At 72.3% G+C, this 112749-nt stretch carries 95 protein-coding genes and 8 pseudogenes (2 of these 103 running past the window's edge); 51 read left to right on the top strand and 52 right to left on the bottom strand.

The genetic code is table 11. The features are described from left to right. A protein-coding gene (locus LRS07_RS21940; protein WP_312028347.1) for a DUF3108 domain-containing protein crosses the window boundary here: on the bottom strand, nucleotides 1-978 show its 5' portion. It extends 78 nt beyond the left edge of the window; 978 of the gene's 1056 nt are visible here — the first part of the coding sequence; its start codon is at nucleotides 976-978; its stop codon lies beyond the left edge, outside the window. Between the two features lie 169 nt (nucleotides 979-1147). Here LRS07_RS21940 and LRS07_RS02910 point away from each other — a divergent pair, with 169 nt between their 5' ends. From LRS07_RS02910 to LRS07_RS02870, 9 genes and pseudogenes are all read left to right on the top strand, one after another. Next, on the top strand, nucleotides 1148-2029 hold the full coding sequence (locus LRS07_RS02910; protein ID WP_260500526.1) for a fumarylacetoacetate hydrolase family protein: 882 nt from the start codon (nucleotides 1148-1150) through the stop codon (nucleotides 2027-2029). Then, nucleotides 2029-2514, top strand: a complete 486-nt coding sequence (locus LRS07_RS02905) for a retropepsin-like aspartic protease family protein (RefSeq protein WP_260500525.1) — start codon at nucleotides 2029-2031, stop codon at nucleotides 2512-2514. The genes LRS07_RS02910 and LRS07_RS02905 overlap by 1 nt, the downstream gene beginning before the upstream one ends. 80 nt (nucleotides 2515-2594) lie before the next feature. Further along, a complete protein-coding gene (locus LRS07_RS02900) occupies nucleotides 2595-3269 on the top strand; it encodes a PhaM family polyhydroxyalkanoate granule multifunctional regulatory protein (protein WP_260500524.1) in 675 nt (224 codons plus the stop codon). 61 nt (nucleotides 3270-3330) lie between these two features. Beyond that, complete coding sequence (locus tag LRS07_RS02895) at nucleotides 3331-4530, top strand: FIST signal transduction protein (RefSeq protein WP_260500523.1); 1200 nt, start codon at nucleotides 3331-3333, stop codon at nucleotides 4528-4530. Nucleotides 4531-4614: 84 nt separating this feature from the next. Then, nucleotides 4615-6135 (top strand): FAD-linked oxidase C-terminal domain-containing protein, encoded by a 1521-nt coding sequence (locus LRS07_RS02890; protein WP_260500522.1) that lies wholly within the window; start codon nucleotides 4615-4617, stop codon nucleotides 6133-6135. A 7-nt stretch (nucleotides 6136-6142) separates the two neighbouring features. Continuing rightward, nucleotides 6143-7252, top strand: a pseudogene (gene glcE, locus LRS07_RS02885) (glycolate oxidase subunit GlcE). A 25-nt stretch (nucleotides 7253-7277) separates the two neighbouring features. Beyond that, nucleotides 7278-8546 carry a glycolate oxidase subunit GlcF gene (gene glcF / locus LRS07_RS02880; RefSeq protein ID WP_260500521.1) on the top strand — a complete coding sequence of 423 codons (1269 nt, stop codon included), beginning with the start codon at nucleotides 7278-7280 and terminating at the stop codon, nucleotides 8544-8546. Between the two features lie 89 nt (nucleotides 8547-8635). After that, nucleotides 8636-8824: a CsbD family protein gene (locus LRS07_RS02875; protein ID WP_260500520.1), complete on the top strand. Its 189-nt coding sequence runs from the start codon at nucleotides 8636-8638 to the stop codon at nucleotides 8822-8824. Then, nucleotides 8824-9069 carry a hypothetical protein gene (locus tag LRS07_RS02870; protein WP_260500519.1) on the top strand — a complete coding sequence of 82 codons (246 nt, stop codon included), beginning with the start codon at nucleotides 8824-8826 and terminating at the stop codon, nucleotides 9067-9069. Before LRS07_RS02875 ends, LRS07_RS02870 begins: the two co-directional genes overlap by 1 nt. 12 nt (nucleotides 9070-9081) lie before the next feature. Here the strand turns inward: LRS07_RS02870 and LRS07_RS02865 are convergent, their stop codons facing one another. Beyond that, nucleotides 9082-10641, bottom strand: a complete 1560-nt coding sequence (locus tag LRS07_RS02865) for a M48 family metalloprotease (protein WP_260500518.1) — start codon at nucleotides 10639-10641, stop codon at nucleotides 9082-9084. Nucleotides 10642-10723: 82 nt separating this feature from the next. Here LRS07_RS02865 and moaC point away from each other — a divergent pair, with 82 nt between their 5' ends. Beyond that, complete coding sequence (moaC, locus tag LRS07_RS02860) at nucleotides 10724-11251, top strand: cyclic pyranopterin monophosphate synthase MoaC (protein ID WP_260500517.1); 528 nt, start codon at nucleotides 10724-10726, stop codon at nucleotides 11249-11251. A 30-nt stretch (nucleotides 11252-11281) separates the two neighbouring features. Here moaC and LRS07_RS02855 read toward each other — a convergent pair whose 3' ends face one another. The 12 genes and pseudogenes from LRS07_RS02855 to recA all read right to left on the bottom strand — a co-directional run bounded on the left by LRS07_RS02855 (nucleotide 11282) and on the right by recA (nucleotide 23560). Then, complete coding sequence (locus tag LRS07_RS02855) at nucleotides 11282-12778, bottom strand: PglL family O-oligosaccharyltransferase (RefSeq protein ID WP_260500516.1); 1497 nt, start codon at nucleotides 12776-12778, stop codon at nucleotides 11282-11284. A gap of 98 nt (nucleotides 12779-12876) precedes the next feature. After that, a complete protein-coding gene (locus LRS07_RS02850) occupies nucleotides 12877-14292 on the bottom strand; it encodes an O-antigen ligase family protein (RefSeq protein ID WP_260502020.1) in 1416 nt (471 codons plus the stop codon). Between the two features lie 62 nt (nucleotides 14293-14354). Further along, the gene (locus LRS07_RS02845) at nucleotides 14355-14801 is read right to left on the bottom strand and encodes a pilin (RefSeq protein WP_260500515.1); all 447 of its coding nucleotides are present in this window, start codon (nucleotides 14799-14801) and stop codon (nucleotides 14355-14357) included. Between the two features lie 183 nt (nucleotides 14802-14984). Further along, nucleotides 14985-15776, bottom strand: coding sequence for an MBL fold metallo-hydrolase (locus LRS07_RS02840; protein WP_260500514.1), 792 nt, complete (start codon nucleotides 15774-15776; stop codon nucleotides 14985-14987). 189 nt (nucleotides 15777-15965) lie between these two features. Beyond that, nucleotides 15966-16619 (bottom strand): FHA domain-containing protein, encoded by a 654-nt coding sequence (locus LRS07_RS02835; RefSeq protein ID WP_260500513.1) that lies wholly within the window; start codon nucleotides 16617-16619, stop codon nucleotides 15966-15968. Nucleotides 16620-16698: 79 nt separating this feature from the next. Beyond that, nucleotides 16699-17484, bottom strand: a pseudogene (locus LRS07_RS02830) (Stp1/IreP family PP2C-type Ser/Thr phosphatase). Nucleotides 17485-17644: 160 nt separating this feature from the next. Beyond that, on the bottom strand, nucleotides 17645-18490 hold the full coding sequence (locus LRS07_RS02825; protein ID WP_260500512.1) for a serine/threonine-protein kinase: 846 nt from the start codon (nucleotides 18488-18490) through the stop codon (nucleotides 17645-17647). A gap of 98 nt (nucleotides 18491-18588) precedes the next feature. After that, on the bottom strand, nucleotides 18589-19323 hold the full coding sequence (locus LRS07_RS02820) for a TerC family protein (RefSeq protein WP_260500511.1): 735 nt from the start codon (nucleotides 19321-19323) through the stop codon (nucleotides 18589-18591). 186 nt (nucleotides 19324-19509) lie between these two features. Continuing rightward, a pseudogene (sucD, locus tag LRS07_RS02815) lies at nucleotides 19510-20402 on the bottom strand (succinate--CoA ligase subunit alpha). Nucleotides 20403-20507: 105 nt separating this feature from the next. Then, nucleotides 20508-21668, bottom strand: coding sequence for an ADP-forming succinate--CoA ligase subunit beta (sucC, locus tag LRS07_RS02810; RefSeq protein WP_260500510.1), 1161 nt, complete (start codon nucleotides 21666-21668; stop codon nucleotides 20508-20510). A gap of 205 nt (nucleotides 21669-21873) precedes the next feature. Further along, nucleotides 21874-22475 (bottom strand): annotated as a pseudogene (locus tag LRS07_RS22175) (regulatory protein RecX). A gap of 44 nt (nucleotides 22476-22519) precedes the next feature. Continuing rightward, nucleotides 22520-23560 carry a recombinase RecA gene (gene recA, locus LRS07_RS02800; protein WP_260500508.1) on the bottom strand — a complete coding sequence of 347 codons (1041 nt, stop codon included), beginning with the start codon at nucleotides 23558-23560 and terminating at the stop codon, nucleotides 22520-22522. Nucleotides 23561-23783: 223 nt separating this feature from the next. On the opposite strand from recA, the gene LRS07_RS02795 reads away from it, so the two are divergent. Beyond that, the gene (locus tag LRS07_RS02795) at nucleotides 23784-24473 is read left to right on the top strand and encodes a response regulator (RefSeq protein WP_260500507.1); all 690 of its coding nucleotides are present in this window, start codon (nucleotides 23784-23786) and stop codon (nucleotides 24471-24473) included. A 100-nt stretch (nucleotides 24474-24573) separates the two neighbouring features. Then, nucleotides 24574-26034: a sensor histidine kinase gene (locus tag LRS07_RS02790; protein WP_260500506.1), complete on the top strand. Its 1461-nt coding sequence runs from the start codon at nucleotides 24574-24576 to the stop codon at nucleotides 26032-26034. Here the strand turns inward: LRS07_RS02790 and rodA are convergent. The 5 genes from rodA to LRS07_RS02765 form a co-directional block, all read right to left on the bottom strand. Then, a complete protein-coding gene (gene rodA / locus LRS07_RS02785; RefSeq protein ID WP_260500505.1) occupies nucleotides 26021-27175 on the bottom strand; it encodes a rod shape-determining protein RodA in 1155 nt (384 codons plus the stop codon). The genes LRS07_RS02790 and rodA overlap by 14 nt on opposite strands. A gap of 64 nt (nucleotides 27176-27239) precedes the next feature. Beyond that, the gene (mrdA, locus tag LRS07_RS02780) at nucleotides 27240-29297 is read right to left on the bottom strand and encodes a penicillin-binding protein 2 (protein WP_260500503.1); all 2058 of its coding nucleotides are present in this window, start codon (nucleotides 29295-29297) and stop codon (nucleotides 27240-27242) included. After that, nucleotides 29294-29815, bottom strand: coding sequence for a rod shape-determining protein MreD (mreD, locus tag LRS07_RS02775; protein WP_260500502.1), 522 nt, complete (start codon nucleotides 29813-29815; stop codon nucleotides 29294-29296). Before mreD ends, mrdA begins: the two co-directional genes overlap by 4 nt. After that, on the bottom strand, nucleotides 29812-30753 hold the full coding sequence (gene mreC / locus LRS07_RS02770; RefSeq protein WP_260500501.1) for a rod shape-determining protein MreC: 942 nt from the start codon (nucleotides 30751-30753) through the stop codon (nucleotides 29812-29814). Before mreC ends, mreD begins: the two co-directional genes overlap by 4 nt. Nucleotides 30754-30842: 89 nt before the next feature. Then, nucleotides 30843-31886, bottom strand: a complete 1044-nt coding sequence (locus tag LRS07_RS02765) for a rod shape-determining protein (RefSeq protein WP_260500500.1) — start codon at nucleotides 31884-31886, stop codon at nucleotides 30843-30845. A gap of 381 nt (nucleotides 31887-32267) precedes the next feature. On the opposite strand from LRS07_RS02765, the gene gatC reads away from it, so the two are divergent. Genes gatC through gatB form a run of 3 tightly spaced genes read left to right on the top strand, consistent with a single transcriptional unit; the run spans nucleotide 32268 to nucleotide 35559 of the window. Further along, nucleotides 32268-32567, top strand: coding sequence for an Asp-tRNA(Asn)/Glu-tRNA(Gln) amidotransferase subunit GatC (gene gatC / locus LRS07_RS02760; protein ID WP_260500499.1), 300 nt, complete (start codon nucleotides 32268-32270; stop codon nucleotides 32565-32567). Next, nucleotides 32564-34099: an Asp-tRNA(Asn)/Glu-tRNA(Gln) amidotransferase subunit GatA gene (gene gatA / locus LRS07_RS02755; protein WP_260500498.1), complete on the top strand. Its 1536-nt coding sequence runs from the start codon at nucleotides 32564-32566 to the stop codon at nucleotides 34097-34099. The genes gatC and gatA overlap by 4 nt, the downstream gene beginning before the upstream one ends. After that, on the top strand, nucleotides 34096-35559 hold the full coding sequence (gene gatB, locus LRS07_RS02750; protein ID WP_260500497.1) for an Asp-tRNA(Asn)/Glu-tRNA(Gln) amidotransferase subunit GatB: 1464 nt from the start codon (nucleotides 34096-34098) through the stop codon (nucleotides 35557-35559). The genes gatA and gatB overlap by 4 nt, the downstream gene beginning before the upstream one ends. 22 nt (nucleotides 35560-35581) lie before the next feature. Here the strand turns inward: gatB and LRS07_RS02745 are convergent, their stop codons facing one another. The 10 genes from LRS07_RS02745 to LRS07_RS02700 all read right to left on the bottom strand — a co-directional run bounded on the left by LRS07_RS02745 (nucleotide 35582) and on the right by LRS07_RS02700 (nucleotide 53051). Beyond that, complete coding sequence (locus tag LRS07_RS02745; RefSeq protein ID WP_260500496.1) at nucleotides 35582-36244, bottom strand: hypothetical protein; 663 nt, start codon at nucleotides 36242-36244, stop codon at nucleotides 35582-35584. 13 nt (nucleotides 36245-36257) lie between these two features. Then, a complete protein-coding gene (gene pyrE, locus LRS07_RS02740; RefSeq protein WP_260500495.1) occupies nucleotides 36258-36929 on the bottom strand; it encodes an orotate phosphoribosyltransferase in 672 nt (223 codons plus the stop codon). A 106-nt stretch (nucleotides 36930-37035) separates the two neighbouring features. Further along, on the bottom strand, nucleotides 37036-38880 hold the full coding sequence (locus LRS07_RS02735) for an ATP-binding cassette domain-containing protein (RefSeq protein ID WP_312028346.1): 1845 nt from the start codon (nucleotides 38878-38880) through the stop codon (nucleotides 37036-37038). 109 nt (nucleotides 38881-38989) lie between these two features. Beyond that, on the bottom strand, nucleotides 38990-46123 hold the full coding sequence (locus LRS07_RS02730) for an ATP-binding protein (RefSeq protein WP_260500494.1): 7134 nt from the start codon (nucleotides 46121-46123) through the stop codon (nucleotides 38990-38992). 198 nt (nucleotides 46124-46321) lie between these two features. Beyond that, a complete protein-coding gene (locus LRS07_RS02725; protein ID WP_260500493.1) occupies nucleotides 46322-46966 on the bottom strand; it encodes a response regulator in 645 nt (214 codons plus the stop codon). Nucleotides 46967-47071: 105 nt separating this feature from the next. Further along, entirely contained in the window at nucleotides 47072-48007 is a 936-nt protein-coding gene (locus LRS07_RS02720; RefSeq protein WP_260500492.1) for a M48 family metallopeptidase, read from the bottom strand. 77 nt (nucleotides 48008-48084) lie between these two features. Next, nucleotides 48085-49563 carry an AmpG family muropeptide MFS transporter gene (locus LRS07_RS02715; RefSeq protein ID WP_312028345.1) on the bottom strand — a complete coding sequence of 493 codons (1479 nt, stop codon included), beginning with the start codon at nucleotides 49561-49563 and terminating at the stop codon, nucleotides 48085-48087. A 168-nt stretch (nucleotides 49564-49731) separates the two neighbouring features. Beyond that, nucleotides 49732-50559 (bottom strand): anti-sigma factor family protein, encoded by an 828-nt coding sequence (locus LRS07_RS02710; protein ID WP_260500491.1) that lies wholly within the window; start codon nucleotides 50557-50559, stop codon nucleotides 49732-49734. Between the two features lie 79 nt (nucleotides 50560-50638). Next, a complete protein-coding gene (locus LRS07_RS02705) occupies nucleotides 50639-51133 on the bottom strand; it encodes an RNA polymerase sigma factor (protein ID WP_260500490.1) in 495 nt (164 codons plus the stop codon). Between the two features lie 112 nt (nucleotides 51134-51245). Then, nucleotides 51246-53051, bottom strand: a complete 1806-nt coding sequence (locus LRS07_RS02700; protein WP_260500489.1) for an ABC transporter substrate-binding protein — start codon at nucleotides 53049-53051, stop codon at nucleotides 51246-51248. Nucleotides 53052-53116: 65 nt separating this feature from the next. Here LRS07_RS02700 and LRS07_RS02695 point away from each other — a divergent pair, with 65 nt between their 5' ends. The 6 genes and pseudogenes from LRS07_RS02695 to LRS07_RS02670 all read left to right on the top strand — a co-directional run bounded on the left by LRS07_RS02695 (nucleotide 53117) and on the right by LRS07_RS02670 (nucleotide 59650). Further along, nucleotides 53117-54055 carry an ABC transporter permease gene (locus LRS07_RS02695; protein ID WP_260500488.1) on the top strand — a complete coding sequence of 313 codons (939 nt, stop codon included), beginning with the start codon at nucleotides 53117-53119 and terminating at the stop codon, nucleotides 54053-54055. After that, on the top strand, nucleotides 54052-55098 hold the full coding sequence (locus tag LRS07_RS02690; RefSeq protein ID WP_260500487.1) for an ABC transporter permease: 1047 nt from the start codon (nucleotides 54052-54054) through the stop codon (nucleotides 55096-55098). Before LRS07_RS02695 ends, LRS07_RS02690 begins: the two co-directional genes overlap by 4 nt. Then, nucleotides 55095-56781: pseudogene (locus tag LRS07_RS02685) on the top strand (ABC transporter ATP-binding protein). The gene LRS07_RS02690 and the pseudogene LRS07_RS02685 overlap by 4 nt, the downstream one beginning before the upstream one ends. A 173-nt stretch (nucleotides 56782-56954) precedes the next feature. Then, nucleotides 56955-57161 (top strand): hypothetical protein, encoded by a 207-nt coding sequence (locus LRS07_RS02680; protein ID WP_260500486.1) that lies wholly within the window; start codon nucleotides 56955-56957, stop codon nucleotides 57159-57161. A 109-nt stretch (nucleotides 57162-57270) separates the two neighbouring features. Next, a complete protein-coding gene (locus tag LRS07_RS02675) occupies nucleotides 57271-58563 on the top strand; it encodes a solute carrier family 23 protein (protein ID WP_260500485.1) in 1293 nt (430 codons plus the stop codon). 88 nt (nucleotides 58564-58651) lie between these two features. Then, nucleotides 58652-59650, top strand: a complete 999-nt coding sequence (locus LRS07_RS02670; RefSeq protein WP_260500484.1) for a Bug family tripartite tricarboxylate transporter substrate binding protein — start codon at nucleotides 58652-58654, stop codon at nucleotides 59648-59650. 17 nt (nucleotides 59651-59667) lie between these two features. On the opposite strand, the gene LRS07_RS02665 is transcribed toward LRS07_RS02670, so the two are convergent. The 6 genes from LRS07_RS02665 to queA all read right to left on the bottom strand — a co-directional run bounded on the left by LRS07_RS02665 (nucleotide 59668) and on the right by queA (nucleotide 66234). Next, on the bottom strand, nucleotides 59668-60477 hold the full coding sequence (locus tag LRS07_RS02665) for an HDOD domain-containing protein (protein ID WP_260500483.1): 810 nt from the start codon (nucleotides 60475-60477) through the stop codon (nucleotides 59668-59670). A 310-nt stretch (nucleotides 60478-60787) separates the two neighbouring features. Continuing rightward, entirely contained in the window at nucleotides 60788-62794 is a 2007-nt protein-coding gene (locus tag LRS07_RS02660) for a sensor histidine kinase (RefSeq protein ID WP_260500482.1), read from the bottom strand. Between the two features lie 183 nt (nucleotides 62795-62977). Continuing rightward, complete coding sequence (locus LRS07_RS02655; protein ID WP_312028344.1) at nucleotides 62978-63568, bottom strand: MarR family winged helix-turn-helix transcriptional regulator; 591 nt, start codon at nucleotides 63566-63568, stop codon at nucleotides 62978-62980. A gap of 79 nt (nucleotides 63569-63647) precedes the next feature. Continuing rightward, on the bottom strand, nucleotides 63648-63932 hold the full coding sequence (locus tag LRS07_RS02650) for a hypothetical protein (RefSeq protein ID WP_260500480.1): 285 nt from the start codon (nucleotides 63930-63932) through the stop codon (nucleotides 63648-63650). A gap of 79 nt (nucleotides 63933-64011) precedes the next feature. Continuing rightward, nucleotides 64012-65157, bottom strand: coding sequence for a tRNA guanosine(34) transglycosylase Tgt (gene tgt / locus LRS07_RS02645; RefSeq protein WP_260500479.1), 1146 nt, complete (start codon nucleotides 65155-65157; stop codon nucleotides 64012-64014). A 12-nt stretch (nucleotides 65158-65169) separates the two neighbouring features. Next, nucleotides 65170-66234, bottom strand: a complete 1065-nt coding sequence (gene queA / locus LRS07_RS02640) for a tRNA preQ1(34) S-adenosylmethionine ribosyltransferase-isomerase QueA (protein WP_260500478.1) — start codon at nucleotides 66232-66234, stop codon at nucleotides 65170-65172. Here queA and recG point away from each other — a divergent pair. The 9 genes from recG to ubiA all read left to right on the top strand — a co-directional run bounded on the left by recG (nucleotide 66233) and on the right by ubiA (nucleotide 76342). Continuing rightward, entirely contained in the window at nucleotides 66233-68398 is a 2166-nt protein-coding gene (recG, locus tag LRS07_RS02635; protein ID WP_409450588.1) for an ATP-dependent DNA helicase RecG, read from the top strand. The genes queA and recG overlap by 2 nt on opposite strands. 76 nt (nucleotides 68399-68474) lie before the next feature. Beyond that, entirely contained in the window at nucleotides 68475-68654 is a 180-nt protein-coding gene (locus LRS07_RS02630; RefSeq protein WP_260500476.1) for a hypothetical protein, read from the top strand. Nucleotides 68655-68661: 7 nt separating this feature from the next. Then, nucleotides 68662-69024 (top strand): DUF1304 domain-containing protein, encoded by a 363-nt coding sequence (locus tag LRS07_RS02625; protein ID WP_260500475.1) that lies wholly within the window; start codon nucleotides 68662-68664, stop codon nucleotides 69022-69024. A 31-nt stretch (nucleotides 69025-69055) separates the two neighbouring features. Further along, nucleotides 69056-69985 carry a hydrogen peroxide-inducible genes activator gene (locus tag LRS07_RS02620; protein ID WP_260500474.1) on the top strand — a complete coding sequence of 310 codons (930 nt, stop codon included), beginning with the start codon at nucleotides 69056-69058 and terminating at the stop codon, nucleotides 69983-69985. Between the two features lie 116 nt (nucleotides 69986-70101). Next, nucleotides 70102-72315, top strand: a complete 2214-nt coding sequence (katG, locus tag LRS07_RS02615) for a catalase/peroxidase HPI (protein ID WP_260500473.1) — start codon at nucleotides 70102-70104, stop codon at nucleotides 72313-72315. 129 nt (nucleotides 72316-72444) lie between these two features. Then, entirely contained in the window at nucleotides 72445-72993 is a 549-nt protein-coding gene (locus LRS07_RS02610) for a Dps family protein (protein ID WP_260500472.1), read from the top strand. Nucleotides 72994-73001: 8 nt separating this feature from the next. Then, nucleotides 73002-73691, top strand: coding sequence for a helix-turn-helix domain-containing protein (locus LRS07_RS02605; RefSeq protein WP_260500471.1), 690 nt, complete (start codon nucleotides 73002-73004; stop codon nucleotides 73689-73691). 93 nt (nucleotides 73692-73784) lie between these two features. Next, nucleotides 73785-75422, top strand: coding sequence for a peptide chain release factor 3 (locus LRS07_RS02600; protein ID WP_260500470.1), 1638 nt, complete (start codon nucleotides 73785-73787; stop codon nucleotides 75420-75422). Between the two features lie 35 nt (nucleotides 75423-75457). Then, entirely contained in the window at nucleotides 75458-76342 is an 885-nt protein-coding gene (gene ubiA, locus LRS07_RS02595; protein WP_260500469.1) for a 4-hydroxybenzoate octaprenyltransferase, read from the top strand. A gap of 20 nt (nucleotides 76343-76362) precedes the next feature. Here ubiA and proC read toward each other — a convergent pair whose 3' ends face one another. Then, nucleotides 76363-77184, bottom strand: coding sequence for a pyrroline-5-carboxylate reductase (gene proC, locus LRS07_RS02590; RefSeq protein ID WP_260500468.1), 822 nt, complete (start codon nucleotides 77182-77184; stop codon nucleotides 76363-76365). Between the two features lie 97 nt (nucleotides 77185-77281). Between proC and LRS07_RS02585 the strand changes: the two are divergent. The 3 genes and pseudogenes from LRS07_RS02585 to LRS07_RS02575 all read left to right on the top strand — a co-directional run bounded on the left by LRS07_RS02585 (nucleotide 77282) and on the right by LRS07_RS02575 (nucleotide 80145). Continuing rightward, a pseudogene (locus LRS07_RS02585) lies at nucleotides 77282-78555 on the top strand (Glu/Leu/Phe/Val family dehydrogenase). 61 nt (nucleotides 78556-78616) lie between these two features. Then, nucleotides 78617-79591 carry a Bug family tripartite tricarboxylate transporter substrate binding protein gene (locus LRS07_RS02580; protein ID WP_260500467.1) on the top strand — a complete coding sequence of 325 codons (975 nt, stop codon included), beginning with the start codon at nucleotides 78617-78619 and terminating at the stop codon, nucleotides 79589-79591. Then, complete coding sequence (locus tag LRS07_RS02575) at nucleotides 79588-80145, top strand: 3'-5' exonuclease (RefSeq protein ID WP_260500466.1); 558 nt, start codon at nucleotides 79588-79590, stop codon at nucleotides 80143-80145. The genes LRS07_RS02580 and LRS07_RS02575 overlap by 4 nt, the downstream gene beginning before the upstream one ends. Before the next feature lie 15 nt (nucleotides 80146-80160). On the opposite strand, the gene LRS07_RS02570 is transcribed toward LRS07_RS02575, so the two are convergent. After that, on the bottom strand, nucleotides 80161-80862 hold the full coding sequence (locus tag LRS07_RS02570; protein ID WP_260500465.1) for a YggS family pyridoxal phosphate-dependent enzyme: 702 nt from the start codon (nucleotides 80860-80862) through the stop codon (nucleotides 80161-80163). A gap of 29 nt (nucleotides 80863-80891) precedes the next feature. Here LRS07_RS02570 and LRS07_RS02565 point away from each other — a divergent pair, with 29 nt between their 5' ends. Genes LRS07_RS02565 through LRS07_RS02550 form a run of 4 tightly spaced genes read left to right on the top strand, consistent with a single transcriptional unit; the run spans nucleotide 80892 to nucleotide 84679 of the window. After that, nucleotides 80892-81935, top strand: coding sequence for a type IV pilus twitching motility protein PilT (locus LRS07_RS02565; RefSeq protein ID WP_260500464.1), 1044 nt, complete (start codon nucleotides 80892-80894; stop codon nucleotides 81933-81935). Between the two features lie 12 nt (nucleotides 81936-81947). Then, nucleotides 81948-82544 carry a Crp/Fnr family transcriptional regulator gene (locus LRS07_RS02560; protein WP_260500463.1) on the top strand — a complete coding sequence of 199 codons (597 nt, stop codon included), beginning with the start codon at nucleotides 81948-81950 and terminating at the stop codon, nucleotides 82542-82544. Nucleotides 82545-82600: 56 nt separating this feature from the next. Beyond that, nucleotides 82601-83737: a PilT/PilU family type 4a pilus ATPase gene (locus tag LRS07_RS02555; protein ID WP_260500462.1), complete on the top strand. Its 1137-nt coding sequence runs from the start codon at nucleotides 82601-82603 to the stop codon at nucleotides 83735-83737. A 39-nt stretch (nucleotides 83738-83776) separates the two neighbouring features. Further along, nucleotides 83777-84679, top strand: coding sequence for an NAD(P)-dependent oxidoreductase (locus LRS07_RS02550; RefSeq protein WP_260500461.1), 903 nt, complete (start codon nucleotides 83777-83779; stop codon nucleotides 84677-84679). Nucleotides 84680-84685: 6 nt separating this feature from the next. On the opposite strand, the gene LRS07_RS02545 is transcribed toward LRS07_RS02550, so the two are convergent. The 3 genes from LRS07_RS02545 to LRS07_RS02535 are packed head-to-tail and all read right to left on the bottom strand — an operon-like array spanning nucleotide 84686 to nucleotide 86371. Then, nucleotides 84686-85363, bottom strand: coding sequence for a BON domain-containing protein (locus LRS07_RS02545; protein WP_260500460.1), 678 nt, complete (start codon nucleotides 85361-85363; stop codon nucleotides 84686-84688). Then, complete coding sequence (locus tag LRS07_RS02540; RefSeq protein WP_260500459.1) at nucleotides 85360-85950, bottom strand: SIS domain-containing protein; 591 nt, start codon at nucleotides 85948-85950, stop codon at nucleotides 85360-85362. The genes LRS07_RS02545 and LRS07_RS02540 overlap by 4 nt, the downstream gene beginning before the upstream one ends. 52 nt (nucleotides 85951-86002) lie before the next feature. Further along, complete coding sequence (locus LRS07_RS02535; RefSeq protein ID WP_260502018.1) at nucleotides 86003-86371, bottom strand: YraN family protein; 369 nt, start codon at nucleotides 86369-86371, stop codon at nucleotides 86003-86005. Nucleotides 86372-86384: 13 nt separating this feature from the next. Here LRS07_RS02535 and rsmI point away from each other — a divergent pair, with 13 nt between their 5' ends. Continuing rightward, on the top strand, nucleotides 86385-87332 hold the full coding sequence (rsmI, locus tag LRS07_RS02530; protein WP_260500458.1) for a 16S rRNA (cytidine(1402)-2'-O)-methyltransferase: 948 nt from the start codon (nucleotides 86385-86387) through the stop codon (nucleotides 87330-87332). A 17-nt stretch (nucleotides 87333-87349) separates the two neighbouring features. Here the strand turns inward: rsmI and LRS07_RS02525 are convergent, their stop codons facing one another. Continuing rightward, nucleotides 87350-87730 carry a hypothetical protein gene (locus LRS07_RS02525; RefSeq protein ID WP_260500457.1) on the bottom strand — a complete coding sequence of 127 codons (381 nt, stop codon included), beginning with the start codon at nucleotides 87728-87730 and terminating at the stop codon, nucleotides 87350-87352. Between the two features lie 172 nt (nucleotides 87731-87902). Between LRS07_RS02525 and tldD the strand changes: the two genes are divergently transcribed. The 3 genes from tldD (at nucleotide 87903) to LRS07_RS02510 (ending at nucleotide 92260) form a co-directional block, all read left to right on the top strand. After that, the gene (gene tldD, locus LRS07_RS02520) at nucleotides 87903-89366 is read left to right on the top strand and encodes a metalloprotease TldD (RefSeq protein WP_260500456.1); all 1464 of its coding nucleotides are present in this window, start codon (nucleotides 87903-87905) and stop codon (nucleotides 89364-89366) included. A 210-nt stretch (nucleotides 89367-89576) separates the two neighbouring features. Then, nucleotides 89577-90698, top strand: coding sequence for a 3-deoxy-7-phosphoheptulonate synthase (locus LRS07_RS02515; protein ID WP_260500455.1), 1122 nt, complete (start codon nucleotides 89577-89579; stop codon nucleotides 90696-90698). 83 nt (nucleotides 90699-90781) lie between these two features. Continuing rightward, nucleotides 90782-92260, top strand: a complete 1479-nt coding sequence (locus LRS07_RS02510) for an FAD-binding oxidoreductase (RefSeq protein WP_260500454.1) — start codon at nucleotides 90782-90784, stop codon at nucleotides 92258-92260. On the opposite strand, the gene LRS07_RS02505 is transcribed toward LRS07_RS02510, so the two are convergent. The 4 genes from LRS07_RS02505 to LRS07_RS02490 form a co-directional block, all read right to left on the bottom strand. Continuing rightward, nucleotides 92202-93797, bottom strand: coding sequence for a SpoVR family protein (locus LRS07_RS02505; protein ID WP_260500453.1), 1596 nt, complete (start codon nucleotides 93795-93797; stop codon nucleotides 92202-92204). The genes LRS07_RS02510 and LRS07_RS02505 overlap by 59 nt on opposite strands. A 108-nt stretch (nucleotides 93798-93905) precedes the next feature. After that, on the bottom strand, nucleotides 93906-95189 hold the full coding sequence (locus tag LRS07_RS02500; RefSeq protein WP_260500452.1) for a YeaH/YhbH family protein: 1284 nt from the start codon (nucleotides 95187-95189) through the stop codon (nucleotides 93906-93908). A 112-nt stretch (nucleotides 95190-95301) separates the two neighbouring features. Next, nucleotides 95302-97227, bottom strand: coding sequence for a PrkA family serine protein kinase (locus tag LRS07_RS02495; protein WP_260500451.1), 1926 nt, complete (start codon nucleotides 97225-97227; stop codon nucleotides 95302-95304). Between the two features lie 425 nt (nucleotides 97228-97652). Next, on the bottom strand, nucleotides 97653-98564 hold the full coding sequence (locus tag LRS07_RS02490; RefSeq protein WP_260500450.1) for a ParB/RepB/Spo0J family partition protein: 912 nt from the start codon (nucleotides 98562-98564) through the stop codon (nucleotides 97653-97655). Between the two features lie 91 nt (nucleotides 98565-98655). On the opposite strand from LRS07_RS02490, the gene argC reads away from it, so the two are divergent. Further along, the gene (argC, locus tag LRS07_RS02485) at nucleotides 98656-99606 is read left to right on the top strand and encodes an N-acetyl-gamma-glutamyl-phosphate reductase (protein ID WP_260500449.1); all 951 of its coding nucleotides are present in this window, start codon (nucleotides 98656-98658) and stop codon (nucleotides 99604-99606) included. A 28-nt stretch (nucleotides 99607-99634) separates the two neighbouring features. Here the strand turns inward: argC and LRS07_RS02480 are convergent, their stop codons facing one another. The 3 genes from LRS07_RS02480 to mnmG all read right to left on the bottom strand — a co-directional run bounded on the left by LRS07_RS02480 (nucleotide 99635) and on the right by mnmG (nucleotide 103129). Next, entirely contained in the window at nucleotides 99635-100399 is a 765-nt protein-coding gene (locus LRS07_RS02480) for a ParA family protein (protein ID WP_260500448.1), read from the bottom strand. A 77-nt stretch (nucleotides 100400-100476) separates the two neighbouring features. Then, nucleotides 100477-101166: a 16S rRNA (guanine(527)-N(7))-methyltransferase RsmG gene (gene rsmG / locus LRS07_RS02475; RefSeq protein ID WP_260500447.1), complete on the bottom strand. Its 690-nt coding sequence runs from the start codon at nucleotides 101164-101166 to the stop codon at nucleotides 100477-100479. Further along, nucleotides 101159-103129: a tRNA uridine-5-carboxymethylaminomethyl(34) synthesis enzyme MnmG gene (gene mnmG / locus LRS07_RS02470; RefSeq protein ID WP_260500446.1), complete on the bottom strand. Its 1971-nt coding sequence runs from the start codon at nucleotides 103127-103129 to the stop codon at nucleotides 101159-101161. Before mnmG ends, rsmG begins: the two co-directional genes overlap by 8 nt. An 80-nt stretch (nucleotides 103130-103209) precedes the next feature. Here mnmG and LRS07_RS02465 point away from each other — a divergent pair, with 80 nt between their 5' ends. Continuing rightward, a complete protein-coding gene (locus tag LRS07_RS02465; protein WP_260500445.1) occupies nucleotides 103210-103470 on the top strand; it encodes a YkgJ family cysteine cluster protein in 261 nt (86 codons plus the stop codon). A 74-nt stretch (nucleotides 103471-103544) separates the two neighbouring features. Further along, nucleotides 103545-104156: a glutathione transferase GstA gene (gene gstA / locus LRS07_RS02460; RefSeq protein ID WP_260500444.1), complete on the top strand. Its 612-nt coding sequence runs from the start codon at nucleotides 103545-103547 to the stop codon at nucleotides 104154-104156. 8 nt (nucleotides 104157-104164) lie between these two features. On the opposite strand, the gene LRS07_RS02455 is transcribed toward gstA, so the two are convergent. Beyond that, on the bottom strand, nucleotides 104165-104737 hold the full coding sequence (locus LRS07_RS02455; RefSeq protein WP_260500443.1) for a hypothetical protein: 573 nt from the start codon (nucleotides 104735-104737) through the stop codon (nucleotides 104165-104167). Nucleotides 104738-104890: 153 nt separating this feature from the next. After that, entirely contained in the window at nucleotides 104891-105898 is a 1008-nt protein-coding gene (locus tag LRS07_RS02450; RefSeq protein ID WP_260500442.1) for a LysR family transcriptional regulator, read from the bottom strand. Nucleotides 105899-105985: 87 nt separating this feature from the next. Between LRS07_RS02450 and LRS07_RS02445 the strand changes: the two genes are divergently transcribed. The 4 genes from LRS07_RS02445 to LRS07_RS02430 all read left to right on the top strand — a co-directional run bounded on the left by LRS07_RS02445 (nucleotide 105986) and on the right by LRS07_RS02430 (nucleotide 110012). After that, nucleotides 105986-106597, top strand: a complete 612-nt coding sequence (locus LRS07_RS02445; RefSeq protein WP_260500441.1) for an FMN-dependent NADH-azoreductase — start codon at nucleotides 105986-105988, stop codon at nucleotides 106595-106597. Nucleotides 106598-106628: 31 nt separating this feature from the next. Beyond that, a complete protein-coding gene (locus LRS07_RS02440; protein ID WP_260500440.1) occupies nucleotides 106629-107498 on the top strand; it encodes a pirin family protein in 870 nt (289 codons plus the stop codon). 110 nt (nucleotides 107499-107608) lie between these two features. Continuing rightward, nucleotides 107609-109270: a phospholipase D-like domain-containing protein gene (locus tag LRS07_RS02435; protein ID WP_260500439.1), complete on the top strand. Its 1662-nt coding sequence runs from the start codon at nucleotides 107609-107611 to the stop codon at nucleotides 109268-109270. A 79-nt stretch (nucleotides 109271-109349) separates the two neighbouring features. After that, a complete protein-coding gene (locus LRS07_RS02430; protein WP_260500438.1) occupies nucleotides 109350-110012 on the top strand; it encodes a phosphatase PAP2 family protein in 663 nt (220 codons plus the stop codon). Nucleotides 110013-110037: 25 nt separating this feature from the next. Here LRS07_RS02430 and LRS07_RS02425 read toward each other — a convergent pair whose 3' ends face one another. Continuing rightward, entirely contained in the window at nucleotides 110038-110505 is a 468-nt protein-coding gene (locus LRS07_RS02425; RefSeq protein ID WP_260500437.1) for a hypothetical protein, read from the bottom strand. 48 nt (nucleotides 110506-110553) lie between these two features. Between LRS07_RS02425 and LRS07_RS21935 the strand changes: the two are divergent. After that, nucleotides 110554-111069, top strand: a pseudogene (locus tag LRS07_RS21935) (septal ring lytic transglycosylase RlpA family protein); the annotation flags it as partial. A gap of 112 nt (nucleotides 111070-111181) precedes the next feature. Next, complete coding sequence (locus tag LRS07_RS02415) at nucleotides 111182-111673, top strand: SPOR domain-containing protein (protein WP_260500436.1); 492 nt, start codon at nucleotides 111182-111184, stop codon at nucleotides 111671-111673. Nucleotides 111674-111704: 31 nt separating this feature from the next. Here LRS07_RS02415 and LRS07_RS02410 read toward each other — a convergent pair whose 3' ends face one another. Further along, on the bottom strand, nucleotides 111705-111884 hold the full coding sequence (locus tag LRS07_RS02410) for a hypothetical protein (protein ID WP_260500435.1): 180 nt from the start codon (nucleotides 111882-111884) through the stop codon (nucleotides 111705-111707). 204 nt (nucleotides 111885-112088) lie between these two features. Between LRS07_RS02410 and LRS07_RS02405 the strand changes: the two are divergent. Beyond that, a pseudogene (locus LRS07_RS02405) lies at nucleotides 112089-112749 on the top strand (putative DNA modification/repair radical SAM protein) (it continues 579 nt past the right edge of the window).

Here is a 112749-nt window from a genome sequence, read left to right as displayed (position 1 = left end):
GCCCGACGCCGCCAGCCACAACTGCACCCGCAGGTCCTGGCCATGGCGCGGCTCGCGGTGCAGGCGCAGCGCGGGCACCGGGCCGCCGGCCTGCGGCACGCGGTCCGGCCCCTCGACGACGAAGCGCCAGAGGTCGGCGTCGCCGCGTGCGCCACTGACCCAGAGGTCGATCTGCGCGCCGGGCCGGTTCAGCGCCGGGTCGGCGGCGACGATCGCGGCCAGCTGCAGCAGCACGCTCAGCCGGTCCTGCGCCCCGGCCGGCAGCGGCTGCGGCGGGTGCTGGCCGGAGTAGGTGATGCGGGCCTGCGGCGCATCGAAGTTGGCCGCCTGGGCGCCCCGGCCGCGCCGCTTGTCGACGAAACGCTCGGGCGCCAGGCCGTGCGGACCCAGGCGGCCGCTGCTGCGCCAGTCCAGCACCGGCAGCGGACCGACGCGACCCTCCAGGCTCAGCGCGTAGCCGCCCTGGTCAGGCGCCCAGACGAGTTCGCCCTCGCCGGCCAGCCCGCCACGCCGCAGCTGCACCGACCAGCGCCGGGGCCCCGGCGGCCGGGTGTCGTACACGGGCGGCGACGGCGCCGGGGCGGCGGGCTCGGCCACGGTCGGCGCCGCCGGCGAAGACGCCACCGCCGTCGCCGCGACGAGTGCCAGGGAGGGGGGCGGGGCCACCGGCGGCTCGTCGGCCACCGCGGGCGCCGCGATCACCGGGGCCGTCACAGGCCGGGGTGCCGATCGCGCCACGGCGGCGGCCCGGCGAGGCGCGGCCGCCGGCATGTCGACGGGCGCGGCCGCAGGGGTCGGGTCGGGAGGGGCCGGACGGACCTCGTCGGCCGTCCGCGCGGACAGCCGCACCGATGGCGCACGGCCGGCGGCGCCGGGCGACGCCGAGGGCCACGCGGCGGGCGGCGCCGCCTCGAAGCGCGGCCAGCCGCCCAGCAGCAGCAGGTGCAGCAGCAGCACGGCGGCCGCCAGCAGGGCCAACAGGACAGGACGGGGCAGGCGGCGCAGGGACAAAAGGGAGAACGACAAAGAAGGGAGAACGACAAAGGGGGAACGACGGGCGGAGGTCCTCCAACGCCGAAGGCCGGCCACCGGTGCACCGCACAATCGTCGGCGACGACCTCCCCCTCCCGCACCGGACCCCCGGACCATGAAACTCGCCAGCCTGAACGACGGCTCCCGCGACGGCCAGCTGGTCGTCGTCTCGCGCGACCTGAGCAGCGCCTGCATCGCCAACGGCATCGCCGGCCGGCTGCAGGCGGTGCTCGACGACTGGAACTTCCTCTCACCCCAGCTGGAGTCGCTGTACGAGGCGCTCAACGCCGGCCGGGCGCGGCATGCCTTCGCCTTCGACCCCGCCCAGTGCCTGGCGCCGCTGCCGCGCGCTGCGTTGTTCGCCGAAGGGTGGGCCGACGGGCCGGCCGACCCGGCGCTGGTCCGCGCCGACGCGCTGCTCGGGCCGCACGCGCCAGCGCCGGCCGCCGGGCCGCAGGAGCGGCTGGGCGTCGCCGTCCTGCTGGCGGCCGTCACCGGTGACGTGCCGGCGGGCGCCGGCGCCGACCAGGCGCTGGACGGTGTGCGCCTGCTGCTCCTGGCCGGCGCCTGGCGGTTGGACGGCGACGGTGTCGGCGCGTGGGACCGTCGCCCGGCGACCGCCTTCGCGCCGGTGGCGGTCACGCCCGACGAAGCGGGCGCCGCCTGGCGCGGGGGGCGGCTGCACCGGGCCGTGGACGTCCAGGTCGATCGCGGCCGCCTCGACCCGCCGGACCTCGGCACCGCGCTGCCGCTCGGGCCGCTGCTGGCCGCCCTGGCGCGGCGGCATCCCCTGGCGCCGGGCAGCATCGTCGCCACCGGCGTGCCGGCTGGCGACGCGGCAGGCCTCACGGTCCACGACCGGTTGCGGCTGGCGGCGCACGGCGACCATGGCGCGGACCTGTTCGGCGCCATCACGACGAGGCTGCGGGCACCGGCCGCCACCGACGAAGGCGTGCCCGAAGCGGCCGACGACGGCAACGCCACCCGCGAGGCCTGATGCGGCACGGCCTGAAGCTGCTCACCGTCTGGCTGCTCGTCACCACCGCCGTCTTCCTCGGCTTCAAGACCTGGGAACATCGGCAGGCGGCCACCCGTTTCGAACTGCAGGGCGAGTCGGTGGTGCTGCGCCGGGGCGCCGACGGCCACTACCACTGGCCCGGCCGGCTGCAGGGCCGGGCGGTCGACTTCCTGGTCGACACCGGCGCGACGCAGTCGGCCGTCTCCACCACCCTGGCCCGCAGCCTCGGCCTGCCGGAGCAAGGCACCGTCACGCTGCAGACGGCCGGCGGTCCGGTGCAGGGCCGGGTGGTGCTGGCCGACCTGGACCTGGACGGCGGCCTGGCGGTGCAGCGGCTGCGGCTGATCGCGCTCGACGGCCTGGGGGAGCGAGGCGCCGTGGCGATCCTCGGCATGGACGTGCTCGGCCGCCTGCGCTGGGAGCAGTCGGAGGGTCGGCTGCGCATCGACCTGCGCCGGCGCTGACGCGGCCCTGGGGCTCGCGCCCTCGCGGCCGCCGTCCCGCGGGGCTAGCATCGGCGGCCGACACCCACCTGCCCTGCGACATGGCCGACTCCCCCTTCAGCCCCTTCACCGCCGGCTTCGGTCCGGGCCTCGACTTCATGCAAAGCCTGATGAAGAACGCCGGCGCCGCGCTGCCCGGCGTCGGCCAGTGGGTCACCCCCACCCTCGACCCGGCCGAGCTCGACAAGCGCATCAGCGAGCTGCGCACGGTGCAGTTCTGGCTGGAGCAGAACGCCCGCATGCTGACCACCACCATCCAGGCGCTGGAGGTGCAGAAGATGACGCTCACCACCCTGCGCACGATGAACGTCCGCATGGACGACCTGCGGGAGTCGCTGATGGCGCGGCCCACCGCCACACCGCCCACCACGTCCACCACGCCGACCGCGCCAGCGGCCGCCGCCGATGCACCCGCGGCGGCCGGCGGTGCCGATGCCGCCAGCGGGGGCGACGCCCCGCCCGCCGTCGACCCGATGCGCTGGTGGGGCTCGCTCACCGAGCAGTTCACCAGCCTGGCGACGCAGGCCCTGCGGGACGGGGCGGCTTTCGCCGGCCAGCAGCCCGCAGCCCCCGCCACGGCGGCCAACGAGGCCTCGACCCGGACCGACCCGTCGGGCGGCGGCGACGACACGCCCGCCACCGCCGCCGCCAAGGCGCCGGCAGGCCGGGCCGCGGCGCGCAAGGCGGCGCGCAAGCGCGGACAGGACGAGCGGTGACGCCGCGGCCCGCGACGCGGCAGACGACACGTCGGGCACCGGCCTTGCACCCCCGGCTCGCATGACCGCCTTCCTGCTCGGCCACGCCGCCCACCCCGACTGGCGGCTGGCGCTGCAGCTGGCCGCCGCCCAGGTGGACGGCCAGCGCCGCCCCGGCAGTCCGTCGCCCACCCTGGGGCTGGTGTACTTCAGCGACCACTACGCGGCCGACGCGCCCGCGCTGCTGCAGGCGCTGCGGGCGCACTGGCCCGGCGTGGCCTGGGCCGGTGCGGCGGCCGCCGGCGTGGCGGCGACCGGCGCGGAGTACATCGACGAGCCGGCCCTGGCCCTGCTGCTGGCCGACCTGCCGCGCGAGCAGTTCCGCATCTTTTCCGGCCCGCGTCCGCTGCCGGCCGATTCGACCTGGACCGCGCTGGTGCACGCCGACCCCGCCATGCCCGACCTGGGCGAGCTGATCGGCGAACTGGCCGACCGCACCGGCTCGGGCTACCTCTTCGGCGGCCTGGCCTCCAGCCGCGGTGGCCGGGCGCTGCAGTTCGCCGACGGGCTGTTCGACGGCGGGCTGTCGGGCGTGGGCTTCGACCGCTCGGTGGGGCTGGTGTCGCGCGTCACCCAGGGCAGCCAGCCGGTGGGGCCGGTGCGCCGCGTCACCGCGGCCGAGCACAACGTGGTGCTGGCGCTGGACGGCCAGCCCGCGCTGCCGTTGCTGCTGGCCGACCTGGGCGTGCGGCTGGACCGGCCGACGCAGGCCGTGCCGCGGCTGCGCAGCACGCTGGTGGGCCTGACCGACGCCCGCGACGACGTGCTGGAACGCGCCGGCCAGTTCGGCCGCGACACCCGCGTGCGCCACCTCATCGGCCTCGACCCTGCGCGGCAAGCCTTCGCGGTGGCCGAGCCGGTGCGGCCCGGCGACCAGCTGGCCTTCTGCCGCCGCGACGCGGAGGCCGCCCGGCGCGACCTGGTGCGCATCTGCGCCGAGATCCGCGAGGAGCTGGAAGCGCCGGTGCTGGAGCTGCCGTTGCCGGGCGGCAGCGCGGCCGCCGCCGCGGCCGCCGATCGGTCGCCCATCGCCGGCGCGGTCTACGTCAGCTGCGCGGGCCGCGGCGGGCCGCATTTCGGCGGACCGTCGGCGGAATTGCAGATCGTCAAGCGCGCGCTGGGCGAGGTGCCGCTGGTCGGCTTCTTCGCCGGCGGCGAGATCGGGCGTCGGCACCTGTACGGCTACACCGGCGTGCTGACGGTGTTCCGGCAGGCAAGCTGACGGGCGGATTCCACGGCGCCAGGTCAAAACCGCCTGACCGTTTCCCCCAGGGGTCGACGGGCGACCGGGCGCTACAGTGGCCCGATGGATCCGATCCTCGCAGCGCCTGCGCCCGCCGCCCCCGCCGCCGGCGCCCGCCCGGTGCCCGCGGCACGTCAGGCCCAGGTGGTGGCCGCGCTGCGCCACGCGCTGCCGGCCCATGCCCTGCTCTGGCGCGGCGAGGACACCGTGCCCTACGAGTGCGACGGCCTCACCGCCTACCGCCAGCAGCCGATGGTGGTCGCCCTGCCGGAAACCGAGGACCAGGTGGCCGCGGTGCTGCGCGCCTGCCACGCCCTGGGCGTGCCGGTGGTGCCGCGCGGCGCCGGCACCGGGCTGTCCGGCGGCGCGCTGCCGCATGCCGAGGGCGTGGTGCTCAGCCTGGCCAAGTTCAACCGCATCCTGGAGATCGACCCGCTGGCGCGCACGGCGCGGGTGCAGTGCGGCGTGCGCAACCTGGCCATCAGCGAGGCGGCGGCCCGCTTCGGCCTGTACTACGCGCCCGACCCGTCGAGCCAGATCGCCTGCACCATCGGCGGCAACGTGGCCGAGAACTCCGGCGGCGTGCACTGCCTGAAGTACGGGCTGACGCTGCACAACGTGCTGCAGGTGCGCGGCTTCACGGTGGAGGGCGAGCCGGTCGCCTTCGGCTCTCAGGCGCTGGACGCGGCCGGGCTGGACCTGCTGGCGGTGGTGGTCGGCAGCGAGGGCATGCTGGCCGTGACCACCGAGGTGACCGTGCGCCTGATCCCGCGGCCGCAGGTGGCGCGCTGCCTCATGGCCAGCTTCGCCGACGTGGCCTCGGCCGGCCAGGCGGTGGCAGCCCTGATCGGCGCCGGCATCATCCCCGCCGGCCTGGAGATGATGGACCGGCGCATGACCGCGGCGGTCGAGGACTTCGTCCACGCCGGCTACGACCTCGACGCCGAGGCCATCCTGCTGTGCGAGAGCGACGGCACGCCGCAGGAGGTGGCCGAGGAGGTCGAGCGCATGGCCACGGTGCTGCGCGACGCCGGTGCCACCCGGCTGGAAGCCAGCGCCGACGAGGCGCAGCGGCTGAAGTTCTGGAGCGGCCGCAAGAACGCCTTTCCGGCCTCCGGCCGGCTGAGCCCGGACTACATGTGCATGGACTCGACCATCCCGCGCCGGGCGCTGGCCGAGATGCTCACCGCCATCGCCGACATGGAGCAGCGGCACGGGCTTCGCTGCGTCAACGTCTTCCACGCCGGCGACGGCAACCTGCACCCGCTGATCCTGTTCGACGCCAACGACCCCGACCAGCTGCACCGGGCCGAGGCCTTCGGGGCCGACATCCTGGAGACCAGCGTGCGCCTGGGCGGCACGGTGACCGGCGAGCACGGCGTCGGGGTGGAGAAGCTGGGCTCGATGTGCGTGCAGTTCAGCCCCGAGGAGCGTGCGCAGATGGAGGCCCTGAAGGCCGCCTTCGACCCCGCCGGCACGCTGAACCCCGGCAAGGTGATCCCGACCCTGCACCGCTGCGCCGAGGGCGGCAAGATGCACGTGCGCAAGGGCCTGTTGCCGTTCGCCGACCTGCCGCGGTTTTAGCTTCCAGATGGACCGCCTTCAGGACGACCAGGTGGTGCAGGCGCTGCAGGCGCGCATCGCCCGCGCCCGTGACACGAAGGTGCCGCTGCGCATCGTCGGCCACGGCAGCAAGGACTTCCTCGGCGACGCGCTGGACGGCGAGCCGCTGGAGACCGCGGCGCTGTCCGGCATCGCGCTGCACGAGCCGAGCGAGCTGGTGGTGACCGTGCGCGCCGGCACGCCGATCACCGAACTGGAGGCCGCGCTGGCGCAGCACGGCCAGTGCCTGGCCTTCGAGCCGCCGCGCTTCGGCGGGCGCGGCACGGTGGGCGGCATGGTGGCGGCCGGGCTGTCCGGCCCCGCGCGGCCGACCTCGGGCTCGGTGCGCGACCACCTGCTCGGCGCAGTGCTGCTCAACGGCCGCGGCGAGCTGCTGGCACCTTCGGCGGCCGGGTGATGAAGAACGTCGCGGGCTACGACGTGGCAAGGTTGCTGGCCGGCTCCTTCGGCATCCTCGGGCTGGTCTGCGAGGTTTCGCTGAAGGTGCTGCCGCGGCCGCCGGGCGACGCTGCTGCTGCGCATGGAAGTCGACCAGGCCGACGCCATCCAGCAGCTCAACCTCTGGGCCGGCCGCCCGCTGCCGCTGGCCGGCAGCGCCTGGCGCGGCGGCGTGATGGTGCTGCGCCTGGCCGGCGCGCGCGCCGCGGTGCAGGCGGCCCACGCCGAACTCGGCGGCGAAACGCTGCCCACCGACACCGGCGAGGCGCTGTGGCAGGGCCTGCGCGACCAGCACAGCCCCTTCTTCGAGCAGGCCCGCCAGGCCGTGTGCGACGGCGCCACGCTGTGGCGGCTGTCGGTGCCGCCGACCACGCCGCCGCTGGCGTTGCCCTGCGACGACCTGCTCATGGAATGGGGGGGTGCGCAGCGCTGGCTGATCACCCGGGTGCCGGGCCCGCTGGTGCACGACGCGGCGCAGGCCGTGGGCGGCCACGCCCAGCCCTGGTGGCGGCCCGATGGCACCGCGCGCGACCCCTTCACCGTCCTGTCCCCGCCGCTGCTGGCCCTGCACCGGCGGCTGAAGGCGGCCTTCGACCCCGAGGGCGTGTTCAACCCCGGCCGCCTGGTGGCGGGCCTCTGACGCGCCCGCTCCCGCTGCCTCTTCGATGCAAACCGACCTCGCGCCGCGCTACCGCGGCACCCCCGATGGTGAGGAGGCCGAGGCGGTGCTGCGCAAGTGCGTGCACTGCGGCTTCTGCACCGCCACCTGCCCCACCTACCAGCTGCTCGGCGACGAGCTGGACGGCCCGCGCGGGCGCATCTACCTGATCAAGCAGGTGCTCGAAGGCCAGCCGGCCACGCGCAGCACCCAACTGCACCTGGACCGCTGCCTGACCTGCCGCAACTGCGAGTCGACCTGCCCGTCGGGCGTGCAGTACGGCCGCCTGGTGGAGGTGGGCCGGGCCGCGGTGGCCGAGCAGGTGACGCGCAGCCCGCTGGACCGGGCGCAGCGCTGGCTGCTGAAGGAGGGGCTGCCCTCGCCGCTGTTCGCGCCCGCGCTGAAGCTGGGCCAGGCGCTGCGGCCGCTGCTGCCCCAGCGGCTGAAGGACAAGGTGCCACCAAAACCGGCGCCCGACCTGCGCGGCTGGCCGACGCGGTCGCACGAGCGCCGGGTGCTGCTGCTGCAGGGCTGCGTGCAGCCGGCGCTCGCGCCCAACATCAACGCCGCCACCGCCCGCGCCCTGGACGCCGCCGGCGTGCAGACCCTGGTGGCCGCCGAGGCCGGCTGCTGCGGCGCCATCCGCAGCCACCTGGACGACCGCGAGGGCGGCCGCGAGCACATGCGGCGCAACATCGACGCCTGGTGGCCGCTGCTGCAGGACGGCCGGGTGGAAGCGGTGGTGGCCAACGCGTCGGGCTGCAGCGTGATGTTGAAGGACTACGGTCATGCGCTGCGCGACGACGCCGCATATGCGGCCAAGGCCGAACGCATCGCCGGCCTGTCGCGCGACCTGTCGGAGCTGTTGCCGACGCTGCTGTCCGGGTGGCAGGAGCGGTTGCAGACACCTTCGGCCGAGACGGCGCCCGGGCCGCGCATCGTCTTCCACCCGCCCTGCACGCTGCAGCACGGCCAGCAGCTGCGCGGCGGCATCGAGGAGGGGCTGCGCGCGCTGGGCTTCGACGTCTCGCTGGCGGCGGCCGAAGCGCACCTGTGCTGCGGCTCGGCGGGGACCTACTCGGTCCTGCACCCCGAGCTGGCGACGGCGCTGCGCGAGCGCAAGCTGCAGCAGCTGGAGGCCACGCAGCCGCAGGTCATCGCGTCCGCCAACATCGGCTGCCTGCAGCACCTGCAGGCCGGCACCACGACGGCGGTGCGGCACTGGATCGAGCTGGTGGACGACCGCCTCGCGTCGGCCGGGGCCTACAGCGCCTGAATGGCGAGACCGACAGCGCCCGGGAAAACCGGCGCCCATCATCGGCACTCCTGCAGCGATCCTGCTGCGTCATCGCAAGGAGTACCACGATGAACCGCCACCAGGTCAAGGGCCGCGTCGAAGAGGCCAAGGGCAAGATCAAGGAAGAGGTGGGTCAGGCCACCGGCAACGCCTCGCTGGAGCAGAAGGGCCGGGTGCAGAAGAACCTAGGCAAGGGCCAGGCCGCCGCGGGCGATGTCGCGGAGCGCGTGAAGAGCGGCACCCGCGAGGGCCGTTGATGGCGCACCAGCGCACCGGCCCGCGGGCCGGTGCCGGGTCGGCAGCGGGGCTGTGGGCGGACCACATCAACCCGCCCGAGCCGGTGACCCCGCCCGCGCCGCCGCCGGACCCGGTGCCCGACATCGACCGGCCGCCACCGATCAGCGACCCACCCGCGCCCGGTCAGACACGGCCGATGCAGGACCCGCCGGCCACACCCGTGCCGCCGGCACCCGCCACCCGGCGCGGCCGCACGCTGCACTGAACCTCTGTTGCGTCAGGGCCGCTGCGCAGTGGCCATGGCGCGACGCTGCGCCTCGAGCTGGCGCAGCCGGGCGTCGACCACCGACGCCTCGATGAAATCGGCGGCCGCCGGCCCCTGCAGCAGGCGCTGCGCCGCCCGCAGCCGGTCCACGGCGCCGCCGTAGTCGCCGAGCGCCGCCCGTGCCTCGGCGTCCGCCCGCACCGACAGCACCGGCTGGCCGCGCAGCTCGGCGGTCTGCGCCAGCGAGGCCCAGGCGCCCGCGTCGGCCGGCTGGCCGATCAACCAGTCGCGCAGGGCGTTGCCGCTGGCCTCCAGCGCGGCGGGTTCGGCCTTGCCCTGGCGCGCCGCCACCCGCGTCGCTTCGGCCTTCATCAGCAGCTGGCTGCGCGGGTGCTCGCGGTCGTCCGCCATGGCGAGCAGCGACAGCGCCGCCTCGCCATCGCCGCGGGCCAACGCGAGCTCGGCCTGCAGCCGCTTCACCGCGCGCTCGGCGCGGCCCCCGTCACGGGCGGCCTCGCGCCCCGCGATGTCGGCCGCCGTGGCGGCGGCCTGCTGGGCGCGACCGTGCTCGCGCAGGCGGCTGGACGCCAGCGCGCTGGCGAAGAGGGCGGCGAAGCGCTCGCCATCGCCCCCCGGCCGCGGACCGGCGTCCAGCGACTGCCAGCGGCGCAGCGCCTGCACCGACGGTTCCATCAGCACCCGGGCGCGGGCCTGCATGGCGGCGTGCGCCAGCGGGCTGCTCTGCGGCGGCACGTCGCCCTGACCGGCGCGGGCGCGCGCCTCGCCAATGCGCTCGGTGGTCAGCGGATGGCTGCGCAGGTAGGGATAGTTCTGGCTGTCGTTGAGGCGGAAGGCCTGCTCGAGCTTCTCGAACATGGTGGCCACGCCGGCCGGGCTGAAGCCGGCGTCGGCCATCACGCGGGTGCCGATGCGGTCGGCCTCGCGCTCCATGTCGCGCGAGAAGTTGAGCTGGCCCTGCGCCACCGCGGCCTGGCTGCCGGTGATCACCGCGCCCAGCCCGTCGGCGCTGCGCGCCCGGCTGGCCACCAGGGCGCCGAGGATGAGCGCCGCCAGCCCGGCCACCGACTGGCGCTTGCTGTTGGCGATGCTGCGCGCGATGTGGCGCTGGGTGACGTGCGACAGCTCGTGGCCGAGCACGGCGGCCAGCTCGTCCCGGCTCTGCGCGATGGCGATGAGCCCGAGGTGCACGCCCACGTAGCCGCCGGGCAGCGCGAACGCGTTGACCGCGCGGTCGCGCACCAGGAAGGCCTCCCAGGCGAAGCGGGCGTCGGTGTCGGGCGAGACCTCGCCGCGCTGGCGGGCGGCGCGCACCAGCGGCTGCCAGAGGGCCTGCAGTTCGTCGAGCAGCACCGGGTCATCGAGGTAGTCCGGGTCGCGCCGCAGCTCCGCCATGATCTGGTCGCCCAGGCGGCGTTCGGTGGCGACGTTGAAGTCCTCGGCGGCCGACTCGCCGAGGTCGGGCAACCGCACCTGCGCCGCCGCCGGCCAGGGCAGCAGCGAGAGGGCACAGGCCAGGGCGACGGCGCGGACGACGGGCGGCGGCAGGGGCACGGCAGGCGGTGCGACGCCGGAGCGGCGCACGGGTGAATCGGTCGCCCTATGATGCCCGCCGCACCTTGCCCGACTGTTTCCGATGTCATCGTCACCCCCCGCCGCCACCCCCGCCTCCCCCGACCAGCAGCCGCTCACGCACTTCGACGCGCAGGGGCGGGCGCACATGGTGGACGTCGCCGCCAAGGTGGTGACGCACCGGGTCGCGGTGGCCGAGGGCCGCATCCGCATGCAGGCGGCCACGCTGGCCCTGGTCACGCGCGGCGAGGCGAAGAAGGGCGACGTGCTGGGCGTGGCCCGCATCGCCGCCATCCAGGCCGCCAAGCGCACCGCCGACCTCGTGCCGCTGTGCCACCCGCTGCCGCTGACCCGGGTCGCCGTCGACTTCGAGGTGGAGGCGGCGGACGACACGGTGCGCTGCCGCGCACGGGTGGAAACGCTGGGCCGCACCGGCGTCGAGATGGAGGCGCTGTGCGCGGTGCAGGTCGGGCTGCTGACCGTCTACGACATGCTGAAGGCGGCCGACCGCGGCATGGTCATCGAGGGTGTGCGCGTGCTGGAGAAGCACGGCGGCAAGTCGGGCGACTGGACGGCGCCGGCGGGCGGCTGAGCGCTGGCGCCGGCGGGACGCCGCACGGCGTCAGCGCTGCGGGGGCAGGAACTCGCGCCAGTGCAGCAGCCGCGAGGGCGGCTCGCACTGCCAGGGGCGCTGGCCGTCGGCCGGCGCCGAGGTGCAGGGCGCGAAGAACTCCGCCGCGAAGCCGAACTCCCGCATGCGGGCGGCGAGGTGGCGCGCCTTGTCGAGCTCGCCGCGTTCGGCGAAGGCCTTGGCCCAGGCCGTCATCAGGCGGGCGTCGAGCAGCTGCAGCACCGGCCGGTCGAAGGCGGGCATGAGTTCCGACGGCCGCTCGGCCATCGTGACCTGCGCGTAGTCGGCCTGGTGGCCGAACAACGGACTGCGCTGGCCCTCGGCAATGCGCTCGGCCAGCGGCGGCAGGCCGGGGCGGGACTGGAAGATCACCGAGACGGTCATGTACTGCTGCCAGGCCCACACGGCGCCGGCGATCGCCAGCAGGCCGACCCCGCGCAGGGCCCAGGTCCAGACGCGCACCTCGGTGCGCGACGCCGGCCTCGGCACTTCGCCCGGCACCGGGGCGCCGAGGCACAGCCCGAGCAGCCAGGCCGTGGGCAGCAGGAAGTAGAGGTACCACAGCGGGTACTCCAGCAGGCTGTGCAGACCCACCATCACCAGCATCATGAAGGCCGCGCGGTAGGCGATCCCATCTTCGCCGGCCACCGCCCAGCTGCGGCGGAACGCCCGCCACATCGACCACAACAACCCGAGCGTGATCGCACCGCCCAAGGGGATGCCGAGCTCCGCCATCAGGTGCAGCGGGAGGTTGTGCGCATGGTCAAACAGCTCCGGCGGCCGGCCGGGAAAGGGCGTCAGCGACCAGGCGAAGTTGAAGCGCCCCCAGCCGACGCCGGTCCAGGGCTGCTGGGCGATGAGGTCGAGCGTGTTGGACCAGATGGCGTAGCGGGAGGAGGAGAGGCCTTCGGTTTGGAGACGGTCGGCGGCCATGAAGGGGGCGGCGGTGGCGGTGGACCACCAACGCATCAACAGCCACTCGGCGCCGTAGAGCAGCGGCGAAGCCAGCAGCAGGCGGCGCGTGAAAGACGCGAGCCTGTGGTCGATCGCGCCCCATGCACACAGCAGCGCCATGCCGATCGCACCGGTGCGCGATGCGGTCATGAGGTCTGCGAACACCAGTACAGACAGCAGACCAGCGCCGAGCGCCCGAGCCACCCAGCGCCGTTCCGTGGCGAAGACCAGTGCGACCGCCGCCCACAGCAACAGCGTCGCCATGTGGTTCGGTTGACGGAGGGGACCCACGGCTCGACTGTTGTCGGGCAGGCCGATGTCTCCTGAGCCGAAGACCTGCAGCAACCCTAGCACCGCGAGAATGCCGCCCACGATCAGCAGCCCGACGTGGAAAGTCGATGGCTTGACCCGCTTGGTCAGGGTGAGGAGCGTGGCGCCGGCTGCCGCCAAGGCCAGGCATTGGTTCAACGTCGTGGCCGCCGGCGGCGCGGTGAAGGCCCACACGACGGGCAAGGTCAGCAACGCAGGCGCCATGCCAAGGGTGCGGCCCACGCACCCGACGGGCGACGTCTTCAAGTCCATGGAGTGTGGCGATCAGCGCGAGTGGTCAGGGCGTCCGCGCCCATCGAGAGCTAAAACCAGCCGTGCGACCAGAAGCGCGGGTTCAACCGCTCATTGTTTGCCAGTTCGGCCTTGACGCGGTCCAGGTGTGCCGGCAGATCGGTCCACTCCGGCCAGATGCTCCACCACAACCAGAGCTGGCTGGACACCAGGAGCAGCGGCAGGATCCACTGGATCAGTGACCGTTCGCCGGCCGCAGTCGACCCTGTACCGTCGGAAGCGGGCGCCTGCCGCGCGTACCAGGCGAACGCCCAGCCGACGACCATGGCGAACCACAACTGGGACACGGGCATGACGAGGTTGCCTGAGAAAAACGCGTCGACCAGGGCCGAGGTCAGCGCCAGCAGCAGCCCGGCGCCAACAACCGCCTGCCGCTCGTCCGTGGTGCTCCGCAGCCGGGACATGAAGCGGTGCAGGCCGGTCAAAGCCAAGACGATGGCAAGAACGGCCACGGGTACACCCCATTCGGCGGCGACCTGCAGATAGGCGTTGTGCGGATGCGCCGCCTCCGGATTCACGTAGTGCGCATAGTGCATCGGCCCGATGCCCAACCACGGCGACGAGACGATGTAGCCCCACGCCAAACGCCAGAGCTCGAACCGCGCATGGACGCTTCCCGTCCGTGAGGCGTCCATGCGATCCGCCGGCATGCCGAGCACCAGCGGGCCTATGACGAAAAGCAGCAGGTACAGCGCCAACCCGGCAATCGCGGCAAGCAGAAGATTTCGCAGCAATCTCGCAGCCGACCCTCGGGCGCAAACGGCACATATCAGCCATCCCACCGCAAGTCCGGACAGCGTTGCACGGCCGCCGAGAAAGAAGAGGAAGGCAAAACCGCTCACCAACGAGAACCAGGCCCACCGACGCAGAGCGCCGCCAGCGGCAGCGTGCGTGGCGGCGATGGCCAAGACCGGCAAGGCGATCGATTGGACGTGGTTGAAAAAGCGGTAGTTGGCGTAGCCCACGAAGACGTCCTCGCGCAGGCCAGCGGCTTGAGCAGCCGTGCCGCTGAGGACGAGGGTGAGAACGAGAGCAGAGTAGGCGGCCGAACCCCACACGCAAGCCAGCAGCAGAAGGCGTTCCTCCCGTTGGTGACCTGTCTGCATGGCAACCATGGCTGATACGCAAACCAGACCCACCAACTGAGCAAGTTCGCGAAAAGCGACCTCTCGAACCGGCGCGACCGCTGCGGACAGCAGGGCGAGACTTACCAGTGCGGCCAGTGCCATCGGCACGACACTCAGCCGGAGGAGCCGCCGCGGCGTGAGGACGACACGTGGCAGGCTCCAAGCCGCTAGCAGGGTGATCGCCATGACGATGATTCGCGCGACATCGTGAGGGCTGCGGTGATGCGCTGGGTAAAGCACCCAGGGCATCGAGAACAGGAAAACAAGCAGCGCGCGCTGGCCAACCTCAAGCCGCATCATCACCAACACGAAGGAAGCGAAAAGGGCCAGCTCTAGAGCTGGCCCTTTCTAGGCAACAGGCGTTAGGTGCCTGAGGCTGCGACGCTTTGCTTCGTGATCAACTCCGAAGCAGCGGCATGGCTAACGGTGGTCGTGATGGCCCACGTCACGCTGCTGGTGCCGACGTTCGGACTCCACGTGATGGTCGAACCGTTCACTTGAGAATGGATGCCGGAAGCCAGCGTCGCGGTAATCACACCATCAGTGACAGAGGCGCTGGCAACTTCCTTGGTGGCCGAAAAGGCCGGAATACCGTTGGAAGACGTGGAGCAACCCGTTCGACTTCCGGTTTCCTGAATGCACAGTGCCACCGCCGTCTTCAGCGTATCGACAGACGAAAGAGCGTTGCCGATTTTCGCCTTGACCGTGTAGTCCTGATACGCCGGCAGCGCCACCGCCGCGAGGATGCCGATGATCGCGACGACGATCATCAGTTCGATGAGGGTAAAGCCTTGCTGGACACGCTTCATGGGTTGCTCCTTGACAGTGAGTGGGGCGGGTGAATCCGACGGACCGACAGGTGCATCGCTTGTGCCAGCCGACGCGGAGCAAGTTTGCGACTTCTTACCGTGTGTTTCTTCACGGTTTGCGACGCGCTTGGTCAGTTAGGGGGACGCGACGCGGCCGGGAAGGCCTTCCCGTGCCGCAATTTGTCAGGCCTCGTTCAGTTCGAAACGATGACCGGCGTTCAGCGCTCGAATCGTCTGCGGGGCGTCCAGCCGGCGGACCTGGCGCATGACGGCCTCCAGTTCGCCCGGCTTGACGTGGGTGATGTGCACCTGCAGGCCCTCCGGCAGCTGGGCCAACGCCCGGCCCAGGGTGCGCGGACACAGGTGCTGGCTGATCTCGGCCAGCGGTTGCTCATCGTTGCCGAACGCGGTCTCGATGACGAGTTCGCGGATGCCGAGGTCGGTCAAGCGCTGCCACAGCGCGGGCTCGTCGGCGGTGTCGCCGGAATAGGCCCACGGCGCAGGTCCGTCTCCGTCGGCCAGCACGGCGAAGCCGACGGCCGGCACGGTGTGGCGAGCGGGCAGCACTTCGACGTGGCGGCGACCGACGGCGAGCCGGTCCCCCACGGTGAACGGGGTCAGCCGCAGCGCCGGCTGCTCGGCGCTGGGCAGGCGGGTGAAGTCGGGCCAGATGACGCCGTTGAACAGGTGCTCGCGCAGCGCCTGAAGCGTGGACGCCAGGCCGTGCACGGTGATGGCGCCGCGGCCGGTGTCCTGGCGCCGGCGCAGCACGCTGTCGGCGAGCAGCCCGATGGCCAGCACGTGGTCCAGGTGCGAATGGCTGACGAGGATGTGGTCGATGCGGACCAGTTCGTCCAAGGTGAGGTCGCCCACGCCGCTGCCGGCGTCGATGAGCACGTCGTCGTCGAGCAGGAAGGCCGTGGTGCGGCAGTCGGCGGCGATGGCGCCGGAGCAGCCGAGCACGCGGATCGTCATGGGCGGAAGGAGGGGCGAAGGCTGAAGGGTTCGACGCGATGGCCGGCGGCCGTCGTGGCCGTATGTTCTGCCCCGCAGGGGCATCGGACAAGGCAGGCGACCGGGCCTTTTGCCGGGTCGCGGGCGACCGTGCTCAACGCCCGACGGCCGGCGTGATGTCCTCACGCCGCCACCCAGGGCGCCGGGGCGTCAGCGTTGGATGAACTGCATCTGCGTGCCGGCCAGTTCGATGACGTCGCCATCCTTCAGCGGGACCGATTCCGCCGCCAGCGGCGCACCGTTGACCGTGGGCCGCAGGCTGCCCTCCACGTGGGCGAAGACATAACCGCCCGGCCGCTTGGTGATGGAGGCCACCTGCACGCCCGGCTTCCCGACGGTGGTGACCACCTTCGTCAGCGTCACCTCGCGGCCGGCGGCGGCGCCGTTGAGCACCTTGATGCTCGCGGGCGCCAGCGACGGCAGCGCGCCGAAGCCCGAGGGCAGCGGCGCGGTGTGCGCGAAGTTCGGCGGGTTGGTGCCCGGCCGCAGCACCAGCGTGCGCTCATACTCGTTCGATTCGTCGGCCTGGTACTTGATCTTGTACTTGCCGATCTCGACCGTGTCGTTGTGCGCGAGCAGCTGCTTCTTGACGGCCTTGCCGTTGATGTAGGTGCCGTTGGTGCTGTTCAGGTCTTCGATGAAGACGTCGTTGCCCACCATCTGCAGCACTGCGTGCTCGCCGCTCACCGCCAGGTTGTCGATGACGATGTCGTTGTACGGGCGGCGGCCCAGGGTGGTCTTGTCCTTGGTGATCTGAACTTCCTTGATCACCACACCATCGAGGGACACGACCAGTTTTCCCATGCTTGCCTTTCGTGCCGCTGCGCCTGCTGCGTGCGCCTGTTGGGGGTGAAGAACGTCCGTCGGACCGCGCCGCCGGGTCTCAACGGCCGAATCGCCACCAGGACTTGGACGCGCCCGGTGCCGGCCCGCCGGCACGGATCAGGACCACCGCAATATTATCCTTCCCCCCGCCTCATTGGCCGCGTCGATCAGCGCCTGGCCCATGCCGGGCAGCGTGTCCTGCGACTGGAGCACGTGGGCGATGGTGCTGGCGTCCAGCATGTCGGACAGTCCGTCGGAACACAGCAGGCAGATGTCGCCCGCCTGCACCTCGTGGCCGTGCGTCTCCAGCAGCACGGTGTCCTCGACCCCGACGGCGCGGGTCACCAGGTTCTTGTTGGCGGAGAAGGCGGCCTGCTCGGGCGTGATGAGGCCGGCGTCGATCTGCTCCTGCAGCAGCGAGTGGTCGCGCGTGAGCTGCACCAGGCGCCCCCTGCCGGAAGCGGTAGCCCCGCGAATCGCCCACATGGCCGAGCAGCAGCCGGCTCTCGCGGAACACGGCCATCACCAGCGTGGTGCCCATGCCGGCGTACTGCGGATTGCTGTTGGCCGCGTTGAAGATGGCACGGTTGGCGTTGTCCACGCAGATGTCCATCGCGCGGCGCACGTCGGCGTCGCTGGCGGCGGCGCCCGCCTGCTCCAGCCAGCGGCCCAGTTCGGCCTTGATGAACGAGGTGAGCATGCCGCTCGCCACCTCGCCGGCGTTGTAGCCGCCCATCCCGTCGGCCAGCACCGCCAGGGCGCTGGCCTCGTCCACGGCCACCGAATCCTCGTTGTTGCTGCGGGCCAGGCCGGTGTCGACGAGGCTGAAGAATTCGTAGCTCATGACACGCCGGCCGCTTCAGGATCGGCGGCAATTGTGCCGTGGATGGTGGCGGACGCCTGGCGCAGACGCACCCGCGAGCCGGCGGTTGTGCACATCGCCGGGCGGTGAACGCGCCGGCCGGACCGTCCGCGTCGCGATCCGGAGGGGTGGCGGCCAGGGCTCATGCCTGCGGCCAGTCGGCCTCGATCTCGGCCAGCCGGGCGGCCACCACTGGTCCGTCGGCCAGCCGCCGCCGCGGGTCGCGTTCCAGGAGCGCGGCGGTCATGTCATCCAGCGCATGCGGCAGTTCGGGCCGCAGCGACCGCAGCGACGGCGCCGGGTGCGCCGCGATGCTGCGCAGCAGCTCGCCAAGGGTGTCGGCCACGTGGGGCGGCCGGCCGGTGAGCAGCTCGAAGAGCACGGCGCCGAGGGCGTAGAAGTCGCCGGCGGCGCCGGCGGGCGCGCCGGCCAGCTGCTCCGGCGCCATGTAGGTCGGGGTGCCCAGCACCAGGCCGCTGCGCGTGCCCTCCGCGTCGACCGACCTCGCGATGCCGAAGTCGGTGAGCTTCACCTGCCGGCGCGGCAGGTCCAGCAGCACGTTGGCCGGTTTCACGTCGCGGTGCACCACCCCCTGCCGGTGCGCGTGATCCAGCGCCAGTGCCAGCGCCCCGGCCACCTGCAGCGCCACCGGTTCCGGCAGCAGCCGCGCCGGGCGAACGTAGGTGGTCAGGTCGCGTCCACTGAGGAACTCCATCACCAGGAAGGCCTGGCCTTCCCACTGCCCGGCCTCGATGAGCTGGACGATGTGCGGGTGGTGGAGCCGAGACGCCGTCTGCGCCTCCTGCACGAAGCGCTGGTGCGCGCCCTCGTCGCCGGCGCCGACGCCGTCCAGGCACAGGCGCTTGAGGGCGCGGCGTTGTCCGTCGCGCAGGTCGGTGGCGGCGTAGAGCTCGCTCATCGGCCCGCGGGCGACGAGCAGGTCCAGCCGGTAATGGGCGATCCGGCCGAAGCCGCCGTCAGGGCTCACTCCCCCCGGCCGCGTCGAACCGGCGCCAAGCCGGCCCAAAAATCGTTGGAGCAGGTTCGCCACGCCGCGGTTGTAGCACCGCGGCGTCCGGCCGGCGATCAGGACGCGTGCGAGGCGGTCGGGCTCTTGCCGCGGCGCAGGACCAGCGCCTTGCCGATGGCCAGCACCAGCAGGGCACCGCCGATGCCGGCGGCGTAACGCAGCCAGGCGGCCGGCTCGCCCGGGCTGGCGCCGGCGGGCAGGCTGTTGACGATCGCGGGGTCGCTGACGGCCATGGTGCCGCCGATCCAGCCCAGCAGCATGCCGCCCAGCGTGATGATGATGGGGAAGCGGTCCATCAGCTTGATCACCAGCTGGCTGCCCCAGACGATGATCGGAATGCTGACCACCAGACCGAAGATGACCAGCGCCATCTGGTGCTCCTCGCCGGCGTTCTGCGCGGCGCCGGCGATCGCGATCACGTTGTCCAGGCTCATCACGAAGTCGGCGACGATCACCGTCTTCACCGCCGACCACAACCGGTCGGAGGCCTCGATCTCGTGCTCGCCCTCGTGCTCCGGCACCAGCAGCTTGACGCCGATCCACAGCAGCAGCGCCGCGCCCACCAGCTTCAGGTAGGGAATGGCCAGCAGCGTCAGCGCGAAGAAGATCAGCACCACGCGCAGGCCGATGGCGCCGGCGGTGCCCCAGAGGATGCCCTGGGTGCGCTGCTTGGGCGGCAGCTTGCGGCAGGCCAGCGCGATGACCACCGCGTTGTCGCCGCCCAGCAGGATGTCGATCATGATGATCTGGCCGACGGCGAGCCAGAAGTGGCCGGTCATGAACTGTTCCATCGTGTGCTCTCTGGTCTGTCTCGAGGGGCCCGGTCAGCCCGCGAGTTTAGAAGCGCCGGCCGGATGGCAGGTGCGTGGAATTACGTGGGCTCGACGGCGCCACGAGCAGGCAGGCCGCCCGACGGGCGGCCTGCGATGGCGGCCGCCGCGAGCCCTCGGTGCACCGGGGGCGGGCGGCCGCAGGCGCTAGATGAGCGCCTTGAGCAGCTTGCCCATCTCGGAGGGGTTGCGGGTCACCTTGAAACCGCACTCCTCCATCACCGCCAGCTTGGCGTCTGCGGTGTCCGCCCCGCCGGAGATGAGGGCGCCGGCATGGCCCATGCGCTTGCCGGGGGGGCGGTGACACCGGCGATGAAACCGACGACCGGCTTCTTCATGTTGGCCTTGCACCAGCGTGCGGCCTCGGCCTCGTCCGGGCCGCCGATCTCGCCGATCATGATCACCGCGTCGGTGTCCGGGTCGTCGTTGAAGGCCTGCATCACGTCGATGTGCTTCAGGCCGTTGATCGGGTCGCCGCCGATGCCCACCGCGCTGGACTGACCGAGGCCGATCTCGGTCAACTGCGCCACCGCTTCATAGGTCAGCGTGCCGGACCGCGAGACGACGCCGATGCGGCCCTTGCGGTGGATGTGGCCGGGCATGATGCCGATCTTGATCTCGTCGGGGGTGATCAGGCCAGGGCAGTTGGGGCCCAGCAGCAGCGTCTTCTTGCCGCCGGCGGCTTCCTTGGCCTTCATCTTGTTGCGCACCTCGAGCATGTCCCGCACGGGGATGCCCTCGGTGATGCAGATCGCCAGGTCGAGGTCGGCTTCCACCGCCTCCCAGATCGCGGCGGCGGCGCCCGCCGGCGGCACGTAGATGACGCTGACCGTCGCGCCGGTCTGCGACTTCGCTTCCTTGACGCTGGCGTAGATGGGGATGTCGGAGAAGCGCTCGCCGGCCTTCTTCGGGTTCACGCCGGCGACGAAGGCGGCCTTGCCGTTGGCATAGGCCTGGCAGCCCAGGGTGTGGAACTGACCGGTCTTGCCGGTGATGCCCTGGGTGATGACCTTCGTGTTCTTGTCGATGTAGATGGACATTGGTGCCCCTCGTGTGCGGGTTACCGCACCCGATCCCCCGTGGGGATCACGCCCGGCTTGGGGCGGCCCGGCGCTCGGGCGTGGGTGCGGTGAAGGTGGTTGTCGTCAAGCGACCGCGGCGACGATCTTGGTCGCGGCTTCGGCCATGGTGTCGGCGGCGATGATGGGCAGGCCGGACTCGGCCAGCATCTTCTTGCCCAGTTCCTCGTTCGTGCCCTTCATTCGCACGACCAGCGGCACCTGCAGGTTGACCGCCTTGCAGGCGGTGATGACCCCGGTGGCGATGGTGTCGCACTTCATGATGCCGCCGAAGATGTTGACGAGGATGCCCTTGACCTCCGGGTTCTTCAGCATGATCTTGAAGGCCTCGGTCACCTTCTCGGCGGTGGCGCCGCCACCGACGTCGAGGAAGTTGGCCGGCTCGCCGCCGAACAGCTTGATGGTGTCCATCGTCGCCATCGCCAGACCGGCACCGTTGACCAGGCAGCCGATGTTGCCGTCCAGGCTGATGTAGGCGAGGTCGAACTTGCTGGCCTCGACTTCCGCCGGGTCTTCTTCATCGAGGTCTCGCAGCGCGACGACCTCGGGATGGCGGAACAGCGCGTTCGAGTCGAAGTTGAACTTGGCGTCCAGCGCGACCAGGTTGTTCTTGCTGTCGCGGTTGAGCGGGTTGATCTCCACCAGCGACGCGTCCGTTTCCATGTAGCACTTGTAGAGCTTCTGGAACAGGTCGACGGCCTGCTGGCTCGACTCGGCCGGCAGGCCGATGCCCGCGGCGATCTTCTTCGCCTGCTCGGCGCCCAGGCCGGCCAGCGGGTCGACGTACTCGGTGATGATCTTCTCGGGCGTGGCGTGCGCCACCTCCTCGATGTCCATGCCGCCTTCGCTGGACGCGATGAAGGCGACCTTCTGCGTCGCGCGGTCGGTCACCAGCGAGACGTAGTACTCCTTCTGGATGTCGGCGCCGTCCTCGATGTAGAGCCGGCGCACCTTCTGGCCTTCGGGGCCGGTCTGGTGCGTCTTCAGCTGCATGCCGAGGATCTCGCCGGCCAGGCGCTTGACGTCGTCGATCGTCTTGGCCACCTTCACGCCGCCGCCCTTGCCGCGGCCGCCGGCGTGGATCTGCGCCTTGACCACCCACACCGGGCCGCCCAGCTTCTGCGCCGCTTCCACCGCCTCCTGGACAGTGAACGCCGGATAGCCGCGAGGGACCGGCACGCCGAACTGGCGCAGGATTTCCTTGCCTTGGTACTCGTGAATCTTCATGGGAGGTGCTGGTTCGAGGGGCGACTTGGCCGGATGGCAACACGCCATCGGGGGCGTCCGGCCGTCCCGCACCAGCGGCCCTGCGCGCAAGGCGCTGGCAGAGGGTCCGGACGGCGCCGGCAGCGTGCCCGCTCGGGGCGCGGCAGCCGGCGGCGAACTTTAACACCGGGCCAACCCTGATCCCCCGCCGGTGCTGCGCCTCGACTCAGGCCGCCGTCTCCCCGTCCACCGGCGCGCCCGCCATCACCAGCACCTGCCGCGCCACCGACGGCGAAAAGCCGCGCTGCAGCAGGAAACGGGTCTGTTTGGCCCGGGCGGACAGGTCGGCGGGCGGCTGTCCGAAACGCCGGGCCCAGGCCGCGTGCGCCCGCGCCACTTCGCTGTCCTGCAGCACCTGCCGCTGCTGCGGCGACAGCGACAGCCCGTGCTGCGCCAGCTCCGCTTCGACCCGCCGGTGTCCGTAGCGCTGGGCGCGCAGGTGGACCCGGCTGTCGACGAAGCGCTGGTTGGACAGGAAACCCTGTCGCTCCAGCCAGTCGAGCAACTGGTCGATGCAATGGGGCGAGGCACAGCGTGTCGCCCGACGCGGATCCCCATCACCAGCCTCGGCGTCGGCCTCGGCCCCGATGGGGGGCCGTCGGGCGCGCGATCGGCGTCGGCACCACCCGCCGCCGGACCCCGCAGGCGCGCCTGCCGCCGCTCCCGCTCGAGCAGCTTGCGCCGCAGCTCGGCGCGGCTGTGCTCGCGCTGGGACAGCCACAGCAGCGCCTGGCCCTTGATCGACAGCGGTGGCTTGCCGCCCGGCATGTCGGCTCGCTTTCGCCCCGCCCGGCCGCCGGGAAAGGGCGCCTTTACGCGCCGGCGGCGGCGCCGCCCAGCAGCGGGATGCCCATGGACTCGCGCACCCTGTTCTCGATCTCGCGGGCCAGGTCGGCGTTCTCGCGCAGGAACTCGCGTGCGTTGTCCTTGCCCTGGCCGATCTTTTCGCCGTTGTAGGCGTACCAGGAGCCGGACTTGTCCAGCACCTTGGCCTCCACACCCATGTCGATGATCTCGCCCTCGCGGCTGATGCCCTCGCCGTAGAGGATGTCGAACTCGGCGGTCTTGAAGGGCGGGCTGACCTTGTTCTTCACCACCTTGACCTTGGTCTCGCTGCCGATGACTTCCTCGCCCTTCTTGATGCTGCCGATGCGCCGGATGTCCAGCCGCACCGAGGCGTAGAACTTGAGCGCATTGCCGCCGGTGGTGGTTTCCGGGCTGCCGAACATCACGCCGATCTTCATGCGGATCTGGTTGATGAAGATGACCATGCAGTTGGTCTTCTTGATCGTGGCGGTGAGCTTGCGCAACGCCTGGCTCATCAGGCGGGCCTGCAGGCCGGGCAGCGAGTCGCCCATTTCGCCTTCGAGCTCGGCCTTGGGCGTGAGCGCGGCCACCGAGTCGACGACGATGAGGTCCACCGAGCCGGAGCGCACCAGCGCGTCGACGATCTCCAGCGCCTGCTCGCCGGTGTCGGGCTGGCTGATCAGCAGCTCCTGCAGGTTGACGCCCAGCTTCTGCGCGTACTGGATGTCGAGCGCGTGTTCGGCGTCGATGAAGGCGCAGGTGCCCTGCAGCTTCTGCATCTCGGCGATGACCTGCAGGGTGAGGGTGGTCTTGCCGGACGACTCGGGGCCGTAGATCTCGACCACCCGGCCGCGCGGCAGGCCGCCGACGCCGAGCGCGATGTCCAGCCCCAGCGAGCCGGTGGAGACGACCTGGATGTCCTCGATCACCTCGCCTTCGCCCAGGCGCATGATCGAGCCCTTGCCGAACTGCTTTTCGATCTGGGCCAGCGCGGCCTGCAGGGCCTTGGCCTTTTCGGTGTTCAAGGCTTTGACGGGGGCGTCCATGGGCTTCTCCTGGTGAGCCGGCATTGTGGCACAAACTGGCTTTTCGTACAGTATCGTTCGGTGGAGCGCCGGCAAATCCCTAGAAGGTTCGGGCACCGGTCAACCGCCTCTGCACGCCATGATGCGGGCGGGCTGGCTCAAGGGGTGAGCCACTCCAGGGAACTGCGGGGAGGAAGCCGCCGACCGATCCCCGATACTGGACGCCGTCACGGAGCTTCCTGCCATGCGCATCCTCATCGCCGAAGACGACCAGGTGCTCGCCGACGGGCTGCTGCGCTCGCTGCGCCGCGCCGGCTATGCGGTGGACCATGTGGCCACCGGGACGGAGGCCGACGCCGCGCTGGCCGGCCACGAGTTCGACCTCGTCATCCTCGACCTCGGCCTGCCCAAGCTGCACGGGCTGGAGGTGCTGCGCAAGCTGCGCCTGCGCGACTCCAAGGTGCCGGTGCTCATCCTCACCGCGGCGGACAGCGTGGAGCAGCGCGTGAAGGGGCTGGACCTCGGCGCCGACGACTACATGGCCAAGCCGTTTTCGCTGCAGGAGCTGGAGGCGCGGGTGCGCGCCTTGACGCGGCGCGGCCTGGGCAGCGCCGGCCCGCTGATCCGCCACGGTCCCCTGAGCTTCGATGCCACCGGCCGCGTGGCCTACCTCAACGACCAATTGGTCGAGTTGTCGGCCCGGGAGCTGAGCCTGCTGGAGGTGCTGCTGCAGCGCGCCGGCCGCCTCGTCAGCAAGGACCAGCTGGTCGAGCACCTGTGCGAATGGGGCGAGGAGGTGAGCAACAACGCCATCGAGGTCTACATCCACCGGCTGCGCAAGAAGATCGAACAGGGGCCGGTGCGCATCGCCACGGTGCGCGGGCTGGGCTACTGCCTGGAGAAGGTGAGCACACCGCCCGTCGCGGGCGCGTGACTTTGAACAGCGCGCGCGGGCCGGGCGCCGGGCCGCTCCCATGCCGGCCCGCCTTTGCCGTGGCGGATCGGCCGGCGTACCGGACGGCCGAGGGGCGGGCATGACCCGCGAGCAGCGCTCCCTCTTCGGCGAGATCCTCGACTGGATGCTCGCGCCGCTGCTGCTGCTGTGGCCGATGAGCGTGGCGCTGACCTGGCTGGTGGCGCAGGGCATCGCCAACCAGCCGTACGACCGCGAGCTCGGCGAACGCGCCCGCCTGCTGGCCACCCGCATCGCGGTGACCGAGGCCGGCGAACGCGGTCCCCGGGTGCTGCTCACCGGCGAGCTGCCGGCGGGCGACGAGACCGACCGGGTCTACGTCCAGGTGCTCGGGCTGCGGCGCGAACTGCTCGCCGGCGACGGCCTGCTGCCGCCGCCCGAGGGCGCGCCGGGCAACCTGGGCGAGGTTCAATTCCGCGACGGCGCCGTGAACGAGGAGGCGGTGCGCATCGCCTACCTCTGGCTGGCCGACGGTCCGCTGGCCGAGGGCGAGACACCGCCCCTGGTGCAGGTGGCCGAGACGCTGGAGAAGCGCTCCCGGCTCGCCACCGAGATCATCAAGGGCGTCATCCTGCCGCAGTTCGTCATCCTGCCGCTGGCGGTGCTGCTGGTGTGGCTGGCGCTGGCGCGCGGCATCGCGCCACTGAATGCGCTGCAGCAGCGCATCCGTGAGCGCGACAGCCATGACCTGAGCCCCATCGCCGACCGCGACGTGCCGGAGGAGGTGTCGCCGCTGGTGCGATCGATCAACGATCTGCTCGGGCGGCTCGACCGCTCGGTGCGTGCGCAGAAGCAGTTCCTGGCCGATGCCGCCCACCAGCTGAAGACGCCGCTGGCCGGCCTGCGCATGCAGGCCGAACTGGCCCAGCGCGAGATCGACGCCGGCCAGGCCGACGCCGCGGCGCTGAAGCAGTCGCTGCAGCAGATCGCGCGCTCCAGCACGCAGGCGGCGCACATGGTCAACCAGCTGCTCGCGCTGGCGCGCGCCGAGGACAAGGAACAGGCGCTGCGCCGCCAGCCGGTGCCGTTGGTGGCGCTGGCCGGCGACACCGTGCGCGAGCTGCTGCCGCGGGCCCTGGACAAGCGCATCGACCTCGGCTACGACGGACCGGCCGACGACGACGAGACGACGACCTTGCGCGGCCAGCCGGTGCTGGTGCGGGAGCTGGTGCGCAACCTGGCGGACAACGCGCTGAAGTACACCCCGGCCGGCGGCGAGGTCACCCTGCGCGTGGTGCCCGACCCCTTCGGCCAGGTGGCGGTGCTGCAGGTGGACGACTCGGGGCCCGGCATCGCGGCCGAGGAGCGTGAGCTGGTGTTCCAGCCCTTCTACCGCTCGCTCGGCACCAACGTCGACGGCAGCGGGCTGGGCCTGGCCATCGTGCGCGAGATCGCGCTGCGCCACGGCGCGACGGTGGCGGTGGACGCCGGCCCGGCCGGCGGCACCCGCATGACGGTGCGCTTCGCGGTGGAACCCGGCCAGGGCGACGCCGGCCCGCCGGGCGCGGTCAACTCTGCATGAGGCGCCGCGCGCGCGCCACCGACATCAGGATGCCCAGCCCCAGCCCCAGCGTCACCATCGCCGTGCCGCCGTAGCTGATGAACGGCAGCGGCACCCCGACCACGGGCAGGATGCCGCTCACCATGCCCATGTTGACGAAGGCGTAGGTGAAGAAGCTCATGCCGATGGCGCCGGCCAGCAGGCGGGTGTAGAGCGTCGGCCCGTCGCCGGCGATCATCAGGCTGCGGAAGATCAGCGCCAGGAAACCGGTCATGAGGATGGCCACGCCGATGAGGCCGAACTCCTCGGAGAAGGCGGCGAAGATGAAGTCGGTGGTGCGCTCGGGGATGAACTCCAGGTGCGTCTGCGTGCCCTGCATGAAGCCCTTGCCGTCGATGCCGCCGGAGCCGATGGCGATCATGCCCTGGATGATGTGGAAGCCCTTGCCCAGCGGGTCCTTGGTCGGGTCGAGCAGGGTGCACACCCGGTGCTTCTGGTAGTCGTGCAGGCCGGGCCAGTCGATGCCGGGCTGGCAGATGGCATCGCCCGACAGGACCAGCGCGCCGATGGCCACCCCGCCGGCGGCGAGCACCGGCACGATCAGCTTCCACGACAGCCCGGCGAAGAAGATGACGTAGAGCCCCGACGACAGGATGAGCAGCGAGGTGCCCAGGTCCGGCTGTTTGGCCACCAGGCCGAAGGGGATGAGCAGCAGCACCCCGCCGACGACGAAGTCGAGCACCCGCAGGCGGCCCTCGCGGCGCTGGAACCACCAGGCCAGCATCATCGGCGTGGCCATCTTCATCATCTCCGACGGCTGGATGACGATGCCCACGTTCAGCCAGCGCGTGGCGCCCTTCTTGGAGATGCCGAACAGCAGCGTGGCCACCAGCAGGGCGCAGCCCAGCATGTACAACGGCACCGAGATCGCCATCAGCCGCTGCGGCGGCACCTGCGCGACGAGGAAGAGGATGGCCAGGCCCAGCAGCATGTTGCGGCCGTGGTCGACGAAGCGGGTGCCGTGGTCGAAGCCCACCGAGTACATGGTCACCAGCCCCATCGCCGCGAGCCAGACGACGGCGCCGGCCAGCAGCAGGTCGAAGCCGCCGAACACCGGCCGCACCCGCTGCCACAGCGACGGCTTGTCGAACACCGCGCTCACGTGAGCCCCCCGTCCGGCGAGGGGATGGCGGGCCAGCGTCGGAGCGGCCCGGCGCCCGGCCCGCTCATCGCACCGCCCCTTCCACAGCGCCGGCCAGCGCCACCGGCCCGCCGCGCGTCTGCGCAGCGGCCACCGCGGGCAGGCCCGGACCGGTGGCGGGCGGCACCACCGTCTGGCCCGGCAACGGCACGTCGGCGGCCTTGCGCGGCGTGCCCACCGGGGCGCCGGCCTTGCCCTCGCGCAGCAGGGCGATGTCCTCCTCGCTGGGGTACAGGCCGAGCAGCAGGTAGTCCAGCACCCGGCGCGCGATCGGCGCCGCCGCGCCGCTGCCCCAGCCGGCGTTCTCGACGATGACGGCCAGCGCCACCTCCGGCTCGGCCACGGGCGCGAAGGCGACGTACAGCGAATGGTCGCGCTGGTGCTCGGCCACCCGCGAGGCGCTGTACTTCTCGTTGGCGCGCAGGCCCACCGCCTGGGCGGTGCCGGTCTTGCCGCCGCTGGGGTACCCGGCGCCGGCGAAGACCGTGCGCGAGGTGCCGCTGATGGTCACGCCGTGCATCGCGTCGCGGAGGACGGCGGTGTGCTCGGGCTTCAGCGGCAGCGCCTCCAACGCGTCGCTGGCGATGCGCCGCTTGTCGTGCGTGATGAGGTCGTGCACCTCGCGCACCAGCCGCGGCTTGTAGCGCAGCCCGCCGGACGCCAGCGTGGCCGTGGCGGTGGCCATCTGCAGCATGGTGAAGTTGTTGTAGCCCTGGCCGATGCCCAGCGAGATGGTCTCCCCGGCGTACCACTTCTGGTGCTCGGGCCGGCGGAAGCGCTTGCGCTTCCATTCGGTGGAGGGCAGGTCGCCGGTGACCTCGCCGTCCAGGTCGATGCCGGTCTTGCGGCCGAAGCCGAAGGGGTGGAGCTGTTCGTGGATGAGGTCCACGCCCATCTCGTTGGCCAGACTGTAGAAGTAGACGTTGCTGGAGCCGACGATGGCCAACCTCATGTCCTTCGGTCCCGGCCGGTCGGCCTCCGGGCTGCCGAAGGTGCGGCCGCCGAAGCTGTAGGTCAGGTTGTCCATGATCACCGTGCTGGCCGCGCGCTTGCCGCTGTTCAGCGCCGCGATCGCCATGAAGGGCTTGAAGGTCGAGCCCGGCGGGTAGGTGCCGCGCAGCGCCCGGTTCAGCAGCGGCTTGTCCGGCGATTCGTTGAGCGTGCGCCAGGACTCGGCGTCGATGCCGTCGACGAAGAGGTTGGGGTCGAAGGTGGGCTTGCTGACGAAGGCCAGCACCTCGCCCGAGCGCGGGTCCAGCGCCACCAGCGCGCCGCGCCGGTCGCCGAACATCTGCTCGACCAGCGCCTGCAGCTTGATGTCGATCGACAGCACCACGGTGTTGCCCGGCGTCGGCGGCTGGCTGTTCAGCCGCCGCACCGCACGGCCACCGGCGCTGGTCTCCACCTGCTCGAATCCGGTGATGCCGTGCAGCTCCTGCTCGTAGCGCTGCTCGACGCCGAGCTTGCCGATGTAGTCGGTGCCGCGGTAGTTGGCCTGCACCTCCTCCGGCTGCTCCTCCAGCGCCTCCTTCTCCTTGCGGTTGATGCGGCCGATGTAGCCCAGCACATGGCTGCCCACCTCGCCGAAGGGGTAGTGGCGGAAAAGGCGCGCCTTGACCTCGACGCCCGGGAAGCGGAAGCGCTGCGCGGTGAAGCGGGCCACCTCCAGGTCCGACAGCTTGGTGCGCAGCGGCAGCGACTCGAAGCTCTTCGACTCCTCCATCAGCCGCTTGAAGCGGCGCCGGTCGCGGGCCTCAATGTTGACCACCCGCGACAGCGCGTCGATGGTCTCCTCCAGCCCGGCGTCCAGCTTGCCGGGCGTGATCTCCAGGGTGTAGGCGGAGTAGTTGTTGGCCAGCACCACGCCGTTGCGGTCGACGATGAGGCCGCGGTTGGGCACGATGGGCACCACCGCGATGCGGTTGTTCTCGGCCTGCAGCGCCAGCTCCTCGTGGCGCAGCACCTGCAGCACCACCATGCGCGCGGCGATCAGGCCGAAGCAGAACAGCACGAAGACGGCCGCCGCCAGCATGCGCCAGCGGAAGCGGCTGAGCTCGTGCTCGACGTTCTTCAACTCGGTCATAGCGGTCGATGCTCGTCACGGTCCGGCGCCCGCCGCTGCGGCGCCAGCAGCAGCCAGCTGGCGATCGGCCAGAGCAGCGCCTCGATCAGCGGGGCCAGGGCGATCTCCCAGCCGGGGAACATGCCGCCGGCCAGCAGCCGCACCAGCAGCGACACCGCGTGCGCGCCGAAGAACAGCGGCAGGATCTGCAGCGCCTGCGCCGGCACCGAGAACCACAGCAGCCGGCGGTGGATGGTGATGGCGAAGTACGACAGCAGCGCATACGCCAGCGCGTGCTGGCCGAGCACCGCGCCCGCGTGCACGTCCATGAGCAGGCCGAAGACGAAGGCCGAGCCGATGCCCACCCGCAGCGGCTGGTGCACGTTCCAGAACACCACCGCCAGCGCCAGCACGTCGGGCATCCAGGCCACCCGGCCGGCCGGCACCATGTTGACGAGCAGCGCCAGCAGCAGCGTGAACCACATGAACAGCGGGTTCAGCGGCAGCAGCAGCTGGTCGGAGCCGCGCGGCATGATCATCGGCGGCCTCCCGTGGCCGGCTTGGCGGGTGGCTTCTTCGCCGGCGCCTCGGCCGGGGCGTCGGCGACGTCGGGCCGCTCGGGCAGCTGCAGCGCCAGCGGCTCCAGCACCAGCACGTGGCGCACCGCGTCGGTGGTGGCCAGCGGCGCCAGCGCGATGCGGGCGAAGCCGGAGTCGCTCTGCCGGTCGACGCTCACCACCTTCGCCACCGGGATGCCCGGTGGGTAGATGCCGTCCACGCCCGAGGTGGTGAGCAGGTCGCCGGCCTGCACGTCGGCGTTGGTCGCCATGAAGCGCAGCTCCATGCCGGTGGCCGAGGTGGCGCCGTAGGCCGCGCTGCGGGCCTGGGTGCGGGTGTTGAGCACCGGGATGGCGAAGTCCTTGTCGTTGAGCAGCGCCACCTCCGCGCCGAACGGGTACAGGCGGACCACCTGGCCGAGCACGCCGGCCTCGTTGACCACGGGCGCGCCGGCGACGACGCCGTGCACCTGCCCGCGGTCGATGATCACCTTGCGGGAGAACGGGTCACGGGCTTCGTAGAGCACCTCGGCGGCCAGCGAGCGCACCTGCACCTTCGGCTTCAGGTCCAGCAGCGCGCGCAGGCGGTCGTTCTCGGTCTCGAGCTGGGCGACGCGGGCGATGCGCTCGCTCTGCGCGGCGAGTCGGCGGAGCGCCTCGTCCTCCTTGGCGCGGGCCTGGGCCAGGCCCAGCAGGTAGTCGCCGCCGCCGCGCCAGATCTCCAGCGGCACCTGCATCGCGCGCTGCAGCGGCAGCAACGCCGTGGCCAGCACCGAGCGCGACGGCCCCATCAGCTTCAGCCGGGTGTCGGCCACCATCAGGAACAGCGCCAGCGCCGAGCACACGACCAGCTTGGTCAGCGCCGAGTGGCCCTGCCGGAAGAACGGCGGCGGGTTGCGGTCGAGCGTGCCGAAGGGCATGGCCCGTCCTCTGCAGGATCAGGGGCGGAGAAAGATCGAAGCCGCCTCGCGGCGGCCTCGGACCCGGTGTGAAATACGACCGGCCACGTTCACTCGGAGGTGAAGATGGTGTTGAGCCGTTCCATGCGTTCCAGCGCCATGCCGCAGCCGCGCACCACGCAGGTCAGCGGGTCCTCGGCCACCAGCACCGGCAGGCCGGTCTCCTCGGCCAGCAGGCGGTCCAGGTCGCGCAGCAGGCCGCCGCCGCCGGTGAGCATCATCCCGCGCTCGGCGATGTCGGCGCCCAGCTCCGGCGGCGTCTGCTCCAGCGCGTTCTTCACCGCGGAGACGATCTGGTTCAGCGGGTCGGTCAGCGCCTCCAGCACCTCGTTGCTGGAGATGGTGAAGGCGCGCGGCACACCTTCGGAGAGGTTGCGGCCCTTGACCTCCATCTCGCGCACTTCGCTGCCCGGGAAGGCCGAGCCGATGCCCACCTTGATGGCCTCGGCCGTCTGCTCGCCGATCAACATGCCGTAGTTGCGGCGGATGTAGTTGATGATGGCCTCGTCGAACTTGTCGCCGCCGACGCGCACGCTGCCCTTGTAGACCATGCCGCCGAGCGAGACGACGCCGACTTCGGTCGTGCCGCCGCCGATGTCCACCACCATCGAGCCGGAGGCCTCGCTCACCGGCAGGCCGGCGCCGATGGCCGCGGCCATGGGCTCCTCGATCAGGTAGACGGCGGAGGCGCCGGCGGCCTCGGCCGCGTCCTTGATGGCGCGGCGCTCGACCTGGGTCGAGCCGCAGGGCACGCAGATGATGATGCGCGGGCTGGGCGTGAGCAGCGACCGCGGATGAACCATCTTGATGAACTGCTTGATCATCTGCTCGGTGATGACGAAGTCGGCGATCACGCCGTCCTTCATCGGCCGGATGGCCTCGATGTTGCCGGGCACCTTGCCCAGCATCGCCTTGGCCTCGGCGCCCACCGCCTGGATGACCTTCTTGCCGTTGGGACCGCCCTCGTGGCGGATGGCGACCACCGACGGCTCGTCGAGCACGATGCCCTTGCCGCGCACGTAGATCAACGTGTTCGCCGTGCCCAGGTCGATGGCAAGGTCGGTCGAGAAGTAGCGACGCAGGGATCCGAACATAAGGAGGATGGAGGTGCGCTGCGGCCCTAGGCCAGAGAGGGGCCGCCGGGTGCGGCGGCCATGCGGTGGGGCGGCAGGCGCATGGAATCTGGGGTGGTGTCCTGCTGGCCTTCGAAGCGGCGGGCCCCGACGGCAGGAGGCAGGACACGGTTGCAAACCGCCGCTGGATGCCACGCAGGCGCCCTGCTTTCGGCAGGTCGGCCACGTGCAGGGCGGCTTGTGGATAACCAGGGATAATACCTGATCACCCCTGCTCGACGACCTGCTCCGGAACCCGTGAACAGCAGGTGGGAACAGGTTCTTTCCATCGCTTACCGACGGACGCGGCGGCCGCCTTCGGCGCATCGACCGCCGTCGTCGACGACCTCGCCGCACCCCGACATGGCCCTGACCCCGGACGACGTCCAGCGCATCGCCCACCTGGCCCGGCTGGAGCTTCCGCCCGACGAACGCTCCGCCCTGCTGGACCAGCTCAACGGCTTCTTCGCCATCGTGAACCAGATGTCGGCCGTCGACACCCGCGGCGTCGAGCCGCTGTACACGCCGCTGTCGGCGGTGCAGTCGGTGGCGCTGCGGCTGCGCGACGACGTGGTGACCGAGGCCGTCGATCGCGAGGCCAACCAGCGCAGCGCGCCAGCGGTGGAGGACGGCCTCTACATCGTGCCGCGGGTGATCGAATGAGCGGCGCCGACCTGCACGACCGCGGCGTGGCCGACCTGGCCGCCGCCCTCGACGCCGGCCAGGTGTCGAGCACGGAGCTGACGCGCCACCTCCTGAACCGCATCGAGGCGGCCAAGCCGCTGGGCGCCTTCCTCCACGTCGACGCGGAGGCCGCGCTGGCCGCCGCCGCGCGGGCCGACGCCCGCCGCGCGGCCGGCGAGCGGGCGCCGCTGCTGGGGGTGCCGCTCGCGCACAAGGACGTCATCGTCACCCGCGACATGCCGACCACCGCCGGCTCGCGCATGCTGGCCGGCTACCGCAGCCCCTTCGACGCCACGGTGGTCGCCCGCCTGGGCGACGGCGAGCCGGGCGGCGCGCCGGGGGCCGGCGCGGTGTCGCTGGGCAAGCTCAACTGCGACGAGTTCGCCATGGGCTCCGGCAACGAGAACTCGGCCTTCGGCGCGGTGCGCAACCCGTGGGACACCGGTCGGGTGCCGGGCGGTTCGTCCGGCGGCTCGGCGGCGGCGGTGGCGGCGCGGCTGCTGCCCGCGGCCACCGGCACCGACACCGGCGGCTCCATCCGCCAGCCGGCCAGCTTCTGCGGCATCACCGGCATCAAGCCGACCTACGGCGTGTGCTCGCGCTACGGCCTCATCGCCTTCGCCTCCAGCCTGGACCAGGCCGGCCCGCTGGCCCGCTCGGCCGAGGACTGCGCCCTGCTGCTGTCGGCGATGAGCGGCTTCGACGCGCGCGACGCCACCAGCGCCGAGCGGCCGCCGCAGGACTTCGTCGCCCAGATGAAGGCGCCTCGCGAGGGCGCCGGCGCGGCGCAGCCGCTGAAGGGCCTGCGCATCGGCCTGCCGCGCGAGTTCTTCCCGGCGCAGCTCGACGCGGGCGTCGAGGCCGCGGTGCGCGGCGCGCTGGCCGAGCTGGAACGGCTGGGCGCCACGCTGGTCGAGGTGAGCCTGCCGCGCACCGAGCTGTCGATCCCGGTGTACTACCTGATCGCCCCGGCCGAGGCCAGCTCCAACCTGAGCCGCTACGACGGCGTGCGCTACGGCCACCGCGCCGAGCAGCCGGTCGACCTGATGGACCTGTACAAGCGCTCGCGATCGGAGGGCTTCGGCCCCGAGGTCAAGCGCCGGATCATGATCGGCACCTACGTGCTCAGCCATGGCTACTACGACGCCTACTACCTGCAGGCGCAGAAGCTGCGGCGCATGATCGCCGACGACTTCCAGGCCTGCTTCGCGGCCTGCGACCTGATCGCCGGGCCGGTGGCGCCGTCGGTGGCCTGGGCCATCGGCGAGCGGCGCGACGACCCGGTGGCCAGCTACCTGGCCGACATCTTCACCCTGCCCGCCAGCCTGGCCGGCCTGCCCGGCATGAGCGTGCCGGCCGGCTTCGCGGTGCCCGCCGGCGGCGGGCGCGAGATGCCGGTGGGGCTGCAGCTCATCGGCAACTACTTCCAGGAAGGGCCGCTGCTGCAGGCCGCGCATGCGCTGCAGCAGGCCACCGACTGGCACCTGCGTTCGCCGGAGGTCGCCCAGTGAACGCGCCGCTCGTCCGGGGCTGGGAGGTGGTCATCGGCCTCGAAACCCACACCCAGCTGTCCACCGCCAGCAAGATCTTCAGCGGCGCGGCCACCGCCTTCGGCGCCGCGCCCAACACCCAGGCCTGCCCGGTGGACCTGGCGCTGCCCGGCACGCTGCCGGTGGCCAACGTCGGCGCGGTCGAACGCGCCATCCGCTTCGGCCTGGCGGTCGGCGCCAAGGTGGCCCCGCACTCCATCTTCGCGCGCAAGAACTACTTCTACCCCGACCTGCCCAAGGGCTACCAGATCAGCCAGTACGAGATCCCGGTGGTGCAGGGCGGCACGATCGAGTTCTTCCTCGACGGCCAGCGGCGCAGCGTGCGGCTGACCCGCGCGCACCTGGAAGAGGACGCGGGCAAGTCGCTGCACGAGGGCCTGACCCCGCGCGACGGCCGGCCGGTCTCCGGCATCGACCTCAACCGCGCCGGCACGCCGCTGCTGGAGATCGTCTCCGAGCCCGACATGCGCTCCAGCGCCGAAGCCGCCGAGTACGCCCGCGCGCTGCACGCGCTGGTGGTGTGGCTGGACATCTGCGACGGCAACATGCAGGAGGGCAGCTTCCGCTGCGACGCCAACGTCAGCGTGCGCCGGCCGGGCGCGCCCTTCGGCACCCGGCGCGAGATCAAGAACCTCAACAGCTTCCGCTTCCTGCAGCAGGCCATCGACTACGAGGTGCAGTGGCAGATCGAGCAGCTCGAGGACGGGCTGGAGATCCAGCAGGCCACGGTGCTGTTCGATGCCGCCACCGGCGAGACGCGCGCCATGCGCACCAAGGAAGACGCGCACGACTACCGCTACTTCCCCGACCCCGACCTGCCGCCGCTGGTCATCGCGCCGGAGTGGGTGGCGCGGGTGAGGGCGTCGATGCCCGAGCTGCCCGCGGCCATGGCCGAGCGGCTGCAGGCCGAAGACGGCCTGCCGGCCTACGACGCCGCGATGGTCACGCAGAGCCGCGCCTTCGCCGCGACCTATGCGGCGGCCCGCGCCGCCGGCGCGCCGGCCAAGCCGCTGGCGAACTGGCTGATGGGCGAGGTGAGCAAGCGGCTCAACGCCGAGGGCCGGGACATCGCCGACCTGCCGGTCGCCCCGGCCACGCTGGCCGCGCTGCTGGCCCGCATCGCGGACGGCACCGTGAGCCACAACGGCGCCAAGCAGGTGTTCGACGCGCTGTGGTCCGGCGAATCCGACGTCGACGCCGTCATCGCCGCCAAGGGCCTGAAGCAGATGAACGACACCGGCGCCCTGTCGGCCATCGTCGACCGGGTGCTGGCCGCGAACCAGAAGTCGGTGGACGAATACCGGGCCGGCAAGGACAAGGCCTTCAACGCCCTGGTCGGCCAGGTGATGAAGGCGAGCCAGGGCAAGGCCAACCCGGCGCAGGTCGGCGAACTGCTGAAGCAGAAGCTGGCCGGCGGCTGAACCGGGCGGCCGCGGGTGCGCGTCAACGCCCGGCGGCGCGCTCGGTCCACAGGCGCTTCAGCCGCGCCAGCTCGACGTCGTACAGCTGGTTGATGCGCTCCAGCTCCGCCTGCTGGTTGGCGATCGCCTGCCGCTGCGCCTCGGCCGACGCGTCGTTGGCGTCGAGCGCGCGCTTCAGCTTGGCCGGCAACGGCTTGCCCTGGTAGAACTCCGCTTCGTCGAGCAGCGGCTTGCGCTCGGCGGTCAGGTCGCGCAGCCGGTTCTCCGACACCCGCATCGCGCCGCGCGCGGTGTCCAGCGCCGCCTCGCGGGCGCGCTGGTGGCTGGCCTCGTCGGGGTAGCGGTTGACCAGGTTGCGGTCTCGCCGCACGGCGTCGGCCCGGGCGGCGCGCTCGCGCTCGCGGCGCAGCTCCTCCAGCTCGCGCTCGGCGCGTTCCTCGCTGCTCATGGCCGGCGGCACCACCCGCCGCAGCGAGCCGTCGCGGTTGAGCAGCCGCTGCTCGCGGCCGGTGCAGTCGGCGATCGGCCGGTCGGAGGTGAGCCGCCGGCCGTCGGCGGTGACGCAGGTGTAGATGCCGTCGCCGCCGGTGGCGGGCGCCGCCTGCGCCATCGCGCCGGCGGCGGCCAGGAGGCCCAGCCAGGCAGCGACCGTTCGCGGCAGCGGGTACGACGGGCGCCGGCTCATGAGGGTGTGCGGCTCAGACGCCGTAGCGCTGCCGGTAGGCCGCCACGCGGGCGGTCTCCTCGCCCAGCCCGCGTTCGCCTTCGAGGAAGTGCAGCAGGCTGTCCAGCGTGGCGATGGCGATCACCGGCAGGCCGAACTGCGCGGTGACGTACTGGGTGGCCGAGTGGGGCAGGTCGACGCCCTGCTCCGCCGCCCGCTCCTGGCGGTCCAGCGCGATGGCGACGCCGCAGGGCGTCGCGCCGGCCGCCTGGATCATCGCCACCGACTCGCGCACCGAGGTGCCGGCGGAAATCACGTCGTCGATGATCAGCACCCGTCCGCGCACCGGCGCGCCGACCAGCAGGCCGCCCTCGCCATGGTCCTTCGCTTCCTTTCGGTTGTAGGCGAAGGGCACGTTGCGGCCCAGCCGCGCCAGCTCGATGGCCACGCCGGCCGCCAGCGTGATGCCCTTGTAGGCCGGGCCGAACAGCAGGTCGAAGTCCAGCCCCGAGGCGACCAGCCGCCGGGCGTAGAACTCGGCCAGCCGCTGCAGCTTGGCGCCGTCGTCGAACAACCCGGCGTTGAAGAAGTACGGCGACAGCCGCCCGGCCTTGGTCTTGAACTCGCCAAAGCGCAGCACCCCGGCCTCGACCGAGAAGCGCACGAAGGACTGCGCCAGTTCGTCGGCCGGCTCGCGGGGGGTCATGCTGCGGAAATCCTTCGGGGTGTGGAACGCGGCGGCGGATTGTAGGGGGGCGGTTTCAGCCCCGGCCCATGGTGTTTCGGCCGGCCGCCGCGGCGCTTGAGCACGATCAGGCCGGCGCCGGCCGGGCGCCGGGGGCGCCAGGGCCATCCTCGAAGCGGTAACCCTGCGCCGGGTGCACCGCCCAGCCGCCGTCGCCGGTCAACTCCAGCACCTTGGCGTGGTAGCGCAGCACCGCCGGGCGGTGGGCGATGCTGACCAGCGTGATGTCCGCGTCGCGCAGCCGCTGGTACAGCGCCGCCTCGTTGGCGGCGTCGAGCGCGCTCGTGGCCTCGTCGAGGATGGCCACCTGCGGACGGCGCACCAGCACGCGGGCGAAGGCCAGGCGCTGCTGCTCGCCCACCGACAGCAACGAGCCCCAGTCGCGCTCCGCGTCCAGCCCGCCGACCCGCTCGGCCAGGCCGCCGAGCTTGACCTCGTCGAGGATCTCGCCCAGCCGCTCGTCGCTCAACTCGGTCTCGGTGCCGGGGTAGAGCAGCTGGCTGCGCAGGCTGCCGTGCTGCAGGTAGGGCCGCTGCGGCAGGAACAGCACCCGGTCGTGCGGCGGATGCTGCACCCGGCCGCGGCCCTCGCGCCAAAGGCCGGCGATGCAGCGCAGCAGCGAGCTCTTGCCGCAGCCGCTGGCGCCGGTGATGAGCAGGCCTTCGCCGGGCTGCAGCGCGAGGTCCAGCTCGCGCACCAGCAGCCGCTCGGCCTGCGGGGTGTACAGGGTCAGGCCCTGCAGCGCCAGGCACTCGCCCGCGCGGCGGGTGATGCGCTCGCGACCGTCCTCCGCGCCGTCGGGGCCGGCCGCCGTGCCGACCCGCTGCCACAGCCCGTGCAGCCGGTCGATGCCGGCGACGAAGCGCGACAGGCTCTCGAAGTTCTCGACGATCACCGCCACCGCCAGCTGCACCGCGGCGAAGGCGCCGCCGGCCTGCACCGCACGGCCCACCTCCATCTCGCCGGACAGCACCGCGTCGGCCAGGATCACGCTGGGCACCACCAGCGTCAGCTGGTTGAAGCCGCGCTGGAAGAGGTTGAGCCACCACTGGCGGCGGATGAGCCGGTTGTAGTTGGTGTAGACCTTGTCGAAGCGGCCCTCGAGGTGCGCGCGCTCCTGCGACTCGCCGCGGTAGAAGGCGATCGACTCGGCGTTCTCGCGCAGCCGCATGAGGCCGAAGCGGAAGTCCGCCTCGCGCTGCAGCTGCCAGAAGTTGAGGCGGATCAGCGGCGCGCCGAACACCGCCAGCGCGATCACCGTGCCGACGATGGAATAGACCGCGAGGAACGCGACCAGCGGCTTGGAGATCGCCCACAGCACCGCGCTGAAGGCCACCAGCTGCATCGCCGCGCCGACGAAGATCAGCAGGAAATGCGTCGAGCGGCCGGTGAAGGTGTTGATGTCCTCGCTGATGCGCTGGTCGGGGTTGTCGATCTCCTGGCCCTGGTTGAGCTCGTAGTACCGGCGCTGGCCGAGGTAGCCGTCGAGGAAGCGCCCGGTGAGCCAGCGCCGCCACTGGTTGGAGAAGGCATCGCGCAGGAAGTAGTAGCAGGCGTACACCGGCACCGCGATGCCCAGCACCAGCAGCGCCGACTGCACCGCGGCCCAGAAGCGGTCGCGGTCCTGACCGGCCAGCGCCGACATCATTTCGCCGGTGCGGTCGTTGAGCAGCACCGCCAGCTGCGTGTCGGCCAGCATCAGCAGCACCAGGCCGGCGAGCAGCGTCCATGCCCGGCCCTTGCGGTCGCCCAACCAGTAGGGCCGTGCCACCGTCATGAACTGCTTCCAGGCGGCCAGCGAGAGGCCGGGGGGCACCCGGCGGCGAGGCCGGGGCGGCGCCGGGCGTTCGGCGGCCAGGGGAACGGCGGCGGCGTGGGTGTCGGCGGGGCGCGAGGCGGTGATCAGCGGCACCGGGCATCTTCCGGAAGGGTCCAGGTGCCTGCCTAGGCTACGCATCCCGTCCCGCTCGCGCTGTCGTCGCCCAGCGGCATGCGGTGTAGGCGACCGCCTGCGTGCGCGCTCAGCCCGCGCGGTCGAAGCGCACGTCGGGTGGGCCGCCGGCATGCGCCGTGACACGGGTCAGCCCGTGGCCCGAGGCGGCATCGCGCAGCCGGTAGCCCCAGCGCAGCGTCGGCCCCGCCGGCTCGGAACGCGCATCGGCGTGCTGCGGCAGCAGGTCGGACGGCCGCACGTTGACGAAGCCGTACGGGGCGAACACCGGCCCGGTGACGACGCTGCGGAAGGGCACTTCCGGCCCGCCGGCGAAGCCGACCCAGCCGTCCACGTCGGCGAAGCAGTGGTAGTCGCCGGCCAGCAGCACCAGGTTGCCGCTGCCGTCCTCGGCGATCAGCCGCAGCAGCCGCGCCATCGACGCCGGGAAGCGCTGCCAGGCGTCGGTGCGCAGGGTATGGGCCGGCGCGCCCGCGCCCTCGGCCAGCAGCGGGCACAGCGGCGACGCCATGGCGATGAAGCGGGGCCTCGGGGTGCCGTCGCGGGTGCGCTGCAGCCAGTCCGCCAGGTCGCGCCACTGCCGTTCGTCCAGCAGCGCGCCGTCGTCCTGAGACAGCGAGCGCCGGTCGCGGCGGCGGCTGCGGGTGTCGCAGACGAAGAGCTGGAAGCCGCTGCGCTGCAGGGCGTGATGACCGTGACGGCCGCCGCCCGCGGGGCCGGCCGCCAGCTGATAGCGCCACCACGCCGCCCGAGCCGCCCGGTACTCGCGGCGGCGGTCGAGGCGCTGGGCCTGGCCGTAGTCGTCGAGGAACTCGTGGTCGTCCGGCGTCATGGTCACCGGGCGGGAGGCCATCACCCGGGCCAGCGCCGGCGCCCTCCACGCCTCGCGGTAGGCCTCGGTGAACCGGCCCGGCGTGCCGGCGCCGCCGGACACGCCGGCCCAGGCGTCGGCGTACACCTGGTCGCCGACCAGCAGCAGTTGCTGCACCGGCGGGCCGCCCGCGGCCTCGTCGCGCAGCAGGCGCTCGAACGGCGCGTCGGCGAGGCCGCGGTCGGGACCCCACGGCGCCTGCCGGCAGCTGCCGAGCGCCAGTTCGAGTCGGTCGGTCTGCGCCTCGGCCTTCAGCCAGGCGGCGGACAACGTCAGCCCCGCGCGGGAGCCGGCGCCCGAGGGCAGGCCGCTGTCGTCGTCCTGTTCCGCCCGCCGCCGTGCGTCCGCCCAGTGCATCAGCCAGGTGGCGTGGTGGGCCGGCGGCGGCGCGTCGCGGCTGCAGGCCACCCACAGCGACAGTCCGCTGCGCGTCGACGCCACCGCGGCCGCATCGACCGCGCACTCGATCACCGCCTCGCCCTGTCCCTGCCACGCCACCCGGTGCGCCTGCAGTGCCTGTGGCGGCCCGCCGTCGACGGACAGCGCGGTCAGCACCCAGGTGGTGGGCGTGCGGTCCTCGTCCAGCCGCAGGCCGACCCGCAGCTGCAGGCCGCCGGCGCCGTCGGACCGCACCTCGCCCAGCCACGGGCCGACGGCAGGATCGCGCAGCCACAGCGCCGGCGGCTTGTCGGCCGGGTCGGGCAGCGGCGGCGCGTCCTGCCAGGCGAGCGGGTCGGCCAGGAATGCCACCATCGGCCGGTGCACCGCCTCGCGCGAGCCGAGGCCGACCACGCAGTCGAGGTGGCCGAAGCCCGGCACCGTCCAGCGGTGCACGCGCTGCCGGGGGTTGACCCGCCGCAGCAGCCAGGCCGATTCGAGCGTGCCGCGGGGGTCGAAGACGTCGTTGCGCTCGCCGTGGACGAAGAGCACCGGGAAGTCGAAGTAGCGGCGCAGGTTCTCGTCGGTGACGTAGGCGTCGTCGCCGGCCTGGTTGGTGAGCTGGCGGCGGAAGGCGTACTGCACCGTCTGCTGGTAGGTGGTGAGGTTGCAGGCGCCGAGCAGGTGGGGCAGGGCGGCGAGCAGGTCGTCGTCCATGTTCGGCCACTGGAAGAGCTGGCCGAAGACGCCGGCGCTGCGCAGGGCGTTGGTGCGCCAGCCGTTGCGCTCGGCCGACCACCGCAGCCGCGCGGCCGGCTCGTGCGCCCGGCGCTCGGGGCCGTCGTCGCCGGCGAGCTGCGGCATCGTGCCGAGCACCCGGTCGATGAGGCGCCAGCCTTCCGGCGTGTCCTCGTCGGCGGCGGCATCGACAAGACCGGCCGGCATCAGCGCCCGCGCCCGGTGGCCGAGGAAGCCGCGCAGGCGCTGCGCCGGCGGCAGGTGCACCACCGGGCTGACCTGCATCAGCGCGGCCGCGCGCACCCGGCCGTGCAAGGCCCCCGACAGCACGGCCATGCAGAACATCGCCGAGCCGATGCAGTGGGCGGCGATGTCGATCGGGCCGGCCCAGCCGGCCTCGCGCTGCACCGCCGCCACCAGCGCCGGGATGTCCTGCCGGGCCACGTCGTCCATCACCCACTGCTGCCGGTGGCTGTCCAGGGCGATGCTGGTGCGCAGCTCCCCGACCCAGACGTCGCGGCCGGCGTCGGCGAAGGTCAGCGCGAGCGGGTGCGCGATGGCCGGGTGCAGGTACTGGATGCCGCCGGAGCCGAAGCCGTGCAGCAGCAGCAGCGGCGGGCCCTCGGTCGGCGTGCCGCGGCGGCGCAGGCGGGTCAGCCCCAGCGTCAGCTCGCCGGCGTTGCCGCCGGCGTCGCGCGGTGTGGCCGGCCGGGGCAGCGGCACGGGCAGGACCTGGATGTCCAGGCCCTGGTAGCGCGGGTCGTCCTGTACCCGGGCCGGGTCGAAGCGCCGGTGCGGCACGGCGGGCACCGGCGGGTACTGCGCCTCGCGGAAGCTGGGGAAGTGGGTGGTCAGCAGCACCCGCGACATGAACAGGCCCAGCGACAGCAGGTCGCGCGCGCCGGCCAGGCCGTCGGCCTGTGTGGCCAGGCGCAGCGGCAGGTGGTCGCGGTCGAGCTCGAACAGCGCGTCGAAGGCCAGCCGCGCCAACAGCGGCTCGCCCGGCGCCGCGTCGTGCTGCAGCGGCAGCTCGGTGAGCTGGGTCCACGGGTCGGCGCGGTGGTCGTAGACCAGCGTCTTGGCGCCGAACAGGCGCGTGCCGGCGGGCAGCCGCAGCGCCTCGCCGCCGCGGCCGTCGGCCACCACCCAATCGGTGGCCAGCGGATCGAAGCGGTAGCGCAGCCGCCGTGGCGCGCCGAAGTGGCTGGCCGCCTTCAGCACCGCCCAGCCGCGGCCGAGCAGCGCGGCCAGGCGCTTGAACCATGGCGTGCCGCTGCGGTCGGCCGCGGCCTCGCCGAGGTCGGCGGCCAGCCGGTGACGGGCGAAGGCCCACAGCGTGGCGACGAGCCGGCGCGCCAGCGACCGAGGCTGGCGCTCGAACCAGTGCACCTCGCCGCGCAGGGCGAGCGGGCCGCCCAGCGGTTCGTCGCGGTGGCGCTGCGCGGCGGCGTCCCAGCGCCGGCGCACCAGCTGCAGGTCGGCGCCGAGCGGCACGCGCTTGGCGGGGTCGCGCAGGAAGGTCGCCAGGTCGGTGATCGGGTCGAAGCGGCAGGTCATGACCAGCCGGGTCCAGGACCCGTCGGGGCCGGGCACCGCCGGGGCCAGCGGGCCGGCCATGCGCTCGGCGTAGCGCACGGTGGTGGGCACCGGCGCCTCCGCGGGCCGGGGGATGGCCGGCTGCAGCGGCGGCAGGGGCCGTGGCACGCGACCATGCGGCTGCCAGCCGGCCTCGGCCACCCAGCCGTCGACCAGGCCCTCGGCCAGCGCGGTGATGGTCAGCAGCGGGTTGATGCCCAGCGAGGTCGGCACCAGCGAGCCGTCGGCCAGCCACAGCCCGTCGTGCACCGCGGTGCCGGCGGCGCCGGCGAAGACCCGGCCGGCCGGGTCGGCGACGCCGTGCTCCGCGGTCTCCGCCATGGCGCAGCCGCCGAGCGGGTGCACCGTCATCGCCGCCGGCCGCCGCGGCGGCGACATCAGCGGCGACACCGGCGCGATGCGCCACATCGGGTTGCTCAGCCAGTGCTCGGCGATGTCGCCCGCCGCGGCGCGCAGCCGCGCCTCGGCATGGACGAAGCAGGGCTCGAGGCCCACCGGCGCATCGTCCTCGCCCCAGCGCACCGCCAGCTGGCCGTCCGGTCCGTCGGCGCTGGCGCCCTCGTGCAGCGACAGCCGGCCGCGCGCGCCATCGTGGCCCATCGACACCACCATCAGGCTGCGGTCCAGCGCCCCGCCGTCGAGCACCGCGGGGTCGGGGCCGTCGCGGTGCGCAGCGCCGCCGCGCAGGTCCCAGTGCGTCCAGCGGTGCAGGGTGACCAGGCTGCCCAGCAGTTCGTCGAACAGCCACTTCAGCGGGCCGGGCGCGGTCAGGTCCTGCACCACCATCCGGCGCTCGGGCGGCTCGCCGGGACGGCGCAGGTCGATGAGCTGGGTGATGGTCGGACCGATGCGGCGTCCGGCCGGCGGTTGCTGCTCGTCGGCGCCGCAGTGCACAGGGCGGCCGGTGTCGTAGGCCACGCCGATGCCGTCGCCGTTGGTGGAGAAGCGCCGGCCCAGCCGGGGCGACAACGGCAGGCCGCGCCGGGCCGAACGCAGCAGCAGCTCGGTGCTGCCGAAGGTGCCGGCGGCCAGCACGACATGGCGGGCGCGCAGCTCGAAGCCGTCGCGCCCGGCGGGCATGCGCTTGCGGTCGGTGAGCACGAAGCGCAGCCGCCAGCGGCCGTCGGCCTCGCGTTGCAGCCACTGCACGGTGGCGCCGGCCCACACCTGCGCGCCCTGCCGCCAGGCACGGGCCAGGTAGCCGTGCGACAGGGTGCGCTTGGCGCCGACGTTGCATCCGCTGAAGCAGTCGCCGCATTCGGCGCAGCCGGGCACGGGCGGCCGGCGGTCGTCGCCCGGGTCGTCCAGCCCGGGCGGCTGCACCGTCAGCCGCACCGGCTGGGCGTGGCCGCCCAGGGCGCCGGCCAGGCGGCGCAGCGCCGCATCCTTGGGCACCCGACCGGCGGGCCAGGCCGTCGCGCCCAGCGCGGCCTCCGCCCGGTCGTACAGCGGTGCCCACGCGGCCGGGTCGCGCCAGCGCGCCGGCCAGGCCGGGTCGGCCAGCGTGGCGTCGTCGGCCCGCGCCGCCACGCCGGCGTTGATCAGCGAGCCGCCGCCGACGCCGTTGGCCACCAGGGCGGAGACGTTGTCGCCGAGCCGCACGTCGTACAGCCCGTCGGCGAAGCCGCGCAGGCCGCCGTCGCGCGGTGTCCAGCGCACCTCGCGCGGGCTGTGGGCCATGCGGTCGGGGAAGTCGCCGGGCAGCCATTCGCGGCCGCGTTCCAGCACCCACACCGTCAGCGGCCGCAGGCCGCCCTCACCGTCCGGCACGCCGAGCGCCGACAGCCGCGCGGCGGCCACCGCGCCGCCGTAACCGCTGCCGACGACGATGACGTCGGCTTCCTGCTCGCCCTGCTCGCAGCGGGCCGCCAGTACCTCAGCGCCCTGCGACAGCCATGCGCGGCTCCCCCCATCGTCATCCTCCCGGTCGGCCTGGTCCGCCCGCTGCCGCAGCACCTGCAGCAGCCGGTCGCCGTTGATCGGCTTGTGAACGATGGGGATGCCGGCGCCGCCGGCCTCGCGCAGCCGCTGCGGCGTGGCATCGCCGGTAACCATGACGGCGGGCACCGGGCCGAGCCAGGCCCGCAGCCGCTCGATCACCCGCAGGCCGTTGTCGCCCGGCAGCCGGTAGTCGACCAGCAGCACGTCGGGCCGCCAGCCGTCGGCCAGCCGCGACAGCGCCTCGTCGCCGTCGCGCGCCGCGCGCACCGGCCACTGCTTGAGCGTCAGCAGGTTCTCGATCGCCCGCACGATCTCGGGCTCGTCGTCGACCAGCAGCACCGCCAGCGGCGGGCCGTCGGCGGCGCGCACGGGCAGCGGCGTGGCGGGCTCCCGCTCGGCGGGCCGCACGACGACCGGCGGCACCACCACCACCGCACGCCGCGGCAGGTGCAGCCGGAAGCAGGTGCCGCGGCCGACCTCGCTGGTCATCTCCAGCCGCAGGTCGAGCAGCCGCACCAGGCGGCGCACGATGGCCAGGCCCAGGCCCAGGCCCTTGTGGCGGTCGCGGGTGGGGTTGCCGAGCTGGAAGAACTCCTCGAAGACCAGTGCCTGCGACTCGGGCGGGATGCCGGGGCCGGTGTCGCGCACCTCGATCACCACCTCGTCGTCGGTGGGCTCGGCGCGCAGGGTGACGCTGCCCTGCTCGGTGAACTTGAGCGCATTGCCGAGCAGGTTGTGCACGATGCGGCCCAGCAGCTGTGCATCGGCCTGCAGCGGCAGGGGCTCGGCGGGCAGCTCCGCCCGCAGCGCGAGGCCGCGTTGCTCGGCCACCGGTCGCACGGCGGCCAGCCACCCCGCCAGCAGCTGCCCGAGGTCGACCGACGCCAGCGCCGGCGTCACCGCCTCGGCGTCCAGCCGAGAGACGTCGAGCAGGCCCTCCAGCAGCGCGTTGCTGTGCTGCAGGGCGCGGTCGATGGACTGGCTCAGCTCCAGCATCAGCGCGTCGCCCGACCGCTTGGCCACCAGCGCCAGCGCGGTGGCGTTGAGGCCGAGGGCGTACAGCGGCTGGCGCAGGTCGTGGCTGGCGGCGGCGAACAGCCGCGTCTTCGACGCGCTCTCGGCCTGCACCTTGTCGCGCTCGACCCGCAGGCTGGCCGACAGCACCTCCAGCTCGGCGGCCAGCGCCAGCGCGCGGTCGCGCTCGGCCTCCACGCTGGCCGACAGCGCCTCCTTGTCGATCACCAGCGCCACGTTGGCCTCGATGGCGCGGCCCTGGTCGCGCACATAGACCAGCAGCACCGCGTCGAGCAGCAGCAGCAGCACGGCCACGCCGGCGCCTTCCCAGGTGCCGGTGAAGGCCCACAGCAGCACCAGGCTGCCGCCGGCGGGCAGCAGCCAGCCCAGGTACAGCCGCACCTGCCCGGCCACGCTGGCCACGCCGCCGGCGGTGGCGCCGATGGTCACCATGGTGAACAGGTAGTGCGCCGACAGCCCGGGGTCGGCGAAGACCAGCCCCGCGCTGAGCCCGCGCAGCAGGCCCAGCGCCACCTGCCAGCGCAGCAGCCGCGTCTGCAGCGCCTGCGGGTCGGCCCGCGGCACCTCGGCGGCCAGCCGATGCGCCAGGCGCGAGCGCGCCAGCTGGGCGACGGTCAGCACCGCCAGCCAGACCAGGCCGGTCAACGGAAAGCCGGCGCGCCAGATCAGCCAGGCGACGAAGGCGTCGGCGAAGACGATGGAGATGGGCGCCCGCTGCAGCTGCCGGCACGACAGCCGCAGCCTTTCGCGCGCGGCGCGCAGCGTCAGCTCCGGGCTGACGCCGGCGGGCGCACGCGCCCCCTCGGGGGTGGCCCCAGGTCCTCCGGGGGCCGGGGGCTGACATCACCCAATGCGGAACCCCTCGATCGCCGCCTGGCGGGCCGCTTCGGTGCGGTTGCGCACGCCCAGCACCTCGTAGACCGCGGACAGGTGGGTCTTGACCGTCGACTCGGCGATGCCCAGCTCGCGGGCGATCAGCTTGTTCGGCAGGCCCCGCGCAGCGGCCAGGTAGACGTCCACCTGGCGCTGGGTGAGCCCGGCGAGCCGGCTCTGCAGCCGGCTGGCGGAGGGCTGCGGCAGCGGCGTGGCGCTGGTGCCGCCCATCAGCTCGTGCGGCACGAAGACGCCGCCGTCGATGACATGGCTGAGCGCCTGCACCATGCGGTCGGAGGCGTAGTGCTTGGGGATGAAGCCGGCGGCCCCGCCCTCGACGGCGGCGGCGATGCTGGCCGGCAGCGGGTCGCCCGACATGACGACGATGCGGGCGGTGCAGCCGGCGCCGCGCAGCCGCTCGAACGAGGCCAGCCCCTCGCTGTCCTGCAGCTTCCAGTCGAGCAGCACCAGTTCGTAGGGCGCCAGCCGCACCAGTTCCTCGGCCTGCTCCATCGACACCGCGGTGTCGATCTTCAGCTGCGGCGTCAGCATGCCGAGCAGCAGCTTCAGGCCCTGCAGCACCATCAGGTGGTCCTCGACCATCAGCACTCGCACGGCGTACTCCTCGATTCGCGGCCGCAGGCGGCGGCCACAGGGCACTGCACTGTAGTCAGCCGTGGCCGCACGGCGCATCCGCCGTCCGGGCGAGGGCGACGGCGCTCAGCCGTTCTCGCGGGCGGCGGTGGGCGCGGCGGCGGCGGCGGGCGGGCCGAAGCGGCGCGGCGGCTTCTCGGCGCGGGCGAACAGCGGCTCGACCTTGGGCAGCGCCGACTGGATGTCCTTGATGCGCGACGGGCCCGAGGGGTGGGTCGACAGGAACTGCGGCGGCGCGTTCTTGTTCGCGCCCATCATCTTGTTCCACAGGCTGACGCCGGCGCGCGGGTCGTAACCGGCGCGGGCGGCGATCTCCAGGCCGACCAGGTCGGCCTCGCTCTCGTCCTCGCGCGAGAACCGCAGCGTGAGCAGCTGGCCGCCCATGTTGAGCAGCGCGTCGCCGGCGCTGCCGAGGCCGAGCACGCTGGACAGGATGCTGGCGCCGATGCGGGTGGCGGTGGTCTTGCCCATGCGCTCGCGGGCGTGCTCGCGCAGGGCATGGGCCATCTCGTGGCCCATGATCATGGCCACCTCGTCGTCGGACAGCTGCAGCTGCGACAGGATGCCGTAGAAGAACGCGATCTTGCCGCCCGGCATGCAGAAGGCGTTGAGCTCCTTGGAGCCGAAGAGGTTGACCTCCCACTGCCACGCCTTGGCACGGCTGTTCCACTCGTCGGAGTAGGGGATCAGCCGCTTGGCGATCTCGCGCAGCCGCACCAGCTGCGGGTGGCTTTCCGGCGCCAGCGCCTTCTGCTGCGCCGCCTGCTGCAGCATCTGGCGGTACTGCTGCTGGGCAGCGGCCTCGATCTGCTCGGCCGGGATGAGCTTGGCCAGCGCCGACTCGGAGCCGACGTCGACGCCCTCCCGGCCCCAGGCCGGCACGCTGGCCGCGGCCCCGCCGGCGAGCAGCGCCTGGCCGAAAAGGCGGCGGCGGTGAAAGCCGCACCAGCAGCCCATGCGGTGGGTCTGGAGCTGCGCGTCGGTGACGAAGGGTTCGGCCATGGTGTGCGATGCCGTCGGGCGGGAGGGCGATTCTAGGAAGGCAAAGGAAGTGCGCGGTTCCCGGTTCCGCCGCCGTTCTAGTCGTCCACCCCCCTGGCACGGGGGTCCACGGCCAGCGCCTGCACGCTGCGCCTCAGGGCCACCAGCAGCAGCAGGCCCGGCACCGCGGCCGCGGTGGAGACGACGAAGAACACCGGCCAGCCGACGGCCTCGGCCATCACGCCGGCCAGCGGGCCGACCCAGACCCGGCCGATGGCGGCGAACGCCGACAGCAGCGCGTACTGGGTGGCGGTGAAACGCTGGTGGCACAGCCCCATGAGGAAGGCGACGAACGCGGCGGTGCCCATGCCGCCGGACAGGTTCTCGAAGGCGATGACCATCAGCAGCCCACCGTCCACCGGGGTCGGCCGGTCGAGCTTGACGAACCCCCAGTCGAAGGCCGGCAGCACCAGCCCGGGCATCAGGCCGCGGCCCTCCACCGCCAGCCACCAGAAACCCAGGTTGCTCACCGCCTGCAGCAGGCCGAACAGCAGCAGCGAGCGCCACAGCCCCAGCCGCAGCATCAGCAGGCCGCCGACCAGCGCGCCGGCCAGCGTCAGCCACAGGCCGAGCACCTTGTTGACCACGCCGACCTCGGCCGAGGTGAAGCCGACCCCCTGCAGCAAGAAGGGCGTCATCAGCGAGCCGGCAAAGGCATCGCCCAGCTTGTAGAGCACGATGAAGACCAGGAAGGCCGCCGCGCCGGGTTGGGCGAAATAACTGCCCAGGCCGTCGAGCAGCGTCTGGAAACGCGCCCGCCGCGCCGCCCAGGCGGCCAACGGCAGCGTGGCGCCCAGCCCGGCCAGCAGCACCGCCAGGTCGACCCACTTGGCCGCCAGCGCCGGGTTGGCGGCCGTCGTGGCCCAGGGCGACAGCGCCTGCCGCACGCCCCAGCCGAGCGGCCCCTGGGCCAGCACCGGCGCCCACGCCGATCCGTTGCCCACCAGCGCGGCGGCCGCGTCGCGGCCGATGCCGGCGGACAGCAGCACGCCCGCCGCCACCGCGGCCACCACCGCGGCGAAGCCCAGCAGGTCGCGCCGCGCCACGCTGGTCGGCGCCGCGGCGTGGCGCAGCCGCGGCAGCAGCAGCGCCGAGACGGCGGCCGCGCCCGCCATCAGCCAGCCCATGGCGCGGTAGACCTCGGGCCAGGTCCAGCCGCCGCCGCGGGCGCTGTCGGTCCAGATCAGCGCCACGCCGCCGGACAGGATCATCGCCAGCCGGTAGCCGAGCACGCTCAGCGAAGCGCCCATCCCGCGTTCGGCCGGCGCCAGCAGGTCAGTGCGGTAGGCGTCGATGACCACGTCCTGCGACGCCGACAGGAAGGCCACTGCCAGCGCCAGCAGCGCGAAGGCGGCCAGCGCGCCGGTGGGCGGCGTGGCGGCCATGGCGAAGAGCGCCCCGGCCAGGCCGAGCTGGCTGGCCACCAGCCAGCCGCGCCGCCGGCCCAGTCCCGGCGGCTCGAAGCGGTCCATCAGGGGCGCCCAGAGGAACTTGAAGGTGTAGGGCAGTCCGACCACCGACAGGGAAGCCGATGGTGGCGATGTCCAGCCCCTCGACGCTGAGCCAGGCCTGCATCGCCTGGCCGGTGAGCGCCAGCGGCAGGCCGGAGGCGAAGCCGAGCAGCGTCACCGCGAGCAGGCGGTGGGCGCCCGCCAGCCGCGCACCGGCCGTCCCGCCGCGGGCGGTCACCGGGTGGGCAACGGCTGCTTCAGCTGGTCGCACACCAGGTTGGCCAGGACCGTCAGCTCCTGCCGGGACAGCCGCCCGACCAGGGCGAAGCCGATGCGGTCCTCGACCCAGTACAGCACGGTGGTCGGGCCTTCGCGGTCGATGCGGAAGGCCGCCGGCTCGGGGCTCTCGGGGCGGCGCAGGTAGAGGGTGATGCGCTCGCCGTCCGCGCGCTGGTACATCAGCTGGGCGCCGGGCGCCGGGCCGTCGGGCAGCAGCCGCCCGCCGACCAGCGAGTAGCCCTGCGGCAGGAAATCGAACAGCCGCACCGGCACGTCGAGCCGGCGCGTCAGCCAGCGGGCCAGGTGCTCCTCCTGCTGGCGCTGCAGCAGCGGATCGTCGGCGGCCACCGCCACCTCCACCGGGTGGCGCTGCTCCACCGCGTAGACCAGGTGCGCCTGCGCGGCGCGGCGCGGCCAGGCCGCGGCCGACGCTTCGCGCACCGCCTGCTCTCGCGCCTGGTCGGCCAGGGCATGCCAGGTCAGGCCGCCACCGGCCAGCCCGCCGACCAGCAGCAGCGCCACCGCCGCGGCGACCTGCCAGCCGGCCGACGGCGACCCCACCGACACCGGCAGCACCCGGCGGCGCAGGGCCGCGGGCACCGGCTCGTCCAGCGTGGCGTCGAAGTGCTCGCGCAGCGCCTCGTCGTCGCGGCGCCAGGCCTGCAGGCGGCGCACGTCCTCCGGATGGTCGTCCAGCCAGCGCTGCACGTCGGCCTGCTGCTCGCCGCTCAGCTCGCCGTCGAGCCAGGCGCTGAGCAGGGCGTCGTCGACCTTGTTCGGCATGTCAGTGCCGCCCGGCCGCCCGAGGGCACCGAGCGCCCCCTGGGGGGCAGCGAACGCGGGTGAGCCTGGGCGCCTCATGTCACACCACCCGGCGCAGCGGCGGCGACACCCGCCCCGCGGGAGCCTCGAGCAGCCGGCGCAGCTGGGCGCGCGCGCGCGACACCCGCGACATGACCGTGCCGGCCGCAACGCCCAGCACCTGGGCGGCCTCGGCGTAGCTCATCTGCTCGACCACCACCAGCAGCAGCGCCTCGCGCTGGTCGTCGGGCAGGCGGCGCAGGGCGGCGACCAGGTCCAGCCGCAGGCCGACGTCCACCGGCGGCGCCGGCTCGTGGGCCAGCGCGTCGGCTTCGTCCGCCTCCAGCGGCCGCCAGCGCGACTGGCGGCGGTGCTCGTCGACGTGCAGGTTGTGGGCGATGCAGAGCAGCCAGACGACGAGGTCGCGGCCGGCGTCGAACTGGCGCCAGCGGGCCAGTGCCCGCTCCAGCGTGGCCTGCGCCAGGTCGTCGGCGGCCGCCGGGTCGTAGACCAGCGTGCGCGCATAGCGGCGCAGCCGCGGGATGGCGGCGAGCAACTGGCGACGGAAGGCGGCAGAGGCATGCACTGGCGGGCCGGCCGTGAAGGACCGCGCGCGGAGGACGGGCGATTATGGCCGGCAGCAGACGGTCCGGCCGGCACGGAGCACCTCAGCGGGGGCTGAGCGACGGGTCGATGTCCACGTACTGCCACCAGTCGTACCAGAACAGCGGCCGGCGGTAACCGACCAGCGGCGCATAGGTGAGGTCGGTGACCAGCCGGTGCACGTTGAAGCGGTAGGGCGCATAGGCCACCAGCAGCCGGGTGGCCTCCAGGAAGGCGGCCTGGCGCTGCGGCCCGTCGGGCAGCTGCTTCAGCCGGTCGTAGAGGGTGTCGTAGGCCGGCAGCTCGAAGCGCGCCAGGTTGCCCTTGCCGGCCGACGGGCCGTAGCCGAACTCCATCGAGCCCTGGCCGTCGGGCGACGAGGCGCTGGAGCCGACGCGCCAGATCATGAACTTGCCGGCGCGCACCGCCTTCAGGTTCTCCGGCCACTGCGCCACCTTGATCGCCACCCGCACGCCCAGCGCGTCGGTGCTCTTCTTCCACAGCTCGTCGAGCTGGCGGCTGTTGGGGTCGCTCTGGCTCAGCATCTCCAGCACCAGCGGCTGGCCGTCGGGCGTCTCGCGCCAGCCGTCGCCGTCGCGGTCGCGCCAGCCGTAGAGGTCGAGCAGCGCCTTGGCCCGCGGCACGTCGGTGAGGCTGTTCTCGGTCACCAGGTCGGGCTGGTAGCCCGAGGTGTTGGGCGACATCACCGACTGCGCCGCCACCGCCTGGCCGCGGCGCACCGACTGGATCTCGCGCTGCACGTCGTAGGCCAGGTTGAGCGCCCGGCGCAGCGCCACCTTCGCCGCGGCGTTGCCGCCGATGAGCGGGTTCTCCATGTTGTAGACGGTGACCGTCACGTCGGAGCCCGGCTGGCGGTGGGCGACGATGCCGCGCTTGGCCAGGTTGGGCGCGATCCTGCCGTTGGGCACCGCCTGCGGCGCGTACTCGTTGGGCAGGCCGTAGAGGAAGTCGTGCTCGCCGTTGAGGAAGGCCAGCCAGCGCGGCTGCGACTGCTCGATGATGGACACCTCCACCCGGTCGACCATCGGCAGCCGCCGGCCCTTGAAGCGCGCCAGCAGCGCCTGGCCCTCGGCGTCGTCGGCGGCGGGCTCGGCGTCGTAGGTCACCTCGCGGTAGTTCGGGTTGCGCTCCAGCACGATGCGCGAGCTGCGCCGCCATTCCTTCAGCACGAAGGGGCCGGTGCCCACCGGGTGCTCCATGATGCGGTCGCCGTAGAACTCGACCACCTCGCGCGCCATGCCCTCGGCGCCGGCCAGGCCGTAGAGGAACCGCGGCCGCGGCTCGCGCAGCTTGAAGCGCAGGGTGTAGCGGTCGACCGCCTGCAGGCCCTCCACCGGCGTGTCGTAGTCGAAGGGCTTCTTCTCCTTCAGCGCCTTCTGGCGCAGGTCCATCAGGCCGATGATCCCCTCGTCCTCCAGGCTGACCACCGCCGGGCTGTTCCAGCGCGGGTCGTAGACGCGCTTGAACTGGTAGACGTAGTCCTCGGCGACCAGCTCGCGCTTGCGGCCCTTGAAGGCCGGGTCGTCGGTGTAGTAGATGCCGGGCTTGATCCTCACCGTCCAGGTGCGGAAGTCGTCGGACACCTCGGGCATCGCGGCCGCGGTGTTGGGCTTGATCTTGTACGGCCGCGCCAGGTGGTCGTACTTGTAGAGCGACTCATAGATGTGGACGGTGACGATGCGCGAGTAGACGTCGCTGGTCTGCACCGGGTCGAAGCCGGTCTCGGCGGCGTTGAAGGCGTAGCGCAGCACCTTGGGCGCGGCCGGCTGCGCCCCGGCCGCCGCGGCCCAGGCCAGCAGGGCGCCGACCAGCAACGCCGGGAGGGCACGGGTCCACGAAGGCAGGTTCATCGCTGGGATCGGCTTTCACATCTGGGCGACGGCGCAGTCTAGCGGCGCCCCTACACTGCGCCCCCATGTGGGCCTACCTGATCCGCCGCCTGTGGCAGATGGTGCCGACCCTGGTCGGCGTGGTGCTGCTGGTGTTCGCCCTCTTCAAGGGCTTCGGCGGCGACCCGGCGGAGATCCTGGCCGGCCTGAACTCCACGCCGGAGACGGTCGACGCCATCCGCCAGCAGCTGGGCCTCAACGAGCCGTGGTGGGTGCAGCTGGGCATCTTCGCCAAGCAGATCGTCAGCTTCGACTGGGGCAAGAGCTGGGCGACCAACGAGCCGGTGGCCGAGCTGTTCCTCAACCGGCTGCCGGCGACGCTGACGGTGATGGTGCCCATCCTGCTGCTGGAGACCTTCCTCGCCATCCCCTTCGCCCTGGCGGTGGCGGCGGTGCGCGGCTCGCTCACCGACCGGGCCATCATGGTGGCCACCACGGTGGCGCTGTCCATCTCCTTCCTGGTCTACGTCATCGTCGGCCAGTACCTGTTCGCCTTCCGCCTGGGCTGGTTCCCGGTGCAGGGCTGGAGCGACAGCGTGTGGACGAACCTGCTGGTCTACGCGCCGCTGCCGGTGCTGCTGGCCGCGCTGGTGTCGCTGGCGCCGCAGACCCGGCTGTACCGCAGCTTCCTGCTCGACGAGATCGGCCAGGACTACGTGCGCACCGCGCGGGCCAAGGGCCTGTCGGAGAGCACCGTGCTGTTCAAGCACGTGCTGCGCAACGCCTGGATCCCCATCCTCACGAACCTGGGCATGAGCCTGCCCGGCATCTTCGTCGGCAGCTTCCTGATCGAGGTGTTCTTCTCCATCCCCGGCATCGGCCGCGAGGTGCTGCTGGCGGTCAACCGCAGCGACTACCCGGTCATCCAGGCGGTGACCATCTACCTGGCCTTCATCACCATGGTGGTGAACGTGCTGACCGACCTGCTCTACCGCTGGGCCGACCCGCGGGTGGTGTTGCGATGAGCGCCCTCCCCGCCGCCGCGGTGCCGGCGATCCAGCGCTCCGAAGGCGTGTGGCGCGCCGCCTGGCGGCGCTTCGCAGCCGACCGGGTGGGCATGGGCTCGCTGGTGGTGGTCATCGCCTTCGGGCTGCTCATCCTGGTCGCCGCGCTGGGCGGCGTGGCGGCGGACTGGCAGGCCGAAGTGGGGGTGTCCAACGCACCGCCCACCTTCATGGGGCCGGCCGAGCCCGAGGCCACCGGTGGCACCGCCGCGCCCACCGGGCCGCCGCTCGACCTGTCGCCGGTGGACCCGCTGGCGCCGCGCTACCGCGAATGGGCGGCCAAGGCCGAGGACTACCGCGAACAGGACACGCCCAAGGCCGAGACGCTGCCGCTGGGGGGCGACCGCCTCGGCCGCGACGTGCTGCAGAAGGCGATCAAGGGCAGCCAGGTCTCCATCTTCGTCGGCGTGCTGGCGGCGGTGGTGGCCACGCTGATCGGCACCGTGCTCGGCGCGCTGGCCGGCTTCCTCGGCGGCAAGGTGGGCGACTTGTTGGAGTGGGTCTACAACGTCTTCACCTCCATCCCCGGCATCCTGCTGATCTTCGCCTTCGCGGCGGTGCTGGGCCGCGGCACCACCACCGTGGTGCTGATCCTCGGCCTCACCGGCTGGACGGGCGTGTACCGGCTGGTGCGCGCGGAGTTCCTCAAGCACGCGGTGCGCGAGTACGTGCGCGCGGCCGAGGCCATCGGCGCCAGCCGGGCCAGCCGCATGTTCCGCCACATCCTGCCCAACGTCAGCCACGTCATCCTGGTGCAGCTGTCCATCCTGGCGGTGGGCTTCATCAAGGCCGAGGTGATCCTGTCCTACCTCGGCCTCGGCGTGCCGGTGGACCAGGTGAGCTGGGGCACCATGCTGGCCGAGGCGCAGAGCGAGCTCATCCTCGGCGTGTGGTGGCAGCTGGCCACCGCCACCGCCTTCATGGCCGTCTTCGTCACCGCCTTCTCGCTGATGACCGATGCGCTGCGCGACGCGCTGGACCCGAAACTGAGGGGCCTCGAATGACGCTGTTGTCGGTGCAGGACCTGCGGGTGGACTTCCGCGTCGGCCCGCGCGGCCAGGTCGAACGGCAGGCGGCCGTCAAGGGCGTGAGCTTCGACGTCGCCGAGAACGAGACCGTCGCGCTGGTCGGCGAGTCCGGCTCGGGCAAGACGGTCACGGCCATGTCGCTGCTCGGCCTGCTGCCCGACAACGCCGAGGTCCACGGCCGCGCGCCGTGGCGCGGCCGCGACCTGCTGGCGATGCCGCTGCCCGAGCTGCGCGCGCTGCGCGGCCGCGAGATCGCCTGCGTCTTCCAGGACCCGATGGGCTCGCTCAACCCGGTGATGAACGTCGGCGACCAGCTGATCGAGCCGCTGCAGCGCCACCTCGGCTTGGGCGGCCGGGCAGCGCTGGCGCGCGCCGAATCGCTGCTCGAGGAGGTGGGCCTGCCCGAGCCGCGGCGGCGGCTGCGCGCCTTTCCCCACCAGCTCTCCGGCGGCCAGCAGCAGCGGGTGATGATCGCCATGGCGCTGGCCTGCGAGCCGGCGCTGCTGATCGCCGACGAGCCGACCACCGCACTCGATGTGACGGTGCAGCGGCAGATCCTCGAACTGCTGGCCGGCCTGAAGGCCCGCCGGCGCATGAGCCTGCTGTTCATCAGCCACGACCTCGGCCTCGTCGGCGAGATCGCCGACCGGGTGGTGGTGATGCGCCATGGCGAGGTGCGCGAGCAGGGTGCCGTCGAGCGCGTCTTCCACGCGCCCGAGGACGCCTACACCCAGGCGCTGCTCGCCTGCCGTCCGCCGCTGGACCACAAGCCGGCGCGGCTGCGGGCGGTGGACGCACCCGCCTCGGTGGCGGCGACGCCGGCCCGGCCCAAGGACCCGCAGGCGCCGGTGGTGCTGGAGGTGAGCCGCCTCGACAAGTCCTTCTGGCTGCGCCAGGGCGTGTTCGGCCGCCGCGAGTTCAAGGCGGTGCAGGACGTGACCTTCCGCCTGCGGCGCGGCCACACGCTGGGCGTGGTCGGTGAATCCGGCTCGGGCAAGACCACCATGGGCCTGGCCCTGCTGCAGCTGCACGAGCCCAGCGGCGGCCCGGTGCGCGGCGAGATCCGGCTGGACGGCGAGGACGTGAGCCGGCTCGACCCTGCCGGCAAGCTGCGCCTGCGGCGCCGGGTGCAGATCGTCTTCCAGAACCCCTATGCCTCGCTGAACCCCCCGCTTCCAGATCGCGCAGACGCTGATGGAGCCGATGCGCATCCACGGCCTGGGCCAGGGCGAGGCCGACCGCCGCGCGCGCGCGCTGGCGCTGCTGCGGCAGGTGGGGCTGGACGCCTCGGCCCTGGGCCGCTACCCGCACGAGTTCTCCGGCGGCCAGCGCCAGCGCATCGCCATCGCCCGCTGCCTGGCGCTGGAGCCCGAGGTGCTGGTGCTCGACGAGGCGGTGAGCGCGCTCGACGTGTCGGTGCAGGCGCAGGTGCTCAACCTGCTCAAGGACCTGCAGGACCGGCTGGGCCTGGCCTATGTCTTCATCAGCCACGACCTGGCGGTGGTGCGCTTCATGGCCGACGAGGTGCTGGTGATGAAGGACGGCCGGGTGGTCGAGCAGGCCGACGCCGAGGCCCTGATGGCCGCCCCGCGCGAGGACTACACCCGGCGCCTGCTGGACGCGGTGCCGCGTGGCCTGGCCGGGCGCGTGGCCGCCTGAGACCACCGCCGCGTGGCCGGCGGTTGACGCGTTGCGTCGCCCCCGGCGGTCGCGGGTGACGCGAAAGGTCGCCCTTCGCGTCGCCGGCGTGATGCCGATCACGCTCGGGCACGGCCGGCGCGCTGGCACGTCCCATGCACCCATCGCGCGCGCCAAGCCACCCGAGGTCCACGATGTCCCTGCGTTCGCTCCTGCGCCTGCCGCCGCAACAGCCGGTGTGTGAACCGTCCGCCGCCGGTGTGCCGACCGCCCGGCGGGTGATGCCCTCGACCCAGCGCCCGGTGCAGCGGCTGACGCCGGTCCGCGCGGCCACCCCGCCGTCGGTGCTGACCTCGCGCGGCACGCCGGCCCAGCTCAGCTTCAAGTTCGAGCGCGGCTGACCCCCGGGCCGCGTCACCGCGGCCGCCAGTCCCGACCGGCCTACACTGCCGTCACGGCGCCGCTCATGGCGCCGTTTTCACGTCGTCTTCACGCACGAACGGAGGTCGGATGAGCTGGGTTCCCTCCTGGCGGCCGGTGGTCGCCACGCCGGGCCGCACCGTGGCGCCGGACGAGCGGCTGCCCTGGCCGCAGACCGTGGCCCTGGGCGTGCAGCACGTCGTCGCGATGTTCGGCGCCACCGTGCTGGCGCCGCTGCTGATGGGCTTCGACCCCAACCTCGCCATCTTGATGAGCGGCATCGGCACGCTCATCTTCTTCGCCTGCACCGGCGGGCGGGTGCCGAGCTACCTGGGCTCCAGCTTCGCCTTCATCGGCGTGGTCATCGCCGCCACCGGGCACCCGGGCAGCGGGCCCAACCCGAACCTGCCCGTCGCGCTGGGCGGCATCGTGGCCTGCGGCGTGGTCTACGCGCTGATCGGGGCGCTCGTCGGCGCCGTGGGCACCCGCTGGATCGACACGCTGATGCCGCCGGTGGTCACCGGCGCGGTGGTGGCGGTGATCGGCCTGAACCTGGCCGGCATCCCGATCAAGACGATGGCGCCGACGCCCTTCGACGCCTGGGTGCAGGCGCTGACCTTCGTGAGCGTCGCGCTGGTGGCGGTGGTCAGCCGGGGCCTGGTGCAGCGGCTGCTGATCCTGGTCGGCCTGCTGGTGGCGACCCTGATCTACGCGCTGCTGACCAACGGCCTCGGGCTGGGCAAGCCGGTGGACCTGTCCGGCGTGGCCGCCGCCGCGTGGTTCGGCCTGCCCGCCTTCACCGCGCCGGTGTTCGAGCCGCGCGCGCTGGGCCTGATCGTGCCGGTGGCCGTGATCCTGGTGGCGGAGAACCTCGGCCACCTGAAGGCGGTGGCCGCGATGACCGGCCGCTCGATGGACCGCGACATCGGCCGCGCCTTCGTCGGCGACGGGCTGGCGACGATGGTCTCCGGCGCGGTGGGCGGCACCGGCGTCACCACCTATGCCGAGAACATCGGCGTCATGGCCGCCACCCGCATCTACTCGACCGCGATGTTCGTCGTCGCCGCCGCGGTGGCCGTGGTGCTCGGCTTCAGCCCCAAGTTCGGCGCGCTGCTGCAGGCGCTGCCACTGCCGGTGATGGGCGGCGTGTCGATCGTCGTCTTCGGCCTCATCGCCGTGGCCGGGGCGAAGATCTGGGTCGACCACCGCGTCGACTTCTCCCAGCCCGCGAACCTGCTGGTGGTCGCCATCACGCTGGTGCTGGGCACCGGCGACTTCACCCTGCGCTTCGGCAGCGGCGAGGCCGCCTTCGCGCTGGGCGGCATCGGCACCGCGACCTTCGGCGCCATCGCGCTGCACGCGCTGCTGCGGCGGCGGCGCTGAGTCAAGTCCGGCACGGGTCCCGTCGGCGACGGCGGCGCCCGGTGCGGTTGTGCACACTCCTGCCATCACAACGATTCAGGAGACGGGCATGGCCTCATTCACCTTCGGGCGGCGGCAGTGGCTGGTGTCGGCGGCCGCGCTGGCCTGCGTGCCGGCGCGGGGCACCGAGCCCTGGCCGACCAAGCCGGTGCGCATCGTGGTGCCCTTCGCCGCCGGCGGCACCACCGACATCCTGGCGCGCGCGCTGGCACCGGAACTGCAGCGGGTGTTCGGCCAGCCCTTCCTCGTCGAGAACAAGCCGGGCGCCGGCGGCAATGTGGGCAGCGCCGAGGTCGCCAAGTCGACCGACGGCCACAGCCTGCTGATGGGCACGGTCGGCACCCACGGCATCAACGCGGCGCTGTACCCGCGCCTGCCCTACGACCCGATCAAGGACTTCGCGCCCGTCACCCTGGTCGCCGCGGTGCCCAACGTGCTGGTGCTCAACCCGGCCAAGGCGCAGGCGGCCAAGATCGAGTCGGTGGCCGACCTGGTGCGCCATGCCAAGGCCAACCCCGGGCGGCTGAACATGGCGTCCAGCGGCAACGGCACCTCCATCCATTTGGCCGGCGAACTGTTCAAGAGCCAGACCGGGACCTTCATGGTCCACTTTCCCTACCGGGGGTCGGGTCCGGCGCTGCTGGACCTGATGGGCGGCAACGTCGACCTCATGTTCGACAACCTGCCGTCGGCGATGCCGCACATCCGCAGCGGCCGGCTGAAGGCGCTGGCGGTGACGAGCGCCCAGCGCTCACAGGCCCTGCCCGAGCTGCCCACCGTGGCCGAGGCCGGCGGCCCGATGCTGGCCACCTACGAGGCCAGCTCCTGGTTCGGCCTGCTGGCGCCGGCGGCCATGCCGGCGGAGACGGTGCAGCGCCTGCAGCAGGAAACGGCCAGGGCGATGGCGGCGCCCGCCCTCAAGGAGCGGCTGCTGTCGCAGGGCGCCATTCCCAGCGGCATGCCGAGCGCCGACTTCGCCCGCTTCATCGCCGCCGAGACCGCCAAATGGGCCCAGGTGGTGAAGGTGTCGGGCGCGAAGGTCGACTGATCCGCCGGGGCCGCCGCTCAGCCGGCCTGGGTTTCCAGCTGCTCCTGCACCCGGGTCGCGGCGCGGCGCACCAGTTCGCCGTCCAGCGGCACCTGCGGCGCGATGCGGTCGATGGTCTCGTCCAGCGCGTCCGGGCGGTTCATCAGGCTGTGCACGATGGCCGACAGGGCGGCCACCCCGCGGCGCTGCAGCGTCACCGGCAGGTCCTTGCCGGCCTGCACGGCGACGTGGCAGCGCACGCTGGCGGCGGCCGGCGCGGCCAGGCCCCAGCTTTCGCACAATGCGGCGCCCAGCGCGTCGTGGCTGACGCCGAAGCCGGCGTGCTCCAGCGTCACCAGCTCCATGTCGTCGGTGGCGGCGCGCAGCATCGGCCGGTAGTGCTGCGGCGAATGGCGAAAGAGCACCGCCTTGCCGCACTCCTCGAACAGGCCGGCCGAATGGGCGGCCCAGGCGTCGACGCCCAGCTGCTGCGCCATGCGGCCCATCAGCAGGCCGCGCCGCGAGGCGCGCTGCCACAGCGGCTCGAGTTCGGGCGCCGGCGGAAAGGCCGCGCGCAGCCCCATCTCGAAGGTGATGGCCGCGACCTCCCGCATGCCAAGGTAGGTGAGCGCCTGCTGCACCGTCTGCACCCGGCCTTTTAGGCCGTAGAGCGAGGAGTTGACCGCCTTCATCACCGCCGCGGCCAGCGCCATGTCGGACTCGATGAGCGTGGAGGCGGCCATGAGGTCGATGTCGTCCTCGGCCAGCAGCAGCGACAGCCTGACCAGCGCGTCGGGCTGGGCGGGGATGTCGATCTCGAGCTGGCGCAGTTGCGGGTCGACCGGCATGGGCGGACTTTCGAAGGCGGAGGAACGGACGGATCGTGGCAGATGCGGGCCGGCGGCCATGCCAAAAAAAGCGCCCGGGTCACGGGCGCTGTTTCAACTTGTCTGCTTTCGCTGGCCGACGGCGGCCCGGTCGGGCGGGCGCTGCGTCGGGCGGAACGCTTCTTCTGCTGGTTCGTCGTGCTGCTTGGTCTCACCACCGCCCGCGCCCTTGTCAGGTCATCGGGCGAGCCGTTTGTCTCCTCGGCCCCCGGGGCAGCGGCGTCGCGTCGGGGCTCACCCCATCGCCGGCCGCACCGCGAGTGCGCGAACTTTAGGCAGCGGAACGGCTGGCGGCATCGGGGCTAACCCCGCTCTGTGGCGCCGGCGCCAAGCGGTCCGTCACGGTGTTGGCGGCGGCGATGTCGGGGGCGGCCGCGGCGGCCAGGCTGAACTCGAAGCAGGCGCCGACCCCCGGCTGGCCATGCGCGCGCACGGTGCCGCCATGCCGCTCCACCACGCGGCGCACGATGGACAGGCCGAGTCCGGTGCCATGGAACTCGCCGGGGTCGTGCAGCCGCACGAAGGGCTGGAACAGCGCCCCCGCCTGCGCCTCGTCGAACCCCGCCCCGTTGTCCTGGACGTAGAAGACGCGGCGGTCGCCCTCGCCGCGGACGCCGAAGCCGACCTCCGGCCGCTCGACGTCGCGGGTGAACTTGGCGGCGTTGGCCAGCAGGTTCAACAGCACCACCCGCATCAGCGAACCGCTGCAGTCGGCCAGCACGCCGGGCTCGATGTGCCACTGCACCGGCGACCGCCGCTCCAGCCAGGGCAGCTCGGCGATGACGGCGCAGGCCAGCGCGCTCAGGTCGACCCGCTCTCGCTCCACCGGCATCGTGCCCGAACGCGCCAGCTCCAGCAGCGAGGTGACGGTGAACGACATCGCGCGCGCCGACTGTCCCTGCAGCGTCAGCCATTCCCGCTCTTCCTGGCCCAGCCGCTCCCAGGCGCGTGCGCGCAGCAGGTCGGCCAGCCCGACGATGTGGCCGATCGGCGTGCGCAGCTCGTGCGCCAGCTGGCGGGAGAACGCCTCCAGGTCGCGGTTGTTCTGCGCCAGCTCGGCGGTGCGCTGCGCCACCAGCCGCTCCAGCTCGGCGTTGCGGTTGATCAACAGCCGCTCGGCGCGCTTGTAGAGCGTGATGTCGCGCGCCATGCCGTGGTAGCCGGTGAAGCGGCCCTCGCCGTCCAGCCGCGGCTCGCCGCTCACCGACAGCCACACCGTGCCGCCGGCCGTGCGCACGCGAAACTCCAGCTCGCGGAAGGCTCGCCGGGACTGCAGGTCGGCGCGGTGCGCCGCCCAGGCTTCGGGCAGCGCGCCCTCGGCGTACGCCTCCCAGCGGGGCTTGCCGATGGCCGCGAGCGCGCGCTCGCCGAGCAGCTCGCGGGCGCGGGCGCCGAAGCTGACGATGCGGTGCTCGGCATCGGTCTCCCAGTACCAGTCGAGCGACAGCTCGGCGATCAGCGCGAAGCGCCGCTCGCTGTCACGCAGCCGCTTGAAGGCGAGGCGCTGCTCGGTCACGTCGCGGCCGATGCCGTCGTAGCCCAGGAAGCGGCCGGCGGCATCGTGGCGGGCCCGTCCGCTGATCGAGGTCCACACCACCGAGCGGCCGGGCCGCAGCACCTCGATCTCGACGTTGCGGAAGGACTTGCGTTGCGCCATGCGCTCGGCGAGCGCCGCCCAGCCACCCTCTGGCGGCTGGTAGAACGGCACCTCGTCCAGGCGGCGTCCCAGCAGGTCGGCGGGTTGCAGCCCCAGCTTGACATGGGACTTGAGGTCCTCGGACACCCAAACCACCCGCAGCGCGTCGTCCGTTTCCCAGTACCAGTCGGCCGACAAGCGGGCCCGCGCGTGCCAGCGGCGCTCGCTGTCCGACAGCACCTGCGCCACTTCCTGGCTGAGTTCGGTGAGCAGCGCGGTGGCCGGCTGGGTGCTGGCATGGACCGAGCGCTGGAAGGCCTGCCGCGAGGACCGGCCGGAGGGGGTGAGGGAGCGCGTCAGCTGCTCCACCGAACCGACGGCCGCGCGCCGTTCCTGCGCCAGCCGAGACAGCGACAGCAGCAACGCCGTCCACAGCAGTCCCAGCACCAGCGCCACGGCCATGGCGATCAGCAGGCCCTGGCGCACGCTCGCGGCGACGAGGCCCGCACTGGCCAGCAGCAGCACCGCGCCGATGACCCACCGGGGGCGAGGCTGCAGGGCCAGGTCGGCGACCACCGCCCACACGGCGCGGCAACGCAGCAGGGTGTCGCGCCAGCCGGTATCGGCCTCGGGACGGGTCACCGCCGCATCCCGTGGTCCGCCTGCGGCTGTCGATGGGGAAGGCCCACGCCGCGGCGCGACGGCCAGGCGGGGACGTTCATGGGACGGCAACGATGCGGACGCGCAACATCGGCCGGCAGTGTAACCAGCGGCTACCCACGGCGCGCCCCGGGGATGAAGGGCAACGCCGCGGTCGCCCGCCGCTCAGGCGGCGACGTTCTGGCCGTCGTGGACCGCCGGGTGCGGCAGCGCCACCGATGACCGCACCGCCGCATCGTCGGCATCGCTGCGCCGCAGCGGTGCGCGGCTCTGCTCGTTGTTGACCTGCACGAACTTGACCAGCAGGCGCATGAACTCCTGACGCTCCTCGGGCTCGAGCGGGGACAGCAGGTCGTCGCGCATCTGGTGCACCCGCGGCAGCAGGTTCAGCAAGATGCGCTCGCCTTCGGCGGTGATCAGCAGGCGGCGCTGCCGCCGCGGCAGCAACTCGCGCACGATCCAGCCCTTGGCCTCCAGCCGGGCGCACAGCTCGGCGGTGGTGGACGTGTCCAGCGCCACCCGCCGGGCCAGGGTCACCTGGTCCAACCCCGGTGCGAAGTGCAGGGCGCGCAGCACCGCGTACTGGATGGGCGTGACCTGCGCGCTCACCCGCTCGTGGAACATCGACACGGCGATCTGCTGCGCGCGGCGCACCAAGTGGCCGGGCTGGTCGTAGAGGTCTTCGTCAAGGGGCGTGGAGGCGGGGGTTGGGGCTGGCACGCGGTCACCATGGGTGGGGAATCGAGCGCCCAGCATCGTCAGCCCACTGTAAGAAAGTCAAGCCCACTGTTCGCATAGCGAACAGCTTGCTCGCCAGAGCCCCCGCAAGGAGGTTTCAGGCGGGACCGGCGGCGTCCTTCCGCTCCGGGTCGTCCGCATCCTCGGGCGGGGCGGGCGACAACGCACCCGGCTGCAGTTTCCAGTCGGTGTCGTCCACCGGCGTGGTGACCGCCTCCGCGGCGTGCATGGCGGCGCTGGGCGAGATGGGGTCGCTGGCCGGAAAGGTTTCGTCCAGCGCCTCGTCCAGCAACTCCTGGTAGGTGGGCAGCTTGTCCTGCGGCGCCTCGGCCCTGCCTTCGTGGCGTGCGTCGACCTGCTTCGGGTTTCGGGATGGGGTCATGGGGGCCTGCTCCTGGGGAAGGGCGGCCTGCGGCAGCCGCCGGCCCCGAAGTCGGGCAAGGCCTGTACCCGAACGGCCGCTACACCCCGCGCGCGCGGTCCTCGGCGAAGCGCTGGGCGAACGCCTCGAAGCGGCCCCCGTCCAGCGCCTCGCGCACCTCGCGCATCAGGTTCAGGTAGTAGTGCAGGTTGTGCACGCTGGCCAGCATGGGGCCGAGCATTTCGCCGCAGCGGTCCAGGTGGTGCAGGTAGGCCCGGCTCACCCCGGGGCTGCGCCCGTCCCCGGCGCAGGCGTGGCAGGTGCAGCTCGGGTCGATCGGCGACTCATCGGTCTTGTAGCGCGCGTTGCGCAGCCGCAGGTCGCCGAAGCGGGTGAAGAGGTGGCCGTTGCGGGCGTTGCGGGTGGGCATGACGCAGTCGAAGAGGTCGACGCCGTGGGCCACGCCGTCGACCAGGTCCTCCGGCGTGCCGACCCCCATCAGGTAGCGCGGCTTGTGCGCGGGCAGGCGCTGCGGCGTGTGGGCGACGATGCGGCGCATGTCCTCCTTCGGCTCGCCGACGCTGACGCCGCCGATGGCGTAACCGGGCAGGTCGAGTTCGGCCAGCCGTGCCGCCGATTCCTCGCGCAGCGGCTCGAACATGCCGCCCTGCACGATGCCGAAGAGCGCATTGGGGTTGCCCAGCCGATCGAACTCGGCCTTGGACCGCCCGGCCCAGCGCAGGCTCAGTTCCATCGACGCGCGGGCTTCGGCTTCGGTGGTGCGCTGGCCACCGGTCTCATAGGGCGTGCACTCGTCGAACTGCATGACGATGTCGCTGTTCAGCACCGTCTGCACCTGCATGCTCACCTCGGGCGTGAGGAAGAGCTTGTCGCCGTTGACCGGCGAGGCGAAGCGCACGCCCTCCTCGCTGATCTTGCGCATCTCGCCCAGCGACCAGACCTGGAAGCCGCCGGAGTCGGTGAGGATGGGCCGCTGCCAGCCCTCGAAGCGGTGCAGCCCGCCGAACTGGCGCAGCACGTCCAGCCCCGGCCGCAGCCACAGGTGGAAGGTGTTGCCGAGGATGATCTGGGCGCCCATCGCCTCCAGCGACGAGGCGGTGACCCCCTTGACGGTGCCATAGGTGCCCACCGGCATGAAGATGGGCGTCTCGACCACGCCGTGGTTCAGGGTCAGGCGGCCGCGCCGGGCCAGGCCCTCGGTCTTGAGGAGTTCGAACTGCAGCATCGGCAAGGTGGGTCAGGGGTCCTGGCGGTCCAGCAGCATGGCGTCGCCATAGCTGAAGAAGCGGTAGCGCTGGCGCACCGCATGGTCGTAGAGCGCGCGGATGTGCGCATGGCCGGTAAAGGCCGACACCAGCATCATCAGCGTGCTCTTGGGGAGGTGGAAGTTGGTCAGCAGCCGCTCGACGACGCGGAAGCGGTGGCCCGGGGTGATGAAGATGTCGGTGTCGCGGGCGCCGGCCTGCAGCGTGCCGCCGGCCGCCGCCGACTCCAGCGCGCGCAGGGTGGTGGTGCCCACCGCGGTGACGCGGCCGCCGCGGGCGCGGCAGGCCTCGATGGCCTGCACGGTGGCCGCCGGCACCTCGAACCATTCGCTGTGCATGCGGTGCTCGGCGATGTGCTCCGCCCGCACCGGCTGGAAGGTGCCGGCGCCGACGTGCAGCGTCACCGCCGCGCGCGGCACGCCGCGCGCCGACAGCGCCGCCAGCACGCCCTCGTCGAAGTGCAGCGCTGCGGTGGGCGCGGCCACCGCGCCGGGCTTGTCGGCGAAGACGGTCTGGTAGCGCTCGGCATCCTCCGCGCCGTCGGCATGGGTGATGTACGGCGGCAGCGGCACGTGGCCGTGCGCCTCCAGCAGCGCCAGCGGATCGCCGGGGAAGCGCAAACGGAACAGCGCGTCGTCCGGGCCGGCACGGCCGAGCACCTCGGCGTCGAAGGCGTCGGCCAGGCGCAGCACGGCACCGGCCTTCGGGCTCTTGCTGGCGCGCAGGTGCGCCAGCACCTCGCCGTCCGGCAGCAGCCGCTCGACCAGGAGTTCCACCGCGCCGCCCGAGGCCTTGCGACCGAACAGCCGCGCCTTGATGACCCGGGTGTCGTTGAAGACCAGCAGGTCGTCCGGCGACAGCAGCGACGGCAGGTCGCGGAAGACGCGGTCCACCGGCGGCAGCGCCCGGCCGTCGAGCAGGCGTGAGCCGCTGCGCTGCGGCGCGGGCTGCTGCGCGATGAGCTCGGGCGGCAGGTGGAAGTCGAAGTCGGCGAGGGTGAGGGCGCGACCGTCGCGGGGGGCGGCGGGCAGGTTCATGGGATGCAGGCTGTACCGGCCTGATCGGGTGCGGGGGGCAGAATTGTTCCATGCCCGGCCCGACCGCCTCCGACGCGCCCCCGTGTCATCAGCATCGGCACCGTCCACCGCCCGGCGCGCGGTGGCACCGGCCGAGAAGTCGGCGCCGCAGAAGGCGATGGAGAAGCTCGGCCTCAAGCGCGACATCGACCTGGCGCTGCACCTGCCGCTGCGCTGGGAGGACGAGACCCGGGTCGTGCCCATCGCCGCCGCCCACGAGGGCCAGGTGGCGCAGGTCGAAGGCGTGGTCGATTCGGCCCAGGTCGAGCTGCGCGGCCGGCGCCAGCTGGTGCTGCGGCTGCGCGACGGCAGCGGCAGCCTCACGCTGCGCTTCCTCCACTTCTATGCCTCCCAGCAGAAGGCCTGGGCTGTGGGCACCCGGCTGCGCGTGCGCGGCGAGGTGCGGCTTGGCTTCTTCGGCCGCGAGATGGTCCACCCCGCCTGCAAGGCGGTGGACGAGGGCGCGCCGCTGCCCGAGTCGTTGACGCCGGTCTACCCCACCAGCGCCAGCCTGCCGCAGGCCTACCTGCGCAAGGCGATCGCCGCCGCGCTGCAGCGCGCGCCGCTGCAGGAACTGCTGCCGCCCGGCGTGCTGCCCGCCGGCCTGCCGACGCTGCGCGAAGCGCTGCAGCGGCTGCACCAGCCGCCGCCGGGCAGTGCGGCCGAAGCGCTGGAGGACCGCGGCCACCCGGCCTGGCAGCGGTTGAAGGCCGAGGAGCTGCTGGCCCAGCAGCTGTCGCAGTGGCAGGCGCGTCGCGAGCGTGCGGCGCTGCGGGCACCGCCGCTGCAGCGCGCACCGGACGGCCTGCACGACAGGCTGCTGGCGGCGCTGCCGTTCGTGCTCACGTCGGCCCAGGGCCGCGTGGTGGAGGAGATCGCCGCCGACCTGGCGCGCGGCCAGCCGATGCACCGGCTGCTGCAGGGCGACGTCGGCTCCGGCAAGACGGTGGTCGCCGCGCTGGCCGCGGCCATCACCATCGGCGCCGGCTGGCAATGCGCGCTGATGGCGCCCACCGAGCTGCTGGCCGAGCAGCACTTCCGCAAGCTGGTGCAGTGGCTGGAGCCGCTGGGCGTGCAGACCGCCTGGCTGACCGGCAGCCGCAAGGGCCGGGCACGGCGAGACGGCGTGGCCCGCATCGCCGACGGCCAGGCCCAGCTGGTGGTCGGCACCCACGCCGTCATCCAGGACGACGTGCAGTTCGCCCGGCTGGGGCTGGCCATCGTCGACGAGCAGCACCGCTTCGGCGTCGAGCAGCGGCTGGCGCTGCGCCGCAAGCTCGGCCAGGGCGAGGCCGGACGGCCGGAACCCCACCTGCTGATGATGTCGGCCACGCCCATCCCGCGCACGCTGGCGATGGCGTACTACGCCGACCTGCAGCTGTCGACCATCGACGAGCTGCCGCCCGGCCGAACGCCGGTGGTGACCAAGCTCTTCGCCGACGACAAGCGCGAGCGCGTGGTGCAGCGGGTGCGCGAGGAGGTGGCGCGCGGCCGGCAGGTCTACTGGGTGTGCCCGCTGGTGGAGGAGAGCGAGCACGTCGACCTGCGCAACGCGACCGAGACGCACCAGCGGCTGACCGAGGCGCTGCCGGGCCACGCGGTCGGCCTGCTGCACGGCCGCATGGCGCCGGCCGAGAAGAGCGCGGTGATGGACGACTTCGCCGCCGGCCGCATGGCGCTGTTGGTGGCGACCACCGTCATCGAGGTCGGCGTCGACGTGCCCGCCGCCAGCCTGATGGTGATCGAGCACGCCGAGCGCTTCGGCCTGTCGCAGCTGCACCAGCTGCGCGGCCGCGTCGGTCGCGGCGCGGTGGCCAGCGTCTGCGTGCTGCTGTACGCGACGCCGCTGTCGGCCGCCGGCAAGGAGCGGCTGCGTGCCATGGCCGAGACGCAGGACGGCTTCGAGATCGCCCGCCGCGACCTCGACATCCGTGGCCCCGGCGAGTTCATGGGCGCACGCCAGTCCGGCGCGCCGCTGCTGCGTTTCGCCGACCCGGCGACCGACCATGCGCTGCTGGCCTGGGCCCAGCAGACCGCCCCCCGCCTGCTGGAGCACCACCCGGCCGCGGCGCGCGCGCACGTCGAGCGCTGGCACGGCGCCGGGGCCGAGTTCCTGAAGGCCTGACCCGGGTCGCAGCGGCCGGTGCCGCCGCCGCCATGGCGTATGGTCGGGCCCCCATCCCCCCACGAAGCTGCGTGCCATGGCAAAACCCAACTATTCCTTCGAGAAGCGGCAGCGCGAGCAGGAGAAGAAACGCAAGAAGGCCGACAAGGAAGCGGAGAAGGCCGCGCGCAAGGCCCAGGGCCCGGCGACCAACGCCGAGGCGCCCGCCGAGCCGCCCGCCCCCGGGTCCGGCGCCACACCGACCCCCGACGCCTGAGCTCCCCGTGGCCTGGCTGGCCGACGCGGTGGTGGCGCTGGTCGCGCTGCTGCACGTCTACATCCTGGTGCTGGAAATGTTCCTCTGGGACAGGCCGGCCGGGCTGCGTGCCTTCGGACAGAGCCTCGACGCCGCGCGTGCCTCCAAGGTGCTGGCCGCCAACCAGGGGCTGTACAACGGCTTCCTCGCCGCCGGCCTGCTGTGGGGCCTGTGGCTCGGGCCGGCCGGCTTCGGCGTGAAGGTGTTCTTCCTCGCCTGCGTGGCCGTCGCCGGCCTCTACGGGGCCGCCACCGCGGCGCGCAAGATCCTGTTCGTGCAGACCGTGCCGGCCGCCATCGGGCTGGCGCTGCTGTTCGGCGCCCGCGCCTGAGCCACGGGCGGCTGTTCGAGAATGCGGTGACATGACGCTCACCGAACTCCGCTACATCGTCGCCGTGGCCCGCGAGAAGCACTTCGGGCGTGCGGCCGAGGCCTGCTTCGTCTCGCAGCCGACGCTGAGCGTGGCGATCAAGAAGCTGGAAGAGGAGCTCGACGTCAAGATCTTCGAGCGCGGCGCCAGCGAGGTCAGCGCCACGCCGCTGGGCGAGGAGATCGTGCGCCAGGCCCAGCAGGTCATCGAGCAGGCGCAGGCGATCAAGGAGATCGCCAAGCGCGGCAAGGACCCGCTGGCCGGGCCGCTGCGGCTGGGCATCATCTACACCATCGGGCCCTACCTGCTGCCCGAGCTGGTGAGGAACGCGATCGAGCGCGTGCCGCAGATGCCGCTCATCCTGCAGGAGAACTTCACCGTCAAGCTGCTGGAGATGCTGCGCACCGGCGAGCTCGACTGCGCGGTGATGGCCGAGCCCTTCCCGGACACCGGCCTGGCCATCGCGCCGCTGTACGACGAGCCCTTCGTCGTCGCCGTGCCGGCCCAGCACCCGCTGGCCAAGCGCACGAGCATCAGCGCCGAGGTGCTGAAGAAGGAGACGATGCTGCTGCTCGGCACCGGCCACTGCTTCCGCGACCATGTGCTGGAGGTGTGCCCCGAGTTCGCCCGCTTCTCCAGCGACGCCGAGGGCATCCGCAAGAGCTTCGAGGGCTCGTCGCTGGAGACCATCAAGCACATGGTGGCCTCGGGCATGGGCGTGACGGTGGTGCCGCAGCTGTCGGTGGCGCGGGATGGCGGCGCCGCGCCGCTGGTGCGCTACGTGCCGTTCGAGCCGCCGGTGCCCACCCGCCGGGTGGTGCTGGCCTGGCGCCGCACCTTCACCCGCTACGAGGCGATCGCGGCCCTGCGCAACGCCATCTACGCCTGCCAGCTGGACGGGGTCAAACGCCTGACCGGTTGAGGTGGCCGCCGCCCCCGGCGGCTATCGGGCCGATTGCCACGGTTTGATTGAGTCGACTGCACGGCACTCCTAGACTCTGCCGGTCAATGACCGGACCGTTGAAGGAGAGCCTCCACATGTCGACCGAAGCCCAGTGCCCGTTCTCGGGCAGCGCCGCGCAGAAGAACGCCTCGGCCCGTGCCCGCCGCAACAAGGACTGGTGGCCCGATGCGCTGGACGTGGCCGTGCTGCACCAGAGTTCCACCCGCGCCAACCCGATGGGCGAGGAGTTCAAGTACGCGCACGCCTTCCAGCAGCTGGACCTGGACGCGGTGGTCAAGGACCTGCACGCGCTGATGATCGATTCGCAGCCCTGGTGGCCGGCCGACTACGGCCACTACGGCCCGCTGTTCGTGCGCATGGCCTGGCACTCGGCCGGCACCTACCGGGTCGCCGACGGCCGCGGCGGCGCCGGCACCGGCGCGCAGCGCTTCGCGCCGCTGAACAGCTGGCCCGACAACGGCAACCTGGACAAGGCGCGACGGCTGCTGTGGCCGATCAAGCAGAAGTACGGCCACAAGCTGTCCTGGGCCGACCTGATCGTGCTGGCCGGCAACGTCGCGCTGGAATCGATGGGCTTCAAGACCTTCGGCTTCGCCGGCGGGCGGGCCGACGTGTGGGAGCCCGGCGCCGAGATCGACTGGGGCAAGGAGACCGAGTGGCTGGCCACCAGCGACAAGGAGCACAGCCGCTACAGCGGCGAGCGGGAGCTGGCCAACCCGCTGGCGGCGGTGCAGATGGGCCTCATCTACGTCAACCCCGAAGGACCCGACGGCAAGCCGGACATCCTGGGCTCGGCGCGCGACATCCGCATGACCTTCGCCCGCATGGCGATGAACGACGAGGAGACGGTGGCGCTGGTCGCCGGCGGCCACACCTTCGGCAAGTGCCATGGCGCGGGCGACCCGGCGCTGGTCGGCGTGGCGCCGGAGGGTGGCGCCGTCGAGGACATGGGCCTGGGCTGGAAGAACGGCCACGGCACCGGCATCGGTGCGGACGCGACCACCAGCGGCATCGAAGGCGCCTGGACGCCCACCCCGACGACCTGGGACATGAGCTACTTCGAGACGCTGTTCGGCTACGAGTGGGAGCTGACGAAGAGCCCCGCCGGTGCCCACCAGTGGGTGCCCAAGGGCGGCGCCGGTGCCGGCACCGTGCCCGACGCGCACGACCCGAACAAGCGCCATGCGCCGATGATGACCACCGCCGACCTGGCGCTGAGGGTCGACCCGGCCTACGAGAAGATCTCGCGCCGCTACATGGCCAACCCGGCCGAGTTCGCCGACGCCTTCGCCCGCGCCTGGTTCAAGCTCACCCACCGCGACATGGGCCCGCGCCCGCGCTACCTGGGCAAGTTGGTGCCGCAGGAGGTGCTGATCTGGCAGGACCCGGTGCCGCCGGTGGACCACCCGCTGGTCGACGAGCAGGACGTGGCCACGCTGAAGGCCGCCGTGCTGGCCTCGGGGCTCAGCGTGTCGCAGCTCGTCACCACCGCCTGGGCCTCGGCCTCGACCTTCCGCATCGGCGACAAGCGCGGTGGCGCCAACGGGGCGCGCATCCGCCTCGCGCCGCAGAAGGAGTGGGAGGTCAACCAGCCGGCCGAGCTGTCGAAGGTGCTCGCCACGCTGGAGGGCGTGCGCAAGGCCTTCAACGACGCGCAGTCCGGCGGCAAGAAGGTCTCGCTGGCCGACCTCATCGTGCTGGCCGGCGGCGCCGGCATCGAGGCGGCGGCGAAAAAGGCGGGCCACGACGTCACGGTGCCGTTCACGCCCGGCCGCACCGACGCCTCGCAGGACCAGACCGATGTCGAGTCCTTCGCCGTGCTGGAGCCGCGTGCCGACGGCTTCCGCAACTACGTCAAGAAGGGGCTGGAGGGCGACGTGGCCGAACTGCTGGTCGACAAGGCCGAACTGCTGTCGCTGAGCGCGCCGGAGATGACGGTGCTGGTCGGCGGCCTGCGGGTGCTGGGCGCCAACCACGGCCACACCGCGCACGGTGTCTTCACCGACCGCCCGGGGGCGCTGACCAACGACTTCTTCGTCAACCTGCTGGACATGCGCACCGCCTGGCAGCGCAGCGAAGCGAACCCGCACGTGCTGGAGGGCCGCGACCGCCAGACCGGCGAGCGCAAGTGGACGGCCACGGTGGTGGACCTGGTGTTCGGCTCCAACGCGGTGCTGCGCGGCATCGCCGAGCACTACGGCAGCAGCGATTCCGGTCCGGTGTTCGTCAAGGACTTCGTCGCCACCTGGACCAAGGTGATGAACGCCGACCGTTACGACCTGCTGTGAGCGCCGTCAGCATCCGCTGACACGCGGGCGCGGCATTGCCCGCCGTCCGGCCCGCCGGCCGGCGGCGGGCATTTCACGTCCGAGGCACTACAGTTGGCCGGTTCACCATCGCCATCTGAAGGATTCCGCATGGGCAAGCACAAGCACAAGCACGCCGCCGAGAGCGGCATCGCCGTGGCCGGAGGGGCCGCCCCCGCGACCACCTCGTCGATCGACATCGGCATCAGCGCCGGCGACCGCAGCGAGATCGCCGAAGGCCTGTCCAAGCTGCTGGCCGACACCTTCACGCTGTACCTGACGACGCACAACTTCCACTGGAACGTCACCGGGCCGATGTTCACCTCGCTGCACACCATGTTCATGGAGCAGTACACCGAGCTGTGGAACGCCATCGACGACGTGGCCGAGCGCATCCGCTCCCTCGGCCACCACGCGCCGGGCTCGTACGCCCAGTTCGGTCGCCTGAACGCGGTGGGCGACCCGCCCGAGGCGTCGCCGCCGGCCATGGAGATGGTCCGCATCCTGGTGAAGGGCCATGAGACGGTCGCCAAGACCGCGCGCACCGTGTTCAAGGCGGCCGACGCCGCCAACGACCAGCCGACCGCGGACCTGATGACCCAGCGCATGGACATTCACGAGAAGACCGCCTGGATGCTGCGCTCCCTGCTGGAAGGCTGAGGCCGGCCATGGCGGCCGCCGATGCCGACGCGCAGGTGCCGCCGCAGGCGGCCGAGCAGGCGGTGGCGCAGGCGCTGCCGCCGGCGGCGGTGCGGGTCGCGATCCTGACCTTCGACGGGTTCAGCGAGCCGGACACCTTCCTCGTCTTCGGGCTGGTGAACCGCCTGCGGGCCGAAGGCTGGCAGGCGGTGATCGCCGCCCCCACCGACCGCGTCACCTCGCGCGACGGCGTCACGGTCACGGCGCAGCAGCCGCTGGAGTTCGCGCTCGAGGCCGAGGCGGTGGTGATCGGCCACACGCTGTACTCCCGCGCGGTGGCGGAGACCCCGGAGATCGTCGACCGCCTGCGGCTGGACCCCACCCGCCAGACCATCGTCGGCCTGGGCGGCGGCGCCCTCCTCATGGCCCGGCTGGGCCTGATGGGCGAGATGCCGGCCTGCGCCGACGCCAGCCTCAAGCCCTTCCTGATCGAGAACGGTGTGCTCGTCGTCGACGAGCCCTTCCACGCCCGCGGCCCGGTGGCCACCGCCGCGGGACCGCTGGCCTCGCTGTACGCCGCCACCTGGCTGATCGCCCAGCGCGGCGGCGAGGCGGTGGCCCGCCGCCAGCTGCAGGGCCTGGCCCCGGTCGGCGAGGGCGGCGCCTGGGCCGACCGCGTGATGGACGCGGTGCAGCCGTTCCTGAACGGCAAGGCCTGAAGACCGGCGGCGCCGCGCCGCCGCCGATAATCCCGGGCTTCGTCCCGCGGGCCCCGCGGGAGCTTCACGCGCCCGCCGACGCGGGCCCGCCCCATGTCCACCGACCTCCAGCCCGAGGTGCGCCGCCGGCGCACCTTCGCCATCATTTCCCACCCCGACGCCGGCAAGACGACGCTGACGGAAAAGCTGCTGCTGTTCTCCGGCGCCATCCAGATCGCCGGCAGCGTCAAGGCGCGCAAGGCCAGCCGGCACGCGACGTCGGACTGGATGGAGATCGAAAAGCAGCGCGGCATCTCGGTGGCGTCCTCCGTCATGCAGATGGAGTACCGCGACTGCGTCATCAACCTGCTCGACACGCCGGGCCACCAGGACTTCTCGGAGGACACCTACCGGGTGCTGACCGCGGTCGACGCCGCGCTGATGGTGATCGACGCGGCCAACGGCGTGGAGCCGCAGACGCGGCGGCTGCTGCAGGTCTGCCGTGCCCGCAACACGCCCATCCTCACCTTCGTCAACAAGATGGACCGCGAGGTGAAGGCGCCGCTGGACCTGTTCGACGAGATCGAGCGCGAGCTGGGCATGAGCGTGGTGCCCTTCACCTGGCCGGTGGGCATGGCCAAGTTCTTCGGCGGCGTGCTGGACCTGCGCAAGTCGCAGATGCGCGTCTTCTCGCCGGGCGAGGACCGTGCGGGCGGCGACGAGGAGATGATCGACGCCGCCGACACCACCACGCTGACCGCCCGCTTCGGCGAGGTGTACGAACAGGCGGCCGGCGAGGTCGAGCTGGTGCAGGAGGCGGCGCCGCCGTTCGACGAGGCCGATTTCCTCGCCGGCCGGCAGACGCCGATGTTCTTCGGCTCGGCGGTGAACAACTTCGGCGTGCGCGAGGTGCTCGACGCGCTGGTCGACCTGGCGCCGGCGCCCGGCCCGCGGGCGGCCATCCAGCGCGAGGTCAGGCCCGAGGAGCCGAAGTTCAGCGGCGTGGTCTTCAAGATCCAGGCCAACATGGACCCGGCGCACCGCGACCGCATCGCCTTCGTGCGCGTGGCGTCGGGCCACTTCACCCGCGGCATGCGGCTGAAGGTGGTGCGCTCGGGCAAGGAGCTGCGGCCGAACACCGTGGTCAGCTTCCTCAGCCAGCGCCGCGAACTGCTCGACGAGGCCTTCGCCGGCGACATCATCGGCATCCCCAACCACGGCGTGCTGCAGCTGGGCGACACGCTGACCGAAGGCGAGCCGCTGCAGTTCACCGGCCTGCCCTTCTTCGCGCCGGAGATGTTCCGCTCGGTGGAGGTGGCCGACCCGCTGCGCACCAAGCAGCTGCGCGCCGGCCTGACGCAGCTGGGCGAGGAAGGCGCCATCCAGGTCTTCCGCCCCGTCGCCGCGACGCTGCTGCTGCTCGGCGCCGTCGGCCAGCTGCAGTTCGAGGTGGTCGCCCACCGGCTGGAGCACGAGTACGGCGTCAAGGCCCGCATCACGCCCGCGCGCTACAACGTCGCGCGCTGGGTCACCTGCGAGACCGGCGAGGGCCCGACGGCCGACGAGCGCGAATTGAAGCGCTTCATCGACCACAACGCCCACCGCGTGGCGCTGGACGCGGTGGACGCGCCCTGCGTGCTGCTGGAATACGCCGGCGAGCTGCGCGCCATGCAGGACAACTGGCCGAAGATCCGCTTCCACGCGCTGCGCGAGCACGCGGGCCTGATGTTCCAGAAGCAGCTGGACGGCTGAGCGGCGCGCCAGGCCGGCGCTTCGATAATCGCCGGGTGACCTCCGCCTCGCATCCCTCCCCGGTGGCCAGCCGCGCGGCGCTGTACCTCGACCTCGTCCGCTGGGACCGCCCGGCCGGCTGGCTGCTGCTGCTGTGGCCGACGCTGTCGGCGCTGTGGATCGCCGCCGACGGCTTTCCCGGCTGGCACCTGCTGGCGGTGTTCACGCTGGGCACCGTGCTGATGCGCAGCGCCGGCTGCTGCGTCAACGACGTCGCCGACCGCGACTTCGACCGGCACGTCAAGCGCACCGCACAGCGGCCGGTGACCCGCGGCGCGCTGGCGCCGCGCGAGGCGCTGGCGCTCGGCGCGGTGCTGGCGCTGCTGGCCTTCGGCCTGGTGCTGACCACCAACGCCGCCACCATCGCCTGGAGCTTCGCCGCGCTGGCGGTGGCCGTCGCCTATCCCTTCGCCAAGCGCTGGGTGTCGATGCCGCAGGCGGTGCTGGGCGTGGCCTTCAGCTTCGGCATCCCGATGGCCTTCGCCGCGGTGCGCGGCGAGGTGCCGGCGCTCGCCTGGTGGCTGCTGGCGGCCAACCTGTTCTGGGTGCTGGCCTACGACACCGAGTACGCCATGGTCGACCGCGACGACGACGTCCGCATCGGCATCCAGACGTCGGCGCTGACGCTGGGCCGCTTCGACGTGGCGGCGGTGATGGCCTTCTACGCGGTGTCGCTGGCCGGCTGGGCCTGGCTGGGCCTCGGCCAGGGCCTGGGCAAGGGGTTCCTGCTCGGCGTCGCGGCCGCGGCGGCGCAGGCCGCCTGGCACTTCCGCCTCATCCGCGAGCGCAGCCGCGAGGGTTGCTTCAAGGCCTTCCGGCTCAACCACTGGCTGGGCTTCGCCGTGTTCGCCGGCGTGGCGCTCGACCACGCGCTGCGCTGACGGCGCGGCTCAGGCGCGGCTCAGGCGCGGCCGAACTCGTCGCCCAGTTCCACCGCCCGCTGCCGGGCGGCCTGCAGCGCGTCGATGAAGTGCTGCTTCACGGCGCGCGATTCGAGCAGCGTCAGCGCGGCGTGCGTGGTACCGCCCTTGGAGGTGACGCGCTCGCGCAGCACCGCCGGCGGCTCGGCCGACCGCTGCGCCAGGGCGGCGGCGCCGGCGAAGGTGGCCAGCGCGAGGCGGCGGCCTTCGTCGGCCGTCAGGCCCATCGCCTCGGCCGCCTGCACCATGGCCTCGACGAAGTAGAAGACATAGGCCGGGCCGGAGCCGGAGAGCGCGGTCACCGCGTCCAGGTCCGCCTCGCGACGCACCCACAGCAGCTGCCCGGTGGGCGACAGCACCTGCTCGACCTGGCCGCGTTCGTCGTCGCTCACGGCATCGCGGGCGAAGAGACCGGTCATGCCCTGGCCGATCAGCGCCGGGGTGTTGGGCATGCAGCGCACCACCCGCGCGCTGCCGGTGGCCGCGGCGATGGCGTCGCTGCGCAGGCCGGCCATCACGCTGAGCTGCAGCGCCTGGCCGACGAAGGGCCGGCAGGGCGCCGCCGCGGCCTGGAAGAGCTGCGGCTTGACGGCCCACACCACCAGCGCCGCGTCCGCGAGCCGGGCATCGGCCTGTGCCAGCACCTGCAGCCCGGGCCAGCGGGTGGTGAGCGCCTCCCGCGCCGGCGCGTGCGGCTCCACCACCAGCACGCCATTCGCCGGCCGGCCGTCCTGCAGCAGGCCACCCAGGATGGCGCCGGCCATGTTGCCGCCGCCGACGAAGGCCAGGGTGGGTGCGTTCATGGCGTCAGTTTAGGGGCATGGGGCGATGCCGCCCGGGCATGTGCGAAGGTCGCCGGGCTGTTGAAATAGGCCCATCCACTTTGCCCCAGGAGGCGCCATGCCGAACCCCTTGTCCTACGTCAGCCAGGATGCGCACGGGCCCTGGGCCACCTACCTGTCGCAGATCGACCGGGTGCTGCCCTACCTGGGTCCGCTCGCCCGCTGGGCGGACACGCTGCAGCGGCCCAAGCGGGCCCTGATTGTCGACATCCCGATCGAGCTGGACAACGGCACGGTGGCCCACTTCGAGGGCTACCGAGTGCAGCACAACCTGTCACGCGGACCCGGCAAGGGCGGCATCCGCTACCACCCGCAGGTGACGCTGGACGAGGTGATGGCGCTGGCCGGCTGGATGACGATCAAGAACGCCGCCGTCAACCTGCCCTTCGGCGGCGCCAAGGGCGGCGTGCGCGTCGACCCGCGGCAGCTGTCGCTGAAGGAATTGGAGCGGCTGACGCGCCGCTACACCAGCGAGATCGGGCTGATCATCGGCCCGCAGCAGGACATCCCCGCGCCGGACGTCAACACCAACGGCCAGATCATGGCCTGGATGATGGACACCTACTCGATGAACGTCGGCGCCACGGCGACCGGCGTGGTCACCGGCAAGCCGGTGCACCTGGGGGGTCGCTGGGCCGGGTCAAGGCCACCGGCCGCGGCGTCTTCGTCTGCGGCCGCGAGGCCGCCCGGCGCATCGGGCTGAACCTGGACGGCGCGCGGGTGGCGGTGCAGGGCTTCGGCAACGTCGGCTCGTCGGCGGCCGAACTGTTCACCGGCGCGGGCGCGAAGATCGTCGCCGTGCAGGACCACAGCGGCACGATCGTCCACCCCGCCGGGCTGGACATGGCCGAGCTGATGCCGCACGTGGCGCGCGAGCGCCAGGTGGCGGGCTTCGCCAAGGCCGAGACGCTGCCCGACGAGGCCTTCTGGGACGTGGACTGCGACATCCTCATCCCGGCGGCCCTGGAAGGCGTGCTGACCGAGGACCGCGCCCGCCGCACCAAGGCCCGGCTGGTGCTCGAAGGCGCCAACGGCCCGACCCATCCCGAAGCCGACGACGTGCTCACCGACCGCGGCGTGCTGGTGGTGCCGGACGTGATCTGCAACGCCGGCGGCGTCACCGTGTCCTACTTCGAATGGGTGCAGGACTTCTCCAGCTTCTTCTGGACCGAGGACGAGATCAACGTGCGGCTGGACAAGATCATGGTCGAGGCGCTGCGCCACATCTGGGCCACCGCCGACCGGCACAAGATCAGCCTGCGCACGGCCACCTTCGCGGTGGCCTGCGAGCGCATCCTCATGGCCCGGCAGGAGCGGGGCCTGTACCCGTGAGCCGGGGCGGGCCGGGTGCGCCCTTGTTCAGGCCACCCACCGCAGCCGCTAGCATGGCCCCATGAAACGAAGAACGACCCTCGTCAGCCTGCTCGCCGCCGGCATCGCCGCGCCCGCGGCCTGGGCCCAGCCGGCCTGGCCATCGAAGCCCGTCCGCATCGTCGTGCCCGCGCCCCCCGGCAGCTCGCTCGACGTCATCGCCCGCCTGCTGGCCGACAAGCTCAAGGACCGCTGGGGCCAGCCGGTGGTGGTGGAGAACAAGCCGGGCGCCGGCGGCCTGCTCGGCGTGGACGTGGCGGCCAAGGCGCCGCCCGACGGCCATGTCATCGCGGTCGGCTTCAACGGGCCGATCGCGTTCGCACCCTTCCTCTACCGCAAGCTGCCCTACGACCCGGCGAAGGACCTGCTGCCGGTGGTCATGACCACGCTGCAGTCCAACGTGCTGGCGGTCAACGCCAACCTGCCGGTGAAGACGCCGCGCGAGTTCGTCGCCTTCGCCAAGGAACGCGCCGGCAAGCTGAACTTCGCGTCGGTGGGCCTGGGCTCGTCCTCGCACCTGACGATGGAGCTGCTGCTGGCCGAGGCCGGCGCGCAAGGCACCCACGTGCCGTACAACGGCTCGCCGCCGGCGGCCATGTCGGTGGGCGCGGGCGAGACCGACGCGCTGGTCGCCGCGGCACCGGCCCTGCTGCCGCTGGCACGCGGCGGCAAGCTGCGGCTCATCGCCACCACCGGCCGCCAGCGCATGGAGTCGCTGAAGGAGCTGCCCACGCTGGTCGAAAGCGGCCTGCCCAACGTCGAGGGCCTGATCTGGAACGGCCTCTTCGTCGCCGCCGGCACGCCGGACGCCGTGGTGCAGAAGCTCAACGCCGACGTCAACGCCGTGCTGGCCGACCCCGCCGTGAAGGCGCAGTTCGACACGCAGGGCCTGCAGCCCGGCGGCGGCAGCGTGGCGGAGTTCCGCCAGCAGGTGGCGGCCGACACCAAGCGGTGGGGCGCGGTCATCGAGCGCCTCGGCCTGAAGATCGATCCATGAGCGGCCTTCACCAGCCCATGCCGGGCGTCGCCGCGGCGCTGTCGGCGCCACCGCCCGCGGTGCTCGACATCGAGGCCTCCGGCTTCGGCGCGGGCAGCTACCCGATCGAGGTCGGCTTCGTGCTGGCCGACGGCCGGGCCTTCTGCACGCTGGTGCGGCCGGAGCCGCAGTGGCAGGCGTGGGACCCGGCGGCGGAGGCGGTGCACCGCATCCCGCGCGCGGCGCTGCACGCCCATGGCCGCGCGCCGGCCGTCGTCACCCGCTGGCTCAACGAGCTGCTGGCCGGGCAGACCGTCTACTGCGACGGCTGGGGCCACGACTTCGCGTGGCTGCACACGCTGTACGACGCCGCCGGCGCGGTGCCCAGCTTCCGGCTGGAAAGCATCGCCACCCTGCTGGAGCCCGCGGCCTGCGAGCGCTGGCATGCGGTGAAGGCCGAGGTGATGGCGGCCAGCAACCTGGACCGCCACCGCGCCAGCAGCGACGCCAAGGTGCTGCAGCGCACCGTGCTGGCGCTGGCCCGCGGCGACGAGCAGACGGCCGACGCCGGTTGAGGCCGGCCGAGCCGGTCAACCCGCCGCGGCGGGGCGGTGGCCGAAGACGGCGGTGCCGACCCGCACCATCGTCGCGCCCTCGGCGATCGCCGCCTCCAGGTCGGCGCTCATGCCCATCGACAGCGTGTCCAGCGCCAGGCCCTGCCCGTTCAACGCCAGCAGCAGTTCGCGCAGCCGGCGGTGCGGGGCCCGCTGCGCCTCGAAGCCCTCGGCCGGCGCGGGGATGGCCATCAGCCCGCGCAGGCGCAGCCGCGGCAGCGCGGCCACCGCGCGGGCGACCGCGGCCACCGCCTCCGGCGCCAGGCCGCTCTTGCTCGCCTCACCGCTGGTGTTGACCTGCAGGCAGACCTGCAGCGGCGGCAGGCCGTCGGGCCGCTGCGCCGCCAGGCGCTCGGCCAGCTTGAGCCGGTCGACGCTGTGCACCCAGTCGAAGGCCTCGGCCACCGGGCGGGTCTTGTTGCTCTGCAGCGGCCCGATCAGGTGCCACTCGGTCCGCGACCGCAGGTCGGCCAGTTCGGCCATCTTGTCCAGCGCCTCCTGGACATAGTTCTCGCCGAAGGCATGCTGGCCGGCGGCATGGGCGGCGCGCACCGCGTCGGCGCCGAAGGTCTTGCTCACGGCCAGCAGCGTGACCGTTTCCACGGCACGGTCGCTGTCGCGGCAGGCCGCCGCGATCCGCTCACGGACCTGATGTAAGTTGGCGGGGACGCTGGCCATAATGGCCCGGGCTCCTCTTTGGTTCGTCGATGGACATCACCCAACTGCTGGCCTTTTCGGTCAAGAACAAGGCCTCCGACCTGCACCTGTCATCCGGCCTGCCGCCGATGATCCGGGTGCATGGGGATGTGCGCCGCATCAACGTCGAGCCGCTGGACCACAAGCAGGTCCACGACATGGTGTACGACATCATGAACGACGCCCAGCGCAAGGTCTACGAGGACACGCTGGAGTGCGACTTCTCCTTCGAGATCCAGGGCCTGGCGCGCTTCCGCGTCAACGCCTTCAACCAGAACCGCGGTGCGGGCGCGGTGTTCCGCACCATCCCGAGCAAAATCCTCACGCTGGAGCAGCTGAACGCGCCCAAGGTGTTCGCCGACCTGGCGCTCAAGCCCCGCGGCCTGGTGCTGGTGACCGGGCCCACCGGCTCCGGCAAGTCGACGACGCTGGCGGCGATGGTCAACCACCTCAACGAGAACGAGTACGGCCACGTGCTCACCGTCGAGGACCCGATCGAGTTCGTCCACGAGAGCAAGAAGTGCCTGGTCAACCAGCGCGAGGTGGGACCGCACACGCTGTCGTTCTCCAACGCGCTGCGTGCCGCGCTGCGCGAGGATCCCGACGCCATCCTCGTCGGCGAGATGCGCGACCTGGAAACCATCCGCCTGGCGCTGACCGCGGCGGAGACCGGCCACCTGGTGTTCGGCACCCTGCACACGTCCAGCGCCGCCAAGACCATCGACCGCATCGTCGACGTCTTTCCCGCCGCCGAGAAGGACATGGTGCGCGCCATGCTGTCCGAATCGCTGGTGGCGGTGATCTCGCAGACGCTGTGCAAGTTGAAGGACGGCTCCGGCCGGGTCGCCGCGCACGAGATCATGATCGCCACCTCGGCCATCAAGAACCTGATCCGCGAGGCCAAGATCGCACAGATGTACTCGTCGATCCAGACCGGCCAGAGCCTGGGCATGCAGACGCTGGACCAGAACCTGTCCGACCTCGTCCGCCGGAACATCGTCAGCCCCGCGGAAGCCCGCGGCAAGGCCAAGTTCCCCGAGAACTTCCCGGGCTGAGGCCGCGGTCCCATGCAGCCGGCCCCCGACCTCGCGCAGCCGCAGCCGGCTGCCACCGACGCGGCGCGTGGTGCGCACGACAGCGCGCGCTGGACGGTGCGCGCGATCGCGCTGCGCGCCGAACCGCACGACGCCGACGATGCGATGGATCGGCTGCTGCGTCTGTGGGGCAGCGACCGCCACGCCGCCGCGCTGCCCGAGGAGGCGCTGCGCCGGCTGCGCCACTACCTGCAGTTCGCGCATGTCCAGCCCGGGCTGCGGCTGATCGAGCAGGACGAGTTCGGCGATTTCCTGCTCGTGCTGCTGGAAGGCAGCATCGCCGTCGAGCGGGTGCAGCCCTGGGGCGCCGGCGTGCGGCTGGCCGAGGCCCGCCCGGGCGACGTGCTCGGCGAGATGAGCCTGCTCGACGCCGGCACGCGCGCCAGCGCCTGCGTCAGCCTGCAGCGTTGCCTGGTGGCCGTGCTGGATCAATACAGCCTGGCCCGCATGGTCGGCGAGGACCCGCGGCTGGCGCTGGCGGTGATGGCGATGGTCGCGCGCCGGCTGTCGCTGCGGCTGCGCCAGACCAGCGCCCGCCTGGGCGCCCTGCTCTCCCGCGAGCCGGGCTGACCGCACCCCGCACCCCGCCGGCCTGCCGCCCGAAGCGAACCCGAGACGAAACCGCCATGGAACGTGACCAGGCCTCCAAGTTCATCCACGACCTGCTGCGCCTGATGGTGTCGCGCAACGGATCGGACCTCTTCCTCACCGCCGAATTCCCGCCGGCGATCAAGGTCGACGGCCGCATCCACAAGGTCTCGCCGCAGCCGCTGGCCGGCGGCCACACGATGGCGCTGGCGCGGGCCATCATGAACGACAAGCAGGCGGCGGAATTCGAGCGCACCAAGGAGTGCAACTTCGCCATCAGCCCGCAGGGCATCGGCCGCTTCCGCGTCAATGCCTTCCTGCAGATGGGCCACGTCGGCCTGGTGCTGCGCACCATCCCCGCGACGCTGCCGACGCTGGAGGGCCTCAACCTGCCGCCGGTGCTGAAGGACGTGGCGATGACCAAGCGCGGGCTGGTCATCTTCGTCGGCGCCACCGGCTCGGGCAAGAGCACCTCGCTGGCGGCCATGGTCGACTGGCGCAACGAGAACTCCTACGGCCACATCATCACCGTGGAGGACCCGGTGGAGTTCGTGCATCCGCACAAGAACTGCATCGTCACCCAGCGCGAGATCGGCATCGACACCGAGAGCTGGGAGGCGGCGCTGAAGAACACGCTGCGCCAGGCGCCGGACGTCATCCTGATGGGCGAGATCCGCGACCGCGAGACGATGGAGCATGCCGTGGCCTTTGCCGAGACGGGCCACCTGTGCATGGCCACCCTGCACGCCAACAGCGCCAACCAGGCGCTCGACCGCATCATCAACTTCTTCCCCGAGGAGCGGCGGGCCCAGCTGCTGATGGACCTGTCGCTCAACCTGAAGGCGCTGGTGTCGCAGCGCCTGCTGCCGCGGGAGGAGGGGAAGGGCCGCATCGCGGCGGTGGAGATCCTGCTCAACACGCCGCTGGTCAGCGACATGATCTTCAAGGGCGAGGTGGGCGAGATCAAGGAACTGATGAAGCGCTCGCGCGAGGTCGGCATGCAGACCTTCGACCAGGCGCTGTTCGACCTCTACGAGGCCGGCCGCGTGACCTACGAGGACGCCCTGCGCAACGCCGACTCGGTCAACGACCTGCGCCTGCAGGTCAAGCTGCACAGCCAGCGGGCCCGCAACAAGGACCTGGCCTCCGGGACCGAGCACCTGCAGATCGTGTAGGCCGACCTAAACTGCGCGCGTTCAGCATCCGGAGCGCGCATGACCACCAAGACCTACGACCCCGTTCCGTCCCGCCGCGTCGCCTTCCTCGGCCTCGGGGTGATGGGCCACCCGATGGCCGGGCACCTGGCCCGCGCCGGGCACCAGGTGACGGTCTACAACCGCAGCCCGGCCAAGGCCGAGGCCTGGGTGAAGGAACACGGCGGCCGGTCGGCACCGACGCCGCGCGAGGCGTCGGCCGGTGCCGAGATCGTCTTCGCCTGCGTCGGCAACGACGACGACCTGCGCTCGGTGGTGCTGGGCGACGACGGCGCCTTCGCCGGCATGCAGCCCGGCGCCCTCTTCGTCGACCACACCACCGCGTCGGCGCTGGTGGCGCGCGAGCTGCACGGCCAGGCCGTGGCCCGTGGGCTGCAGTTCGTCGACGCGCCGGTGTCCGGCGGCCAGGGCGGCGCTGTCAACGGCGTGCTCACGGTGATGTGCGGCGGCGACGCCGCCCCCTTCGAGGCGATGAAGCCGGTGGCGATGGCCTACAGCCGTGCCATCACGCTGCTCGGCGGGCCGGGCGCGGGTCAGCTGGCCAAGATGGTCAACCAGGTCTGCATCGCCGGTCTGCTGCAGGGCCTGTCGGAGGCCATCGCCTTCGGCCAGCGCGCCGGGCTGGACATGCAGCAGGTGCTGCAGGTCATCGGCAAGGGCGCGGCGCAGAGCTGGCAGATGGACAACCGCGGCCCGACCATGGTCGATCGCAAGTTCGACTTCGGCTTCGCGGTGGACTGGATGCGCAAGGACCTCGGCCTGGTGCTGGCCGAAGCCCAGCGCAACGGCGCCCGCCTGCCGGTGACGGCGCTGGTGGACCAGTTCTACGGCGACGTGCAGCAGATGGGCGGCGGGCGCTGGGACACGTCCAGCCTGATCCGCCGGCTCGACCCGGCCGCTTGACGCCGCTTACCGCGGCGCGGTGCCCGTGGCCGGCGCCGGCCGCGGGTTGGGCGGTGCCAGGTTGGCCAGCTCGGCCTCGGTGAGCAGCTCCACCACCCGCACCACCCTCTGCACGCCGCCGACGCTGCGCGTGAGTTCGACCGCGCGGCTGGCCTCGCGCTCGGTGACGCGGCCCATCAGGTACACCGTGCCGCGTTCGGTGGTCACCTTGAAGGCGTTGGCCTGCACGTCCTTGGCGTCGACCAGCGTCGCCTTGACCTTGCTGGTCAGCACCGCGTCGTTGGTGCGCGAGGTCAGCGAGCTGGCGCCCATCACCGCGGTCTCGTTGATCACGTTGCGCACGTTCTCGATGCCGCGCAGCACGCGCTCGACGGTGGCGCGGTCGGCCTCGGTGGGCACCTCGCCGGTGGCCAGCACCAGCAGGTTGTAGCTGACGACGCTGACATGCGCCCGGTCGCCGAGCGCGGCGTTGAGGCGGTTGACCGCCTTCAGCTCGATCGCCTGGTCCTCCACCTGCACGCCGGAGGTGCGGCGGTCGGTGGCCATCAGCGCCCCGCCGACGGCGGCACCGCCGAGCAGCAGCGGCGCACAGCCCGACAGCAGCCCGCTGCCCGCGATCAGCAGCGCCAGCAAGGGAAGGGCGCGCGCGCGGCGGGCGACGGATCGGAAGGTGGTGGGCGTCATGAGGGGTCTTGTTCTCCAAGCAGTTGCAGGTCCACGCCGTCGCACAGGCAGTTCAGCACCACCGCCTGCACCTCGCGCACACGCGCCGGGCGTTCGTGCGGGACGGCCAGCCGCACGTCGGTCTCGGACAGGCGCTCCGCCAGGCCCGGCGCGGCGGCCGGCGTCAGGGCGATGACCGTCATGTCCTGGCCGTGGGCGGCATCGAGCGCGGCCAGCAGCGGATCGCTCGGCGCCTCGTCGCACAGCAGCAGCAGCACGTCGCCGGGCTGGCCGAGGGCCTGCAGGGCGCGCGCATAGCGGTCGTCCGGCAGCGGGGTGCCGGCGGCCGCCAGCGTGGCCTCGGCGCCGAGCGCGATGGCCGGCAGGCCGGGGCGCTCGCGCTCGAAGCGGCCGACGAGCTGGGCCACGAACTGGTGCCCCAGCGCCGCCGAGCCGCCGCCGCCGCACACCAGCAGCTTGCCGCCGCCGGTGATGGCGCCCAGCACCGCCTGCACCGCGTCGGCCAGCGGCCGCGACAGCGCCTCGGCCGCCCGCACCATCAGGTCCGCGCTGTCGAAGAACTGCTGCTGGATGCGCTGCTCAAGCATGGTGCACTGGATGATAAATCAGTGCCTCGGCGCCCCTGGCCATGAAGGCGCCTCAGCCGCCGTCGAAGGCCGCCGGCAGCCACTGCAACTGCTCGCCGTCGATGGCCACCACGTCGAAGCGGCACGGCGGCGGCGACGCGTGGCGCAGCAGGTAGTGCTGCGCCGCCAGCACCAGGCTGCGCCGCTTGGCGGCGGTGACGCTGGCCGCCGAGCCGCCGGCACGACCGTCGCGCCGGGCCCGCACCTCGACGAAGACCACGGTGCCGTCGGGCGCCTGCATCACCAGGTCGATCTCGCCGCCGCGGCGGCTGGGGCCGCGGGCCACCCGATAATTCCGCGCCAGCAGCCGCAGGCCCTGCGCCTTCAGGTGCGCCTCGGCCCGCCGCTCGGCGTCCTGCCCGGTGCGCTGGCGTGCCGTCATCCTCCACAGCGTCTTGAACACCGATTCCTCCTTGCCCGGCCGGCTGCGCGAGGCCGCCGCCGCGGCCTGCGGCCAGCAGGACTGGCCCTGCGCGCTGTACGTGGTGGCCACGCCGATCGGCAACCTGGCCGACCTGAGCCTGCGCGCCATCCACGCGCTCGGCCTGGTCGACGCCATCGCCTGCGAGGACACGCGGGTGACGGCCACTCTGCTGCGCCACCTTGGGCTGCACAAGCCCCTGATCGCCCTGCACGCGCACAACGAGGCCGCCGCCGCGCAGGCGGTGCTGGCGCGGCTGGCCGCCGGCGAACGGGTGGCCTGCGTCAGCGACGCCGGCACGCCCGCCATCAGCGACCCCGGCGCCCGGCTGGTCGCGCTGGCGCGGGAGGCCGGCCACCGGGTGCTGCCGCTGCCCGGCGCGAGCAGCGTGGTCACCGCCCTCAGCGCCGCCGGTGATGCGGCCGCGCGCGGCTTCCGCTTCGCCGGTTTCCTGCCGTCGAAGGGCGCGGACCGGGAGCAGGCGCTGGCCCGGGTGGCCGCCGACATGGACGCGGTGGTGCTGTTCGAGGCGCCACACCGCATCGCCGAGGCGCTGCAGGCGCTGGCCAGGCTGTGCCCGTCCCGGCCCCTGACCGTCGGCCGCGAGCTGACCAAGCAGTTCGAGGCCTTCGTCACCCGGCCCTGTGCGGACATGCCGGGCTGGCTGGCCGAATCGCGCGACAACGCGCGCGGCGAGTTCGTGCTCGTGCTGCATGGCCAGGCGGACGAAGGGCCGACGGCCCTCGCCGCGCTGCCGCCGGCCGTCGAGCGGGCGCTGGCGGACCTGCTGCAGGCCCTGCCGCTCAAGCAGGCGGTGGATCTGGCGGCGGCCCTGTCGGGCCGGCCCCGAAAGCCGCTCTACGCGCGGGCGCTGGCGCTGCGACGGGACGCGGCCGGGGACGAGCCGCCGGTCGAGGGCTGAGACCGCTCCGGTTCGGGTCAGCCGCCGCCGGCCTTCTGGCCGTCGTGGCGCTGACGATGGATGGCGCGGCTGCTGCGGTCCTGCATGCGGTGCAGTTGACGACGTTCCTGCGCCGTCACGCTGCCGTCCGCCTGGGCCCGGGTCTCGGCCTTGTCGACGACGCCCTGGCGGCGCTCGAGCCGTTGCTGTTCCTGCGGCGTCAACTGCCCTTTGGCCGCGCCCTGGTCGGTGCGCTGCTGCTGCAGTTCCTGGCGCTTGTCGACGCCCGGCGTTGCAGTGCCGGGCGCTGTGGGCGGCGCCGTGGTCGACTGCGCCGCGACCGAGCCTGAGAAGACCAGGGCGGCGCCGGCCAGTGCCAGCAGGAGGGGGAGGGTGGAAGGGGTGGCGTGGCGCTTCATGGGATGTCCTTCGGTGATGGAGGAAGTGAACGCGGCCGGCCCCTGCTCAACGCCGCGGCACCGTCGGACAGCGACGCGGTTGAAGGTAAAGATCTGTGAAGGACGGCCCCTGGCGCCGGCTCCTAGAATGGCCTCGGCCCGTGCTGCGCGTGCCGCCTGCGAAGGACCGCCGATGATTTCCCGCGAACCCACCCTGGAACGCCTGGCCGTGGCCGAGGCGGCGCTGCTGGCGCCCTACGGCCTGACCGACGCGCACCTGACCGCCGCGCTGCGCGCCATCGCCCGCCACCAGGTGGACGACGCCGACCTGTACTTCCAGGCCACCCGCCACGAGGGCTGGAGCCTGGAGGAGGGCATCGTCAAGAGCGGCAGCTTCAGCATCGACCAGGGCGTGGGGGTGCGTGCGGTGGCCGGCGAGAAGACCGCCTTCGCCTATTCGGACGACATCTCGGAAGCGGCGCTGCTCGACGCCGCGCGCACGGTGCGCAGCATCGCGGCGGCCGGCCAGACGCGCCGCATCAAGGTGCCGGCCCATGGCCAGGCCGCCGGCAGCCGGGTGTTGTACGCGCCCACCGACCCGATCGGCACGCTGGACAGCACGCAGAAGGTGGCGCTGCTGGAGAAGGCCGAAAAGCGCGCCCGCGCTCGCGATCCGCGGGTGGTGCAGGTGATGGCGGGCCTGGCCGCCGAGCACGACGTGGTGCTGGTGGCGCGCGCCGACGGCACCCGCGCCGCCGACGTACGGCCGCTGGTGCGCCTGTCCATCACCGTGATCGCCGAATCGAACGGCCGGCGCGAAGTGGGCTCGGGCGGCGGCGGCGGGCGCTTCGGCCTCAACTACTTCACCGACGAGCGCATCGACGCCTACGTCGAGCAGGCGGTGAACGCCGCGCTGACCAACCTGGAGTCGCGCCCGGCCCCGGCGGGCGAGATGACCGTCGTGCTCGGCCCCGGCTGGCCCGGCGTGCTGCTGCACGAGGCCATCGGCCACGGCCTGGAAGGCGACTTCAACCGCAAGGGCTCGAGCGCCTTCAGCGGCATGATCGGCCAGCGGGTGGCGGCCAAGGGCGTGACGGTGCTGGACGACGGCACGCTGCCGGACCGCCGCGGCTCGCTCAACGTCGACGACGAAGGCTGCCCCTCGCAGCGCAACGTCCTGATCGAAGACGGCATCCTGCGCGGCTACATCCAGGATGCGATGAACGCGCGGCTGATGAAGGTCAAGCCCACCGGCAACGGCCGCCGCGAAAGCTACGCCCATGTGCCGATGCCGCGCATGACCAACACCTACATGCTGGCCGGCGACCGCACGCCCGACGAGATCGTGGCCAGCATCGACCGCGGCCTGTACGCCACCAACTTCGGCGGCGGCCAGGTCGACATCACCAGCGGCAAGTTCGTCTTCTCGGCCAGCGAGGCGTTCTGGGTCGAGAAGGGCAAGGTGCTCTACCCGGTCAAGGGCGCGACCATCATCGGCAACGGGCCGGACGCGCTGACCCGGGTGTCGATGATCGGCAACGACATGAAGCTCGACACCGGCGTCGGCACCTGCGGCAAGGAAGGCCAGAGCGTGCCGGTGGGCGTCGGCCAGCCGACGCTGCGCATCGACCGCATGACGGTGGGCGGCACCGCCTGAAGCGGGGGTGAGCACCGGGCAGAACCCGCGTGCTACATTCGCGGCCATGCGCTTCGCCTTTTTCTTTGGCTACTTTTGGTTCTCGCACCGCACCGGCGGCGGAGAGGCCCGAGCGTAGACAAAGCGCCAAGCCCACCTCCTCAAGACCGCCGGATGCCCTCCGGCGGTTTTTTTTCGTCCGCCTTCCACCGATCTGCAGGAGCTCGAACGATGACGCCCAAGTCCGCTTCTTCCAACGCCGTGGAGGGCTGGCATGCGCCCGACAAGACCAGCCAGACCGACGACGAGAGGATCGTCGACGTGACGCCGCTGCCGCCGCCCGAGCACCTGATCCGCTTCTTCCCGGTGCGCGGCACGCCGGTGGAGGCGCTGGTCAGCGAGACGCGCCAGCGCATCCGCCGGATCATGAACGGCGCCGACGACCGGCTGCTGGTGATCATCGGACCGTGTTCCATCCACGACCCGCAGGCCGCACTGGAATACGCGCGCCGGCTGAAGGCCGAGCGCGAGCGCCATGCGGACACGCTGGAGATCGTGATGCGCGTCTACTTCGAGAAGCCGCGCACCACCGTCGGCTGGAAGGGCCTGATCAACGACCCGTACCTGGACGAGAGCTTCCGCATCGACGAAGGCCTGCGCATCGCGCGCCACCTGCTGCTGGACATCAACCGCCTCGGCATGCCGGCGGGCAGCGAGTTCCTCGACGTGATCTCGCCGCAGTACATCGGCGACCTCATCAGCTGGGGCGCCATCGGCGCGCGCACCACGGAAAGCCAGGTCCACCGCGAGCTGGCCTCCGGCATCTCGGCGCCGATCGGCTTCAAGAACGGCACCGACGGCAACATCCGCATCGCCACCGACGCCATCCAGGCCGCCGCCCGGCCGCACCACTTCCTGTCGGTGCACAAGAACGGCCAGGTGGCCATCGTCGAGACGGCGGGCAACGCCGACTGCCACGTCATCCTGCGCGGCGGCAAGACGCCGAACTACGACCAGGCCAGCGTGCAGGCGGCCTGCGAGGCGCTGCAGGGCGCGGGGCTCAAGCCGTCGCTGATGGTCGACTGCTCGCACGCCAACAGCAGCAAGCAGCACCAGCGCCAGCTCGACGTGGCGCGCGACATCGCCGGCCAGGTGGCGCACGGCGGCCGCAGCATCTTCGGCGTGATGGTGGAGGGCCACCTGCACGCCGGCGCGCAGAAGTTCACCCCGGGCCGCGACGACCCCGCGAAGCTGGCCTACGGCACCAGCATCACCGACGCCTGCCTGGGCTGGGACGATTCCACGGAGGTGCTGTCGGTGCTGAGCGCCGCGGTGAAGGCCCGGCGCGGCTGAGGGCATCGGGCCGGGTGGCGGCGGCCCGCTTCCTAGAATGCCCGTGGGGTCCTCCGCCCCATGAGCCGCCAAGGAGACCCGCCATGAACGCCGCCCTGCCCGGTCACGTGCTGCCCGCCGAACGAAGGGACCTGCCGGCCGACCTGCTGGCCGCGCTGCGCCAGCGCTTCGGCGAGCGCTGCAGCACCGCCACCGCGGTGCTGGCGCATCATGGCCGCGACGAGTCGCCCTACCCCGTCATGCCGCCCGACGCGGTGTTGTACTGCGAGAGCACCGACGAGGTGGCCTTCGCGGTGGCGCAGGCGGTGGCGCACCGGGTGCCGGTGATCCCGTACGGCGTCGGCTCCTCGCTGGAGGGCCACACCCTGGCGCTGCAGGGCGGCCTGTGCCTGGACCTCACGCGCATGGACCGCATCCTGCGGCTGGACGCGGAGGACCTCACCGTGACCGTGCAGCCGGGCGTCACCCGCCGGCGGCTGAACGACGAGATCCGCCACAGCGGCCTGTTCTTCCCCATCGACCCGGGCGCCGACGCCACGCTGGGCGGCATGACGGCCACCCGCGCCAGCGGGACCAATGCGGTGCGCTACGGGACCATGCGCGAGAACGTGCTGGCGCTGGAGGTGGTGGTGCCGCACGAGGCCGACGGCGCGCGGGTGCTGCGCACCGGCACCCGCGCACGCAAGTCGTCGGCCGGCTACGACCTGACGCGGCTGTTCGTCGGCAGCGAGGGCACGCTGGGCGTGGTGACCGAGGTGACGTTGAAGCTGCACCCGTTGCCGGAGGCGGTGTCGGCCGCGGTCTGCCACTTCGCCACCGTCGACCAGGCGGTGCAGACCACCATCCGCATCATCCAGCACGGCATCCCCATCGCCCGCTGCGAACTGCTGGACGCGCACGCGGTGCGCGCCGTCAACCGGCACGACAAGCTGGCGCTGCGCGAGACGCCGCTGCTGCTGATGGAGTTCCACGGCAGCCCGGCCGGCGTTCAGGAGCAGGCGGCGGCGGTGCAGGCGCTGGCCATGGACGAGGGCGGCGAGGACTTCGACTGGGCGACCACGCCGGAGGACCGCACCCGCCTGTGGACGGCCCGGCACCACGCCTACTTCGCCGCGCTGCAGATGCGCCCGGGCTGCCGCGCGGTCACCACCGACGCCTGCGTGCCGATCTCGCGTCTGGCCGACTGCATCGGCCAAACGGTGCAGGAGGCGGACGCCAGCGGCCTGCCCTACTTCATCGTCGGCCACGTCGGCGACGGCAACTTCCACGTCGGCTACCTGATCGACCCCGACCGGCCCGAGGAGCGCGAGCGTGCCGAAGCGCTGAACACCGCGCTGGTGCGGCGCGCGCTGGCGCTGGAGGGCACCTGCAGCGGCGAGCACGGCATCGGGCTGCACAAGATGGGCTTCCTTCGCGAGGAAGCCGGCGACGCGGCGCTCGACCTGATGCGCGGCATCAAGCGCAGCCTCGACCCGCTGGGGCTGATGAACCCCGGGAAGGTCTTCAGCTCTGCGCCGGTGCCGGCACCGACCAGCGGCGGCCGACGTCGCCCTTGCCGTTGACGCTTTCCAGGTGCACGCCGAAACCCCAGAGCCGGGCCACGTGCTTGAGCACCTCCTGCGCGCTGTCGGCCAGCGGCCGGTCGTTGTGCTGCGTGTGGCGCAGCGTCAGCGACCGGTCACCGCGCAGGTTGACGTTCCACACCTGGATGTTGGGCTCGCGCGAGCCCAGGTCGTACTGCCGTGACAACGCCTCGCGCAGCCGGCGGTAGCCCGAGTCGTCGTGGATGGCGGCGATCTCCAGCTCGCTCTGCTTCTCGTCGTCGAGCACCGCGAAGAACCGGAAGTCGCGCATCAGCTTCGGGCTGAGGTACTGGCCGACGAAGCTCTCGTCCTTGAAGTTGCGCATGGCGTGGTCGAGCGCCGGCAGCCAGTCGCTGCCGGCCAGGTCGGGGAACCACTGCCGGTCCTCGTCGGTGGGCGCCTCGCAGATGCGCTTGATGTCGGTGTACATCGCGAAACCCAGCGCATAGGGGTTCAGGCCGCTGTAGCCCGGGTGTCCGGGGGTTGGCTGGAACACCACGTTGGTGTGCGACTTCAGCCACTCGATCATCACGCCGTCGGTCAGGTGGCCGTCGTCGTACATGGTGTTGAGCAGGTGGTGGTGCCAGAAGGTGGCCCAGCCCTCGTTCATCACCTGCGTCTGCCGCTGCGGGTAGAAGTACTGCGCCACCTTGCGCACGATGCGCACGATCTCGCGCTGCCAGGGCTCCAGCAGCGGCGCGTTCTTCTCGATGAAGTACAGCAGGTTCTCCTGCGGCTCGGAGGGGAAGCGCTTCTCCGGCGCGCTGCCGTCCAGCTTCTCCGCCTTGCGCGGCAGGGTGCGCCACAGCTCGTTGACCTGCAGCTGCGCGTAGGCCACCCGGTCGGCACGGCGCGCCTGCTCGGCGGCCAGGCTCAGCTTCTGCGGCCGGCGGTAGCGGTCGACGCCGTGGTTGGCCAGCGCATGGCAGCTGTCGAGCACCTCTTCCACCGCGTCGATGCCATAACGCTCCTCGCATTCGGCGACGTAGTTCTTCGCATAGACCAGGTAGTCGATGATGGACGACGCGTCCGTCCACATGCGGAAGAGGTAGTTGCCCTTGAAGAAGCTGTTGTGGCCGTAGGCCGCATGCGCGATCACCAGCGCCTGCATGGCCAGCGAGTTCTCCTCCATCAGGTAGCTGATGCAGGGGTTGGAGTTGATGACGATCTCGTAGGCCAGGCCCATGTGGCCGCGGCGGTAGTTCTTCTCCGTCGAGATGAACTCCTTGCCATAGCTCCAGTGCCGGTAGTTCACCGGCATGCCGACGCTGGCGTAGGCGTCCATCATCTGCTCGGCGGTGATGACCTCCAGCTGGTTCGGGTAGGTGTCCAGCCCGAAGCGCTGCGCCGTCCGGCGGATGACGTCGTGGTAGTCGTGGATGAGCTCGAAGGTCCAGTCGCTGGGCGCCGGCAGCGGACGCTCGGGGCGCGGGCCGGGTGGCAGTGGCTGGCGCAGGTGCCGGGGCGGCTTGCTGCCCGGCGTCGCAAGGATGTCGATCGGGTTGTCGGCGCTCATGTCCGCCCCTTGTCCGACGGGTACGTCGGCCGATCCCCGAGGAGATCGCGAGCCGGCTTGGGAGCGGCCCGGCGCTCGGCCCGCGCAGGCGCGTTGGCATCGGATGCGTCACGCGGGCGCCCCTTCCTTCTTGAACAGGTCTCGGAAGACCGGGTAGATCTGCGACGCCTCGGTGACCTTGCGCATGGCGAACTGCGGCACGGTGCCGACCAGCTGGGTGTACTCCTCCCACAGGTTCTGCTCCTCCTCCGCCACCTGCACGTAGGCGTAGTAGCGGCACAGCGGCAGCAGCTTGGCGGCCAGCAGTTCGCGGCAGCGGCCGCTGTCGTGGTGCCAGTTGTCGCCGTCGCTGGCCTGCGCGCCGTAGATGTTCCATTCGCCGCTGGGGTAGCGCGCCCGCACGATCTCCTCCATCAGCACCAGCGCCGACGAGACCACCGTGCCGCCGGTCTCGGTGGCGTGGAAGAAGTTGTGCTCGTCCACCTCCTGCGCCTGGGTGTGGTGGCGAATGAAGACGATGTCGATCTTCTCGTAGTGCTTGGTGAGGAACAGGTACAGCAGGATGAAGAAGCGCTTGGCCAGGTCCTTGCGCGACTCGTCCATCGAGCCCGACACGTCCATCAGGCAGAACATCACCGCCTTCGAGGTGGGCACCGGCACCCGCACCCGGCTGCGGAAGCGCAGGTCGATCGGGTCCAGGTAGGGGATGCGCTTGATGCGCTCGCGCAGCACCTTGACCTGCTCGCGCAGCGCCTCCAGCGACGCCAGGTCCGGTGCCTCGGCCTGCGTGCGCTCCAACGCCTCCAGCTCGGCCTGCAGCCGCTTCAGCTCGCCGCGCGCGCCCGCGCCCAGTGCGATGCGCCGGCCGATGGCGCCGCGCATCGAGCGCAGCACGTGCAGGTTGTTCTGCGTGCCGTCGCTGGTGAAGCCGGCGCGCTGGCTCTTCCACTCCGGTGTCTCGGCCAGCTGCGTGCGCACCAGGTTGGGCAGCGCCAGGTCCTCGAAGAAGACCTGCATGAACTCTTCCTTGGACAGGTGGAAGACGAAGTCGTCCTCTCCCTCGCCCTGGTCGCTCGCCTGCCCCTTGCCCGAGCCGCCGCCCCCACCGCCCTTCGGCCGTGCGATGCGGTCGCCCTTCAGGTAGTCGGTGTTGCCGGGATGCACCATCTCGCGGCTGCCCCCCTGGCCATGGCCGAACACCGGCTCGCTGATGTCGCGCTTCGGGATGTGGATGTCCTCCCCGCGCTCCAGGTCGCGGATGCCGCGGCCGTCCACCGCGCGGCGCACCGCCTCGCGGATCTGGCCCTTGTAGCGACGAAGGAAACGCTCGCGGTTGCCGATCGACTTGTTCTTGCCTGCCAGCCGCCGATCAATGATGGATTGAACCGTCATGCAAGCCTTCAGATGGTGGTGGCCGCGCCGCCGGTCGAGCGCCGGGCCGCCCCGAGCCGGCCCGCGTGTCCCCTCGGGAGACCGGTCGATGTACTCAGCGGACGAGGGGCTGTCATGAACTCTTGCGCACGCGCAGGTACCACTCGCACAGCAGCCGGACCTGCTTGGGCGTGTAGCCCTTGTGCACCATGCGGGTGACGAAGTCTTCGTGCTTCTTCGCGTCCTCGGCGCTGGCCTTGGCGTTGAAGCTGATGACGGGCAGCAGTTCCTCGGTGTTCGAGAACATCTTCTTCTCGATCACCGTGCGCAGCTTCTCGTAGCTGGTCCACGCCGGGTTCTTGCCCTGGTTGTTGGCGCGGGCCCGCAGCACGAAGTTGACGATCTCGTTGCGGAAGTCCTTCGGGTTGCTGATGCCGGCGGGCTTCTCGATCTTCTCCAGTTCCGCGTTCAGGGCCGCGCGGTCGAACACCTCTCCGGTGTCGGTGTCGCGGTACTCGTGATCCTGGATCCAGTAGTCGGCGTAGGTGACGTAGCGGTCGAAGATGTTCTGGCCGTACTCGCTGTAGCTCTCCAGGTAGGCGGTCTGGATCTCCTTGCCGATGAACTCGGCGTAGCGGGTGGCCAGGTGCTCCTTGATGTACGCCAGGTACTTCTGCTCGACCTCGGCCGGGAACTGCTCGCGCTCGATCTGCTGCTCGAGCACGTACATCAGGTGCACCGGGTTGGCGGCCACCTCCTGGCTGTCGAAGTTGAAGACCTTGGACAGGATCTTGTAGGCGAAGCGGGTGGACACCCCGCTCATGCCCTCGTCGACACCGGCGTAGTCGCGGTACTCCTGGTAGCTCTTCGCGCGCGGGTCGGTGTCCTTCAGGTTCTCGCCGTCGTAGACCAGCATCTTGCTGAACAGCGACGAGTTCTCCGGCTCCTTCAGCCGGGTGAGGATGGCGAACTGCGCCATCATCTTCAACGTGCCCGGCGCACACACCGCCTTGGCCAGCGAGGAGCCGCGGATCAGCTTCTCGTAGATGCGGATCTCTTCCGACACCCGAAGGCAGTACGGCACCTTGACGATGTAGATGCGGTCGAGGAAGGCCTCGTTGTTCTTGTTGTTGCGGAAGGCCTTCCACTCGCTTTCGTTGCTGTGCGCCAGCACGATGCCGTCGAAGGGAATGGCGCCGAAGCCCTCGGTGCCCTTGAAGTTGCCCTCCTGCGTGGCCGTCAGCAGCGGGTGCAGCACCTTGATCGGCGCCTTGAACATCTCGACGAACTCGAGCAGGCCCTGGTTGGCCAGGCACAGGCCGCCGGAGTAGCTGTAGGCGTCGGGGTCGTCCTGCGCGTAGGTCTCCAGCTTGCGGATGTCGACCTTGCCCACCAGCGAGCTGATGTCCTGGTTGTTCTCGTCGCCCGGCTCGGTCTTGGCGATGCCCATCTGCTTGAGGATGGACGGGTAGCGCTTGACCACCTTGAACTTGCGGATGTCGCCGCCGTACTCCTCCAGCCGCTTGACCGCCCAGGGGCTGAGGATGCGGTTGAGGTAGCGGCGCGGGATGCCGTAGTTCTTCTCCAGGATGGCGCCGTCCTCGTCGGGATCGAACAGCCCCAGCGGCGACTCGTTCACCGGCGAGCCCTTGATGGCGTAGAACGGCACGTCCTGCATCAGCTGCTTCAGCCGCTCCGCGATGGAGCTCTTGCCGCCGCCCACCGGGCCCAACAGGTAGAGGATCTGCTTCTTCTCCTCCAGCCCCTGCGCGGCATGGCGGAAGTAGCTCACCACCTGCTCGATGGGCTCCTCCATGCCGAAGAACTCGGCGAAGGCCGGGTACACCTTGATGACCTTGTTGGCGAAGATGCGCGACAGCCGCGGGTCGTTGCGGGTGTCGATCATCTGCGGCTCGCCGATGGCCTTGAGCATGCGCTCGGCGGCGGTGGCGTAGGCCACCGGGTTGCGCTTGCACTCGGCGAGGTAGTCCTCGAGCGACAACTCCTCCTCGCGCGTGCGCTCGTAGCGGGCCGTAAAGCTGCTGATCACGTCGTCCATGCGGACCTCCTGTCTGGGACGGCCCGGTGGGTTGTGACGGTGCCCCACCGGTGCCTGGGAAGTTCTGATGAAGTCCCGGCCGTTGCATTGCACGGCCCGGGCGCCATCAGAGCTTTCCGGTCTTCAGTGACGTGGTCGCGGAGGCGACGGGAGCCCAGAGCTTCGGGTCGCCGGGGAAGGCGCGAGACCCCAAAAAGAACAGCCATTGGCACCCTCTTCGCCCCGCCCCTCCCGATGCCCAAAACTCAGCAAGGACCGTGCCCTTAAGCGGGGCGCGCGTCAAGCGGAATGCCTTGATCAACGCACCACCCCGTTGTACGCCGATGGTGCTTGCACCGATTCCCACACGGTGGCTAACCAACCGCGGCGCAAGGGCTTGGCCGGCTGGACTTGCGTTGCGAATCGGCCCTGCCGTGGGCCGCGCGTCAACCGTCCTGCTCGACACCCAGGCGGGCCAGCAGGCCCTGCAGCTCGTCCAGCGAGGCGAACTGGATGGACAGCTCCCCGCCCGCTTCCGATCGCCGTCCGCGGCGCGCGGCCAGGCGGATTTCCACCTCGGCGGCCAGCGCATCGGACAGGGCCTCCTCCAGCCGCACGATGTCGCGCGGCTTCTCCTGCTTGACCCGCAGCAGCGGCGCCTGGCGGCCTGCCGCCGCGCCGCCACGGGCGACCAGCCGCTCGGCATCGCGCACCGTCAGCTTGCGGGCGACGATCTCGTGCGCCGCCATCACCTGCTGCGCGTTGTCGAGCGGCAACAGGGCCCGGGCATGGCCCATGTCCAGGTCGCCGGCCATCAGCAGCTGCTGCACCGGCGGCGCCAGGTTGAGCAGCCGCAGCAGGTTGCTGGCCGCGCTGCGCGAGCGGCCCACCGCCTGGGCGGCCTGCTCGTGGGTCAGGCCGAACTCCTGCACCAGCCGCTGCAGGCCCTGCGCCTCTTCCAGCGGGTTCAGGTCCTCGCGCTGGATGTTCTCGATCAGCGCCATGACCGCGGCGGCCTCGTCCGGCACCGGCTTGACCAGCACCGGCACCTCGTCCAGGCCGGCCAGCTTGGCGGCCCGTGACCGGCGCTCGCCGGCGATGATCTCGTAGCGGCCCTCGCCCAACGGGCGCACCAGGATGGGCTGCATCACGCCCTGGCTGCGGATGCTCTCGGCCAGCTCGTAGAGCGAGCCCTCGTCCATCCGCGTGCGCGGCTGGTAGCGCCCGGGCTGCAGCTGGTCGAGCTTGAGCACCGTCGGCTCCCCCGGGGCCGCCGCGGGGCCCGGGGTGTCGTTCACCTGGGGGCCGAGCAGCGCCTCGAGGCCGAGGCCGAGGCCCTTGGGTTTCTTCGTCGCCATGCGCGGCATTGTCACCGCAGCATGCCCGTCATCACCCCTGACGTATCCTTGCCGCCCCTTAGTCCCCGGTGGCGTTGCCAGAGGTCCTGTCATGAAGCACACGGTGTTCGTCGATGGCCAGGAGGGCACGACGGGCCTGCGCATCCACGAGGTGCTGGCCGGTCGGCCGGACATCGAACTGCTGCGCATCGATCCCGGGCGGCGCAAGGACACGGCCGAGCGCAAGCGGTTGCTCAACGCCGCCGACGTGGCCTTCCTCTGCCTGCCCGACGATGCCGCGCGCGAGGCGGCGGCGCTGGTCGACAACCCGCGCACCTGCCTGATCGACGCCAGCACGGCGCACCGCACGGCGGCGGACTGGGTCTTCGGCCTGCCGGAGCTGGCGCCGGGCCAGCGCGACCGGCTGCGGGCCACCAAGCGCATCGCCAACCCCGGCTGCCATGCCACCGCCTTCATCCTGCTGCTGCGCCCGCTGGTGGACGCCGGGCTGGTCGCGCCCACGGCGCAGGTCACCGCCACCTCGATCACCGGCTACTCCGGCGGCGGCAAGAAGATGATCGCCGAGTACGAGGCGGGCGGCGACCCGGTGCTGCAGGCGCCGCGGCCCTACGGCCTGGGCCTCGCCCACAAGCACGTGCCCGAGATGGCCTTCCACGGCGGGCTCACCGCCCGGCCGATCTTCATGCCGGTGGTGGCGAACTTCTACAAGGGCCTGGCGGTGACGGTGCCCCTGCAGCCCGGACAGTGGCGCGACGGGGCGACGGCGCAGGACGTGCAGCGCGCCTACGAGGCGCACTACCGCGGCGAGCGCTTCGTGCGCGTGATGCCGTTGTCCGACCCGGCGACGCTGCAGGCCGGCGGCTTCCTCGACGTGCAGGCCTGCAACGACACCAACCGGGTCGACCTGTTCGTCTTCGCCCGCGAGCGCCAGCTGCTGCTGGCCGCCCGGCTGGACAACCTCGGCAAGGGCGCCAGCGGTGCGGCGGTGCAGTGCATGAACGTCCACCTCGGGGTGGACGAAGGGCTGGGGCTGGTCGCCTGACCGGTCCGGGCGGCAGCGGTTGCGGCGGCTAGCCGAGCCGCTGCACCATCTCGCGCGCGAACTCGACGAAGGCCACCGCGCCCTTCGACGCGGGGTCGAACACCACGCCCGGCTGGCCATAGCTGGGCGCTTCCGCCAGCCGCACGTTGCGCGGGATGACGACGTTGAACACCTTGTCGCCGAAGTGCGACTTGAGCTGCTCGCTGACCTGCTGCTGCAGCGTGATGCGCGGGTCGAACATCACCCGCAGCAGGCCAATCAGCGCCAGGTCCTTGTTGAGGTTGCTGCGCACCTGGCGGACGGTGTTGACCAGGTCGCTCAAGCCCTCCAGCGCGAAGTACTCGCACTGCATCGGCACGATGACGCCGTGGGCGCTGCAGAGACCGTTCAGGGTCAGCAGGCTGAGGCTGGGCGGACAGTCGATGAGGACGAAGTCGTAGGCCGCGTCCACCGCCTTCAGCGCCCCGCGCAGCCGCTCATGCCGCCGCTCGAGCTCGACCAGTTCCACCTCGGCGCCGGCCAGTTCGCGGTTGGCGCCCAGCACGTCGTAACCGCCCTTGGGCGAGCGCTGGCGCGCGTCCTCGACGGTCGCGGACTCCAGCAGCACCTGGTAGACCGACAGCGCCAGTTGCCGCTTGTCGACGCCCGACCCCATCGTGGCGTTGCCCTGCGGGTCCAGGTCGACCAGCAGCACCCGCTGGCCCAGGTGCGCCAGGCCGGCGGCCAGGTTCACCGCGGTGGTCGTCTTGCCGACGCCACCTTTCTGGTTCGCAATGCAAAAGATTCGGGCCATGGCGTAGGGGCAGACGGCAGCGCGCCGGCAAGGGCCATCGCACGCTGGACCGGCAGAGGGTAACGCAGAAGATCGGGCTAACGCCGATCGGCGGCGCGGTGCATCCAGACGATGCATCGGGCGGCGTCCAAGCCCGGCACCACCAACGGTTCCACGTGAAACACCGCCGCGGATGTCAGCCCCTCGATCTCCTGTTCGGCGGATGAGGCCTTGAGCGCCGCCCAGACGCCGTCCGGTGCCAACGCCCCGGCGGAGAGCCGCACTAAATCGGACAGGCTGGCAAACGCCCGGCAGGTGACCAGGTCGTAGGGCCCGGGTAATGCCTCGACCCGCGAGTGCACGGCCCGCAGGTTGGGCAACCGCAATTCCATGGCGAGCTGGCGGATGAACGCCGCCTTCTTGCCCACCGTGTCCACGCAGTCGACTTCCAGCTCGGGCCGGAGGCTGGCGATGACCGCCCCCGGCAGTCCGCCGCCACTGCCGACGTCAAGCACACGCAGGGCACGACCGCCGGTCCAACGGACCAGCGCGGGCACCGCCGCCAGGCAGTCCGCCAGATGCAGCCGCACCATGTCCGCCGGGTCGCGCACGGCGGTCAGGTTGTAGGTCCCGTTCCACTGGCACAGCAGCCGCAGGTGCGCGAAGAGGCGGTCCTGGGTAGCGGCATCCTCCGGCAGGGACAGGGCGCGGAGCGCTTCTGCGATCGCCGTGCGTTCGGGCTCACCAGGCGCGCGTGGGCGGCGGTCGCCGTGAGGCGCCTTAGCCACCCGCGGGCTCGACCGTATCCGTCGCGCCGGCGGACCGCCGCAGCGATCCCTTCTTCAGGTGCACCAGCAGCAACGACAACGCCGCCGGCGTCACGCCGGGCACCCGCGACGCCTGCCCCAGCGTCTGCGGCCGGTGCTGGTTCAGCTTCTGCCGCACCTCGAAGGAAAGCGCCCGGATGGCGCCGTAGTCCAGGTCCGGCGGCAGCGCGAGCTGCTCGTAGCGGGCCACCCGCTGCACCTCGTCCTGCTGCTTGTCGATGTAGCCCGCGTACTTGACGGCCACCTCGACCTGCTCGATGACCGCCTGCGCCGCATCAGCGCCCAGTTCGGACGAAAGAGCTTCCCGCGCCTCGGCGCCGGCGGCCAGGCCGGCGGCGCCCGCCACCCGCGCGACGGCGTCGAAGTCCATCCCTGGCCGTCGCAACAGTTCCAGCAGGCTCGCCTCGTGTTCGAGCCGCTTGCCCAACAACCGGGTCGCCGCCTCGTCGTTCAGGAGGCGCGGATTCACCCACGTCGACGCGAGCCGCTGTGTTTCACGTGAAACCGCATCGCGCTTGCGGCAGAACGCATCCCAGCGGCGGTCGTCCACCAAGCCCAGCCGGCGCCCTGCATCGGTCAGCCGCGCATCGGCGTTGTCCTCTCGCAGTTGCAGGCGGAATTCGGCGCGGCTGGTGAACATGCGGTAGGGCTCGCTCACCCCGGCCGTCACCAGGTCGTCGACCAGCACACCGAGGTACGCCTGGTCTCGGCCCGGCACCCAGGGTGCTTCGCCTCGCGCCTGCAATGCGGCGTTCAGGCCGGCGTGCAGCCCCTGGGCCGCCGCTTCCTCATAGCCGGTGGTGCCGTTGATTTGGCCGGCGAAGAACAGGCCCGCGATGGCCTTGGTCTCGAAGTTGGCCTTCAGCGCCCGGGGATCGAAGTAGTCGTACTCGATGGCGTACCCCGGCCGCAGGATGTGGGCGTTCTCCAGGCCCACCATCGACCGGACCGCCGCCAGCTGCACGTCGAACGGCAACGAGGTCGAGATGCCGTTCGGGTACACCTCGTGCGTGGTCAGCCCTTCCGGCTCCAGGAAGATCTGGTGCGAGCCCTTGTCGGCGAAGCGGTTGACCTTGTCCTCGATGCTCGGGCAGTAACGCGGCCCCACGCCCTCGATCACGCCGGTGAACATCGGGCTGCGGTCGAAGCCCGAGCGGATGATCTCGTGCGTGCGCTCGTTGGTGTGGGTGATCCAGCAGGGCACCTGCCGCGGATGCTGGTCGGCGGAGCCGAGGAAGCTGAACACCGGCACCGGGTCGAGGTCGCCGGGCTGTTCGGTCAGCCTGGAGAAGTCGATCGAGCGGCCGTCGATGCGTGGCGGCGTGCCCGTCTTCAGCCGGCCCTGCGGCAGCTTCAGCTCCTTCAGGCGCGCCGACAGGGTCACCGCCGGCGGGTCGCCGGCGCGGCCACCGGCGTGGTTCTGCAGGCCGACGTGGATGCGGCCGTCGAGGAAGGTGCCCGCCGTCAGCACCACGGTGCGCGACCGGAAGCGGATGCCGACCTGCGTCACGGCGCCGACCACCCGGTCGCCCTCGACCAGCAGGTCGTCCACCGCCTGCTGGAACAGCCACAGGTTGGGCTGGTTCTCCAGCCGGCGGCGGATGGCGGCCTTGTAGAGGATGCGGTCGGCCTGCGCCCGGGTGGCGCGCACCGCCGGTCCCTTCGACGAGTTGAGGATGCGGAACTGGATGCCCGACTCGTCCGTGGCGGCGGCCATCGCACCGCCCAGCGCGTCCACCTCGCGCACCAGGTGGCCCTTGCCGATGCCACCGATGCTGGGGTTGCAGCTCATCTGGCCCAGCGTCTCGATGTTGTGGGTCAGCAGCAGCGTCGCGCGGCCCATGCGCGCGGCGGCCAGCGCCGCCTCGGTGCCGGCGTGGCCGCCGCCGACGACGATGACGTCGAATTCCTGGGGATAGAGCATGCCGAATTGTAGGAAGCAGGCCCTTCCCTCACGCGGTCAAGGCGCCGCCAGAATGCACGCCAGCGCCCCCTTGCCCCGCGATGTCCCACCCCTGCCGCCCCCGCTGCGCCGCCTGCTGCACCGCGCCCTCGATCAGCAGCCCGATCCCCGGCATGCCCCATGGCAAGCCGGCCGGCGTGCGCTGCGTGCAGCTCGACGGCGACGACCGCTGTGCGCTGTTCGGCCGCCCGGAACGGCCGGCGGTGTGCGCCTCGCTGGCGCCGTCGGCCGAGATGTGCGGAGCGGACCGCACGCACGCCCTGCACTGGCTGGCCCGGCTGGAGCTCGCCACCGCGCCATGACGTGACGCCTCGCGGTCCGCCGGCAGCCGCTATGGTTTGCGCCGTCTACACCCCCTTCGAGGAGAACCCACCACATGAAGCTCTACCACGCCCCCGGCGCCTGTTCGCTGTCGCCGCACATCGTGCTGCGCGAGGCGGGCCTGCCGTTCGACCTCAAGCTCGTCGCCATGAAGACCAAGACGCTGGCCGACGGCACCGACTACACCACCATCAATCCGAAGGGCTATGTGCCCCTGCTGGAGCTGGACGGCGGCGAACGCCTGACCGAAGGCCCGGCCATCGTGCAGTGGATCGCCGACCAGGTGCCCGACAAGCAGCTCGCCCCGCCGCCCGGCACCCTGGCCCGCTACCGTCTGATGGAGTGGCTGAACTTCATCACCGCCGAACTGCACAAGGGCTTCTCCCCGCTGTTCAATCCCGCCGTGCCGGCGGAGGTGAAGGCGGTGTTCCAGGCGAAGCTGCTCGAGCGGCTGGCCTGGGTCGACGGCGAACTGGCCGGACAGCGTTTCCTCCTGGGCGACACGTTCACCGTGGCGGACGCCTACCTCTTCGTCGTCGCCGGCTGGACACGACCGACGAAGATCGACGTCTCGCACCTGGCGCACCTGGGCGGCTTCATGACGCGCGTCGCCGAGCGGCCGGCGGTGCAGGCCGCCCTGAAGGCCGAGGGCCTGCTGCCCCACTGAGGGCGGTCTCAGCCGCCTGGATCGCGGCCGGCTGGGGCATCGGCGTCGCCCGGGTCGCCGAGCCAGCGCTGCACCTCGGCGGCGTCCACCGGCTCCGGCACGGCCCGCGCCAGCGCCATCCACGACGAGAAGCCCAGGCGCATCGGCCGCCGGGGCGCGGGCCGCGCCACCGCCAGTCCGGTGTCGCGGGCCTGCAGCACGCCGAAGGCCGGCGGCACGTCGTCCGCCTCGCCCACGCCCTCGGCCAGCACGTACCAGCACTGGCTGGACAGCGCCAGGTACGCCTCGCCCTTGGCCGGCCGGCGCAGGTCGGCCAGCAGGTCGGCCCGCCGCACCTTGATCTCGTGCACCACCGGCTCGAGGTAGTCCTCGACCGTGGTGTGCCGGATCGAAAAGACATCGGGCATCGCCACCGCCCAGCCCTCACCCACCCGGGCGCGCAGGCTCAAGGCGCGCCAGACCAGCCGGCCCGCCTGCTGCATCTCGCGTGCGATGCGGGCGACCAGCGCCTCGTGGCCGTCGCGCGCGGCCCGGTTGCGCTGCAGGCTGTCGGCCAGCCGCAGCACGCCGGCGTCGGTCACGCGCAGGGTCTCGCGCCCCCTTCGCGTCGCGCACCCGCTCCAGCAGCCCGGCGGCCAGCAGTTCGGCCTCCAGCAGGTCCTGGCAGGGCCAGCCGGCCGAACGCCAGATCTGGCGCAGCCGCTGGTCGTGGGCACGGCCCAGGGCCATGCCGCTCAGTCGGCCGGCACCAGCGCGGCCGCACGGCGCTGGCGCTCGACCTCGGCGCAGCGCGCTTCCACCTCCGGCGCGGTGCGCAGCTCTTCGGCCAGCAGGTCGATGAACGCCCGGGTCTTGGCCGGCATCAGGCGCCGACCCGGGAAGACGGCCGAGCAGGCCGCCGGCGCCAGCGACCAGTCCGGCAGCAGCCGCACCAGGTCCCCGCGGGCCACCAGCGCCTCCGCGAAGTAGTCGGGCACCGCCACCACGCCGCTGCCCCGCAGCGCCAGCCGCATCAGCACGTCGGGCGAATTGGCCAGGGTGCGCTGCTCCGGCAGGCCCTGCCATTCCTGCAGCCCGTCCGCCCCCGGGCGGAACAGCTGCCAGGGCCGGGCCTCACCGGCCCGGTTGCTCACCATCAGGCCGTGCAGCGAGGTCAGGACCTCCGGCTCCTGTGGTTCGCCGTGGCGCGCCAGGAAGTCCGGCGCGGCGTACAGGCTCATGCTGAACAGCGCCAGCCGGCGGGCCGCGAGCTGCGAATCGGCGGGCAGCTCCCCCATGCGGATGGCGATGTCGTAGCCCTCGCCGATCAGGTCGACCTGTCGCGGCGACAGGTCCAGCTCCAGTTGCACCGCCGGGTGCGCCTGCACGAAGCGGGCGAGCAGGTCCGGCAGCGCCACGCTCGCGAAGTCGCCCGGCATCGACACCCGCAGCCGGCCGCTGGGCCGCGCCTGGCGGTGCTGCGCCAGCGCCATCGCCGCGTCAACTTCCTGCGCCACTTGGCGCGCGTGGTCGAGCACGCCGAGCCCGAAATCGGTGATGGTCAGCTTGCGCGTGGTCCGCTGCAGCAGCCGCTCGCCCAACCGACGTTCCAGTTCGGCGATGCGCCGCGACACGGTGGACTTCGGGCAGCCCAGGCGCTCGGCCGCCCGGCTGAAGCTGCCCAGTTCGATCACCCGGGCAAAGAGCAGCAGGTCGTTGGCGTCGATCCCAGCCACCGGTTCGGCATTGGATTGTCCCGTCATGGGAACGATCCTATCCAGGTTCGCGGCTTCCGGCAGCGACATGCGATCAATAGAGTGTTGACAACCCCTTCCGCTCAGGAGCCCAACATGAACATCCTGCAAGTCAATTCCAGCGCGCGCAGCCTGCACAACGGCCAGGGCTCGCATTCGAGCCGGCTGGCCGGCGAACTGGTCGCCCGGCTGGTGGCCGCCGCCCCCTCGGCCGCCGTGACGGTGCGCGACCTCGCGGCGCAGCCGCACCCCGCACTCGACGAGTCCGCGCTGCAGGCGCTGTTCACGCCCGAAGCGCAGCGCACCCCCGAGCAGGCACAGCGCGTGGCGCTGGACGACCAACTGATCGCCGAGATCCAGGCCGCCGACGTCGTGGTCATCGGCGCGCCGATGTACAACTTCGGCGTGACCAGCCAGCTCAAGCATTGGATCGACGCCATCGCGCGCGCCCGCGTCACCTTCCGCTACACCGAGCAAGGCGCCGAAGGCCTGCTCACCGGCAAGAAGGTCTACGTCGTGCTGGCGCGCGGCGGGCTGTACCGCGGCACCCCGGCGGACACCCAGGTGCCCTACCTGCAGTCGGTGCTCGGCTTCCTCGGCATGACCGACATCGAGTTCATCTATGCCGAGGGCCTGGCCATGGGCCCCGAGGCCGAAGCGCGCGCGCTGGCCGATGCCCGAGGCCAGATCGACGCGGCGCTGGCCTGATCCATTCCCCCTCATCGCAAGGAGTTCGTCCATGAGCCTCGACACCCCGACCGCCCTGGTCCACCGGCCCCGCGCCGTCGAACGCCTGGTCGCCGGCCAGCCGACCAGCGACGGCGCGGGCGTCAAGCTCACCCGCGTGCTGACGCAGCCGCTGCAGCGCCGGCTGGACCCCTTCCTGATGCTCGACGCCTTCGGCAGCGACCGCGCCGACGACTACATCGCCGGCTTCCCCGACCACCCGCACCGCGGGTTCGAGACCGTGACCTACATGCTCGAAGGCCGCATGCGCCACCGGGATTCGGCCGGCCATGAAGGCCTGCTCGGCAATGGCGGCGTGCAGTGGATGACCGCCGGCCGCGGCGTGATCCACAGCGAACTGCCCGAGCAGGAGGAAGGCCGCATGGAGGGCTTCCAGCTCTGGCTCAACCTGCCCGCCAAGGACAAGCTGCGCGACCCCTGGTACCGCGACATCCCCAGCACGGACATTCCCGAGTGGCGCGGGGACGGCGTCACCGCCCGGGTGATCGCCGGCCACAGCCATGGCGTGGCCGGTGCGGTGCAGCGGTCCGACACCGAGCCGCTGTACCTCGACCTGCACCTCGACGCCGGCGCCACCTTCGAGCAGGCGCTGCCGGCGGGCCACAACGCCTTCGTCTACGTCTACCGTGGTGCCGTCGAGGTCGAGGGCACCGCGGTGCCGGTGCAGCGCATGGCGCTGCTGGCCAACGACCCGGCCAGCGACGGCGTGCGGCTGAAGGCGGGCGATGCGCCGGCCCGGGCCCTGCTCATCGCCGGCCGGCCGCTCAACGAGCCGATCGCGCAGTACGGCCCCTTCGTGATGAACACGCAGGAGCAGATCTTCGAGGCGCTGCGCGACTTCCGGGACGGCCGGCTGGCTTGAACGCGGGCCCCCGTCGCTCTGCGACCGGTCCTACCGGGCCGGCCGACCGTTGACTGCAACAAAGGGCACGCGGCTTGCCTGGGTCGGTCATCCCATGGACCGCCCTGCCCGTGCCCCTTGATGCCTCCGTCGTCCACGCCTTCACCGGCCGGGTCTGGCGCCTGGCGGCCCGGGTGCTGCCCGCCGGGGCGCTGCTGATGTCGGCCCTCGCGCCGCTGGGCGGTTGCGCCAGCCTGCCGCCCCCCGGACCGCGCACCGTCAGCCGCGCGCTCGACGACCCGCCCTCCACCACGCTCGGCCGCCGGGTGGCCGCGGCGCAGCCGGCCCCCGGGCTGTCGGGCTTCCGACTGGTGCCGTCCGGGCAGGACGCGCTGGCGGTGCTGGTCTCGCTGGCCGACCAGGCCCAGCGCACGCTGGACCTGCAGTACTACCTGGTCCACAACGAACCGAGCACGCGCAGCCTGCTGCAGCACGTGCGCGCCGCCGCCGACCGCGGCGTGCGGGTCCGGCTGCTGGTCGACGACCTCAACACCGCCGGCAACGACGAGGCCTTCCGCCGCCTCACCGAACACCCGCGGATCGAGGTGCGGCTGTTCAACCCGCTGCCCGCCGGCCGTTTCTCCACCATCACGCGGGTGATGGCATCGCTGCGCGAGGTCGACCGCATCAACCGGCGCATGCACAACAAGATGTTCGTCGCCGACAACGCGCTGGCCTTCATGGGCGGGCGCAACCTGGGCGACGCCTACTTCCTGCAGAGCGACAGCGCCAACTTCGTCGACCTCGACGTGGTGGTCGCCGGGCCGGCGGTGCAGGCGCTGTCGCGCTCGTTCGACCGCTACTGGAACTCGCCGCTGGCCTATCCGGTGCAGGTGCTGGTGCCGCAGGCCAAACGGCCCGACGACGCGGCCGCCACGGTGCCGCCGCCGGTGCCGCCGTCCGACGACGCCCGCCCTTCCGCCCCAACCGCCGCACCGCCGGTGGCGCTGGACGGCAGCGCCCCGCCGCTGGGCGCGCAGGCGCAGGCGCAGAGTCCGGTCGCCGCCGACCTGGCGCCCGGCGCCCCGCTGCGCCTGCAATGGGCCAGCGCCCGCCTGCTGGCCGACTCACCGCAGAAGATCGAACAGGCGGTGGACGGGGCGGAGCCCGACGCGCAGATGTTCGACGACGTCACCGCGCTGCTGCAGTCGGCGCGGCGTGAGGTGCTGATCGTTAGCCCCTACCTCGTGCCGGGGACCCGCGGCATGGCGCTGTTCAAGTCGCTGCGCGAGCGTGGCGTGCGCGTGCGCGTGCTCACCAGTTCGCTGGCCTCCACCGACGCGCCGGTGGTGCACATCGGCTACAGCCGCTACCGGGCGCCGATGCTCGACCTCGGCATCGAGCTGCACGAACTGCGCAACCGCCTCGGCCCCGACCGTCGCCTCGGCAGCTTCGGGCAGTCGGAGGCGCGGCTGCACGCCAAGGCGGTGGTGGTGGACGGCCGCCATGTGCTCATCGGCTCGATGAACCTCGACCCGCGGTCGATGGACCTCAACAGCGAGATCGGGCTGCTGCTCAACAGCCCGCCGCTGGCGGCGGAGCTCACCCGGCTGGTCGACGGCGTGCTGGCCGGCAGCAGCCTGCAGGTGCGGCGCGACGACCAGGGCCGGCTGCGCTGGGAAGGCCGCATCGACGGCGGACCGGTGGTGCTCCACCGCGAGCCCGACGCCGCGCTGCTGCGGCGCCTGACGGTGAGGCTGCTCGCACCGTTCGCGCCGGAAGAAATGCTCTGAGCGGCCGGCGGCCGCCATGTTGCGGCCGCCGAAGGCCGCTACCCTGAGGGCTGCCCCCCGACCCCTTTTCACCACCCCGATGGACGCCCTGCTGCGTGCCGATTTCTGGCACACCCTCACCCGCCTCGGCGAAGCGCAGATCCTGCTGCCCGCCTTCGGCGCCTTCAGCGCCTGGACCGCGGCGCGGCTCAAGGCGGTGCGCAGCGCGGTGGCCGCGCTGCTGGCGGTGGGCGCCGCCGGCTCGCTGACGCTGGCCACCAAGGTCGCCTTCTTCGGCTACGGCATCGGCTGGCCGGCGCTGGACTTCACCGGCCTCTCCGGCCACGCCATGTTTTCCGCCGCCGTGCTGCCGCTGCTGCTGGCCCGCTGCGTCGGCCCGCAGGGGCGGCCGTTGGCGGTGGCGACCGGCGTTGCGCTGGCGGCGCTGATCGGCGTCTCGCGACTGGCGGTCAACGCCCATTCGATGTCCGAGGTGCTGTCCGGCCTGGCCGTCGGCGGTGGTGCCGCCGCGGTGGCGCTGCACTGGCAGAACCGCGAACCGGCGTCGGCCCGCGTGCCACGGCTGCTGCTCGCCGGCCTGCTGGCCTGGATGGCGATCACGCCGGCCGCCGCGCCGCCATCGCCCACCCACGGCTGGGTGGTGCGGCTGTCGCTGGCGGTGTCGGGGCGAGACGTGCCCTACAGCCGCGAGCAGATGCACCGCGACGCCGCCGCGCGGGCGGCGGCGGTCGACGCCCCATGACGGCGACGTCGATGCCGGCGGCCGCTCAGGCCCGCGCGTCGTCGTCGAGGTCGTCGAGGTCGTCGGGGTCGGCCGCGCCCTCGGCCTCGCGCTCGACCGCCGCCGGGTCCTCGTCGTCGGCCATCGCGGCCACGGCGTCGAGGTCGTCCAGGCCCTCCTCGTCCTCCGCCGGGTCGCCGCCGACGATCCGATCGGGCGAGATGTCGGGCGCGTCGTCGTGCACCGTGTCGCGGCCGGCCTCGGCCCGTTCGCCGGTGCCGCCCATGTCGCTGTCGCTGTCCAGGTTGGCGTCGCCGATGTCGGCGCCGGCGCCGCGCTCGCGCCGGATGTCCTCGCCGTCCAGGCCGATGCCGTCGGTGTCGACGGCGCCGTCGGCGCCCATCAGGTCGCTGCCGCTGTCGGAAAGGTCGCTCGGGCCCAGGCGGTCGACGCCGGTGCCTTCGCGGCGCGTGGAGGCGGGGCGGGTGCCGCCCAGCAGGGGGCTGTTGGCCATGGAATCGGTCCTCGTGTCGAAGGGGGCGGCGGCGCCGCCCGTCCCCCGGTGACGGGCGATCCCCGTGCCCAGCCGGCCCGGGCGCCGCGTCGAGTGGTCGGGCTGTCGGCGGCCCTGGTCGCCGCCCTGCTCGCCGGCTGCGCCGCCACCCCGCCGGCCGGCCCCCGTGTCGCCGCGCCACCGCCGCCGCCGGGCCGCGACGGACCGCCCGAGCAGCCGCCGCCCGATCTGGCCCAGGTGCCCGACGCCGAACCCCGGCTGGAGACCATCCGCGCCGGCGGGCCGAACCGGCCCTACGTGCTCTTCGGCCGCGTCTACCAGCCGCTGCCGGCCGAGGCGCCCCTGCGCGAAAGCGGCCTCGCCTCCTGGTACGGCCGAGGCTTCCACGGCCGGCCCACCGCCAGCGGCGAGCCCTACGACATGTTCGCCATGACGGCGGCGCACACCACGCTGCCCATTCCGAGCTACGTGCGGGTGCGCAACCCGGCCAACGGCCGGGAGGTGATCGTCCGCGTCAACGACCGCGGCCCCTTCCACCCCGACCGCATCATCGACCTCAGCTACACCGCCGCCCTGAAGCTGGACGTGCTCCGCGGCGTGCGGCCGGTGGAGATCGAGCGCATCACCCCCCGAAGACATCCGCACCGGCGCGTGGCGGCGCAACGCCGACACCGCATTGGCACAGGCGCCGCGGCCTGTCCCAGCCATCCCCGCGGGCGGGGCGCCCGCGGCGTCAGCGGCGGCGCGCGGCCGGCCGGCCCCCCACGGCGGCGTCGCCCGCCCCGGCCCCGTCGGCCGAGATGGCCGCCGCCGCGCAGCCGGTGGGGCCGTCGGAGCTCGCCGTCGCCGCGTTGCCCGGCGCAGCCGAGCCGACCGAGCTTCGCACCTCGCCGCCCGCCCCGCCCCCGGCCACGCCACCGGAGGGGCTGGCAGCGCCGGCTTCTGGCTGCAGCTGGGCGCGTTCCGCGACGCCGACGCGGCGCGCGGGCTGCTGGAGCGGCTGGCCGCCGAGTTATCCGACGCGCTGCCGCGGCTGACCCTGGTCAGCGACGAGCGCCTGCACCGGGTGCAGGCCGGGCCTTACCGCAGCCGCAGCGAGGCGCAGGGTGCGGCAGACCGGTTGCGGGCGCGGCTGGCGGCGCCCGCCCTGGTGATCCGACGCCGCTGACCCCTTCTCGGGGAGCGGCGGCCTCCGAGCGTCAGGACGCGGGCAGCAGCACGGGCGGCTCGCCCGCGGCGGCGTCGATGAGCCCGAGCAGTGCCGGATGGGCGGCCTCGCATCCCAGGCCCCAACCCTCCTCGTCCACCGATGGGGCCGTCGCCGCGCTGCCGCCGGTCATGCCCGGCGGCTCGGCCGCCCATGTCACTTCGTTTGCCATGTCGTGCTCCCAATGTGCTCTCACTGTGTGCCGATTCCCGGGCCGGCGCCATCAGCCCCTTGCAGGACGCGCTGTCGGCCGCCGACTACACCGCCTGGGGGAGGCCGCCGCTTGAAGGGTTAACGGCAGGGGCTTGGCCGGCTGGATGGGTAGTCGCAGTATGCTGTATGTCCATCCAGTCATTGGTGTCCGATCCGCTGTTCCATGGACCTCCACGCCAAGCTCGCCGTCCTGGCCGATGCCGCCAAGTACGACGCCTCCTGCGCTTCCAGCGGCACCACCCAGCGCGACGCCCGCGACGGCGGCCTGGGCTCCACCGAAGGCATGGGCATCTGCCACAGCTACGCGCCCGACGGACGCTGCATCTCGCTGCTGAAGGTGCTGCTGACCAACTTCTGCACCTACGACTGCCTGTACTGCGTCAACCGGGTGTCGTCCAACGTGCCGCGCGCCCGCTTCACGCCGCAGGAGGTGGTGCAGCTGACGCTGGACTTCTACCGCCGCAACCTCATCGAGGGCCTGTTCCTGTCCAGCGGCATCGTCAAGAGCCCGGACCACACGATGGAGCAGGTGATCGAGGTCGCCCGGCTGCTGCGCGAGGAGCACGACTTCCGCGGCTACATCCACCTCAAGACCATCCCCGACGCCTCGCCCGAGCTGCTGGCCCGCGCCGGCCGCCATGCCGACCGGCTGAGCATCAACCTCGAGTTGCCGACGCCGCAGTCGCTGCAGGCGCTGGCGCCGGAGAAGGACGGCACCGGCATCCGCCGCTCGATGGCCCGGCTGAGGCTGCTCATCGACGAGGCGAAAGAGGCCGCCCGACCGGTCGCGCCGCGCGCCGCGCCCGGCCTGGCGCCACGGCCGG

This window comes from Aquabacterium sp. J223, assembly GCF_024666615.1.
In the GTDB taxonomy this organism is placed as follows: domain Bacteria; phylum Pseudomonadota; class Gammaproteobacteria; order Burkholderiales; family Burkholderiaceae_C; genus J223.
The sequence above is the reverse complement of the archived record's forward strand: the minus strand, read 5'-3'. Positions and strand labels throughout refer to the sequence as shown.

What these genes read in the sequence shown, in the direction of transcription:
- LRS07_RS02910 (WP_260500526.1), top strand. Translation starts at nt 1,148, where the DNA reads ATGAAACTCGCCAGCCTGAACGACGGCTCCCGCGACGGCCAGCTGGTC.
- LRS07_RS02905 (WP_260500525.1), top strand. Translation starts at nt 2,029, where the DNA reads ATGCGGCACGGCCTGAAGCTGCTCACCGTCTGGCTGCTCGTCACCACC.
- LRS07_RS02900 (WP_260500524.1), top strand. Translation starts at nt 2,595, where the DNA reads ATGGCCGACTCCCCCTTCAGCCCCTTCACCGCCGGCTTCGGTCCGGGC.
- LRS07_RS02895 (WP_260500523.1), top strand. Translation starts at nt 3,331, where the DNA reads ATGACCGCCTTCCTGCTCGGCCACGCCGCCCACCCCGACTGGCGGCTG.
- LRS07_RS02890 (WP_260500522.1), top strand. Translation starts at nt 4,615, where the DNA reads ATGGATCCGATCCTCGCAGCGCCTGCGCCCGCCGCCCCCGCCGCCGGC.
- glcF (WP_260500521.1), top strand. Translation starts at nt 7,278, where the DNA reads ATGCAAACCGACCTCGCGCCGCGCTACCGCGGCACCCCCGATGGTGAG.
- LRS07_RS02875 (WP_260500520.1), top strand. Translation starts at nt 8,636, where the DNA reads ATGAACCGCCACCAGGTCAAGGGCCGCGTCGAAGAGGCCAAGGGCAAG.
- LRS07_RS02870 (WP_260500519.1), top strand. Translation starts at nt 8,824, where the DNA reads ATGGCGCACCAGCGCACCGGCCCGCGGGCCGGTGCCGGGTCGGCAGCG.
- moaC (WP_260500517.1), top strand. Translation starts at nt 10,724, where the DNA reads ATGTCATCGTCACCCCCCGCCGCCACCCCCGCCTCCCCCGACCAGCAG.
- LRS07_RS02855 (WP_260500516.1), bottom strand. Translation starts at nt 12,778, where the DNA reads ATGGCGCCTGCGTTGCTGACCTTGCCCGTCGTGTGGGCCTTCACCGCG.
- LRS07_RS02850 (WP_260502020.1), bottom strand. Translation starts at nt 14,292, where the DNA reads ATGATGCGGCTTGAGGTTGGCCAGCGCGCGCTGCTTGTTTTCCTGTTC.
- LRS07_RS02845 (WP_260500515.1), bottom strand. Translation starts at nt 14,801, where the DNA reads ATGAAGCGTGTCCAGCAAGGCTTTACCCTCATCGAACTGATGATCGTC.
- LRS07_RS02840 (WP_260500514.1), bottom strand. Translation starts at nt 15,776, where the DNA reads ATGACGATCCGCGTGCTCGGCTGCTCCGGCGCCATCGCCGCCGACTGC.
- LRS07_RS02835 (WP_260500513.1), bottom strand. Translation starts at nt 16,619, where the DNA reads ATGGGAAAACTGGTCGTGTCCCTCGATGGTGTGGTGATCAAGGAAGTT.
- LRS07_RS02820 (WP_260500511.1), bottom strand. Translation starts at nt 19,323, where the DNA reads ATGGAACAGTTCATGACCGGCCACTTCTGGCTCGCCGTCGGCCAGATC.
- sucC (WP_260500510.1), bottom strand. Translation starts at nt 21,668, where the DNA reads ATGAAGATTCACGAGTACCAAGGCAAGGAAATCCTGCGCCAGTTCGGC.
- recA (WP_260500508.1), bottom strand. Translation starts at nt 23,560, where the DNA reads ATGGACGCCCCCGTCAAAGCCTTGAACACCGAAAAGGCCAAGGCCCTG.
- LRS07_RS02795 (WP_260500507.1), top strand. Translation starts at nt 23,784, where the DNA reads ATGCGCATCCTCATCGCCGAAGACGACCAGGTGCTCGCCGACGGGCTG.
- LRS07_RS02790 (WP_260500506.1), top strand. Translation starts at nt 24,574, where the DNA reads ATGACCCGCGAGCAGCGCTCCCTCTTCGGCGAGATCCTCGACTGGATG.
- mrdA (WP_260500503.1), bottom strand. Translation starts at nt 29,297, where the DNA reads ATGACCGAGTTGAAGAACGTCGAGCACGAGCTCAGCCGCTTCCGCTGG.
- mreD (WP_260500502.1), bottom strand. Translation starts at nt 29,815, where the DNA reads ATGATCATGCCGCGCGGCTCCGACCAGCTGCTGCTGCCGCTGAACCCG.
- mreC (WP_260500501.1), bottom strand. Translation starts at nt 30,753, where the DNA reads ATGCCCTTCGGCACGCTCGACCGCAACCCGCCGCCGTTCTTCCGGCAG.
- LRS07_RS02765 (WP_260500500.1), bottom strand. Translation starts at nt 31,886, where the DNA reads ATGTTCGGATCCCTGCGTCGCTACTTCTCGACCGACCTTGCCATCGAC.
- gatC (WP_260500499.1), top strand. Translation starts at nt 32,268, where the DNA reads ATGGCCCTGACCCCGGACGACGTCCAGCGCATCGCCCACCTGGCCCGG.
- gatA (WP_260500498.1), top strand. Translation starts at nt 32,564, where the DNA reads ATGAGCGGCGCCGACCTGCACGACCGCGGCGTGGCCGACCTGGCCGCC.
- LRS07_RS02745 (WP_260500496.1), bottom strand. Translation starts at nt 36,244, where the DNA reads ATGAGCCGGCGCCCGTCGTACCCGCTGCCGCGAACGGTCGCTGCCTGG.
- pyrE (WP_260500495.1), bottom strand. Translation starts at nt 36,929, where the DNA reads ATGACCCCCCGCGAGCCGGCCGACGAACTGGCGCAGTCCTTCGTGCGC.
- LRS07_RS02720 (WP_260500492.1), bottom strand. Translation starts at nt 48,007, where the DNA reads ATGGCCGAACCCTTCGTCACCGACGCGCAGCTCCAGACCCACCGCATG.
- LRS07_RS02710 (WP_260500491.1), bottom strand. Translation starts at nt 50,559, where the DNA reads ATGCCGAACAAGGTCGACGACGCCCTGCTCAGCGCCTGGCTCGACGGC.
- LRS07_RS02700 (WP_260500489.1), bottom strand. Translation starts at nt 53,051, where the DNA reads ATGAACCTGCCTTCGTGGACCCGTGCCCTCCCGGCGTTGCTGGTCGGC.
- LRS07_RS02695 (WP_260500488.1), top strand. Translation starts at nt 53,117, where the DNA reads ATGTGGGCCTACCTGATCCGCCGCCTGTGGCAGATGGTGCCGACCCTG.
- LRS07_RS02690 (WP_260500487.1), top strand. Translation starts at nt 54,052, where the DNA reads ATGAGCGCCCTCCCCGCCGCCGCGGTGCCGGCGATCCAGCGCTCCGAA.
- LRS07_RS02680 (WP_260500486.1), top strand. Translation starts at nt 56,955, where the DNA reads ATGTCCCTGCGTTCGCTCCTGCGCCTGCCGCCGCAACAGCCGGTGTGT.
- LRS07_RS02675 (WP_260500485.1), top strand. Translation starts at nt 57,271, where the DNA reads ATGAGCTGGGTTCCCTCCTGGCGGCCGGTGGTCGCCACGCCGGGCCGC.
- LRS07_RS02670 (WP_260500484.1), top strand. Translation starts at nt 58,652, where the DNA reads ATGGCCTCATTCACCTTCGGGCGGCGGCAGTGGCTGGTGTCGGCGGCC.
- LRS07_RS02665 (WP_260500483.1), bottom strand. Translation starts at nt 60,477, where the DNA reads ATGCCGGTCGACCCGCAACTGCGCCAGCTCGAGATCGACATCCCCGCC.
- LRS07_RS02655 (WP_312028344.1), bottom strand. Translation starts at nt 63,568, where the DNA reads ATGCTGGGCGCTCGATTCCCCACCCATGGTGACCGCGTGCCAGCCCCA.
- LRS07_RS02650 (WP_260500480.1), bottom strand. Translation starts at nt 63,932, where the DNA reads ATGACCCCATCCCGAAACCCGAAGCAGGTCGACGCACGCCACGAAGGC.
- tgt (WP_260500479.1), bottom strand. Translation starts at nt 65,157, where the DNA reads ATGCTGCAGTTCGAACTCCTCAAGACCGAGGGCCTGGCCCGGCGCGGC.
- recG (WP_409450588.1), top strand. Translation starts at nt 66,233, where the DNA reads ATGGGATGCAGGCTGTACCGGCCTGATCGGGTGCGGGGGGCAGAATTG.
- queA (WP_260500478.1), bottom strand. Translation starts at nt 66,234, where the DNA reads ATGAACCTGCCCGCCGCCCCCCGCGACGGTCGCGCCCTCACCCTCGCC.
- LRS07_RS02630 (WP_260500476.1), top strand. Translation starts at nt 68,475, where the DNA reads ATGGCAAAACCCAACTATTCCTTCGAGAAGCGGCAGCGCGAGCAGGAG.
- LRS07_RS02620 (WP_260500474.1), top strand. Translation starts at nt 69,056, where the DNA reads ATGACGCTCACCGAACTCCGCTACATCGTCGCCGTGGCCCGCGAGAAG.
- katG (WP_260500473.1), top strand. Translation starts at nt 70,102, where the DNA reads ATGTCGACCGAAGCCCAGTGCCCGTTCTCGGGCAGCGCCGCGCAGAAG.
- LRS07_RS02610 (WP_260500472.1), top strand. Translation starts at nt 72,445, where the DNA reads ATGGGCAAGCACAAGCACAAGCACGCCGCCGAGAGCGGCATCGCCGTG.
- LRS07_RS02605 (WP_260500471.1), top strand. Translation starts at nt 73,002, where the DNA reads ATGGCGGCCGCCGATGCCGACGCGCAGGTGCCGCCGCAGGCGGCCGAG.
- LRS07_RS02600 (WP_260500470.1), top strand. Translation starts at nt 73,785, where the DNA reads ATGTCCACCGACCTCCAGCCCGAGGTGCGCCGCCGGCGCACCTTCGCC.
- proC (WP_260500468.1), bottom strand. Translation starts at nt 77,184, where the DNA reads ATGAACGCACCCACCCTGGCCTTCGTCGGCGGCGGCAACATGGCCGGC.
- LRS07_RS02580 (WP_260500467.1), top strand. Translation starts at nt 78,617, where the DNA reads ATGAAACGAAGAACGACCCTCGTCAGCCTGCTCGCCGCCGGCATCGCC.
- LRS07_RS02575 (WP_260500466.1), top strand. Translation starts at nt 79,588, where the DNA reads ATGAGCGGCCTTCACCAGCCCATGCCGGGCGTCGCCGCGGCGCTGTCG.
- LRS07_RS02570 (WP_260500465.1), bottom strand. Translation starts at nt 80,862, where the DNA reads ATGGCCAGCGTCCCCGCCAACTTACATCAGGTCCGTGAGCGGATCGCG.
- LRS07_RS02565 (WP_260500464.1), top strand. Translation starts at nt 80,892, where the DNA reads ATGGACATCACCCAACTGCTGGCCTTTTCGGTCAAGAACAAGGCCTCC.
- LRS07_RS02560 (WP_260500463.1), top strand. Translation starts at nt 81,948, where the DNA reads ATGCAGCCGGCCCCCGACCTCGCGCAGCCGCAGCCGGCTGCCACCGAC.
- LRS07_RS02555 (WP_260500462.1), top strand. Translation starts at nt 82,601, where the DNA reads ATGGAACGTGACCAGGCCTCCAAGTTCATCCACGACCTGCTGCGCCTG.
- LRS07_RS02550 (WP_260500461.1), top strand. Translation starts at nt 83,777, where the DNA reads ATGACCACCAAGACCTACGACCCCGTTCCGTCCCGCCGCGTCGCCTTC.
- LRS07_RS02545 (WP_260500460.1), bottom strand. Translation starts at nt 85,363, where the DNA reads ATGACGCCCACCACCTTCCGATCCGTCGCCCGCCGCGCGCGCGCCCTT.
- LRS07_RS02540 (WP_260500459.1), bottom strand. Translation starts at nt 85,950, where the DNA reads ATGCTTGAGCAGCGCATCCAGCAGCAGTTCTTCGACAGCGCGGACCTG.
- LRS07_RS02535 (WP_260502018.1), bottom strand. Translation starts at nt 86,371, where the DNA reads ATGACGGCACGCCAGCGCACCGGGCAGGACGCCGAGCGGCGGGCCGAG.
- LRS07_RS02525 (WP_260500457.1), bottom strand. Translation starts at nt 87,730, where the DNA reads ATGAAGCGCCACGCCACCCCTTCCACCCTCCCCCTCCTGCTGGCACTG.
- tldD (WP_260500456.1), top strand. Translation starts at nt 87,903, where the DNA reads ATGATTTCCCGCGAACCCACCCTGGAACGCCTGGCCGTGGCCGAGGCG.
- LRS07_RS02515 (WP_260500455.1), top strand. Translation starts at nt 89,577, where the DNA reads ATGACGCCCAAGTCCGCTTCTTCCAACGCCGTGGAGGGCTGGCATGCG.
- LRS07_RS02510 (WP_260500454.1), top strand. Translation starts at nt 90,782, where the DNA reads ATGAACGCCGCCCTGCCCGGTCACGTGCTGCCCGCCGAACGAAGGGAC.
- LRS07_RS02505 (WP_260500453.1), bottom strand. Translation starts at nt 93,797, where the DNA reads ATGAGCGCCGACAACCCGATCGACATCCTTGCGACGCCGGGCAGCAAG.
- LRS07_RS02500 (WP_260500452.1), bottom strand. Translation starts at nt 95,189, where the DNA reads ATGACGGTTCAATCCATCATTGATCGGCGGCTGGCAGGCAAGAACAAG.
- LRS07_RS02495 (WP_260500451.1), bottom strand. Translation starts at nt 97,227, where the DNA reads ATGGACGACGTGATCAGCAGCTTTACGGCCCGCTACGAGCGCACGCGC.
- LRS07_RS02490 (WP_260500450.1), bottom strand. Translation starts at nt 98,564, where the DNA reads ATGGCGACGAAGAAACCCAAGGGCCTCGGCCTCGGCCTCGAGGCGCTG.
- argC (WP_260500449.1), top strand. Translation starts at nt 98,656, where the DNA reads ATGAAGCACACGGTGTTCGTCGATGGCCAGGAGGGCACGACGGGCCTG.
- LRS07_RS02480 (WP_260500448.1), bottom strand. Translation starts at nt 100,399, where the DNA reads ATGGCCCGAATCTTTTGCATTGCGAACCAGAAAGGTGGCGTCGGCAAG.
- mnmG (WP_260500446.1), bottom strand. Translation starts at nt 103,129, where the DNA reads ATGCTCTATCCCCAGGAATTCGACGTCATCGTCGTCGGCGGCGGCCAC.
- LRS07_RS02465 (WP_260500445.1), top strand. Translation starts at nt 103,210, where the DNA reads ATGTCCCACCCCTGCCGCCCCCGCTGCGCCGCCTGCTGCACCGCGCCC.
- gstA (WP_260500444.1), top strand. Translation starts at nt 103,545, where the DNA reads ATGAAGCTCTACCACGCCCCCGGCGCCTGTTCGCTGTCGCCGCACATC.
- LRS07_RS02450 (WP_260500442.1), bottom strand. Translation starts at nt 105,898, where the DNA reads ATGACGGGACAATCCAATGCCGAACCGGTGGCTGGGATCGACGCCAAC.
- LRS07_RS02445 (WP_260500441.1), top strand. Translation starts at nt 105,986, where the DNA reads ATGAACATCCTGCAAGTCAATTCCAGCGCGCGCAGCCTGCACAACGGC.
- LRS07_RS02440 (WP_260500440.1), top strand. Translation starts at nt 106,629, where the DNA reads ATGAGCCTCGACACCCCGACCGCCCTGGTCCACCGGCCCCGCGCCGTC.
- LRS07_RS02430 (WP_260500438.1), top strand. Translation starts at nt 109,350, where the DNA reads ATGGACGCCCTGCTGCGTGCCGATTTCTGGCACACCCTCACCCGCCTC.
- LRS07_RS02425 (WP_260500437.1), bottom strand. Translation starts at nt 110,505, where the DNA reads ATGGCCAACAGCCCCCTGCTGGGCGGCACCCGCCCCGCCTCCACGCGC.
- LRS07_RS02410 (WP_260500435.1), bottom strand. Translation starts at nt 111,884, where the DNA reads ATGGCAAACGAAGTGACATGGGCGGCCGAGCCGCCGGGCATGACCGGC.